Annotated in this window: 110 protein-coding genes, 5 tRNA genes and 1 riboswitch (2 of these 116 running past the window's edge); of the genes, 47 read left to right on the top strand and 68 right to left on the bottom strand. The window is 71.9% G+C overall.

What is annotated here, in order from left to right:
* The 4 genes from ABZ659_RS01045 to fxsT form a co-directional block, all read left to right on the top strand.
* Positions 1-1,235 carry the 3' portion of a hypothetical protein gene (locus ABZ659_RS01045; RefSeq protein ID WP_360212100.1) on the top strand. The gene continues 265 nt to the left of window position 1, outside the view, so only the last 1,235 of its 1,500 coding nucleotides appear in the window; the start codon falls outside the window, past its left edge; its stop codon occupies positions 1,233-1,235.
* The gene (locus ABZ659_RS01040) at positions 1,232-2,632 is read left to right on the top strand and encodes an SAV_2336 N-terminal domain-related protein (protein WP_360212098.1); all 1,401 of its coding nucleotides are present in this window, start codon (positions 1,232-1,234) and stop codon (positions 2,630-2,632) included. The genes ABZ659_RS01045 and ABZ659_RS01040 overlap by 4 nt, the downstream gene beginning before the upstream one ends.
* Positions 2,633-2,751: 119 nt before the next feature.
* Positions 2,752-3,834: a MoxR family ATPase gene (locus tag ABZ659_RS01035; RefSeq protein ID WP_360212096.1), complete on the top strand. Its 1,083-nt coding sequence runs from the start codon at positions 2,752-2,754 to the stop codon at positions 3,832-3,834.
* A gap of 63 nt (positions 3,835-3,897) precedes the next feature.
* On the top strand, positions 3,898-6,765 hold the full coding sequence (gene fxsT, locus ABZ659_RS01030) for an FxSxx-COOH system tetratricopeptide repeat protein (protein WP_360212094.1): 2,868 nt from the start codon (positions 3,898-3,900) through the stop codon (positions 6,763-6,765).
* A gap of 204 nt (positions 6,766-6,969) precedes the next feature.
* Here fxsT and ABZ659_RS01025 read toward each other — a convergent pair whose 3' ends face one another.
* Positions 6,970-8,418: a gamma-aminobutyraldehyde dehydrogenase gene (locus ABZ659_RS01025; RefSeq protein ID WP_360212092.1), complete on the bottom strand. Its 1,449-nt coding sequence runs from the start codon at positions 8,416-8,418 to the stop codon at positions 6,970-6,972.
* A 164-nt stretch (positions 8,419-8,582) separates the two neighbouring features.
* Here ABZ659_RS01025 and ABZ659_RS01020 point away from each other — a divergent pair, with 164 nt between their 5' ends.
* The 7 genes from ABZ659_RS01020 (at position 8,583) to ABZ659_RS00990 (ending at position 15,417) form a co-directional block, all read left to right on the top strand.
* Entirely contained in the window at positions 8,583-9,080 is a 498-nt protein-coding gene (locus ABZ659_RS01020; protein ID WP_360212090.1) for an Lrp/AsnC family transcriptional regulator, read from the top strand.
* 19 nt (positions 9,081-9,099) lie between these two features.
* Positions 9,100-10,464: an aspartate aminotransferase family protein gene (locus ABZ659_RS01015; RefSeq protein ID WP_360212088.1), complete on the top strand. Its 1,365-nt coding sequence runs from the start codon at positions 9,100-9,102 to the stop codon at positions 10,462-10,464.
* Between the two features lie 190 nt (positions 10,465-10,654).
* Positions 10,655-11,395: an ATP-binding cassette domain-containing protein gene (locus ABZ659_RS01010; RefSeq protein ID WP_360212086.1), complete on the top strand. Its 741-nt coding sequence runs from the start codon at positions 10,655-10,657 to the stop codon at positions 11,393-11,395.
* Positions 11,377-12,816, top strand: a complete 1,440-nt coding sequence (locus ABZ659_RS01005) for a hypothetical protein (protein ID WP_360212084.1) — start codon at positions 11,377-11,379, stop codon at positions 12,814-12,816. Before ABZ659_RS01010 ends, ABZ659_RS01005 begins: the two co-directional genes overlap by 19 nt.
* Positions 12,817-12,934: 118 nt before the next feature.
* Positions 12,935-13,357 carry a VOC family protein gene (locus tag ABZ659_RS01000; protein WP_360212082.1) on the top strand — a complete coding sequence of 141 codons (423 nt, stop codon included), beginning with the start codon at positions 12,935-12,937 and terminating at the stop codon, positions 13,355-13,357.
* Positions 13,358-13,466: 109 nt separating this feature from the next.
* Positions 13,467-14,546 (top strand): Rossmann fold nucleotide-binding protein, encoded by a 1,080-nt coding sequence (locus ABZ659_RS00995; protein ID WP_360212287.1) that lies wholly within the window; start codon positions 13,467-13,469, stop codon positions 14,544-14,546.
* Between the two features lie 157 nt (positions 14,547-14,703).
* Positions 14,704-15,417 (top strand): LAETG motif-containing sortase-dependent surface protein, encoded by a 714-nt coding sequence (locus ABZ659_RS00990; RefSeq protein ID WP_360212080.1) that lies wholly within the window; start codon positions 14,704-14,706, stop codon positions 15,415-15,417.
* A gap of 81 nt (positions 15,418-15,498) precedes the next feature.
* Here the strand turns inward: ABZ659_RS00990 and ABZ659_RS00985 are convergent, their stop codons facing one another.
* The 5 genes from ABZ659_RS00985 to ABZ659_RS00965 all read right to left on the bottom strand — a co-directional run bounded on the left by ABZ659_RS00985 (position 15,499) and on the right by ABZ659_RS00965 (position 21,364).
* Positions 15,499-16,521 (bottom strand): ABC transporter ATP-binding protein, encoded by a 1,023-nt coding sequence (locus ABZ659_RS00985; RefSeq protein ID WP_360212078.1) that lies wholly within the window; start codon positions 16,519-16,521, stop codon positions 15,499-15,501.
* On the bottom strand, positions 16,521-18,191 hold the full coding sequence (locus ABZ659_RS00980; protein ID WP_360212076.1) for an iron ABC transporter permease: 1,671 nt from the start codon (positions 18,189-18,191) through the stop codon (positions 16,521-16,523). Before ABZ659_RS00980 ends, ABZ659_RS00985 begins: the two co-directional genes overlap by 1 nt.
* Positions 18,167-19,249, bottom strand: a complete 1,083-nt coding sequence (locus ABZ659_RS00975; protein WP_360212074.1) for a thiamine ABC transporter substrate-binding protein — start codon at positions 19,247-19,249, stop codon at positions 18,167-18,169. The genes ABZ659_RS00980 and ABZ659_RS00975 overlap by 25 nt, the downstream gene beginning before the upstream one ends.
* A gap of 77 nt (positions 19,250-19,326) precedes the next feature.
* Positions 19,327-19,434, bottom strand: a riboswitch (TPP riboswitch).
* 26 nt (positions 19,435-19,460) lie between these two features.
* Positions 19,461-20,567: a 23S rRNA (adenine(2503)-C(2))-methyltransferase RlmN gene (rlmN, locus tag ABZ659_RS00970; RefSeq protein ID WP_360212072.1), complete on the bottom strand. Its 1,107-nt coding sequence runs from the start codon at positions 20,565-20,567 to the stop codon at positions 19,461-19,463.
* Between the two features lie 170 nt (positions 20,568-20,737).
* Positions 20,738-21,364 carry a hypothetical protein gene (locus ABZ659_RS00965; RefSeq protein ID WP_360212070.1) on the bottom strand — a complete coding sequence of 209 codons (627 nt, stop codon included), beginning with the start codon at positions 21,362-21,364 and terminating at the stop codon, positions 20,738-20,740.
* Positions 21,365-21,678: 314 nt separating this feature from the next.
* Between ABZ659_RS00965 and ABZ659_RS00960 the strand changes: the two genes are divergently transcribed.
* Both ABZ659_RS00960 and ABZ659_RS00955 read left to right on the top strand, forming a co-directional pair.
* Positions 21,679-22,848, top strand: a complete 1,170-nt coding sequence (locus ABZ659_RS00960; protein ID WP_360212068.1) for an AAA family ATPase — start codon at positions 21,679-21,681, stop codon at positions 22,846-22,848.
* Positions 22,849-23,262: 414 nt separating this feature from the next.
* Positions 23,263-23,823 carry an HDIG domain-containing metalloprotein gene (locus ABZ659_RS00955; RefSeq protein ID WP_360212066.1) on the top strand — a complete coding sequence of 187 codons (561 nt, stop codon included), beginning with the start codon at positions 23,263-23,265 and terminating at the stop codon, positions 23,821-23,823.
* Here the strand turns inward: ABZ659_RS00955 and ABZ659_RS00950 are convergent.
* Positions 23,811-24,281 carry an NUDIX domain-containing protein gene (locus ABZ659_RS00950; protein ID WP_360212064.1) on the bottom strand — a complete coding sequence of 157 codons (471 nt, stop codon included), beginning with the start codon at positions 24,279-24,281 and terminating at the stop codon, positions 23,811-23,813. The two genes, ABZ659_RS00955 and ABZ659_RS00950, sit on opposite strands and share 13 nt — an antisense overlap.
* A gap of 28 nt (positions 24,282-24,309) precedes the next feature.
* The gene (locus ABZ659_RS00945; protein ID WP_360212062.1) at positions 24,310-25,041 is read right to left on the bottom strand and encodes an XRE family transcriptional regulator; all 732 of its coding nucleotides are present in this window, start codon (positions 25,039-25,041) and stop codon (positions 24,310-24,312) included.
* Positions 25,042-25,198: 157 nt separating this feature from the next.
* On the opposite strand from ABZ659_RS00945, the gene ABZ659_RS00940 reads away from it, so the two are divergent.
* From ABZ659_RS00940 to ABZ659_RS00880, 13 genes are all read left to right on the top strand, one after another.
* Entirely contained in the window at positions 25,199-25,555 is a 357-nt protein-coding gene (locus ABZ659_RS00940; RefSeq protein WP_360212060.1) for a hypothetical protein, read from the top strand.
* 2 nt (positions 25,556-25,557) lie between these two features.
* A complete protein-coding gene (locus tag ABZ659_RS00935; RefSeq protein WP_360212058.1) occupies positions 25,558-26,913 on the top strand; it encodes an FtsK/SpoIIIE domain-containing protein in 1,356 nt (451 codons plus the stop codon).
* 84 nt (positions 26,914-26,997) lie between these two features.
* Positions 26,998-27,156, top strand: coding sequence for a hypothetical protein (locus ABZ659_RS00930; protein WP_215207556.1), 159 nt, complete (start codon positions 26,998-27,000; stop codon positions 27,154-27,156).
* Complete coding sequence (locus tag ABZ659_RS00925; RefSeq protein ID WP_360212056.1) at positions 27,156-27,836, top strand: DUF2637 domain-containing protein; 681 nt, start codon at positions 27,156-27,158, stop codon at positions 27,834-27,836. Before ABZ659_RS00930 ends, ABZ659_RS00925 begins: the two co-directional genes overlap by 1 nt.
* A 20-nt stretch (positions 27,837-27,856) precedes the next feature.
* A complete protein-coding gene (locus ABZ659_RS00920; RefSeq protein WP_360212054.1) occupies positions 27,857-28,045 on the top strand; it encodes a hypothetical protein in 189 nt (62 codons plus the stop codon).
* A 5-nt stretch (positions 28,046-28,050) separates the two neighbouring features.
* On the top strand, positions 28,051-28,242 hold the full coding sequence (locus tag ABZ659_RS00915) for a mobile element transfer protein (protein WP_360212052.1): 192 nt from the start codon (positions 28,051-28,053) through the stop codon (positions 28,240-28,242).
* A gap of 12 nt (positions 28,243-28,254) precedes the next feature.
* The gene (locus ABZ659_RS00910) at positions 28,255-28,413 is read left to right on the top strand and encodes a hypothetical protein (protein ID WP_094103445.1); all 159 of its coding nucleotides are present in this window, start codon (positions 28,255-28,257) and stop codon (positions 28,411-28,413) included.
* 23 nt (positions 28,414-28,436) lie between these two features.
* Positions 28,437-28,745 (top strand): SpdD-like protein, encoded by a 309-nt coding sequence (locus tag ABZ659_RS00905; RefSeq protein ID WP_360212050.1) that lies wholly within the window; start codon positions 28,437-28,439, stop codon positions 28,743-28,745.
* Positions 28,746-28,839: 94 nt separating this feature from the next.
* Positions 28,840-29,391 carry a GGDEF domain-containing protein gene (locus ABZ659_RS00900; RefSeq protein WP_360212048.1) on the top strand — a complete coding sequence of 184 codons (552 nt, stop codon included), beginning with the start codon at positions 28,840-28,842 and terminating at the stop codon, positions 29,389-29,391.
* Between the two features lie 85 nt (positions 29,392-29,476).
* Positions 29,477-29,662, top strand: a complete 186-nt coding sequence (locus ABZ659_RS00895) for a hypothetical protein (RefSeq protein ID WP_360212046.1) — start codon at positions 29,477-29,479, stop codon at positions 29,660-29,662.
* Complete coding sequence (gene repSA / locus ABZ659_RS00890) at positions 29,655-31,034, top strand: replication initiator protein RepSA (RefSeq protein ID WP_360212044.1); 1,380 nt, start codon at positions 29,655-29,657, stop codon at positions 31,032-31,034. The genes ABZ659_RS00895 and repSA overlap by 8 nt, the downstream gene beginning before the upstream one ends.
* A complete protein-coding gene (locus ABZ659_RS00885) occupies positions 31,031-31,228 on the top strand; it encodes a helix-turn-helix domain-containing protein (RefSeq protein ID WP_266371892.1) in 198 nt (65 codons plus the stop codon). Before repSA ends, ABZ659_RS00885 begins: the two co-directional genes overlap by 4 nt.
* Positions 31,228-32,466, top strand: coding sequence for a site-specific integrase (locus ABZ659_RS00880; RefSeq protein WP_360212042.1), 1,239 nt, complete (start codon positions 31,228-31,230; stop codon positions 32,464-32,466). The genes ABZ659_RS00885 and ABZ659_RS00880 overlap by 1 nt, the downstream gene beginning before the upstream one ends.
* Before the next feature lie 157 nt (positions 32,467-32,623).
* On the opposite strand, the gene ABZ659_RS00875 is transcribed toward ABZ659_RS00880, so the two are convergent.
* From ABZ659_RS00875 to rpsB, 6 genes are all read right to left on the bottom strand, one after another.
* Complete coding sequence (locus ABZ659_RS00875) at positions 32,624-33,073, bottom strand: SRPBCC family protein (protein WP_360212040.1); 450 nt, start codon at positions 33,071-33,073, stop codon at positions 32,624-32,626.
* A gap of 132 nt (positions 33,074-33,205) precedes the next feature.
* Positions 33,206-34,342, bottom strand: a complete 1,137-nt coding sequence (locus tag ABZ659_RS00870) for a phosphatidate cytidylyltransferase (RefSeq protein ID WP_360212038.1) — start codon at positions 34,340-34,342, stop codon at positions 33,206-33,208.
* Positions 34,342-34,899: a ribosome recycling factor gene (gene frr / locus ABZ659_RS00865; RefSeq protein WP_360212036.1), complete on the bottom strand. Its 558-nt coding sequence runs from the start codon at positions 34,897-34,899 to the stop codon at positions 34,342-34,344. The genes ABZ659_RS00870 and frr overlap by 1 nt, the downstream gene beginning before the upstream one ends.
* 141 nt (positions 34,900-35,040) lie before the next feature.
* Positions 35,041-35,799 (bottom strand): UMP kinase, encoded by a 759-nt coding sequence (pyrH, locus tag ABZ659_RS00860; RefSeq protein ID WP_360212034.1) that lies wholly within the window; start codon positions 35,797-35,799, stop codon positions 35,041-35,043.
* Between the two features lie 224 nt (positions 35,800-36,023).
* Positions 36,024-36,860, bottom strand: coding sequence for a translation elongation factor Ts (gene tsf / locus ABZ659_RS00855; protein WP_360212032.1), 837 nt, complete (start codon positions 36,858-36,860; stop codon positions 36,024-36,026).
* Positions 36,861-37,013: 153 nt separating this feature from the next.
* Entirely contained in the window at positions 37,014-37,949 is a 936-nt protein-coding gene (gene rpsB / locus ABZ659_RS00850) for a 30S ribosomal protein S2 (RefSeq protein ID WP_360212030.1), read from the bottom strand.
* Positions 37,950-38,230: 281 nt separating this feature from the next.
* Between rpsB and ABZ659_RS00845 the strand changes: the two genes are divergently transcribed.
* A complete protein-coding gene (locus ABZ659_RS00845; RefSeq protein WP_360212028.1) occupies positions 38,231-38,752 on the top strand; it encodes a M23 family metallopeptidase in 522 nt (173 codons plus the stop codon).
* Between the two features lie 118 nt (positions 38,753-38,870).
* Here ABZ659_RS00845 and ABZ659_RS00840 read toward each other — a convergent pair whose 3' ends face one another.
* From ABZ659_RS00840 to ABZ659_RS00760, 17 genes are all read right to left on the bottom strand, one after another.
* Positions 38,871-39,437, bottom strand: coding sequence for a helix-turn-helix domain-containing protein (locus tag ABZ659_RS00840; protein WP_360212285.1), 567 nt, complete (start codon positions 39,435-39,437; stop codon positions 38,871-38,873).
* Between the two features lie 143 nt (positions 39,438-39,580).
* Positions 39,581-40,423: an RNA polymerase sigma factor WhiG gene (gene whiG, locus ABZ659_RS00835; RefSeq protein ID WP_360212026.1), complete on the bottom strand. Its 843-nt coding sequence runs from the start codon at positions 40,421-40,423 to the stop codon at positions 39,581-39,583.
* A gap of 270 nt (positions 40,424-40,693) precedes the next feature.
* Positions 40,694-41,851 carry a DNA-processing protein DprA gene (dprA, locus tag ABZ659_RS00830; RefSeq protein WP_360212024.1) on the bottom strand — a complete coding sequence of 386 codons (1,158 nt, stop codon included), beginning with the start codon at positions 41,849-41,851 and terminating at the stop codon, positions 40,694-40,696.
* The gene (locus ABZ659_RS00825; RefSeq protein WP_360212022.1) at positions 41,848-43,470 is read right to left on the bottom strand and encodes a YifB family Mg chelatase-like AAA ATPase; all 1,623 of its coding nucleotides are present in this window, start codon (positions 43,468-43,470) and stop codon (positions 41,848-41,850) included. The genes dprA and ABZ659_RS00825 overlap by 4 nt, the downstream gene beginning before the upstream one ends.
* Positions 43,470-43,841 carry a YraN family protein gene (locus ABZ659_RS00820; protein WP_360212020.1) on the bottom strand — a complete coding sequence of 124 codons (372 nt, stop codon included), beginning with the start codon at positions 43,839-43,841 and terminating at the stop codon, positions 43,470-43,472. Before ABZ659_RS00820 ends, ABZ659_RS00825 begins: the two co-directional genes overlap by 1 nt.
* 118 nt (positions 43,842-43,959) lie before the next feature.
* Positions 43,960-44,268, bottom strand: coding sequence for a DUF2469 domain-containing protein (locus ABZ659_RS00815; protein WP_003965949.1), 309 nt, complete (start codon positions 44,266-44,268; stop codon positions 43,960-43,962).
* Between the two features lie 56 nt (positions 44,269-44,324).
* Positions 44,325-44,849: an NUDIX hydrolase gene (locus ABZ659_RS00810; RefSeq protein ID WP_360212018.1), complete on the bottom strand. Its 525-nt coding sequence runs from the start codon at positions 44,847-44,849 to the stop codon at positions 44,325-44,327.
* Positions 44,839-45,615, bottom strand: coding sequence for a signal peptidase I (gene lepB / locus ABZ659_RS00805; RefSeq protein WP_360212016.1), 777 nt, complete (start codon positions 45,613-45,615; stop codon positions 44,839-44,841). Before lepB (ABZ659_RS00805) ends, ABZ659_RS00810 begins: the two co-directional genes overlap by 11 nt.
* 65 nt (positions 45,616-45,680) lie before the next feature.
* Positions 45,681-46,715 (bottom strand): signal peptidase I, encoded by a 1,035-nt coding sequence (gene lepB, locus ABZ659_RS00800; RefSeq protein WP_360212014.1) that lies wholly within the window; start codon positions 46,713-46,715, stop codon positions 45,681-45,683.
* Positions 46,606-47,703 (bottom strand): signal peptidase I, encoded by a 1,098-nt coding sequence (lepB, locus tag ABZ659_RS00795; protein WP_360212012.1) that lies wholly within the window; start codon positions 47,701-47,703, stop codon positions 46,606-46,608. The genes lepB (ABZ659_RS00800) and lepB (ABZ659_RS00795) overlap by 110 nt, the downstream gene beginning before the upstream one ends.
* Entirely contained in the window at positions 47,696-48,412 is a 717-nt protein-coding gene (gene lepB, locus ABZ659_RS00790; RefSeq protein ID WP_360212010.1) for a signal peptidase I, read from the bottom strand. Before lepB (ABZ659_RS00790) ends, lepB (ABZ659_RS00795) begins: the two co-directional genes overlap by 8 nt.
* Before the next feature lie 46 nt (positions 48,413-48,458).
* Complete coding sequence (rplS, locus tag ABZ659_RS00785; RefSeq protein WP_360212008.1) at positions 48,459-48,809, bottom strand: 50S ribosomal protein L19; 351 nt, start codon at positions 48,807-48,809, stop codon at positions 48,459-48,461.
* A 135-nt stretch (positions 48,810-48,944) separates the two neighbouring features.
* Positions 48,945-49,778, bottom strand: coding sequence for a tRNA (guanosine(37)-N1)-methyltransferase TrmD (gene trmD / locus ABZ659_RS00780; protein WP_360212006.1), 834 nt, complete (start codon positions 49,776-49,778; stop codon positions 48,945-48,947).
* Entirely contained in the window at positions 49,778-50,320 is a 543-nt protein-coding gene (gene rimM, locus ABZ659_RS00775) for a ribosome maturation factor RimM (protein ID WP_360212004.1), read from the bottom strand. Before rimM ends, trmD begins: the two co-directional genes overlap by 1 nt.
* A gap of 95 nt (positions 50,321-50,415) precedes the next feature.
* On the bottom strand, positions 50,416-50,655 hold the full coding sequence (locus ABZ659_RS00770) for an RNA-binding protein (RefSeq protein WP_030612780.1): 240 nt from the start codon (positions 50,653-50,655) through the stop codon (positions 50,416-50,418).
* A gap of 2 nt (positions 50,656-50,657) precedes the next feature.
* Positions 50,658-51,077, bottom strand: coding sequence for a 30S ribosomal protein S16 (rpsP, locus tag ABZ659_RS00765; protein WP_360212002.1), 420 nt, complete (start codon positions 51,075-51,077; stop codon positions 50,658-50,660).
* A 282-nt stretch (positions 51,078-51,359) separates the two neighbouring features.
* Positions 51,360-51,956 (bottom strand): hypothetical protein, encoded by a 597-nt coding sequence (locus tag ABZ659_RS00760; RefSeq protein ID WP_360212000.1) that lies wholly within the window; start codon positions 51,954-51,956, stop codon positions 51,360-51,362.
* Between the two features lie 790 nt (positions 51,957-52,746).
* Between ABZ659_RS00760 and ABZ659_RS00755 the strand changes: the two genes are divergently transcribed.
* Positions 52,747-53,634 (top strand): SAM-dependent methyltransferase, encoded by an 888-nt coding sequence (locus tag ABZ659_RS00755; RefSeq protein WP_360211998.1) that lies wholly within the window; start codon positions 52,747-52,749, stop codon positions 53,632-53,634.
* A gap of 61 nt (positions 53,635-53,695) precedes the next feature.
* On the opposite strand, the gene ffh is transcribed toward ABZ659_RS00755, so the two are convergent.
* From ffh to ABZ659_RS00730, 5 genes are all read right to left on the bottom strand, one after another.
* Positions 53,696-55,246, bottom strand: a complete 1,551-nt coding sequence (gene ffh / locus ABZ659_RS00750) for a signal recognition particle protein (RefSeq protein ID WP_360211996.1) — start codon at positions 55,244-55,246, stop codon at positions 53,696-53,698.
* 220 nt (positions 55,247-55,466) lie between these two features.
* A complete protein-coding gene (locus ABZ659_RS00745) occupies positions 55,467-57,920 on the bottom strand; it encodes a [protein-PII] uridylyltransferase (RefSeq protein WP_360211994.1) in 2,454 nt (817 codons plus the stop codon).
* Between the two features lie 23 nt (positions 57,921-57,943).
* A complete protein-coding gene (locus ABZ659_RS00740) occupies positions 57,944-58,282 on the bottom strand; it encodes a P-II family nitrogen regulator (protein WP_003997576.1) in 339 nt (112 codons plus the stop codon).
* A complete protein-coding gene (locus ABZ659_RS00735) occupies positions 58,279-59,562 on the bottom strand; it encodes an ammonium transporter (RefSeq protein ID WP_360211991.1) in 1,284 nt (427 codons plus the stop codon). Before ABZ659_RS00735 ends, ABZ659_RS00740 begins: the two co-directional genes overlap by 4 nt.
* A 344-nt stretch (positions 59,563-59,906) precedes the next feature.
* Complete coding sequence (locus ABZ659_RS00730; RefSeq protein WP_360212282.1) at positions 59,907-61,382, bottom strand: hypothetical protein; 1,476 nt, start codon at positions 61,380-61,382, stop codon at positions 59,907-59,909.
* A gap of 462 nt (positions 61,383-61,844) precedes the next feature.
* Between ABZ659_RS00730 and ABZ659_RS00725 the strand changes: the two genes are divergently transcribed.
* Entirely contained in the window at positions 61,845-62,507 is a 663-nt protein-coding gene (locus ABZ659_RS00725) for a bifunctional DNA primase/polymerase (RefSeq protein ID WP_360211989.1), read from the top strand.
* Positions 62,508-62,590: 83 nt separating this feature from the next.
* Here ABZ659_RS00725 and ftsY read toward each other — a convergent pair whose 3' ends face one another.
* Positions 62,591-63,796 (bottom strand): signal recognition particle-docking protein FtsY, encoded by a 1,206-nt coding sequence (gene ftsY, locus ABZ659_RS00720; protein ID WP_360211987.1) that lies wholly within the window; start codon positions 63,794-63,796, stop codon positions 62,591-62,593.
* Positions 63,797-64,002: 206 nt separating this feature from the next.
* On the opposite strand from ftsY, the gene ABZ659_RS00715 reads away from it, so the two are divergent.
* Positions 64,003-64,152: a hypothetical protein gene (locus ABZ659_RS00715; RefSeq protein WP_360211985.1), complete on the top strand. Its 150-nt coding sequence runs from the start codon at positions 64,003-64,005 to the stop codon at positions 64,150-64,152.
* Between the two features lie 78 nt (positions 64,153-64,230).
* Here the strand turns inward: ABZ659_RS00715 and ABZ659_RS00710 are convergent, their stop codons facing one another.
* The 4 genes from ABZ659_RS00710 to ABZ659_RS00695 form a co-directional block, all read right to left on the bottom strand.
* A complete protein-coding gene (locus tag ABZ659_RS00710) occupies positions 64,231-65,649 on the bottom strand; it encodes a sugar porter family MFS transporter (RefSeq protein ID WP_360211983.1) in 1,419 nt (472 codons plus the stop codon).
* A gap of 236 nt (positions 65,650-65,885) precedes the next feature.
* Positions 65,886-69,479, bottom strand: coding sequence for a chromosome segregation protein SMC (smc, locus tag ABZ659_RS00705; protein WP_360211981.1), 3,594 nt, complete (start codon positions 69,477-69,479; stop codon positions 65,886-65,888).
* Between the two features lie 227 nt (positions 69,480-69,706).
* Entirely contained in the window at positions 69,707-69,910 is a 204-nt protein-coding gene (locus ABZ659_RS00700; RefSeq protein WP_360211979.1) for a hypothetical protein, read from the bottom strand.
* A gap of 379 nt (positions 69,911-70,289) precedes the next feature.
* Complete coding sequence (locus ABZ659_RS00695; protein ID WP_360211977.1) at positions 70,290-70,571, bottom strand: acylphosphatase; 282 nt, start codon at positions 70,569-70,571, stop codon at positions 70,290-70,292.
* A gap of 185 nt (positions 70,572-70,756) precedes the next feature.
* Between ABZ659_RS00695 and ABZ659_RS00690 the strand changes: the two genes are divergently transcribed.
* Together ABZ659_RS00690 and ABZ659_RS00685 are read left to right on the top strand one after the other, a co-directional pair.
* The gene (locus tag ABZ659_RS00690; RefSeq protein WP_360211975.1) at positions 70,757-72,118 is read left to right on the top strand and encodes a CAP domain-containing protein; all 1,362 of its coding nucleotides are present in this window, start codon (positions 70,757-70,759) and stop codon (positions 72,116-72,118) included.
* Between the two features lie 30 nt (positions 72,119-72,148).
* A complete protein-coding gene (locus ABZ659_RS00685) occupies positions 72,149-72,550 on the top strand; it encodes a helix-turn-helix domain-containing protein (RefSeq protein ID WP_360211973.1) in 402 nt (133 codons plus the stop codon).
* Here ABZ659_RS00685 and mutM read toward each other — a convergent pair.
* From mutM to ABZ659_RS00645, 8 genes are all read right to left on the bottom strand, one after another.
* Entirely contained in the window at positions 72,523-73,383 is an 861-nt protein-coding gene (gene mutM / locus ABZ659_RS00680) for a bifunctional DNA-formamidopyrimidine glycosylase/DNA-(apurinic or apyrimidinic site) lyase (RefSeq protein ID WP_360211971.1), read from the bottom strand. The genes ABZ659_RS00685 and mutM overlap by 28 nt on opposite strands.
* A gap of 85 nt (positions 73,384-73,468) precedes the next feature.
* A complete protein-coding gene (gene rnc, locus ABZ659_RS00675) occupies positions 73,469-74,311 on the bottom strand; it encodes a ribonuclease III (protein WP_360212280.1) in 843 nt (280 codons plus the stop codon).
* A 19-nt stretch (positions 74,312-74,330) separates the two neighbouring features.
* Positions 74,331-74,504, bottom strand: coding sequence for a 50S ribosomal protein L32 (rpmF, locus tag ABZ659_RS00670; RefSeq protein WP_003951102.1), 174 nt, complete (start codon positions 74,502-74,504; stop codon positions 74,331-74,333).
* 2 nt (positions 74,505-74,506) lie between these two features.
* Complete coding sequence (locus ABZ659_RS00665) at positions 74,507-75,151, bottom strand: YceD family protein (protein WP_360211969.1); 645 nt, start codon at positions 75,149-75,151, stop codon at positions 74,507-74,509.
* A 158-nt stretch (positions 75,152-75,309) separates the two neighbouring features.
* Positions 75,310-76,452 (bottom strand): ATP synthase F0 subunit B, encoded by a 1,143-nt coding sequence (locus ABZ659_RS00660; protein WP_360212278.1) that lies wholly within the window; start codon positions 76,450-76,452, stop codon positions 75,310-75,312.
* A 99-nt stretch (positions 76,453-76,551) separates the two neighbouring features.
* Complete coding sequence (gene coaD / locus ABZ659_RS00655; protein ID WP_360212276.1) at positions 76,552-77,031, bottom strand: pantetheine-phosphate adenylyltransferase; 480 nt, start codon at positions 77,029-77,031, stop codon at positions 76,552-76,554.
* Between the two features lie 26 nt (positions 77,032-77,057).
* Entirely contained in the window at positions 77,058-77,645 is a 588-nt protein-coding gene (gene rsmD / locus ABZ659_RS00650) for a 16S rRNA (guanine(966)-N(2))-methyltransferase RsmD (RefSeq protein ID WP_360211967.1), read from the bottom strand.
* A 78-nt stretch (positions 77,646-77,723) separates the two neighbouring features.
* Positions 77,724-80,960, bottom strand: coding sequence for a helicase-related protein (locus tag ABZ659_RS00645; protein WP_360211965.1), 3,237 nt, complete (start codon positions 80,958-80,960; stop codon positions 77,724-77,726).
* A 167-nt stretch (positions 80,961-81,127) separates the two neighbouring features.
* On the opposite strand from ABZ659_RS00645, the gene ABZ659_RS00640 reads away from it, so the two are divergent.
* On the top strand, positions 81,128-83,008 hold the full coding sequence (locus ABZ659_RS00640; protein WP_360211963.1) for an HSP90 family protein: 1,881 nt from the start codon (positions 81,128-81,130) through the stop codon (positions 83,006-83,008).
* Positions 83,005-86,019 carry a tetratricopeptide repeat protein gene (locus ABZ659_RS00635; protein ID WP_360211961.1) on the top strand — a complete coding sequence of 1,005 codons (3,015 nt, stop codon included), beginning with the start codon at positions 83,005-83,007 and terminating at the stop codon, positions 86,017-86,019. The genes ABZ659_RS00640 and ABZ659_RS00635 overlap by 4 nt, the downstream gene beginning before the upstream one ends.
* Before the next feature lie 34 nt (positions 86,020-86,053).
* Here the strand turns inward: ABZ659_RS00635 and ABZ659_RS00630 are convergent, their stop codons facing one another.
* The gene (locus ABZ659_RS00630; protein ID WP_360211959.1) at positions 86,054-87,748 is read right to left on the bottom strand and encodes a DAK2 domain-containing protein; all 1,695 of its coding nucleotides are present in this window, start codon (positions 87,746-87,748) and stop codon (positions 86,054-86,056) included.
* A 226-nt stretch (positions 87,749-87,974) separates the two neighbouring features.
* Here ABZ659_RS00630 and rpmB point away from each other — a divergent pair, with 226 nt between their 5' ends.
* Positions 87,975-88,160 carry a 50S ribosomal protein L28 gene (gene rpmB / locus ABZ659_RS00625; protein WP_003993230.1) on the top strand — a complete coding sequence of 62 codons (186 nt, stop codon included), beginning with the start codon at positions 87,975-87,977 and terminating at the stop codon, positions 88,158-88,160.
* Positions 88,161-88,247: 87 nt separating this feature from the next.
* Here the strand turns inward: rpmB and thiD are convergent, their stop codons facing one another.
* Positions 88,248-89,036 (bottom strand): bifunctional hydroxymethylpyrimidine kinase/phosphomethylpyrimidine kinase, encoded by a 789-nt coding sequence (gene thiD / locus ABZ659_RS00620; RefSeq protein WP_360211957.1) that lies wholly within the window; start codon positions 89,034-89,036, stop codon positions 88,248-88,250.
* Positions 89,033-89,998, bottom strand: a complete 966-nt coding sequence (locus ABZ659_RS00615; RefSeq protein ID WP_360211955.1) for a thiamine-phosphate kinase — start codon at positions 89,996-89,998, stop codon at positions 89,033-89,035. Before ABZ659_RS00615 ends, thiD begins: the two co-directional genes overlap by 4 nt.
* A 185-nt stretch (positions 89,999-90,183) precedes the next feature.
* Here ABZ659_RS00615 and ABZ659_RS00610 point away from each other — a divergent pair, with 185 nt between their 5' ends.
* Together ABZ659_RS00610 and ABZ659_RS00605 are read left to right on the top strand one after the other, a co-directional pair.
* Positions 90,184-90,417, top strand: a complete 234-nt coding sequence (locus ABZ659_RS00610) for an Lrp/AsnC ligand binding domain-containing protein (protein WP_360211953.1) — start codon at positions 90,184-90,186, stop codon at positions 90,415-90,417.
* Positions 90,418-90,437: 20 nt separating this feature from the next.
* Positions 90,438-90,938, top strand: a complete 501-nt coding sequence (locus ABZ659_RS00605) for a DUF3515 domain-containing protein (protein ID WP_360211951.1) — start codon at positions 90,438-90,440, stop codon at positions 90,936-90,938.
* A gap of 20 nt (positions 90,939-90,958) precedes the next feature.
* Here ABZ659_RS00605 and ABZ659_RS00600 read toward each other — a convergent pair whose 3' ends face one another.
* The 3 genes from ABZ659_RS00600 to ABZ659_RS00590 form a co-directional block, all read right to left on the bottom strand.
* Positions 90,959-92,116, bottom strand: a complete 1,158-nt coding sequence (locus ABZ659_RS00600) for a D-alanine--D-alanine ligase family protein (RefSeq protein ID WP_360211949.1) — start codon at positions 92,114-92,116, stop codon at positions 90,959-90,961.
* Positions 92,117-92,185: 69 nt separating this feature from the next.
* On the bottom strand, positions 92,186-93,196 hold the full coding sequence (locus ABZ659_RS00595) for an NAD(P)H-dependent glycerol-3-phosphate dehydrogenase (protein ID WP_360211947.1): 1,011 nt from the start codon (positions 93,194-93,196) through the stop codon (positions 92,186-92,188).
* Positions 93,193-93,984, bottom strand: coding sequence for a lysophospholipid acyltransferase family protein (locus ABZ659_RS00590; protein ID WP_360211945.1), 792 nt, complete (start codon positions 93,982-93,984; stop codon positions 93,193-93,195). The genes ABZ659_RS00595 and ABZ659_RS00590 overlap by 4 nt, the downstream gene beginning before the upstream one ends.
* Before the next feature lie 143 nt (positions 93,985-94,127).
* On the opposite strand from ABZ659_RS00590, the gene cofC reads away from it, so the two are divergent.
* The gene (gene cofC / locus ABZ659_RS00585) at positions 94,128-94,766 is read left to right on the top strand and encodes a 2-phospho-L-lactate guanylyltransferase (RefSeq protein ID WP_360211943.1); all 639 of its coding nucleotides are present in this window, start codon (positions 94,128-94,130) and stop codon (positions 94,764-94,766) included.
* 10 nt (positions 94,767-94,776) lie between these two features.
* Positions 94,777-94,980: a hypothetical protein gene (locus ABZ659_RS00580; protein WP_360211941.1), complete on the top strand. Its 204-nt coding sequence runs from the start codon at positions 94,777-94,779 to the stop codon at positions 94,978-94,980.
* A 95-nt stretch (positions 94,981-95,075) separates the two neighbouring features.
* Here the strand turns inward: ABZ659_RS00580 and ABZ659_RS00575 are convergent, their stop codons facing one another.
* The 4 genes from ABZ659_RS00575 to leuC all read right to left on the bottom strand — a co-directional run bounded on the left by ABZ659_RS00575 (position 95,076) and on the right by leuC (position 98,392).
* A complete protein-coding gene (locus tag ABZ659_RS00575; RefSeq protein ID WP_360211939.1) occupies positions 95,076-95,705 on the bottom strand; it encodes an HU family DNA-binding protein in 630 nt (209 codons plus the stop codon).
* A gap of 137 nt (positions 95,706-95,842) precedes the next feature.
* A complete protein-coding gene (locus tag ABZ659_RS00570; RefSeq protein WP_360211937.1) occupies positions 95,843-96,073 on the bottom strand; it encodes a hypothetical protein in 231 nt (76 codons plus the stop codon).
* Positions 96,074-96,361: 288 nt separating this feature from the next.
* Positions 96,362-96,955 (bottom strand): 3-isopropylmalate dehydratase small subunit, encoded by a 594-nt coding sequence (leuD, locus tag ABZ659_RS00565; RefSeq protein WP_360211935.1) that lies wholly within the window; start codon positions 96,953-96,955, stop codon positions 96,362-96,364.
* Positions 96,956-96,961: 6 nt separating this feature from the next.
* On the bottom strand, positions 96,962-98,392 hold the full coding sequence (gene leuC / locus ABZ659_RS00560; protein WP_360211933.1) for a 3-isopropylmalate dehydratase large subunit: 1,431 nt from the start codon (positions 98,390-98,392) through the stop codon (positions 96,962-96,964).
* A gap of 185 nt (positions 98,393-98,577) precedes the next feature.
* On the opposite strand from leuC, the gene ndgR reads away from it, so the two are divergent.
* Positions 98,578-99,294 (top strand): IclR family transcriptional regulator NdgR, encoded by a 717-nt coding sequence (gene ndgR / locus ABZ659_RS00555; RefSeq protein WP_020270051.1) that lies wholly within the window; start codon positions 98,578-98,580, stop codon positions 99,292-99,294.
* A 128-nt stretch (positions 99,295-99,422) separates the two neighbouring features.
* On the opposite strand, the gene ABZ659_RS00550 is transcribed toward ndgR, so the two are convergent.
* The 9 genes from ABZ659_RS00550 to ABZ659_RS00510 all read right to left on the bottom strand — a co-directional run bounded on the left by ABZ659_RS00550 (position 99,423) and on the right by ABZ659_RS00510 (position 103,327).
* Positions 99,423-99,495 (bottom strand) — tRNA-Glu (locus tag ABZ659_RS00550).
* A gap of 28 nt (positions 99,496-99,523) precedes the next feature.
* Positions 99,524-99,595, bottom strand: a tRNA-Gln gene (locus ABZ659_RS00545).
* 20 nt (positions 99,596-99,615) lie between these two features.
* Positions 99,616-99,688: transfer RNA gene (locus ABZ659_RS00540), tRNA-Glu, on the bottom strand.
* A 29-nt stretch (positions 99,689-99,717) separates the two neighbouring features.
* A tRNA-Glu gene (locus ABZ659_RS00535) sits at positions 99,718-99,790 on the bottom strand.
* Positions 99,791-99,830: 40 nt separating this feature from the next.
* A tRNA-Gln gene (locus tag ABZ659_RS00530) sits at positions 99,831-99,902 on the bottom strand.
* Positions 99,903-99,992: 90 nt separating this feature from the next.
* A complete protein-coding gene (locus ABZ659_RS00525; RefSeq protein ID WP_360211931.1) occupies positions 99,993-100,724 on the bottom strand; it encodes an HAD family hydrolase in 732 nt (243 codons plus the stop codon).
* Between the two features lie 34 nt (positions 100,725-100,758).
* Positions 100,759-102,252, bottom strand: coding sequence for a glutamate--tRNA ligase (gene gltX / locus ABZ659_RS00520; protein WP_360211929.1), 1,494 nt, complete (start codon positions 102,250-102,252; stop codon positions 100,759-100,761).
* Positions 102,236-103,012: a fumarylacetoacetate hydrolase family protein gene (locus tag ABZ659_RS00515; RefSeq protein ID WP_360211927.1), complete on the bottom strand. Its 777-nt coding sequence runs from the start codon at positions 103,010-103,012 to the stop codon at positions 102,236-102,238. The genes gltX and ABZ659_RS00515 overlap by 17 nt, the downstream gene beginning before the upstream one ends.
* Positions 103,013-103,138: 126 nt before the next feature.
* The gene (locus tag ABZ659_RS00510) at positions 103,139-103,327 is read right to left on the bottom strand and encodes a hypothetical protein (RefSeq protein ID WP_360211925.1); all 189 of its coding nucleotides are present in this window, start codon (positions 103,325-103,327) and stop codon (positions 103,139-103,141) included.
* Positions 103,328-103,916: 589 nt separating this feature from the next.
* Here ABZ659_RS00510 and ABZ659_RS00505 point away from each other — a divergent pair.
* The 7 genes from ABZ659_RS00505 to ABZ659_RS00475 form a co-directional block, all read left to right on the top strand.
* Positions 103,917-107,768: a nitrate- and nitrite sensing domain-containing protein gene (locus ABZ659_RS00505; RefSeq protein ID WP_360211923.1), complete on the top strand. Its 3,852-nt coding sequence runs from the start codon at positions 103,917-103,919 to the stop codon at positions 107,766-107,768.
* A gap of 9 nt (positions 107,769-107,777) precedes the next feature.
* Positions 107,778-108,191, top strand: coding sequence for a roadblock/LC7 domain-containing protein (locus ABZ659_RS00500; RefSeq protein ID WP_037764993.1), 414 nt, complete (start codon positions 107,778-107,780; stop codon positions 108,189-108,191).
* A 110-nt stretch (positions 108,192-108,301) separates the two neighbouring features.
* Positions 108,302-108,697: a DUF742 domain-containing protein gene (locus tag ABZ659_RS00495; RefSeq protein WP_360211921.1), complete on the top strand. Its 396-nt coding sequence runs from the start codon at positions 108,302-108,304 to the stop codon at positions 108,695-108,697.
* Positions 108,678-109,268 carry an ATP/GTP-binding protein gene (locus ABZ659_RS00490; protein WP_360211919.1) on the top strand — a complete coding sequence of 197 codons (591 nt, stop codon included), beginning with the start codon at positions 108,678-108,680 and terminating at the stop codon, positions 109,266-109,268. The genes ABZ659_RS00495 and ABZ659_RS00490 overlap by 20 nt, the downstream gene beginning before the upstream one ends.
* 377 nt (positions 109,269-109,645) lie before the next feature.
* Positions 109,646-112,861: a nitrate- and nitrite sensing domain-containing protein gene (locus ABZ659_RS00485; RefSeq protein ID WP_360211917.1), complete on the top strand. Its 3,216-nt coding sequence runs from the start codon at positions 109,646-109,648 to the stop codon at positions 112,859-112,861.
* Positions 112,862-112,871: 10 nt separating this feature from the next.
* Complete coding sequence (locus ABZ659_RS00480) at positions 112,872-113,285, top strand: roadblock/LC7 domain-containing protein (RefSeq protein ID WP_004983065.1); 414 nt, start codon at positions 112,872-112,874, stop codon at positions 113,283-113,285.
* 94 nt (positions 113,286-113,379) lie between these two features.
* Positions 113,380-113,543, top strand: the beginning of a protein-coding gene (locus ABZ659_RS00475; protein WP_360211915.1) for a DUF742 domain-containing protein. 409 nt of this gene lie beyond the right edge of the window; only the first 164 of its 573 coding nucleotides appear in the window; it begins with the start codon at positions 113,380-113,382; its stop codon lies beyond the right edge, outside the window.

Raw genomic sequence — 113,543 nt, 5'->3', positions numbered from 1 at the left:
AGTTCATGGGGGCCGCCGCCCGGACCACGGACGCCGTGCGGCGGCTGGCCGAGGAGTGGCAGGCGGTGACGTTCTACCCCACCGCCGACTGGGACGCCCTGCGCCCGCTGCTCACCGGCTGCGCCCCGGCCGAACTGCCCCGGCTGGTCAGCAGGGCCACCGAGGGCAGGCTCCCGCCCGGTGAGCGGCCCACGGGCGACACGGCCTGGCAGGCCCTGGTGCACCTGACGACGTGGAACGCGCCGCCCTCCGGCCTGCCCCCGGCCCTCGCCTTCCTGCTGCTGCTCGTCCACTCCCCCGCCGTCCGCGCCGACCTGGGCCCGGAGCGCCACCGACGGCTGGACACCTGCGCCCGCGCCTGGGCCGGGCAGTGGGGCGTGGCGGAGGAGTACGACCGTCAGCGGCACGCGTACGGCGAGGAGTCCGCCGTGGACCGGCCCGGTCCGCTGGCCCAGGCGATCGTCGTCCAGATCGAACCCGACGTCCTCGACGCCGACCGCTACCACCTCACCTGCTGGGCGCAGACCGACCCCGAGCAGTGGTCGCCACGGCAACTGCACGAGACCGTGACCGTCCGAGCCGACCTGGAGTCAACGGTCTCCCGGACGCTGGCCGACGCGAAGCGGCGGGTGCGCTGGCAGGCGTCGGACGTCGCGCTGGAGTTCATCCTGCCGATGGAACTGCTCAACGCGCCCGTCGAGAGGTGGCACGACGGCGACGGTCCGCAGGCCGCGCCCGCCGCCGAGGTGCGCCTGGTCGTCGTCCGCAGTCTGGAGCGGATGCGCGCCCGCTATCTGCACCACGCCTGGCACCAGCGCTGGGACCAGCTGGCGCGGGACGGGAACCGCGTGCTGTGGAACACGCCCAACGGGCACGGCCGCGCCGAGCACCTGGCGCGGCTGGACCTCGCGCTCGGCACCGACCCCGACCTGGTCGGCTGCGTCCTGAGCAGACCACCGGGCACCGACGACGGACTGGGCACGGCGGAGGTCCGCGCGGCCCTCGACCACGGGCTGCCGGTCCTCGTGTGGGACCGCCACGACTGTCTGCGCCCGGAGTTCCGCACGGCGGCGCGGGCGCTGCTGGCCGACGGACGGCTGGCCGAGCTGCCCGAGCGGGTGGCGAGGCTGCGCCGGGAGGGGCGGCTGGACCGGCACCTGGTCCTCTTCTGGGACGACCCGAGCAGGCTGCCGGACGCCGGTGGCCCCCTCGGGATGCTCTGGAGCGGTGCGTGAACACGGAGACGGCGCAGACGGACGGCCCGGACGGCCCGGACGGCCCGCGGCCCTGGGTGATGGCGCGGGCGCTGCGCCGTCCCGCCTGGGTCGCGCCGGACACGTCCCCGGCGGCGGCGCTGCTGGTGGAGCGCCGGATCGCCGCGGCGCTCCAGCCGCTGCTGCCGGAGCCGACCGGACCGCCCGCCGCGGGCGCGGCGCCGCCCGAGGTCGGCTGGCCGTCCTGGCCGTCCGCCCCGGGTCCGGCCTGGCAGGCGGAGGAACGCCCCGCCGCCGAACCGGCCGCCTGGGACATCACCGTGGTGGCCGACGGCGGGCTGTCCATGGAGTTCTGGCGCCCGGTGGCGGAGGAACTGGTCGCCCTGCTGCGCCGGGTGGGGCTGTGTCGTCAGGAGTCCATCCCCACCCTGGACACGGAGTCCACGCCGCCCGAGGCCGACGTGCGCCTCCCGGACGACGACGGCACGGGACCCGCGTCCCGGCCGGTGCTCCTGCTCACGGACGGGCTGGCCGGGGCCTGGCGCACCAGCGCGGTGCTCCCCCGGCTGCACGCGTGGGCGCTGCGGTCCCCGGTCGTCGTGGTCCACCTGCTGCCGGAGAAGCTGTGGCCCAGCTCCGCGCTCGTGCCCCGGCTGCGGGCGCTGCGCTCCCCGCTCGTGGGCGCCCCGGCCGCCGACGTCGACTGCGAGGGGGCGCCGCCGGGGACGGTCGCCGTGCCGGTGCTGGCGCTGCGGGAGGACCACGTGCACCGCTGGGCGCGGTTCCTGGCGCGGGGCCCGGAGGGCTGGAGCAACCTGCCGACCGTCCTGGTGTCCGCGGACGCCCCCGGGACCTCCCGCGCCCCGGACCGGCCCGGCGGGCAGGCGGCCACCGCGCAGGACCTGCTGCGTGACTTCGCGTCGGCCTCACCCGACGCGCAGACGCTGGCGACCCGGCTGTCCGGGGTGCCGCTGAACCTGCCGGTGATGCGCCGGACGCAGTCCCGGGTGCTGCCGGGGTCGGCGCCCGACCTGCTGTCGGAGATCCTCATCGCCGGTCTGCTCGTGCCCGTCGTGGACCGCGCCGACATCCGCAGCCACGACCGGGTGACCTTCGACTTCCCGGCCGGGGTACGGGAGTTACTGCTGGCGGCGCTGCACAAGTCGACGACGGCGGAGACGTTCCGGGACGCCGTCCACTTCCTGGAGCACGACCTGGGGGTGCCGGAGGTGCAGGGCTGGGACCGGCTGCCGCGTGCGCCGCAGGCGGTGGAGACCGGGCCGGTGACGGAGCGCAGCGAGCCGTTCCTGCGGGTTCAGCTGGCGGTGCTCAAGGCCCTGTCGGGACAGCCGTACGAGGCCCACGCCCGCCGTCTCGAAGGGGAGTTGGCGCGGTGGTCCGCGGGCGACGGGGCGTGATCCTTTCCCGCACGGGTGGTCGCTGACGGTGCTCCTCGGGAAGGATGGAGGTCCGAGCGCCTCCGCCGGACGGTGGGGGCCCACTCGCGCAGCCAGACCGCTGGCAGGGGGAGGAACCCGTGACCGCGCCCATCTCAGACGACACCACCGGTCCGCGGCGGCGGTCCGGCCCGGCCCGCGACTGGCGGATCTTCCACGGCGACGGCGTGGCCCGGCCGGGCGCGGCCTCGGCGCTGCCCCCGCCGCCGCCCTGGCGGGCGTTCCACGGCGGCCCGCCGCTGCCGCCGCCGTACCGCGAGGAGTGGGACACCGCCCGCAGGCTGGGCGCCTCCGCGCAGGCGTCGCCGCTGACCGCGGCGGGCGTGGACGTGGTGAACGCCGCGCTCTGTCTGCGCCGTCCGCTGCTGGTCACCGGCCCGCCGGGCTCCGGCAAGTCCACGCTGGCCTACCAGATCGCCCACGAACTCGGCCTCGGCCGGGTGCTGTACTGGCCGATCAGCAGCCGCACCACCCTGCAACAGGGGCTGTACGCCTACGACGCCATCGGCAGGGTCCAGGACACCGCCGTGCTGCGGGCCTCCACGGAGCCCCCCGGCGGTCCCGGCCAGCCCGCCGAGCCGCACCCCGTCGGCGACTACATCGCCCTGGGCCCGCTGGGCACCGCCCTGCTGCCCTACCAGTTGCCCCGGGTGCTGCTCGTCGACGAGCTGGACAAGAGCGACATGGACCTCCCCAACGATCTGCTGAGCGTCTTCGAGGAGGGGACGTACACGATCCCCGAACTCGTCCGGCTCCGGGCCCGGGAGCCGTCGGTGTCGGTGCGCACCGACGACCCCCACGGCGGGGCGCGGGTCAGCGAGGGGCGCGTGCAGTGCCGGGCGTTCCCCGTCGTGGTCATCACCAGCAACGGGGAGCGGGAGTTCCCGGCCGCGTTCCTGCGCCGCTGTCTGCGCCTCGAACTGCCCCACCCCGAGCCCCCGCAGCTGGCGGCCATGGTCGCGGCGCACTTCTCCGCCGAGGTCGCCGAGGAGGCGCAGCCCCTCATCATGGCCTTCCACGAACGCAGCCTGGACAGTGGCACCCTGGCCATCGACCAGCTCCTCAACGCCGTCCACCTCATGACCAACGGGGGCCCGGAGCCGCAGGGCACGCCTTGGGACGAGCTGATGACCTCGGTCTGGCGGCGACTGAGCAACTCCTGACGGCCCACGATCCGCACCGCGCGAAGACCGCCGCACGCACCGACACAGACCGGGAGGCACTTGGTGGACCAGCGACAGCCCGTGCACCCGGGCGACCTGACGGCCACGGAGATCGCCGACGTCCTGTGGCTGGCGTCGCTGGCGGGACCGACGCGCGCCCCGTCTGCCCCGCCCGTGGACGACCTCCCCGACCGGGAGCCACCCGTCCCCGGCCCCGAGCCCGAGTCCCCGGACGACCCCGAACCGCCGCCCCGGCCCCGCCCGGTGGGCACCACACCCCGGCCCTCGCCCGGCGTACGGCGCCACCCCGCGCCCCTGCCGGGTGCCCCGCCCGGCGCCGACGCGCTGGCCGGACCACCCCGGCCGCTCACCGACCCACTGGTGCTGGAGCGGGCGCTGCGGCCCCTGCGCGGGCGGGGCTCGGCCACCGGCACGCTGCTGCTGGACGAGGACGCCACCGCCGAGCGTGCCGTCGAGGCGGGGCTGTGGCTGCCGGTGTTCCGTCCCGAGTACGACCGCGCCTGGTCCGAGGTGGTGCTGGTCGTGGACGACAGCCCGTCGATGCTGTTCTGGCGGGACACGGTCCGCCAGCTCACCGAGCTGCTGTCCCGCGTCGGCGTCTTCCGGTCCGTACGCACCGTCCGGCTGGCCACCGGCCCCGACGGCACCGACACCGCGCCGAGGCTGCGCGGACCCACCCGCGACCTGCCGCCCGAGGCGCTGAGTTCCCCGGCGGGCACCAGGCTCACCCTGGTCGTCACCGACGGCCTGGGCCCGGCCTGGCTCACCGGCGCGGTGACGCCGCTGCTGCACCGGCTGGGCCGCTCCCAGGCGCTGGCGGTGCTCCACCTGCTGCCGCAGAGACTGTGGCGCCACACCGGGGTGGCCACCACGCCGGTCCGGCTGAGCACCGACCGGCCGCCGCCCAGCAACGCGTCCCTGTCCGTCTCGACCGGCCCGGAGTACGCCGGGCACGCGGACCAGCCGCCCGTCCCCGTGCCGGTCCTGGAGGTCGACGCCCGCTGGCTGCACCGGTGGGCGCGGCTGATGGCGGGGCGGAGCGTCAGCGGCCCCGAGCCACTGCCGGTGATCATGGCGACCCGGGAGGCACCGCCGCCGCCCGCCGCCGCGCCGGACCACCCGGCGCCCTCGGGCCGGGAGCTCGTCCGGCAGGCCCGCGCCCGGCTGTCACCGACCGCGTTCCAGCTCGCCGTGCACCTCGCGGCGGTGCCGCTGACGGTGGGGCCCGTCCAGCGGGTGCAGGGCGCCGTACTGCCCGGCTCGGCCCCGCACCACCTGAGCGAACTGCTCATGGGCGGCCTGCTGCGGTACGCGCCGAACGGCGCCCCGGCGCCCTTCCCGTTCGACTTCCGGGACGGTGTCCGCGAGGAGTTGCTCTCCCACGGCACCCACCTGGGCACCACCCGCGCCATACGGGCGGTGAGCCGTCTGCTGCCCGCCGACCGGTGGAGCGACGGCCAGCGCCTCCTGGTCGAGGCGCTCGACGGCCGCGAGTCCTCGATGCCCGAGATCACCGACGCCAACCGGGACTCGGTCGCGATGGCGGCGGTCGTACTGAACGCCCTGTCCGGGCCGTACCGCCGGGCGGCGCTGCGCACCCGGGACGCCCTCAGCACGTCCCGCCTCACCATGGACCCCCGGTTCCCGGACACCGCGCCCGTACCCCGCCCGTCCGGCCTGCCGTCCTCGATCTGGGGCGGGGTCCCGCCCCGCAACGCGCACTTCACCGGACGGGACGGGACGCTGGAGGCGCTCCGCCGGCCGCTGGCCACCGACGGCACCGCGCAGACACCGCACGCCCTGACGGGCATGGGAGGCGTGGGCAAGACCCAGCTGGCGCTGGAGTACGTGTACCGCCACCACCGCGACTACGACCTCGTCTGGTGGTTCAGTGCCGCCCGGCCCTCGACCCTCTCCTCCGGCTTCCGGGAACTGGCCGCCCTGCTGGGTCTGCCGACCGCACCCGACGGCGACGACGCCGTGCCCCGGGTACGGGAGGCGCTGCGCGCGGGCGACCTGCGGCAGCGCTGGCTGCTGGTGTTCGACGGCGCGGAGGACGTCGAGACCGTCCGCCCCTTCCTGCCGCTCGGCGGCCCGGGAGCCGTCCTCGTCACCTCGCGTTCCCCGCAGTGGGCGCACGTCGCGCGGACCGTGGAGGTCGACGTCTTCACCCGGGAGGAGAGCGTCGCGATGCTGCGCCGTCGCCACCCTCTGATCGACACGGACGCGGCCGACGCGCTGGCCGAGACGCTCGGCGACCTCCCGCTCGCCCTGGAGCAGGCGGCGGTCTGGCTGCACGACACCGGGATGCCGGTCGGCGAGTACCTCGCCCTGTTCACCGCGCGGCTCACGGAACTCCTCGGCGAGACACCGCCGTACGACTACGGGACCAGCGTGACCGCGGCGTGGCGCCTCTCCCTGGAGCGGCTGCGGGAGGACGACCCGAGGGCCCTGCGGCTGCTGCACGTCCTCGCCTGGCTGGCGCCCGAGCCCGTGCCGAGGGACCTGTTCGCCCGCTCGGCCCCGGGCGACGTCCTGCTCCTGTCCCGCGCCATCCGCACCCTCAACCGGCACTCGCTGGCCCGCATCAACCACCGTGACGGGACCCTCCAGGCGCACCGCCTGCTCAGCACCGTCCTGCGCGCCTCCATGTCGGACGAGGAACGCGTCAGCGCCCGGGACACGGCCCGCACGCTGGCCGCGCTGATGCCGCCCGGCCGGACCCGCACCGCCCACCTGCTCGCCTGCGACGCGGCGCGGTCCGAGGACCCGGCGGTGCGCTCCGCCGCCCTGGAGCAGCTGCGGTGGCTGGCGGAGCACGGCATGGCCGGGGACGGCCACCGGCTGGCGGAGGCGGTACGGGAGAACCGGCCGTCCTCCCCCGCCGCCGCCCCACCGCCCCTTCCGTGAGGCGGAAGCGCCGTTGCGGCGCCCCCGCGCGGTTCCCGACGATGGCGGCGCCACCGCCGACCGACGGGAGCCGCGTTGCCGCACCTGACCGGCTTCGGCCGCGACCAGTGGTAAGCCGCCGCCTCCGCCGGGAGGTGGGCCCGGATCTCCTCGGCGGTCCGTGCCTCCCGCTGCCGGGGCCGGACCCTCGTCCCGGACCTGTGCTCAGCCGTCCAGGGACGTCATCACGTGCTTGACGCGGGTGTAGTCCTCGAAGCCGTACGCCGACAGGTCCTTGCCGTAGCCGGACTTCTTGAAGCCCCCGTGCGGCATCTCGGCGACCAGCGGGATGTGGGTGTTGATCCACACACAGCCGAAGTCGAGCTTCTTGGACATCCGCATGGCGCGGGAGTGGTCCTTGGTCCAGACGGAGGAGGCGAGGGCGTACTCGACGCCGTTGGCCCATTCGACGGCCTGGTCCTCGTCGGTGAAGGACTGCACGGTGATGACGGGGCCGAAGACCTCGTTCTGGATGATCTCGTCGTCCTGCCGCAGGCCGGAGACGACGGTCGGGGCGTAGAAGTAGCCCTGCTCACCGACCCGCTGGCCGCCCGCCTCGACCTTGGCGTGCGCGGGGAGGCGCTCGATGAAGCCCGCGACCTGCTTGAGCTGGTTGGGGTTGTTCAGCGGGCCGTACAGCACGTCCTCGTCGTCGGGCTGGCCGGTCTTGGTCTCGGCGGCGGCCTTGGCGAGGGCGGCCACGAACTCGTCGTGGACGGACTCCTGGACCAGCACGCGCGTGGCGGCGGTGCAGTCCTGCCCGGCGTTGAAGAACCCCGCGACGGAGATGTCCTCGACGGCCTTGGCGATGGCCGCGCTGTCGAGGTCATCGAAGACGACGACCGGCGCCTTGCCGCCCAGCTCCAGGTGGACCCGCTTGACGTCCTTCGCGGCGGACTCGGCGACGGACATGCCCGCGCGCACCGAACCGGTGATGGAGGCCATCGCCGGGACCGGGTGCTCGACCATCAGGCGGCCGGTGTCGCGGTCGCCGCAGACGACGTTGAAGACGCCCTTGGGCAGGATCCCGCCGAGGATCTCGGCGATCAGCACCGTCGACGCCGGGGTGGTGTCGGACGGCTTGAGGACGACCGTGTTGCCCGCGGCGATGGCCGGGGCGAACTTCCACACGGCCATCATCATCGGGTAGTTCCACGGCGCGACCTGGGCGCAGACGCCGACCGGCTCACGGCGGACGATGGAGGTCAGGCCCTCCATGTACTCACCGGCGGAGCGGCCCTCCAGCATCCGCGCGGCGCCCGCGAAGAAGCGGATCTGGTCGACCATCGGCGGGATCTCCTCCGAGCGGGTGAGCCCGACCGGCTTGCCGGTGTTCTCCACCTCGGCGGCGATCAGTTCCTCGGCGCGCTCCTCGAAGGCGTCCGCGATCTTCAGGAGGGCCTTCTGCCGCTCGGCGGGGGTGGTGTCACGCCAGGCGGGGAACGCCGCCCCGGCGGCCGCCATGGCGGCGTCGACGTCGGCCTGCCCGGACAGCGGCGCGGTCGCGTACGCCGCACCGGTGGCGGGGTTCACCACCTCCGTGGTCCGTCCGTCGGCGGCGTCCCGGAACTCTCCGTCGATGTAGTTGCGCAGACGACGCAGTTCGGTGGTCACTGCCCGGCCCTCCTGTCGGATGTCCATTCCTTGAGATGCCCACCCTAATCGCTGCGCCGACGGTTTCAACACCCCCCGCCGCGCCAGATCTGCGAAATCCGCACGCCGCAATCTCGTAAACAACGAATTTCATCGATACGACCTTGCGAAACTGACGAGTCCTCGTGCACAGTGAGCGCGTGGCCAGTCGAAGCGCAGATCCGAGGAACGGCGGTCCCCAGCTGGACGCCGTGTCCCTCGCCATCATCGAACAGCTCCAGGAGGACGGGCGTCGGCCGTACGCGGCCATCGGCAAGGCCGTCGGCCTGTCGGAGGCGGCCGTGCGCCAGCGCGTCCAGAAGCTGCTCGACCAGGGCGTGATGCAGATCGTCGCCGTCACGGACCCGCTCACCGTGGGCTTCCGCAGGCAGGCGATGGTCGGGATCAACGTCGAGGGCGACACCGAGTCCGTGGCCGACGCGCTGACCGCCATGCCGGAAGTCGAGTACGTGGTGATGACGGCGGGCTCGTTCGACCTCCTCGCGGAGATCGTCTGCGAGGACGACGACCACCTGCTGGACGTCATCAACAAGCGCATCCGGGCGCTGCCCGGCGTCCGCTCCACCGAGAGCTTCGTCTACCTCAAGCTCAAGAAGCAGACCTACATGTGGGGAACCCGATAACCATGAGGACCCGATAACCGTGAGCAGCAAGGACCTCAGTCGCACCGCGTACGACCACCTGTGGATGCACTTCACCCGCATGTCCTCGTACGAGAACTCCCCCGTCCCGACCATCGTCCGCGGCGAGGGCACGCACATCTACGACGACAAGGGCAAGCGCTACCTCGACGGTCTCGCGGGCCTGTTCGTGGTCCAGGCCGGTCACGGCCGTACGGAGCTGGCCGAGACCGCCGCGAAGCAGGCCCAGGAGCTGGCGTTCTTCCCGGTGTGGTCGTACGCCCACCCCAAGGCGGTGGAGCTGGCGGAGCGCCTCGCGCACGAGGCGCCCGGCGACCTGAACAAGGTCTTCTTCACCACCGGCGGCGGTGAGGCCGTCGAGACCGCGTGGAAGCTGGCCAAGCAGTACTTCAAGCTGGTCGGCAAGCCCACCAAGTACAAGGTGATCTCGCGCGCCGTCGCCTACCACGGCACCCCGCAGGGCGCGCTGTCCATCACCGGCCTGCCCGGTCTGAAGGCCCCCTTCGAGCCGCTGGTCCCCGGCGCCCACAAGGTCCCGAACACCAACATCTACCGCGCCCCGCTCTTCGGCGACGACCCCGAGGCGTTCGGCCGCTGGGCCGCCGACCAGATCGAGCAGCAGATCCTCTTCGAGGGCCCGGACACGGTCGCCGCGGTCTTCCTGGAGCCGGTGCAGAACGCGGGCGGCTGCTTCCCGCCCCCGCCCGGCTACTTCCAGCGGGTCCGCGAGATCTGCGACCAGTACGACGTGCTGCTCGTCTCCGACGAGGTCATCTGCGCCTTCGGCCGCCTCGGCACGACGTTCGCCTGCGACAAGTTCGGCTACGTCCCGGACATGATCACCTGCGCCAAGGGCATGACCTCGGGCTACTCCCCCATCGGCGCCTGCGTCATTTCCGACCGCCTCGCCGAGCCGTTCTACCGGGGCGACAACACCTTCCTGCACGGCTACACCTTCGGCGGCCACCCGGTCTCCGCCGCGGTCGGCCTCGCCAACCTCGACCTGTTCGAGCGCGAGGGCCTCAACCAGCACGTCCTCGACAACGAGGGCGCCTTCCGCGCCACCCTGGAGAAGCTGCACGACCTGCCGATCGTCGGCGACGTCCGCGGCAACGGCTTCTTCTACGGCATCGAGCTGGTCAAGGACAAGACGACCAAGGAGTCCTTCGACGAGGAGGAGACCGAGCGCGTCCTGTACGGCTTCCTCTCCAAGGCACTCTTCGACAACGGCCTGTACTGCCGCGCCGACGACCGCGGCGACCCGGTCGTCCAGCTCGCCCCGCCGCTGATCTCCGACCAGGAGACCTTCGACGAGATCGAGCAGATACTGCGCGCCACGCTGACGGAGGCGTGGACGAAGCTGTGACCATCTGACCGTACGATCAGATCCCGGCCCCGGACCGCCGTTCGAGTGAGAAACGGCGGTCCGGGGCCGTGTGCTGTCCGGCCACCCGGCGCCCACTGCCTAGCGTGCCAGTGACCGATCGGCCCTGCCTTCGTTCCCCCGGACGGGGGAACGGCACGGGAACTACGGATCTGAACCGAGGTGTACGCCCATGGAGGCTCCGCCGGACAACGACGTGCTCTGGGCACGCTCCCTGCACCACACCCACGCCGACGGCTCACCGGGCCTGAGCGGCGTCTCGCTCCACGTCCGCGCGGGCGAGATCCTCGCCGTCGGCGGACCGCGCGGCAGCGGCAAGAGCACGCTCCTCGGCTGTCTGTCCGGCCTGCTGCGGGCCCAGCGCGGCGAGGTCTGGTTCAACAGCGTCCCCGTGCACACCCTGGGCGCGTTCGCCCGCGAACGGCTGCGCCGCGACCGGTTCGGCTGGATCGACCCGGCGCCCGTCCTGGTACCCGAGCTGACCGTCTGGGAGAACGCCGCCCTGCCGCTGATGCTGCGCGGCACCGGACGCCGGCACGCCAAGGCCGCCGCGCTGGAGTGGCTCAAGCGCCTCGACGTCGGCGACACCGCGCGCAGGCGCCCGCGCGAACTGCCGCTCGCCGCCCGCCAACGGGTCTGCCTGGCCCGCGCCCTGGCGCCCGCGCCGACGGTCCTGTTCGCCGACGAGCCGACGGCGCCGCTGCACCGCGCCGAGCGCGCCCATGTGCTGCGCACGCTCACCGCGGCGGCCCGCTCGCACGGCTTCACCGTGGTCCTCGCCACCCACGACGCGGAGACGGCGGCGCTCGCGGACCGCACGGTCACCCTGCTGGACGGACGCCGGGTGAACACCGTCCACCTGCCCGCGGTCAGCGAGACGGAAGGCCGGGCCGCGTGCTCGCTCTCCGTCTGACCCGCGGCGCCCACCCCGCCGTCCACCTGCGCCGCCTGCTGGTGACGGCGGCCTCGGCGGGCACCGGCTTCCTGCTGCTGTGCGCGCTGGGCCACGCCCTGAGCCACCCGGAGAACCCGACCGCGTCCGTCGCCCGCCTGGCCTGGTGCACCCCGCCCCTGGCCGCCACGGTCTACCTCTCCCTCGCCGTCGCCCGCACCGACCCCGGCACGAGACCACGCCCCGGCCTCTCGGCGATCGGCCTGGGCCCGGCCCGCCTGATGCTCGTCTCCGCCACCACCACGGCCCTTGCCACCGCCCTCGGCTCGGCCCTCGCGCTCCTCCTCTACCTCCACCTCCGCACCGGCCCCGCGGCCCCCGACTTCCTGGCCCCCCACCACCTCCTCCCCCTCCCCGCCACCCTGACCCTCCTGGCCATCGTCCCCACCACGGCCTCAACAGCGACGGCCTGGTCCCTACGCCCCCGCCGGGAATCCGCCCACCTCGCCGCGGACGGCGCGGCCACCTCCCCCACCCGTCGCCCCGCGAGCGGCAACGCCGCTTCCCCACGCCGTCGGCCCGCGGGCCGACGTGCCGCTGGGGCGTCTCCCCACCCGGAGCTCGCCGCCCAGCCGCTCCCCGTGACCGCGGGCCGTCGTGCCCCCTGGGGCGACGGGGGCCCACCCCGCTCAAGCGAAGCCGAGAGCCCGGGGGAGGCCGGGCGCTGGGGATACCCCCTGAGCGAAGAGCCCGGGGGAGGCACCCCGCCAGCGCCGGGCAGCGCGACCCACCCCCACGCGCCCGCGCCGGACGCACCCGTGACCCCGGCCCACCCCAACCCCGTAGCAGCCCTCCCCTGGGGCATCGCCACCCTCGCCGCGGGCCTCGCCGTGGAGACGTACGCCAGCAGCCGCACCGCCACCCCCGTCCACCTCCCCGGCGGCCTCACCGCCAGCCCCACCACCCTCCTCACCGGCTGGCTCCTCACCGCCGTGGGCCTGGCCCTCACCGGCCCCGGCCTCACCCACCTCACCGGCCGCCTCCTCCAGGCCGCCCGCCCCGGCGCCCTCCGCCTCCTCGCGGGCCGCATCCTCATGACGGAGGCCCCCCGCATCGGCCGCCCCCTCGGCGTCGTCTGCGCCGTGGCCTCCGCCGCCTACGCCACCGCCGCCCTGTACGACCCCGCCGCCACCCCCTTCGGCCCCCTCACCACCCTCGGCGCCCTCCTCGTGGCGGCCTGCACGGTCGCCACCCTGCTCACCGCCGCCGTGGAGACGAGACAGGCCCGCGCCGACACCAACGCGGCCCTGCTCCGCCTCGGCGCCCCCGCGACGACACTCCGCACCGCCGCCGCCCTGCGCACCGCCGCCCTGCTCGCGGTCTTCGCCCCGCTGACCCTGCTGGTGGCCGTACTGGCGACCCAGCCGCTGCAAGCGGCTTGACCGCGTTCGAAAAAAGATCCCCGAGAACCGATGAGTCCGCGAACCCCCCGGCGTCTATCCCTACGAACACGATGGAACACGTGGCCGGAACACGTGGAACGCACCGAGGGAGAGCCCCATGACCACCACCCCCCAGTACCAGCAGATGATCTTCGTCAACCTCCCCGTGAACGACCTCGAAGCGTCGAAGAAGTTCTTCACGGAGCTGGGCTACTCGATCAACCCGCAGTTCAGCGACGAGAACGCCGCCTCGGTCGTGATCAGCGAGACCATCGTGACCATGCTGCTCACCAAGCCGTTCTACGCCACCTTCACCGACAAGGAGATCGCGGACGCCACGAAGACCAGCGAGGTCCTGGTCTGCCTGAGCGCCGAGAGCCGCGAGAAGGTCGACGAGCTGGTGGAGAAGGCCGTCGCCGCGGGCGGCACCGCGTCGGAACGGGTCCAGGACCTGGGCTTCATGTACGGCCGCGCCTTCGACGACCTCGACGGCCACACCTGGGAGGTCGTGTGGATGGACCCGGCGGCGGTGCAGGGCTGACGCACACCCGTGCCAGCATGGGCGCGTGCAGACGACGCCCGCCCTCCCCCAAGCTCTCAACTCCGTTCGACCAGGGGGGACCCCCACCGCCCACCACGACGACCAAGAGATAGAGACACTGGAGGAGTTCGACGCGACGGTCACCGCGCGCGGCTCACTCGACGGATACCGCGTCCAGTCCGTCGACCTGACGGACCGTACCCGCGAACTCCTCACCACCCCCGCCACGGGCGCCGTCTTCCTCGGCTGCCCGATGCGCGAGAACGCCGCCGCCAAGGTCCGCGCCGACGGCGCCCTGGTCTTCCCGCCCGTCCCGGACCTGCCGTTCGACCCGTACCGCGGCCTGGTCTACGCCCCGGACGAGCTGTTCGCGTCCCTCGCGGACGGCGGCTACGAGGCCACCCCCGACGCCCGCGCCTACGCCTGGTTCCAGCGGACCAAGGCGGACCGCGACATCTACGCCTCCACCCTGCGCGCCCTCCACGACGACGCGATCTCCGACGCCCTCGACGAACTCCTCGTCGGCGCCCGCGTCGTCGGTGTCATGGGCGGCCACGCCATGGCGCGCGGCACGGAGGCGTACGCCGGTGCCGCCCGCCTCGGCCGCGAGCTCACGCGCGCCGGACTCACCGTGGCGACCGGCGGCGGCCCCGGCGCGATGGAGGCGGCCAACCTGGGCGCGTACACCGCCCCGCACGACGACGAGGTACTCCCGGCCGCCCTCGAACTCCTCGCCGCCGCCCCGGGCTTCACCCCGTCCGTCACCGACTGGGCGCGGGCGGCGTTCGAGGTGCGCGCCCGCTGGCGGCAGGGCGGCCTCTCGGTCGGCATCCCGACCTGGTTCTACGGCCACGAGCCGCCGAACCCGTTCGCGTCCCACATCGCCAAGTACTTCGCCAACGCCACCCGCGAGGACGGCCTGCTGGCCCGCTGCACCGCGGGCGTGGTCTTCCTGCCGGGCGCCGCCGGGACCGTACAGGAGATCTTCGACAACGCCACCCCGAACTACTACGCGTCACGCGGCGAACCCAGGCCCATGGTGCTGGTCGACCGCGCGCACTGGACGGAGCGGCTGCCCGCCTGGCCACTGCTGCGGGAGCTGGCGCGGGAGCGGTCGATGGAGGCGCGCATCGACCTCGTTGACCGGATCGATGAGGTTCCGGAGGCGTTGAAACGTCTCGGCGGTTAATAAGCGGGCAAAGCCAACGTCACTGTGACCTCTGCGCATTGACACTGCTTATGGAGCGCTTATAGACCTGAGTGTTCCCGGAGGTGTGGGACGCGCCGCGACGTGTCGCCCCAACTCCTCCGTAGCCCCCCGCATTTGCAACTTGTGAAGGACAAACGTGTCCATACTCCGCCACAACGCACGCAACGACACCCGGCGCACGACCGGCCGTTCCGTGCGCGCCCTCGGTGTCGTCGCCGCCTCCGCCGCCCTGGTCCTCGGGGTGACGAACAGCGCGCTCGCCTGCAACATCAGCGAGTTCTCCGCCGAAGCCCTGTGCGACGGCACCAACGGCGTCATCGCGGTCACCGACAAGGACCCGAGCGGGGTCCCGGCGACCGTCACCGTCTACGAGCAGAACGCGGGCTCCGGCGAGCGCGAGGTCGGCAGCCAGGTGGTCAAGGGCTCCCGCGAAGGTGTCACCATCACCTTCGAGGAGGACTGGAAGCCGGGCGCCACCTACCGCGTCCACGTCAAGGCCGGGAACCAGGTCGACGAGGACATCAAGCCGAACCTGACCACCCCGGACACGGGCTGCGGCAAGGACGACACCCCGAGCCCGTCGCCCTCGGAGTCCTCCCCGGAGCCGTCGGGGACGCCTTCGGAGACCCCCTCCGAGAGCCCGTCGGCACCGTCGTCCCCGGAGGAGGGGACCACCGCCCCCGCGGACACGGCCAGCAACGCGCCGTCCCCCGCGGCCGGCAAGTCCAACCTCGCCGAGACCGGCGCCAGCTCCAACACCGGCATGATCGCCGGGATCGCCGGCGCGCTGGTCGTCGCCGGTGGTGGCGCGGTCTTCTTCGGCCTGCGCCGCCGCAACGGCAACCGCTAGGGACGACGACACACCAGCACCACACACGACGGCCGGGTGGCGACACGCCACCCGGCCGTCACGTGTGCCGGGACCGACACGTCACCCCAGCACCACGACCTCCGCCACGTCGAACCCCACCCCCACCACGTCCCCCACGCCCGGCGCCCCCCGCAGCGCGCACGCCGCCTCCAGCCGCGGCGCGCCGTCCTCCGGCTGGAGGTGTACGGCGACATGGGTGCCCTGGAAGGTGCGGCCGACGACCCCGCAGCGCAGCCCCGTCCCGGCGGACGCGAGGCGGACCCCGCCCGGCCGCACGAGCAGCGTGCGGGGACCCTGCGGAGCGCCCTCGGGAACGGGCAGCCTGCCCCACGGCGTGGCCGCGGCCTGCCCGGTGACCGTCGCGCCGGTCACGTTGGCGAAGCCGAGGAAGCGGGCCACGAACTCGTCCGCGGGCCGCTGCCACACCTCCAGGGGCGTGCCGGACTGGGCGATCCGCCCGTCCCGCATCACCACCACCCGGTCGGCGAGCGCGAACGCCTCCCCCTGGTCGTGGGTGACCGCCAGCACGGTCGTCCCCAGCGCGCCGAACAGCTCCCGCAACTCCACCACCAGCCGCTCCCGCAGCGAGCGGTCGAGCTGCCCGAGTGGCTCGTCCAGCATCAGCAGCCGGGGCCGGGGAGCAAGCGCGCGGGCGAGCGCGACGCGCTGCTGCTCCCCGCCGGACAGGGCGGCCACGGCCCGCCCGGCGGCCCCGGGCAGCCCCACGAGGTCGAGCAGCTCCCGCACCCGCTCCCGCTGTTCGCCCCGGCCCACACCGTGCATCCGCAGCCCGAAGGCCACGTTCCCGCCGACGTCGCGCTGCGGAAACAGCTGGTGGTCCTGGAACATCAGCCCGACCCCGCGCCGGTGCGCGGGCAGCCCCGTCTGGTCCCGTCCGTCGAGCAGCACCCGCCCCTCGTCCAGCGGCTGGAGCCCGGCCACCGCCCGCAGCAGCGTCGACTTGCCGCTGCCGCTGGGCCCGAGCACACACACGGTCTCCTGCTCGGCGACCTCCAGGCCGACACCGTCCAGCACCGCCCGCCCACCGAAGCGGACGGTCGCGGACTCCACGCTCAGCAGCATCAGAACTCCCCCGTCCGGTCCGGCACCCGCAACCGCTCAAGCACCAGCAGGGCCACCGCGCACACCACCATCAGGATCGTCGAAAGGGCCATCGCCTGCCCGTAGTTGAGATCACCCGGCCGCCCGAGCAGCCGTGCCACGGCGACCGGCAGCGTCGGGTTGTCGGGGCGGGCGATGAAGACCGTCGCCCCGAACTCCCCCAGCGACACCGCGAACGCGAACCCGGCGGCCACCAGCAGCGCCCGCCGCACCAGCGGCAGGTCCACCTCGCGCCAGGCCCGCCACGGCGAGGCCCCGAGCACCGCCGCCGCCTCCCGCAGCCGGACGTCCACCGCCCGCAGCACCGGCAGCATGGTCCGTACGACGAAGGGCACGCCGACCAGCGCCTGCGCCAGCGGCACCAGGATCCAGGTGGCCCGCAGGTCGAGGGGCGGCTCGTCGAGCGCGATCAGGAACCCGAACCCGACCGTCACCGCCGACACCCCCAGCGGCAGCATCAGCAGCGCGTCGAACCCGCGCACCAGGCGCCCGGCGTCCCGCCGCGTCAGCGCCACCGCCGCGAGCCCGCCGACCAGGACGGCGATGGCGGTCGCGGCGAGCGCGTACTGGAGCGAGTTGCCGACGGCCTCGATCGGCGCGACGAGGAAGATCCCCCCGTCGTCGTCCGTCAGCGCCCGGTAGTACCCGAACCCGGACGTGTGCAGCGACCGCCGCACCAGCACCGCTGGCGGCAGCACCAGCAGCACCGCCACCGACACCAGCACCCCGCCGAGCAGCGCCCACTGCCCGGCGCCCCGGGGCCGTCGCGCGGTGGTGGCGGCGTCCACCAGGCGCAGCGCGCTCTCCCGCCGCCGTACGGTCCAGGCGTGCACGGCGAGCACCGCGCCGACCGCCGCGAACTGCACGAGCGTCAGCACGGCGGCGGTGGACAGGTCGAAGATCTCGGAGGTCTGCCGGTAGATCTCCACCTCCAGGGTGGAGAAGGTGGGCCCGCCGAGGATCTGCACCACCCCGAAGGAGGTGAAGGTGAACAGGAACACCATCAGCGCGGCGGCGGCCACCGCGGGCCCGAGAGCGGGGAGCGTCACCTTCCGCCACGCCCGCAGCGGCGACGCGCCGAGCATCCGCGCCGCCTCCTCCTGTCGTGGGTCCAGCTGCGCCCACAGCCCGCCGACGGTCCGCACGACGACGGCGTAGTTGAAGAAGACGTGCGCGAGCAGGATCGCCCAGACGGTGGTGTCCAGCCGTACGCCCCACCACTCGTCGAGCAGCCCCCCGCGCCCGACGAGCGCGAGGAACGCCGTACCGACGACGACGGTCGGCAGCACGAACGGCACGGTGACGACGGCCCGCAGCACCTGCTTGCCGGGGAAGTCGAGGCGCGCGAACACATAGGCGCCGGGCAGTGCGACCACCAGGGTCAGCACGGTGGAGACCACCGCCTGCCAGGTGGTGAACCACAGCACGTGCCGGATGCCGGGGTCCGCGAGGACGTCCCAGAGCCGCCCGAACTCCCAGCCGTCGCCCCCGGCCCGCAACCCGCGCGAGACGATGGCGACGACCGGGTAGGCGAAGAAGATCCCGAAGAACGCGACGGGCAGGGCGAGCAGCCCCAGCCGCGCCGCGTTGCTCCGAACCCGTGGGCTCACTTCAGGACGAGCGAGGTCCACGACTTGACCCACTGGTCGCGGTGGTCGGCGATCTTCGCCGGGTCCATGGTGTGCGGGTCCTCGGCCTGCGGCCCGTACTCAGCGAACTCCTCGGGCACCTGGACGCCCTCCCGCACGGGATAGACGAACATGTTCAACGGCATGTCCCCCTGGAACTTCTCCCCCACCAGGAAGTCGATGAGCGCCTTGCCGCCCTCGCTGTTGCGGGCGTTGCTGAGCAGGCCCGCGTACTCGACCTGCCGGAAGCAGGTGTCGGCGGCCACCCCGGTGGGCGCGGTCTCGGGCCGCGGGTCGGCGAAGATCACCTCGGCGGGCGGCGAGGAGGCGTAGGACACGACCAGCGGTCGCTCCCCGCCCGCCTCCTTGCCTCCGGCGGACCCGGAGAACTCCTCGTTGTACGCCTGCTCCCAGCCCTCGACCACCTTCACACCGTTGGCCTTGAGCTTCTCCCAGTAGTCGGACCAGCCGTCGTCCCCGTACTCGGCCGCGGTGCCGAGCAGGAAGCCGAGCCCCGGCGAGGAGGACGAGGCGTTCTCGGTGACGAGGAGGTCCTTGTAGGCGGGCTTGACGAGGTCGTCGTACGACGTCGGCGGGGCGAGGTCGTGCTTCTCGAAGTACGCCTTGTCGTAGTTGACGCAGATGTCGCCGGTGTCGACCGGGGTGACCCGGTCCCCGCCCTCGGCGGGCCGGTACGCGGCCTCGACCTGGTCGGCGTCCTTCGCCTCGTACGGCTGGAACAGCCCGTTGTCGAGGGCGCGCGACAGCAGCGTGTTGTCGACGCCGAAGAGGACGTCGCCCTGCGGGTTGTCCTTGGTGAGGATCGCCTTGTTGACGGCCTGCCCGGCGTCGCCGTCGGTGAGGACCTTCACCCGGTAGCCGGACTGCTCCTCGAAGGCGGCGAGGACGTCCTTGGAGACGGCCCACGAGTTGTGGCTGACGAGCGTGACGGTCCTGCTCCCGGACGCCGACTCGTCGTCCGACGACGACCCGCACCCGGTGACCACGACGAGCCCGAGCCCGAGCCCGACGGCCAGGATCCCTGCGTACTTCCTGTTCACTGATTCCTCCTGGGATGGACCAGGAGAAGACGCGGCCCTGCCCGGGACCTCGGAGGGTCCCGGGCAGGGCGCAACAGCTTGAGTGGTGACCGATCTCCCTACCCAGAATGACCTGGGCCAGGTTCGGAGGGTCTGCGGCCGCGATGCCGCACTCTCAGCGCTGTGGCGCTCCCCTGTCGGAATATGAAGATGTGTTCCTACGGCGGTCAGGTTACCGCTCGGTGGCGGCGAGCTGTCCACACGCCCCGTCGATCTCCTGCCCCCGGGTGTCCCGGATGGTCACCGGCACACCGTGCGCGGCGATCGCCTCGACGAACGCCTTCTCGTCCTCGGGCCGCGAGGCGGTCCACTGGGACCCCGGGGTCGGGTTCAGCGGGATGAGGTTGACGTGCACGGGCTTGCCCCGCAGCAGCCGCCCGAGCCGGTCCCCGCGCCACGCCTGGTCGTTGATGTCCCGGATCAGCGCGTACTCGATGGACAGCCGCCGCCCCGACTTCTCGGCGTACTCCCACCCGGCGTCCAGCACCTCCCGCACCTTCCACCGCGTGTTCACCGGCACGAGCGTGTCCCGCAGCTCGTCGTCCGGCGCGTGCAGCGAGATGGCCAGCCGGCACTTGAACCCCTCGTCGGCGAACCGGTGGATGGCGGGCACCAGCCCGACCGTCGACACGGTGATCCCACGCTGCGACAGCCCGAGGCCGTTCGGCTCCGGATCGGTGAGCGCGCGGATGGCACCCACGACCCGCTTGTAGTTGGCGAGCGGCTCGCCCATCCCCATGAAGACGATGTTCGACAGCCGCGCCGGACCCCCGGGGATCTCCCCGTCCCGCAGCGCCCGCATCCCGTCGACGATCTGGTGCACGATCTCCGCGGTCGACAGGTTCCGGTCGAGCCCCGCCTGCCCGGTCGCACAGAACGGGCAGTTCATCCCGCACCCCGCCTGCGAGCTGATGCACATGGTCACCCGGTCCGGGTACCGCATCAGCACCGACTCGACGAGCGTCCCGTCGAACAGCCGCCACAGCGTCTTGCGGGTGGTGTCCGCGTCCGTCGACAGATGCCGTACGACGGTCATCAGCTCCGGGAACAGCGCGTCCTTCAGCTTCTCCCGCGACGCGGCGGGGATGTCGGTCCACTGCTCGGGCGCGTACGCGTACCGCGCGAAGTAGTGCTGCGAGAGCTGCTTGGCACGAAACGGCTTCTCCCCGACCTCCGCCACCGCCTCCTTACGCTCGGCGGGCGACAGATCAGCGAGATGCCGCGGCGGCTTCTTGGCTCCGCGGGGGGCGACGAAAGTGAGTTCTCCGGGTGCAGGCATAACACGTCCAGTGTGGCAGATCATCCGTGGGGGCCCAGGCCAGAGGGGGGTGGGGGTGGTCACCCGCGGGTATCGCCTGTCAGCGTTGGTCGGCTTCGGACGGCCCAGGGACGGCCCAGGACTCAGCCGGCCCCCGACCGGCCGTGCCCAGGCAGCGGCGCCACCGCCCGTCACTCCACCTGCACGGGAGCGACCGGGAGCTGTTCCCTGTAGGGCCATGTGAAGGTGCGGTCGGGTTCGAGGTGGGCGTCCCCCCAGTGGATGGCATGGATGCCGTTCTCGGCGTCGGCCGTGAAGAACACACAGACCAACCTGGTGGAAGCTCCCAGCTCCTCGAAAACTTCGTGCAGCCCCAGGTACTCCTCGGTCGCCAGGTCCTCATCGACGTCGAACAGGCCTTCCGGAGGCTGCGGCCCGTGCGCCCGGAACAGCCGGTGCCGAGTGGGCGACGCGTTGGCCGGCAGCCTGGCTCGGTCCAGGGGCCTCGGCCGGCCCGCGTACCGGAACGGGAAGAGTGCGTGATCGTTGATCACCGCGTACTCGTACCCGCGCACGTCCCGCACGGCTTCCCCCAGCTCCCGCGCCGTCTCCGCCAGGTTCTCGCGCACCACCCCCGCAAGGGCGACACCGTACGGACTCCGCTTCTTCAGTCCCGCGGCGACGTGCGCGGCATGAGCCTTCCCGTGCGCCTTGGCCAACTGCACCGGGACAGCAGCAGCAAGCGCGTCGGCATGCCGCCCAAACCGCTCGACGGCCCAGGCCGACGGCCCTACCGGATAGCCACCCAACACCGACATGCAGTGCTCCCTCCCCCAGGTCCGCGCCTCTGAACTGTGTGACACGCACACGAAGGGCGCACAAGGGGGCGATCTAGCCAGGACGCGGCGGCACACGCTCGTTGCTCAGAGCAGCCACAACTGACCGTCGGCGGCCGTGACCTGCTGCTGAGCTGTCGGCAGTTGTCGACGTCGGTCATCGCTGAGCGCCCTTACCCGGCCCGAGGACGGCCGGCAAAGGGCGCTCCCCTTGTTGCCTGCCGATGTGGTGTGCTATGTGACGCAAGCCATCCGTGATCTAATTACCGTTACTTAGCGGAGTTAGGAGTTACTAGATGAACGACGCCACCAAGATCCGTCGGGCTGTGAAGCTGGGGCAGGTGTTCACTCCGAGCGCTCCTGTTTCGAGTCGTGACTTCTTCGCTGGACGCGTTGACCAAATCATGGACGTTTCTAATGCAATCTTGCAACCGGGAAAGCATGTCATGCTTTACGGGGAACGAGGCGTCGGAAAAACTTCGCTCGCGAATATTCTCTGGGATTTGCTGTCCCCGCTATCTGGCGCGAAGGGAACCTCGGTACGAGTTAACTGCACAACACAGGATAACTTCCGTAGCATCTGGACTAAGGTGCTGCGGGAAGCGGGTATCGAAGTGCCGGAGCCCTGGACCTATGCGTCGCCAGATCCGGATGACGTTCGACGCATTCTGGGGAAGATCCCTGGGGACAATATTGTTATCCTCGATGAGTACGACCGCATTGAGGATGACGATTCACTTTCCCTGATGGCTGATCTAATCAAGGCGTTGTCTGATCACCTTGTGCGTACGAAGCTTGTGATCGTTGGCGTTGCCGACTCGATTGACCATCTTTTCGGTGAGCACGAATCAATTCAGCGGGCGGTCGAGGAGGTGCAGATGCCTCGAATGTCGCAGCAAGAGTTGATGGATATCATCGATAACGGTCTGAACGCAGTCGAGATGACAATCTCCCCGGAGGCTCGTCAGCGGATCGGCCGTCTCGCTGAGGGATTCCCGCACTACGTGCACCTCTTGTCGCTCAGCGCTGCTAAGCGGGCGGTTGCCGACGACCGGAACAACGTCACCGTCGAGGACGTCGCCGAAGCGGTAAACAAGGCGGTCGAAAAGCACTCTCTCCTGCGAGAATATCAATCAGCGATCCAGAGCCCGCGCCCGGGAACGTTGTTCTCCAAGGTGTTGGCCGCTTGCGCCCTCGCTGAGAAGAATCGGCTGGGCCAATTCACCGCAGGAGCAGTGCGCGAGCCTTTGAGTCGCATCATGGGCAAGCCGTATGAGATTCCCGCATTTGCACCTCACCTCAAGGCGTTCACTGGTGATGAGCGCGGGTCTGTGCTTAAGCGTGAAGGTCCCGAGCGTCGGTACACCTATCGTTTCCGAAATCCCCTTATGCAGCCATTCGCTATTCTCACCTCTCTTGCTGAAGGTGACATCCCGGAGGAATTTGCCGCCGAGATTCTGAGTTAAGGTGCGCCTTAGTGATAGGTCGGCGGAGCGGCTTTGGGCTGGAGCTGCTTTGGGGCGAGTGATCATGGCCCCGTAAGCTTCCGGCGCGTCGGGCAGTCTGTGGACCTGCCCGGTAAAGCACGACGTTGGGGCCATGATCTTAGAGGCTCGCCCCAAAGTGGCTGCCTAAAGCCGCGGAGCCGACCGCCCCAGCCACAGAGGGGTTCTCCCCACTTCATGCCCGCAGCCGCCGAGCGCGCCGCCGGGCGCGGCCAGCCGGGGCGAAGACAGGAGGCAGGCCGCGCCGCAGAGGCGGCGCGCGCCCGCGCCGTGCGCGGGCCTTGATGAAGTAGGGAAAGTTGTACCGCACCCATGATCGAAACCGCTCGATCGTGGCCTGTCGGCTCACCGCTCGTCTCGGCTACCGTTCCATCCATGCCTTCTGCACTGGACACGCCTCAGGGAGCGGCCGAACTCGCCGAGTCTCTGCTTCCCCAGCTCGGGAACCGCTGGCTGCACACTCAGGCTGTGGCCGCTCGGGCTCGCGAGGCTGCCGCGGCTGTGTCGGAGGCTGACTGGGATCTCCTCGTCGCCGCAGCCTGGCTGCACGACATCGGTTACGCCCCCGAGCTGCGTGACACCGGGTTCCATCCCCTCGACGGTGCCCACCACCTCGAAACGCTTGGTGCGCCGGCACGTCTCGTGCGGCTGGTCGCCCACCACTCCGGGGCCGTGTACGAAGCGGAGCAGCGCGGTCTCTCGGCAGAGCTGGCCGTCTACGAGCGGGAGGACTCCCCCGTCCTCGACGCGCTGATCTTCGCCGACATGACGACCGGCCCCGCCGGGCAGTCCTTCGACTTCGACACGCGGATTGACGAGATCCTCGTCCGTTACGAGCCGGGCAACGAGGTGCACAACGCGATCAGCAAGGCGCGCCCGTACCTCCAGGCCGCCGTCGAGCGAACCCTCGACCGCATGGCCGCTCAGCCGATGTAAGGCTCCGCCCGGCTGGCCAATCCGTGCTCGATCCGCATGCGCATCGACGGGTGGATGGTCAGCTCGTCCAGCCTGCTCGGATCGACGAACGCGACTTCCTTGCTCTCACTGCTCGTCCGCAGCTCGCCGCCGACAATGCGCGCGTGGAAGCAAATGGAGAACTGCTGGCGGACCTCGCCGTCGTCGTACGCCATGACGTGTCCGGGGTTCGTGTAGATCCCGATCAGACCGGTGACCTCGACGTCGAACCCGGTCTCTTCCTTGGTCTCGCGTACAGCCGCGTCGGGGGCTGACTCGCCCAGGTCGATGCCGCCTCCGGGCAGGGCCCACAGGTCGTTGTCGGTCTTGTGGATCAGCAGGACCTCCCCGGCCTCGTTGCGGGCCACAGCGGTCACGGAGGGAACAAGGCTGTTCGCCTTCGGAGCGTTCGGATCGTTGAAGTAGTCGACGCGTGCCATGTGTTCAGCGTCGCACGCCGGGAGCCGGTTATGCCTTCCGGCCCTGCTCCCACGCGTAGTCGAAGCTCCGCATGTAGTGCCGGAACGTCCGCGCTCCCGGCAGGTACTTGAAGTGCATCACCGGGTTCTGTCCGGCGGGAGCTCCCAGCACGTGAGGGTTCACCAACACGTCGTCGTCGAACCGGTAGATCGAGTTGTAGAGGATCGTGTCGTGCAGCCGGATCTCGACGCCGGGCGTCGACATGGCGGGCTGCAAGTATCGGCGAGTGATCCGCGCTCGCGCCGCCAGGTCGTCGCCGATTCCCTCCTCTTCGCCACGCTGGCGCACAGCCGCGGACTCCGGGTCGCCCAGCAGGATGCGGACCTGGGCGCCGGCCTTCGCCTTGTCGGCCAACTGGTCCGGCAGGTCCGGGTGACTGTCGAAGAGGAACAGTCCCGCGTACACCAGGATGTCGACCTGGTCCGTCGCCTTCTCGATCAGAGAGGACCACAGCGGGACAGGGACCGCACCGCGGTGCGGGTAGTACGTGATCAGCTCCGACGCGCTCGCCTTCTCGGCCTGCTTCTCGACTGACGGCCAGACGTAGACCTCGTCGACCCCGAGGAAGCTTGCAGCCTTCCAACGGTGCCCCCGGTGCGGAGTGCGGTTCGTGGTGATCCAGCGCTCGACGCTCTTGGGATCGACTCCGACGTGTTCGGCAACGGACTGGATCGTCTCGCCATTCGCCGAAATCGCCGCGCGCAGACGCTCGTTCGCCATGGCGTGCCCTTCCTCGGGACCCGTAGGGACGTTTTGACGATAACTCAGACGTCCCTAAACGTCCATACGGGCCGTGATGCGTCCACCCCCTCTCGCGGTCTCCTGATCTCACCGACGGGACGTCGGCCAAGAACACGCCACAGCAGGAGACAAGACGATGCGTCAGATTACCGTGGACACCTCCACCGCGACCGTGATGGTCGCCAAGACCCCGCAGCCCAAGGTCAAGGACCGCCGTACCGGCGAGATCGCCACTGACATGGAGACCGGCGCGAAGCTGATGACCGTGGACGTGATGTTCGCGGCCAACGAGGAGGTGGAGATCCTGTCCATCACCGTCCCCGAGCCGGGCATCTCCGGTGAGCTGACCATGGGCACCCCGGTCGCGCTCACGGGCCTGATCGCCCGGCCGTGGGAGAACGACTTCAACGGCCAGAAGCGGCACGGCATCGCCTTCCGCGCCGTCGCGGTCACGTCCCTGGTCGCCGCTGCCGCGAACTCCACGGCGGCCTGATCATGACCGCCTCCACGGTCGCTCTGGTGCTGGTCGTCGCCGCTGCGGGTCTCCTGCGGTGGCGGCGTCCCGCCTGGTACTGGCTGACCTTCGGCGTCACCCTGGCCACGCTGCGGGTCCTGGTCCGCTACGCCTCCGTCATGGACGCCTGCGGGCTGACGGTCCCGCCCTCGCGCTGGCGCCTGGCCCTGGCACGAGTCACCAACCGGGACGTGCCGGCCTCCCGTCCGCCGCGCATCCTGCGCTTCCGCCCGACCCGGACCGGCCTGGTCCTGCGGCTGGGCCTGCGCCCCGGACAGGACGCCTTCGACGTCGCCGCCGCCTCCGACCGGCTGCGCCACTCCTTCTCGATGTACGGCGTCACCTCGCGTGAACTGCGGTCCGGCGTCGTGGAAGTGCGGATGACCGGATACGACGTCCTCAAGCGGGTGCAGATGCCCGCCAAGCTCGACACCCGCCCGATGCGGGTCCCGGTCGCGCTGCGCGAGGACGGCTCGGTGCACTACCGCGACTACCGGGCGATCCCGCACGCCCTCACCCTCGGCGCCACCGAGTCGGGCAAGTCCGTCTACCAGCGCAACCTGGTCGCCGGGCTCGCCCCGATGGATGTGGCCTTGGTCGGCGTCGACTGCAAACAGGGGGTCGAGCTGTTCCCGCTGGCCCGCCGGTTCTCCGCGCTGGCCGACAACCCCGACACCGCCGCCGACCTCCTCGACGCGCTCGTGTCCCGCATGGAAGGGGTCTACCAGCTCATCCGCGCCGAACAGCGCATCACCGCCGCCGTGCCGGACGCGGAGATCGCCGCCGACATCTGGGACCTGCCCGAACATCTGCGGCCCGTGCCGGTCGTGGTCCTGGTCGACGAGGTCGCCGAACTCGCCCTGTTCGCGAGCAAGGAGGAGGAGAAGCGGCGCGACCGGATCATCACCGCACTGGTCCGCCTCGCCCAGCTCGGCCGCGCGGCCGGCATCTATCTGGAGATCTGCGGGCAGCGCTTCGGCTCCGAACTCGGCAAGGGCATCACCATGCTCCGCGCCCAGCTCACCGGCCGCACCGCCCACCGCGTCAACGACGAAACCTCCGCCAACATGGCCTTCGGGGACATCTCCCCGGACGCCGTCCTGGCCGCCATCCAGATCCCCGCCGAACTGCGCGGCCTCGCCATAGCCGGGGACTCCACCGGCGGCTGGCACCGCATCCGCGCCCCGCACACCTCGCTCCGCCAGGCCGTGAACACCTGCAACCGGCACGCCGACCGCACCCCGGACCTGCCCGAACTGGCCCCCTTCCGGCCCGAACTGACCAGCGCCTCCGAGGCCCCGGCGCCGCTGGCTAAGACCGCTCCTGCCACGGCCTGACCTCCCCCGCTCCACGGTCGGCGCGACCACCCTTCGCGCCAGATCCCTACCCCTGCCATGCCTGATGAAGGGAGAACCCGCGTCATGTGCCCCGACTGCGAGGACTTCGCCCGCACCGTCCTGCTGCTCGGTCAGCTCGCCCTCTACGCCGACACCAGCGGCGCCGACCTCGACTTCGTCGACGTCGTCAGCCCCTCCCTGGCCGCATCCCTCCCCGAGCCGCCGACCGGTGAGGAGTCCTGATGGCCGCCCGCCACGGCCTGCGCGTCGACGCCGTCCTGGTCCAAGCCGTCATCGCCGGTGCCCTGTCCTTCGCCCACCTGCACGACCTGGCCGCCGCTGCCGGACAGGACGGCTGGAAAGCCTGGGCCTACCCCGTCAGCGTGGACCTGCTCCTGGTCGCCGCCTGGCGACGCCTGCGCAGTGAGGGTCCGTCCCGGCTGGCCTGGTGCTGGTTCCTCATCGCCCTGTTCGCCTCCCTCGGCGCCAATGTCGCCACCGCCGGATTCCTCGACCTGGCCGACCCGCCCGCCCTGCTCCGCCTGGGCATCGCCGGATGGCCCGCCCTCGCCTTCCTCGGCGGCACCCTCCTCGCCCACTCCGCCGACCACCGCACACCGACTCCGCCAGCACCCGTCCCGGCCCCGGAACCCGACCTCACCGACGACCACGAACCGCACCCCGCACCCGTGCCGGACCCGGAGCCCGCCCCCGCTCCGGCCGCGGCTCCAGTCGCGGAACCGCCGGCACTTCCGCCCGCCGACCCGGCCCCCGCGGTTCCGGCCGTCCTCGTCGACCACGCCCGCAAGGTCGCCGCCGACTACCGCGACCGCACCGGTGCCCCGATCGACACCGACACCCTGCGCGCCCGCCTCGGCGTCCCGCCCCACCTCGCCGACGCCATCGCCGCCCAGCTCACCTGACCCGGAAGACAGGACGACCGATGACCTTCGACCCCGCCGACCTGACCGCCGCCGACTACCTCGACAGCGCCCGCGAGATGACCGCCGCAGGTCGTCCCTACCTCGCCCACCTGCTCGCCGAGGAAGCTGCCCAGCGCACCCCCAGCCCGGCAGCCGCCGCCGGCATCCGCGCCAGCTTCCCCGACCCCACCACCGACCGGAAGGACTGACCGTCATGCCCGCCCGCGACCACTTCCACTCCGTGATGCGCATCGGCCCCGTACAGATCGGCACCCACCGCGACCGCCACGGCCGCACCGCGCACGCCGCCGTCTGCACCGCCGACCGCTGCGGCTGGTCCGCCGACTACTCCAGCCAGTCCGCCGCCCAGCTCGCCGCCCGCACCCACCGCTGCCGCGTCCGCTAGGAGACACCCGTCATGCAGGTCCCCCTCTGGTTCGCCCTCGCCGCCGTCGGCTACCTCGGCGTCAAGTTCCTGCGCCCGCCCTGGTGGCTCGTCGCCGTCCTCCTCCTCGGCGGCTACCTCCTCGCCGACAGCGTCCTGGCCCCCGCCATCGACACCGCCCTCACCAAGTAGTCCGCACCGAAGGGAGAACCGTCATGCTCCGCCCGAAGATCCCCACCATGCCCACCCCCACCGGGCTCGTCACCCCGCCCGCCGTCATCGAGCCGACCACCGTGGTCCAGCACCACCCGGCACCCGCCCCGGCCCCGGCCGCGTCGACCCGCCCGACCGTCCAGCTCACCCCCGGCGCAGTCCTCACCCTGGTCGGCGCCGGCACCGCCGTCGTCCTGGTCGTCGGCGCCGTCCTCGTCTCGATGCTCCTGGCCGTCGCCGTCACCGGCGCGTCCGTCGCCGTCTGCGCCGTGGTGGTCCGCTCGGTCATCGCCTCGCAGCACCGCCGCTGAACGGTCCCAGGGGCGACGCCCAAGCCGCCAAGCACGCCGCCGCTCCTGGGACCGGGTTCCGTCAAGCCAACCGCCATCGTCAAGGGACAACGCCATGGACCTGCACATAGCCGCGAGCATCGTGCCGTTACTCGGCTGGGCCGTGCACGGCGGCATCCTCACCCGCCGTCTCGCCTGCGCCCGCCGCGACCCGCTCACCGGCCTGCACACCCGCGCCGGATGGACCGCCCGCGCCGAACACCTCATCCGCCGGCACCCGAACGCCGCCGTCCTCCTGGTCGACCTCGACCACTTCAAAACCCTGAACGACACCCACGGCCACGCCGCCGGGGACACCGCCCTCGTCGCCACCGCCGACCGGCTGCGCACCTGGTGCGGACACCACGGCACCGCCGGTCGCCTGGGCGGGGACGAATTCGTCGCCGTGATCCGGGACCTGGCCGCCGTCGACCTCGACGCGCTCACCGCCGCGCTGCACCGGCCGCTGCCCTACGGCGGAACGTTCCTCCCGCTGGCCGCCTCGGTCGGCGTCTGCCCCGTCGCGGAGCTGACGGTGCCACTCCTCACGGACGCGCTCGCCGCCGCCGACGCGGCCATGTACGCGACCAAGGGCCGTACCCGCCGGGGCTCCCGCACCACTCGCTGAGAGGCCACCGGGTGGCGCACAAGCCGCCAAGCACGCCGCCACCCGGGGCCGTTCCTTCCAACCGCAATCGAAAGGAACCACCATCATGGCCCACCACACCCCGCCCCCGCCGAGGATCTGCCCGGCCTGCGACGGCTTCGCCTCCGTCGCCGTCACCCTCGGCGGCCGCGACCACCGCGGTCACCTGCGCACCATCACCGCGCACTGCCCGGCCTGCAACGGCCTCGGCGTCGCCCGTACCCGCCCCCACCGGGAGGGCGCCCGTGCCTGAGCAGCTGCTCGACCGTGCCACCCTCGGCGACCTGCTGAGGGTGGCTTCGGCCGTTGACTACCACCGCTGGCACGAGCAGATCCGCCGCACCGGCGGCTGCGCCGACCCCATCCACCTGACCGGCTGGGTCCTGCACAAGGACAAGACGACCGGCGAGACCCTGCACCACTACTCCACCGAGGGCGAACCCGGCGGACGGCTCCGCCTCGCCTGCGGCAACCGCCGGGCCTCCCGCTGCCCGTCCTGCGCCTGGACCTACGCGGGCGACACCTACCACCTCATCCGCGCCGGCCTCGCCGGGGACGACCGCCGCGACATCCCCGCCACCGTCCGCGACCATCCCCGCGTCTTCGCCACCCTCACCGCCCCCTCCTTCGGCCGCGTGCACAACCGGCCCGACGACCGGGGCATCTGCCGCTGCGGCACCCGCCACACCGCCGACGATTCCGCCCTCGGCACCGCCCTCGACCCGGACACGTACGACTACGCGGGCGCGGTGCTGTTCAACAACCACGCCGGACAGCTCTGGCAGCGCTTCACCAACCGGCTACGCCGGGAGGTCGCCGCCCGCGCCGGCCTCTCGCAACGGGAGCTGAAGGAAGCCGCCCGGCTCTCCTACGGCAAGGTCGCCGAGTTCCAGAAGCGCGGGGCCCTGCACTTCCACGCCGTGATCCGTATCGACGGACCGGACGGCCCCGGCACCCCGCCGCCGACCTGGGCCACGGTCGCCCTCCTCGAGGACGCCATCCGGGCCGCCGCCGCGCACTCCTACACCTCGGTCTCCGTCCCGGCCGCCGCCGACCAGCCCGCCCGGACGTTCCGATGGGGCCGACAGCTCGACGTCCGCCCGGTCAAGGCCTTCGGGGACGGCTCCGACATCACGGAACAGGCCGTCGCCTCCTACGTCGCCAAGTACGCCACCAAAGCCGCCGAGAACACCGGCACCCTCGACCGCCGCATCGGCGAACTCTCCGAACTCGACCGCCACGGCGTCCCCGACCACACCCGCCGTCTGATCGAAGCGTGCAAGCTGCTCGACCCGCTGTACCCGGACCGGCGCCTGTGGGCCTGGGCGCACATGCTCGGCTTCCGCGGCCACTTCTCCTCGAAGTCCCGCCGCTACTCCACCACCCTCGGCGCCCTGCGCCAGGCGCGCGCCGACTTCCGCGCCGCCCAGGAGCACGCCGCCCTCGGCCTCGACGGCCAGGAGCCGGACACCGTCCTGGTCCTCACCGACTGGCAGTACGCGGGCCACGGCCACACCCCCGGCGAATCCGTCCTGGCCGCCACCATCGCCCGCGGCCTCCAACTCAACCGCGAAACAGCCCGCGAAGCCCTGCGAGACCTGGCCCTGGAAGGAGCCGCCGCATGACCGTCCACACGCTTCCCGAGCGGTACCTGACCCCGGCCGACGTCGCCGAGCTGCTCGGCGTTCCGGTCGAGACGCTGTACCAGTGGCGGCGGAAGCGCACAGGTCCTCCGGCCTTTCGCGTCGGCCGGCACCTTCGCTACGACCCCGTCCGGCTTCGCGAGTGGGTCGACGGTCTGACCGAGGTGGCCGCCTGATGCCCGGCCACGTGCAGGATCGCTGGTACAAGACCGAGACGGGCCCGGACGGCAAGCCGGTGAAGGTGAAGACCGATCGCCACGGCAGCGGCCTGCGCTACCGGGCCCGGTACGTCGGTCCGGATGGCACGGAAAAGAGCCGGTCCTTCCCCGACCGTCAGAAGCGCAAGGCGGAGGAGTGGCTGGCCGAGACGGCGGCCGACATGTCCCGTGGTCAGTACGTCGATCCCAAGGCCGCCCGGATGACCTTCCAGCAGTACGCGGAGCGCTGGATCACCGGGCAGACGACCGACCTGAACACACGGATCGGAGTGGAGACCCGGCTTCGGCGGCACGCCTTCCCCCGCATCGGGGCGCGTCCGCTCGGGTCCTTCCGGCCGGTCCACATCCGCGAGTTCGTGCGCGACCTGGAGGTCGACTCGGCGATAGGCGGCAGCTACGCCCGCAACATCTACGCCAACGTCCGCGCGGTCCTGTCGGCCGCCGTGGACGACGGCCACCTCGCCCGGAATCCGTGCTCGGCGGCATCGGTCCGCCCGCCAGCCGTCTCGGCCGCCCGGGTCGTGCCCTGGCTCCCCTCTCAGGTGCGCGCGGTCCGCAACGCTCTGCCTGAGCGGTACCAGGCCATGGTCTCCGTGGGCAGCGGCTGCGGTCTCCGCCAGGGCGAGATCATCGGCCTGTCCGAGGACTCCGTGCACCTCGACGGCGACACGCTGCGGGTCACGACTCAGGTCAAGCTGATCCGTGGTGTCGCGGTCTTCGCTCCGCCCAAGGGCAACAAGGAGCGGGACGTGCCGCTGCCGTCCTCGGTGGCCTCCGCCCTGCGCCGGCACATGGAGCTTCACCCGCCTGTGGGTATCAAGTTGCCGTGGGGTCGGCCGGACGGTCCGCTCACCGAGCGGCGTCTGATCTTCACGAACACGGTCGGCGGGATCGTCTGGCGGAGCAACTTCAACTTCCACGAGTGGAAGCGCGCCCTCGCCGCGGCCGGCCTCATCCCGACGCCGGAACCGGGGAAGCCGTACGCCTCCGCCCGGCAGCACGGGATGCACGCCCTTCGCCACTTCTACGCCTCGGTCCTCCTGGACGCGGGCGAGAGCATCAAGGCCGTGAGCGAGTACCTCGGCCACGCCGATCCGGCGATGACGCTGCGGGTGTACGCCCACCTGATGCCCAGCAGCAGCGAGCGGGCCCGCCGGGCCTTGGACGACGTCTTCGGCACGGCCCAGGAGCCCTGACGGCCCAGGGACGGCCCACCGGGTACCAGACGGCCCCCTGCTGGCGGCAAAACCGCTGGTAGGGGGCTTCTTCATGCCCGTCGGAGATCAGTTCTCCGGGCTTAGGCATGGCCGTACCAGTGTCGCAGATCCACTGGAGTGGCCCGCCCGGCGTCCGTCAGACGACCATCCGCTCCACCTGCTCCTTGAGCTGCTGCTCGTTGCGGGGCAGTTCGCGGCGGACCTGGGGGCGGACGACGAGGGGGACCAGGGCCTTGCCGATGCCGTGGCCGACGAAGTCCACCTCCATGGTGACGCGGGAGCGGCGACCGCCGTCGAGCGGCTCGATCTCGCCGTGGAAGAAGGCGCGGACGGGACCGTCGATGGTCTGCACCCGCCAGCTGTGCGGCGGCTGGTACTCGGTGAACTCCATGGTCATCGGCATCTCCCGGCTGCCGACGCGCCGGGTGACCCGGACCCGGGAGCCGGTGTGCGGCGGGCCCTCGTCCAGCGGCTCCGCGTGCAGCGCGCTCAGCTGCCAGTCGGGCAGGTGGGAGGGGTCGACGGCGTAGGCGTAGACGTCCTCGGGGCTGCGGTCGACGTCGATCTGTTCGCGGATGGTGTGCATGGTGGACCCCTTTTGTCCGGCCTTACACCGAAATGGTCCCACCAGGGCGCCGGGGCCGCCAACAACGACGGAGTCCCCGTCCCGCGGGGGACGAGGACTCCGTACGGACGCTTGGCGCGCTCGGGCCCGCCGTCAGGTGGAGCCGACGAAGGCCACCATCAGCAGCCACACGATCGGCGCCGTCGGCAGCAGCGAGTCCAGCCGGTCCATGATGCCGCCGTGGCCCGGCAGGAGCGTGCCCATGTCCTTGATGCCGAGGTCCCTCTTGATCATCGACTCGCCGAGGTCGCCCAGCGTGGCGCTGGCCGCGACCGCGAGGCCGAGCAGCAGGCCCTGCCACCAGGCGCCGTCGTCGACCAGGAACTGCATACACAGCGCGCCCGCCACCATCGCGAAGCCCACCGCGCCGAGCAGCCCCTCGCGGGTCTTGCCGGGACTGATCCGCGGCGCCAGCTTGTGCCTGCCGAACCGCCACCCGACGGCGTACGCCCCGGTGTCGCTGACCACCGTCAGCAGCAGGAACGTCAGCACCCGGTACGGCCCGTCGTCCGCGGCCAGCAGCAGCGCCACGAACGTCGCCAGGAACGGCACGTAGAACGCGGCGAAGACGCCCGCCGTGACGTCCTTCAGATAGCCCTCCGGCGGTTCCGTCATCCGCCAGACGAGGACCGCGAGCGCGGTGAGGGCCATCGCCACCCAGGCGCCCTCGGCCCCGCGCACGTACCCGGCGACGACCATCGCCGCGCCGCCGACCGCGAGTGGCACCAGTGGCGCCTTGATCCCCTTGCGTTCGTCGAGCCGTGTGGTCAGCTCCCACAGGCCCACGACCACGGCGACCGCGACGACGCCGACGAACACGGCCTTGACGACGAACAGCGACGCGATGATCACCACGCCGAGGCCGACGCCGACCCCTATCGCGGCGCCCAGGTCGCGTCCCGCGCTCTTCTTCTGCCGGGAGACCGGCTGCGGGGCGTCGGACATGGGCTCCGGATTCTGCGGCACGGTCCCGTGCGCGTGCGGTGCGTAGGGCTGTGCCGCCGGTGTTTCGTCGCGGAACAGGGGGCCGCTCAGCCGAGCGGCCCCCCGGTCGTCATCCTGGTCTCCGCCGGCTGCGGACATATCGGGCACGAACGGCATGGGGCGAGTCTGCTGCGCGTCATGCGCATCGTACGTGGGACCCGCCGGGACGGCTCCCGGAACAGGCCCCTGTCCGGACGGCCCCCAGTACCCGGCTGGCGGCGGCGTCCCCCAGGAAGAGTCGTTCATCAGACCTCGAGCAGCTCCGACTCCTTGTGCTTGAGCAGCTCGTCCACCTGGGCGACGTACTTCGCCGTGGTGTCGTCCAGCTCCTTCTCCGCACGGCGGCCCTCGTCCTCGCCGACCTCGCCGTCCTTGATCAGCTTGTCGATGGCGTCCTTGGCCTTGCGGCGGACGGAGCGGATCGAGATCTTGGCGTCCTCGCCCTTGCCCCGGGCGACCTTGATGTACTCCCGGCGGCGCTCCTCGGTCAGCTCGGGGAACACCACCCGGATGATGTTGCCGTCGTTGCTCGGGTTGACGCCCAGGTCGGAGTCGCGGATCGCCTGCTCGATGTTGCGCAGCGCGCTCTTGTCGAACGGGGTCACCACGGCCATGCGCGGCTCGGGCACGGAGAACGAGGCCAGCTGGTTGATCGGCGTCGGCGCGCCGTAGTAGTCGGCCACGATCTTGTTGAACATCGCCGGGTGCGCACGGCCGGTGCGGATCGCGGCGAAGTCCTCCTTGGCGACCACGACGGCCTTCTCCATCTTCTCCTCGGCTTCGAGGAGGCTCTCTTCGATCACCACTTGCTCCTGCGTGTCTTGAGTAGGCCCGGCTGCGTCTCTTGGCTGCGGTCGGCGGCCGGCTGCGTCGCGTCTTCTTCCTGCACGGTTCCCGACCGGCAGGACATTGTCCATCCCCCGGTCAGGCCCGCGGTCCTTCGGTCAGACCCGGCCGTCCTGGTCACCGACCAGCGTGCCGATCTTCTCACCCTTGACGGCGCGGGCGATATTGCCCTCCTTCAGGAGTTCGAAGACGACGATCGGCAGCTTGTTGTCGCGGCACAGGGTGACGGCGGTGGCGTCGGCGACCTTCAGGTCGCGGGTGATGACCTCGCCGTAGCCGAGCGCGTCGAACTTCACGGCGTCCGGATTGGTCTTCGGGTCGGAGTCGTAGACCCCGTCGACCCCGTTCTTGCCCATCAGCAGGGCCTCGGCGTCGATCTCCAGGGCGCGCTGGGCGGCGGTGGTGTCGGTGGAGAAGTACGGCATCCCCATACCGGCGCCGAAGATGACGACGCGGCCCTTCTCCAGGTGGCGCACGGCACGCAGCGGGATGTACGGCTCGGCGACCTGCCCCATGGTGATGGCGGTCTGCACCCGGCAGTCCACGCCCTCCTTCTCCAGGAAGTCCTGGAGGGCGAGGCAGTTCATCACCGTGCCCAACATGCCCATGTAGTCGGAGCGGGCCCGGTCCATGCCGCGCACCTGGAGTTCCGCGCCGCGGAAGAAGTTGCCGCCGCCGATGACGATCGCGATCTGGGCGCCGTCCCGGACGACGGCGGCGATCTCGCGCGCGATGGCGTGCACCACGTCGGGGTCCACGCCCAGACCCCCGCCGCCTGAGAAGGCCTCCCCGGACAGCTTCAGCAGAAACCGGCGGCGTCCTTTGCCGTCGTCGCTCTTCTCGGCCTTGGTGGTCATGGCAATCCCGCCTCTGTTACGTGTTGCACATACCAAGAAGGCCATTGCCGGTGGGGCGTGGTTCGCATCCCATGCTCGGCAATGGCCTCCTTGTCAGATCTGCTGCCGTCCGCCACGCGCGCGTACGTCTCGGTCATGACGTGCGCGGTACGAGTGCCAGCGGGCGACTGCGTTCGACCCTAGCGGGTTTCCGCCCGGGGTCGCGCGTCGATCGCGGTACGGACTCAGATGCCGACCTTGATGCGCGTGAAGCGCTTCAGGGTGACACCGGCCTCGTCCAGCACCTTCTGGACCGACTTCTTGTTGTCCAGCGCGTACGGCTGGCCCAGCAGCGTGGCGTCCTTGAAGAAGCCGTTGAGGCGACCCTCGACGATCTTCGGCAGGGCGGCCTCGGGCTTGCCCTCGGCGCGGGTGGTCTCCTCGGCGATGCGGCGCTCGGCCTCGACGATGTCGGCCGGGACGTCGTCCTTGGAGAGGTACTTCGGCGCGAACGCGGCGATGTGCTGCGCGACGCCCTTGGCGACCTCGGCGTTGGGCTTGTCCAGCTCCACGAGGACACCGATCTGCGGGGGCAGGTCGGGCATCGTGCGGTGCATGTACGCGGTGACGTAGCCGTCGGCGAACTGCGCGAAGCGGTCCAGGACGATCTTCTCGCCGAGGTTGGCGTTGGCCTCGTCGACGTACGCCTGGACGGTCTTGCCGGGCTCGATCTCGGAGGCGAGCAGGGCCTCCAGGTCGGCCGGGGCGCTCTTCGCGACGTGCTCGGCGATGGTCCTGGCCACGGCCTGGAACTTGTCGCCCTTGGCGACGAAGTCCGTCTCGCACTTCAGCTCGACGAGGACGCCCGAGGAGTTGTCGTCGGCGATGATCGAGACCACGGCGCCGTTCTCGGCGGAGCGGCCCTCACGCTTGGCGACGCCCTTCTGGCCCTTGATACGGAGCGCCTCGACGGCCTTCTCGACGTTGCCGTCGGCCTCGTCCAGCGCCTTCTTGCAGTCCATCATGCCGGCGCCGGTCAGCTCGCGGAGCTTCTTGACGTCGGCGGCGGTGTAGTTCGCCATGAGTCTGTGAGTCTTTCTCGAAGTCTGGAAGATCGGAGATCTGCGGGGTACGGCCTCCATGTGGGCAAAGGCCGCTGTCCTGCCACTGACCTACGGGTGAACGGCGGGAGCGGGGTTCACCTCGCTCCCGCCGTCAACGGCTGACGCCGACGGTCAGGCCTGCTCGCCCTCGGCGGCCGGGGCCTCGGCAGCGGGGGCCTCGGCAGCGGGGGCCTCTTCGGCGGCGGGAGCCTCGGCGGGCTTCTCGGCCTCCGGAGCGGCCTCGGCGGCGGGGGCGGCCTCGGCGGCGGGGGCCGTCTCCTCGGAGTCGGCCTTCTTCTCGCCCTTGAGCAGGTCGCGCTCCCACTCGGCCAGCGGCTCGCCCGCGGCCTTCTCGCCCTTGCCCTCACCGGCGCCACCGGAGCGGGCGATGAGGCCCTCGGCGACGGCGTCGGCGATCACGCGGGTGAGCAGGGTGACGGAGCGGATCGCGTCGTCGTTGCCCGGGATCTTGTAGTCGACCTCGTCGGGGTCGCAGTTGGTGTCGAGGATCGCGACGACCGGGATGTTCAGCTTCCGGGCCTCACCGACGGCGATGTGCTCCTTCTTGGTGTCCACGATCCAGACGGCGCTGGGCACCTTCTGCATCTCGCGGATACCGCCGAGGGTCTTCTCCAGCTTGGCCTTCTCGCGCGAGAGCACGAGAAGCTCCTTCTTGGTCAGACCGGACGCCGCGACGTCCTCGAAGTCGATCTGCTCAAGCTCCTTCAGGCGCTGGAGACGCTTGTAGACGGTGGAGAAGTTGGTGAGCATTCCGCCCAGCCAGCGCTGGTTGACGTAGGGCATACCGACGCGGGTGGCCTGCTCCGCGATGGCTTCCTGCGCCTGCTTCTTCGTACCGACGAACATGACCGTGCCGCCGTGGGCGACGGTCTCCTTGACGAACTCGTAGGCGCGGTCGATGTACGACAGCGACTGGAGCAGGTCGATGATGTAGATGCCGTTGCGCTCGGTGAAGATGAAGCGCTTCATCTTCGGGTTCCAGCGACGGGTCTGGTGACCGAAGTGGACGCCGCTCTCCAGCAGCTCCCGCATCGTGACGACGGCCATGGCCGTTCTCCTCGTGTTTCTCGGTTGTGCCGCGGGCACCGGTCGGCGCCCACGCCTGACGCCCGCGTGCGCCGTGCCACAAGGGACCGAGGGGCGCTGACGCGGAGAAACCGATCACTGTCGGCCACTCGTTGTCGGGGCGTGCGAAGTCGACCCGGTGGCCCGGGTCGCCACCAGAAGTGTACGGGACCGGCGGAGCACCGGGTGACGTCGCTGTCCACAACCGGGCGGTACTCCACAGGCCCACACCGCGACCAGCACCACCGCGGGACGCTACGGCCATGCACCCACGACTGGCCGCACACCTGCTGTTGCCCCTGCTCCTACCGCTGCTCCCGGCCCTGTTCACGCCCCCACCGGTCGCCACGACCTGGCCCCTGGCCCCCCGCCCACCGGTCCTGCGCGGCTGGGACCCGCCCCCGACCCCGTACGCCCGGGGCCACCGAGGCGTCGACCTCCGCGCCACGCCGGGCACCCCGGTCCGCGCGGTGGCACCGGGCCGCGTCCGCTACGCGGGCCGGGTGGCGGGCCGGGGCGTGATCAGCGTGGAACTCCACGACACCGGGCACCCACCCCTCCGCACGACGTACGAGCCGGTGGCCCCGACAGTCCGCAAGGGCGACGAGGTCACCCCGGGCCAACCCCTGGGCACCCTCTCCCCCAAGGGCTCCCACTGCCCCACCTCATGCCTCCACTGGGGCCTGCGCAGAGGCAACGAGTACCTGAACCCACTGAGCCTGCTCCCCCCGCACCTGCTCCGCCGGGGCACCTCAAGGCTCTTGCCGGTACCAGGCTCTCCCTAGCTGCGGGCGGTCGTGCGCCGGGGCGGCACGGGTGGGCGCAGCGGCATCCCGGAGCGCCGGGCGCGCGACCCACCCCGGGCCGACAACACCGACACCGCAGCGGCACCGGCGACGGAGGTCACCGCCCCCCGCCACCAACCCCCCGCAACGCCATCCCCACAGCCGCCTCGGTGATCGCCGACGGCACCTCCGCCGCACCCAGCTCGATCCGCCGCACGGCCGCGTCGACCACCCCCTGGAGCAGCATCGCGGCCAGCCGCGGCTCCCCGTGCCCCATCTCCCGCAGCGCCTGGACGATCATCGCCACCAGCGACCCGTGCGCGGCCCGGATCTTCTCCCGGGCCCCGGCGTCCAGCTCACTCGCCGAGATCGCGACGACGGCCCGGTGCCGCCGGTCACCCACCAGCGCCAGCTGCTGCCGCACATACGCCTCGACCTTGCCCTCAGGCGTCGCGGCGCGCGCCATCGCCGCCTCGACCTCCGCCGCCCACACGGGGAAGTCGACCTCGCACAGTTCCTCCACGACCGCGGCGCGCGACCGGAAGTACTCGTAGACGGACGACCGGGCTAGCCCGGTCCGCTCGGCGAGGGCCGGGAAGGTCAGTGCCTCCGTCCCACCCTCGGACAACAGGGAGCGGGCCGCGTCCAGCAGGGCGGCTCGCTGCATCGACCGGTGCTCGGCCACGGAGGCCGCTCGAATCCTTGGCACGTCAACCACTCTACGGACGCTTCACCCCCGACGGGAGTGACTCCCCCTGCACCAGTGACCTCAGGCCCTCGTCTCCGTGACCTGTGGCCCTGGAGTCGGGTGACCTCCGGCCCCGGCCCTCACCGCCCGAAACCCGCCAGCTTCGCCCGTAGCTGGAGCACCGACTTGGTGTGGATCTGGCTCACCCGGCTCTCGGTCACCCCGAGCACGTTGCCGATCTCCGCGAGGGTGAGGCCCTCGTAGTAGTAGAGCGTCACCACCGTCTTCTCCCGCTCGGGCAACGTGTTGATCGCCCGCGCGAGGAACCTCCGCAGCTCCCGGTCCTCGGCCACCTCCACCGGGTTGTCCGCGGTGGTGTCCTCCAGGGTGTCCATCAGGCTCAGCCGGTCCCCGCCCTCCCCGCCGACGTGCAGCAGCTCCTCCAGGGCCACCACGTTGGCCAGCGACAACTGGCTGAAGACCGCGTGCAGTTCGTCCACCGCGATCCCCAGCTCGGTGGCCACCTCACCCTCCGACGGGGTCCGCCGCAGCCGGGCCTCCAGGGTGGCGTACGCCCGCTCCACGTTGCGCGCCTTCTGCCGCACCGACCGGGGGATCCAGTCCAGCGCCCGCAGCTCGTCGATCATCGCGCCCCGGATCCGGGTGATCGCGTACGTCTCGAACTTGATCTCCCGCTCGACGTCGAACTTCTCGATCGCGTCGATCAGCCCGAAGACGCCCGAGGAGACGAAGTCGGCCTGTTCCACATTGGGCGGCAGCCCCACGCTCACCCGTCCCGCCACGTACTTCACCAGCGGCGAGTAGTGCAGGATCAACTGCTCGCGCAGCCGGTCGTCTCCTGTCGCCTTGTATGACCGCCACAGCTCGTCGAGCGTCGAAGGAGCCTGCGGCCGTACGCTGCCACCGTCGCGGGCGGCTGGGGGGAGCGCCGCCCGGTCGGACCCGGAGGTGTGCTGGGGCATTCGTCGCCTTGTGCCGTTCTGCCGTGAAGGATGGTTCCTGGGTGAGCTGTCGGGGTGATGCCGAAGTTGCCGGTCTGCGTCCAGATCACGTGAGCGTAGCGTGACTGCGGTGTCGCAGTGTGCGAAGAACGTGGCTGACCCGGTACGCAGATACGTTCCTCTAACCGCCCCACCGAGTTCCGCCCGTCGCTCTGTGTGATCACGGGCCGCCACCAACTGCCAGATTTCCCAAGGGTTTCGGCGTTCCCTCGGACGGCCGAACACAGTCGGTCAGCACGCCCCCCTTCCCTCCCGCGCGGAGATCATCGCCTGGCGTGTCAACTTCCAGTCATCGCCATGTCGTTCGACGTATCCGAGTGCCCGCAGTTCGTACAGCCTGGCGATCGTGTCGTCCTGGCTGGTCTGCGCCCCGCAGGCGATGTCCGGCACCCCCGCGGCACCGCGCCCCGGCAGCGCGGCGAGGACCCGCCGGGCGCCCGGTTCCAGCAGGTCACGCGGCAGTACGGGCCCGCGCCGGTCGGGGGCCAGCTCGCCCATGTCCCCGACCAGTTCCACCACGTCAGCCGCGTCCGTGACCAGCACGGCGTCCTGGCGCAGCAGTTCGTGCACCCCTCCTGACAGTCCACTGGTCGCCGGCCCCGGTACGCCCATGGTGTGGCGGCCGAGACGCTGGGCGGCCCGCGCCGTGGCCAGGGAGCCGCTGCGGTAGGCGGCCTCGACGACCACGGTGCCCCGGGTCAGCGCGGCGATCACCCGGTTGCGCAGCACGAACCGGCTCGGCGTCGGATGGTCCCCCGGCGGCAGCTCCCCGACCAGCAGCCCCTGCTCCCCGATCCGCTCGATCAACTGGACGTGCCCGCGCGGGTAGGGCCGGTCCAGACCGCAGGCGAGGACGGCGACCGTGGCCCCGCCCGCGCCCAGCGCCCCCCGGTGCGCGGCACCGTCGACGCCGTAGGCGCCGCCGGAGACCACGACCCAGCCGCGTTCGGCGAGCCCGGCGGCGAGCGTGACCGCCATATGGGCGCCGTACTCGGTGCAGGCCCGCGCGCCCACGACCGCGACCGATCTGAGCGCCCAGGTGCGCAGAGCGGGCCGCCCCCGCACCCAGAGCCCGATCGGCCGCCCGTCCCCGAGGTCGTCGAGCTGGCCGGGCCACTCCACCTGTCCGGGCCGCACGAACCGCACCCCGGCCGCCGCCGCGACCGCGAGGTCCCGCTCCGGCTCGGCCCGCCGGGCCCGCGCCCGCAGCCCGCCCCACCGCTTGGGGCTCACCCCCGGCAGGGCCGCGCCGTCCGCGCCGAGCAACCGCCGCACCACCTCCCCGGCCCCGTACTCCCGCACCCACCGCCCGCCGACCTCGTCCCCGGGCTCCAGCACCCGGGTCAGCAGCACCCGGTCGAGCAGCTCACCGTCGCCGTGCCCGCTCATGTCAGCGCCCCGATGGCCATCGGCACCCCGCGCGGCACACCCGTCCGCAGTTGCAGGGCGAGGGCGACGTCCGTGGCGTCGGGCTGGTCGTGGCCCATGAGGTCGGCGACGGTCCAGGCGACGCGCAGCACCCGGTCCACCCCACGGGCGGTCAGCGCGCCCCGCTCCAGACTGCGCTCGGCCTCGTCCATCGCCCCGCTCACGGCACGCCAGCGGCTGCGCAGCTCACGGCCGGGCACTTCGCTGTTGGTCCGCCACGGAGTCCCCGCGAGACGCGCCGCCGCCCGATCCCGTGCCCCGCGCACCCGGTCGGCGACCGTCGCCGTGGACTCGCCCCGCGCCCCGGCATCGAACTCCGCGCGGGTGACGCGGTCGACCTCCACCCGCAGGTCGACCCGGTCCAACAAGGGGCCGGAGAGCCTGGCCTGGTAGCGGCGGATGGCGGCGGGCGGGCACTCGCAGAAGTCGTCCGTCCGGGAGAACCGGCCGCAGGGGCAGGGGTTCGCCGCGAGCACCATCAGGAACGTCGCCGGGAACCGCACCACCCCGGCGCTGCGCGCGATCACCACGTGGCCCGCCTCCAGCGGCTGCCGCAGCGCGTCCAGGGCGTGGCTGCTGAACTCGGGGGTCTCGTCCAGGAACAACACCCCCCGGTGGGACAGGGACACCGCGCCCGGCCGGGCGCTGCCGGGGCCGCCGCCGACGAGGGCCTGCATGGTGGCCGAGTGGTGCGGGGCGCAGTAGGGGGCGGTGTCGATAAGGGGTTCGCCGGCCGGCAGCAGTCCCGCGACCGAGTGCACGGCGGTGACCTCCAGGGACTCCTGCCGGGTGAGCGGGGGCAGCAGGCCGGGCAGCCGCTCCGCGAGCATCGTCTTGCCCGCGCCCGGCGGCCCTTCCAGGAAGAGGTGGTGCCCTCCGGCCGCCGCGACCTCCACGGCGGTGCGCGCCGACCGCTGCCCGACGACGTCGGCGAGGTCGTGCCCCTGGTCGTGCCGGGCTGCCCCGCCGCTGTGCATCCCGGTGGCGGCGCCGGTGCCCGGCACCCGCAGCGCGGCGAGCAGCGGGTCGGGCCGACCGGGGTCGTCGGGTTCCTCGTCGGGCACGGGCTCGTCCGCCAGCACGGCGATCAGCTGCCGCAGGCTGCGCACCCCGAGCACGGACACCCCGGGCACCAGGGCGGCCTCGGCCGCGGCGCACTCCGGCACCACCACCTGCTCGTACCCCGCGTCCGCAGCGGCGAGCACCGCGGGCAGGATGCCCCGCACCGGCCGCACCCGGCCGTCGAGGCCCAGCTCCCCGATCATCACGATGTCGGCGAGCACCCGCGGGTCGATACGCTCCCCGGCGCCGAGCACCGCGCAGGCCACAGCCAGGTCGAACCCGCTGCCCGCCTTGGGCACCGACGCCGGGCTCAGCCCCACGGTGAGTTTCTTCTGCGGCCACTCGGCGCCGGAGTTCACCACCGCCGCCCGCACCCGGTCCCGGCTCTCGATGAGGCTCTTGTCGGGCAGCCCGACCAGGGTGAACGCCGCGACCCCCGGTTCCAGGTCGGCCTGCACCTCGACGACCACGCCCTCGACGCCGACGAGGGCCACGGAGCACGTACGCGCGAAGGCCATCACGCCACCGCCCGCGCGTGCTCGACGACGGGGGCGCCGCGCGGCGGCAGCACCACTCCGACCAGGTCGATGCGGACGCCACCGGGTGGCGCTCCGCCGTGGCTCTGGATCCAGCGTTGGGCGAGATCCCGCAGCCGCTCCGCCTTCCCGGGGGTCACCGCGGCCATCGGGTGCTCGAACCGGCCGCCCCTGCGGGTCTTCACCTCGCAGACGACCAGCACGTCCCCGTCGCGTGCCACGATGTCGATCTCACCGGACCGGCCACAGCGCCAGTTGCGCTCCAGGACCGTCATCCCGGCCTGCGCCAGCCGCCGTGCGGCCAGCGTCTCGCCGTACCTGCCGAGTGCGCTGCGTGCCAGATGCGTGTTCATGTGGGCACCACCTCCGGCACCCACGATGACCGCGGCTCAGCAAGCTAGTGGATCTTGGTGGACGGCCACGGAGATGTGGACAAACCCGTCACCCACTCGGGTGAGCCCCGTCCGACCTTCACCCGCCCGGCAACTCCAGGTCGCTCTTGTTCAGCTCCTCGATGTTCACGTCCTTGAACGTCAGCACGCGCACCTGCTTCACGAACCGCGCCGGCCGGTACATGTCCCACACCCACGCGTCCGCCATCGAGACCTCGAAGAACACCTCGCCCTGAACCGAGTGCACCTGCATCTCGTAGTCGTTGGTGAGATAGAAGCGCCGCTCGGTCTCGATCACGTATTTGAACAGACCGACGACATCGCGGTACTCCCGGTAGAGCTTCAGCTCCATCTCGGTCTCGTACTTTTCGAGGTCCTCGGCGCTCATGGCATGTTCCCCTTCAGCCGTGCGATCCCACCATTGTGCGCCAGTCCCGTGCGCCCCTAGACGATTTCCGTGTCAAGGACCTCCGGACCGGCGGGGGGACCTTCGTCGAGCAGTCTGCGCAGCAGCTGGGCGAGTCTGGTCGGGTACACCGTCTCATGCGTCCGGGCCAGTTCCTCACAGGTCCACCACCGCGCTCCCGCGACGCTGCGCCGCTCCAGCTCGGTCAGGGCCACCGCTTCGGTCGCCGTCTGGGTGGTGCGGGCCAGGTAGTACCACTCGTCCTGGTCCCAGCGGCGCCCGGCGAACGGGAACGAACACGTCCGCCGCCACAGCACCGGCCCCAGCTCGACCTCGGTGATCCCGGTCTCCTCGGCGAGTTCCCGCAGCGCCGCCTCCTCACGGGTCTCGTCGCCCTCCAGACCGCCACCCGGGGTGAACCACCAGTCGTCGGCCGGATCGTCCGGCTCGTGTCCGTGCAGCAGCAGGACGCGGTCGTCGGGGTCGAGCAGCACCACCCGGGCGACCCTGCGCAGCGGCCGTCCGTCGAGCCCCTCCGCCCCCGCCGTGACCTCAGCCGACACCGGCGGACCCCGTCCGCGTCCGCCTGCGCGCGCCCAGCCGCCTGGCCACCGGCCCGTAGGCGGCGCCGCCCAGCACCAGCACCGCACCGCCGACGACCAGCGCGCCGATCGTCCGCAGCGGGCCGGGGCCGGAGACCGCGCCCAGCGTCTCGAAGCCGGTGGCGCGCGCCAGCATCCCGTCCATGGGCCAGACCACGGCGTCGACCTTCCCGGTCACCGTCGAGCGCGCCACGGTGCCCTGGGCGGCGTCGGCGAGGTGGGCGGTGGAGTCCAGCGAGCCGTGCCGCTCGTCGCCGAGCAGGAACAGCCGCCCCTTCGGCACCGTGACCTCGGGGAAGTTCCCGCTCTCGGCGGCCTGCCCCGCGGGCAGGTAGGGCTCGTCGATCTGCTTGCCGTTGACCGTCAGCCTGCCCTCCGTGCAGCAGGCGACCGTGTCACCGCCGACCGCGACGACCCGCTTCAGCACGGGCGCGTCGGCCCAGTTGGCGTCCTTGAAGACGACGACGTCCCCACGGCGCACCTCGCTGCCGTCGACCCGCTGCGCCAGCACCCGGTCCCCCGCGCCGATGGTCGGCGCCATGGAGGTGGTGGGCACGGTGTACGGCCGGTAGACCACCGCTCCCCAGACGAAACCGCCGAGGAACAGCGCGAGGCCCAGCGCCACCGCCAGACCGGACAGCACCTGTCCGGTCCGGCCGCCCGCCGGGCCCGTGTCGCCTGTGCCCCCGCCGCGCGGGGCCGTCCGTGTCGCGCTCTCGCCACCCATGGGTCCGCACCCTACCCGGCGGTACGGTTCCCGGTCAGCCCTCGGCCCGACCCCGGACAACGCGCTCAGCGCGTGCGGACCACCTGGCTCCGCTTCCGCCGCCACAGCGCCACCGGCACCACCCCCGCGAGGGCGAGGGCGTTCGGCGCGTTGGTCAGGACCGCGGCGGACGGCGCCGGGTCGCCCAGACCGGGCTGGTCGAAGGTGTCCGGGACGGGCAGCGTGTCCCAGCGGTTGATGGGCCACGCCTTGACGACGGCGCGGCCGACCACCTCGTCCACCGGGACCATGCCCTTGTTCTTGTCGCCCTGGTTGTACCGGGAGTCGCGGGAGTTCTGCCGGTGGTCGCCCATCACCCAGACGAAGCCCTCGGGGATCTCCACCTTGAACTGGCCGCCGTTGTCGTCGACGCTGCACGGGGTGTTGCCCGGGTACACGTACGGCTCGTTCAGCGCCTTGCCGTTGACCTTCAGCGGGCCGGTGCCCTTGCACTCGACGGTGTCACCGCCGACCCCGATGACCCGCTTGATCAGGTCCTTCTCCTCCGCGGACGGCATCAGGCCGATCCAGCTGAGGAACGTCTGGAGGGCGTTCGGGTCGAGCGTGGGCTCACCCGCCAGCCAGTCCGCCGGGTCGTGGAAGACGATGACCTCACCGCGCTCCGGCTCCGAGCCGAACCAGGGGGTGAGCTTGTCGACGAGGACACGGTCACCCTCCTGGAGGGTGTTCTGCATCGAGTCGGAGGGGATGGAGAACGCCTGCACCAGGAACGTCTTGATCAGCAGCGCCAGCACCAGCGCGATACCGATCAGGATGGGCAGTTCCTTCCAGAAGGACCGCTGCTTGCGCTGCGCCTGCTGCCCGGCCGCCGAGCCCTCCGGCTCCCGCTCCGGTTCCTGATCCCCGTCCTGTGCCCCGGCCTGGTCGCCGCTCTGCTGCGGGGCCTGGCCCTGTTCGTCCGTCACCTTGCCGTCCTCGGTCGCCCGGGTGTCACTCCCGGGAGTTCCAGCGCCGTCCGCGGCCTGGGCCGCCGCCACGGGATGTCCGCGGTGCTCCTCGCCGTCGTGCCCGGACCGTGCGCCAACCGCCACATCCCCCACGCCAACTCCTTACTGTCTGCCGCCGCCTGCCACCCCATACCCGGCGCAGGCCCACCACTCCCATAACGAGCGGGAGTTCCGCAGGGCTCGGGAGTTGCGTCGTTCCGCCCGGGGTCGTTCCCGGGCCGGAGGCAACCCTATGCGACGGTCCGGGAGCCGCGGTCGAGCCGGGCGCCGCGTCGGACACCGACGCATAGGCGTTCGGTTCCTCCAGGGTGCTCCAGCGGCCGAGCGGCCAGGCGATGACGACGGCCCGCCCCACCACCTCGTCGACGGACACGGTGCCGCCGTAGTCGGTGTCCTGGTGCGAACGGGAGTCCGCGGAGTTGCCCCGGTGGTCGCCCATCACCCACAGCCGCCCCTCGGGGACGGTGATGTCGAACTCCTCCCGGGAGGGCTCGTCGCCGGGGAACAGATAGTCCTCGTTCAGGGGAACGCCGTTGACGGTGACTCGCCCACCCGTGTCACAGCACTTGACGTGGTCACCGCCGACGCCGACGACCCGCTTGATGAGGTCCTTCTCGTTGTCGGACGGCAGCAGACCGATGAAGGTGAGCCCTTCCTTGATCTGCTTGACGACGACGGGGGCGTCCTTCTTCTGGGTGGGCTGCTCGTCCCTCAGCCAGCCGCCCGGGTCCTTGAACACGACGACGTCCCCGCGCTCCGGCTCCGAACCGAACCAGGGCGTGAGCTTGTCGACCAGGACCCGGTCGCCGATCTGGATGGTCTGCTCCATCGAGCCGGACGGGATCACGAACGCCTGCACGAGGAACGTCTTCAGTACGAGCGCTATCAGGACGGCGACACCGACGAGGAGCGGGATCTCCTTGATGGCCGACCGGCGCCTGCGCCGCTTGACCTTGCGCTGGAGCTTGCGCCGCTCCGCGCGGCTACGGCCACTGGACGGCGCCGCCGCCCGCCGGGTGCCGGTGGGCAGCGGGTTGTCGGCGCCGCTGCCGGTCCCGCGCGGCTTGCCACGGCTACCCATGGGCGCCGTCCGCCGCGGGCACGCGCGCGTAGGCGCCGGGACGCTCCAGACGGGTGAGGTGGTCCACCGGCCACACGATCCACTCGGCCCGGCCGATCACCCGCTCCACCGGGACCATGCCACCGCCGGGCGAGCCGAGGTGGTCGCGGGAGTCGCTGGAGGCGGCACGGTGGTCGCCCAGGACGAACAGCGTGCCGTCGGGCACGACGACGTCGAAGCGGACCGCGGACGGGTCGTTACCGGGATACAGGAAAGCCGACTCGTCGACGGACCGCCCGTTCACCTCGATCCTCCCCTTCCGGTCGCAGCACACCACGTGGTCGCCCCCCACGCCCACGACGCGTTTGACGTAGTCGGCGTTCCCGAAGTACCCCGTGCCGTCGAACACGACGACCTCACCGCGCCGCGGCTCGGCACCGAAACGGTACGCCAACTTGTTTACGACAACGCGGTCCCCGATCCTCAATCCGTTCTCCATCGATCCGCTGGGGATCTGGAACGGCTGCGCCACGAACGCGTGCAGGAGCAGCAGGAAGACCAGGCAGAACAGCGCGGTCAGGGTGATCCGCCCGCCGGGGAGCCAGGCGGCGAACCGCTTCGGTAACGCGAAGCGCGACCGCCCCTCCGGCCCCTGCGGCTCCGGGTCCTGCCCGGGTCCGTGGGAGTGGGAGGAGCGGTCGCGCTCCGTCGGCTGTGCTTCGGTGTCCATCGGGGCCAGATGCTATCCGGCCCCGATGTGCGTACCGGAAGCGCGCTCAGTTCTCGCGCTTCTCCTTGATCTTCGCGGCCTTGCCGCGCAGCTCGCGCAGGTAGTACAGCTTGGCGCGACGTACGTCACCGCGAGTGACCAGCTCGATCTTCTCGACGATCGGGGTGTGCACCGGGAAGGTGCGCTCCACGCCGACGGAGAAGGAGACCTTGCGGACCGTGAACGTCTCACGGACACCGGAGCCCTGGCGGCGGATCACGACACCCTTGAACTGCTGCACACGCGAGCGGTTGCCCTCGATGACGCGGACGTGGACGTTGACGGTGTCACCCGGGCGGAAGGCCGGGACGTCGTCGCGCAGCGACGCGGAGTCGACGGTGTCGAGCAGGTGAGACATGAGGTCTGCTTTCCTCGCTGATGCCACAGGTCATCAACGGAAACTAGGCGTTCTGGAAGGTGGGCCGTGCGCGTCGGGGCGGGCGTCGTGTCCCCCTGTGGCAGGGGCGCACGCCGGACGGCGCACAACAGCGGCCTATTCTTCCACGTCCTCGACCCTGCGCCAAAATCGGCCGTACCGCTCGCCCTCGGGGTCCGGCGCCCAGCCCAGGATGGACAGCATCTCGCGGTCCTTCTTGTCGAAGCCCCTGGGGTCGCACCGCTCGATGAGGTCGGGCCGGTGGGCGGTGGTCCTGCGCAGCGCCTCGTCGCGCCGCCAGCGGGCGATCTTCCCGTGGTGGCCGCTGAGCAGCACCTCGGGGATGCCCCGCTCCCGCCACCGCGGCGGCTTGGTGTGGACGGGGCCCTCCAGGAGGTTCGCCATGGCGCCCGGCGCGAAGGAGTCGTCCCGGTGCGACTCGGCGTTGCCGAGGACACCCGGCAGCAGCCGGGCCACGGCCTCGGTGACGACGAGGACGGCCGCCTCGCCCCCGGCGAGGACGTAGTCGCCGATGGACACCTCGTACACCGGCATCCGGGTGGCGTACTCGTCGATGACGCGGCGGTCGATGCCCTCGTAGCGGGCGGGCGTGAAGACCAGCCAGGGCCGCTCGGACAGCTCCACGGCGAGTTCCTGGGTGAAGGGGCGGCCACTGGGTGTGGGGACGACCAGGACGGGCTCCCGGGCGCCCCGCTCGTAGCCGTCGGCCAGCACGTCGTCGAGGGCCTCACCCCAGGGCTCGGTCTTCATGACCATGCCGGGTCCGCCGCCGTAGGGGGTGTCGTCGACCGTGTGGTGGCGGTCGTGGGTCCACTCCCGCAGGTCGTGGACGCCCACCTGGAGCTGGCCACGCGCGCGTGCCTTGCCGACGAGGGAGACGTTCAGCGGCTCCAGGTACTCGGGGAAGATGGTGACGACGTCGAGCCGCATCACGCCTCGTCCCGGTCGGAGGCGGTCTCCGCGCGGTCGTCGATCAGCCCCGGCGGCGGATCGATCACGGCCCGCTGCTCCGTCAGGTCGACCTCGGTGACGATCTCCTCGACGAACGGGATGAGCACCTCGCTGCCGTCGGGCCGCTCGACGATGAACAGGTCCTGGGAGGGCAGGTGGGAGATCTCGGTGATCCGGCCGACCTCCGTGCCGTCCACGGTGACCACGTCGAGGTCGATCAGCTGGTGGTCGTAGTACTCGTCCTCGTCCTCGGGCGTCTCGTCCGGGTCGACGTCGGCGATGAGGAGGGTGTTGCGCAGCGCCTCGGCGCCGGTGCGGTCCCGGACGCCCTCGAAGCGCAGCAGCAGGCGCCCGCTGTGCACCCGGCCGGTCTCGATGGTCAGCGGCCCCACCGCGGCGGGGTCGGTGGCGAGGACGGCGCCGGGGGCCAGCCTCAGCTCCGGTTCGTCGGTGCGTACCTCCACGGTGACCTCGCCCTTGATCCCGTGGGCACGGCCGATCCGCGCGACTACCAGCTGCACTGTCCTAGATCTCCTGTCATACGACTACGGGCCGGGGACGGCCCTGTGGCCCTCCCCGGCCCGAGCCGGTGCTGCGTGGTGACGTCGTTCCGACGTCAGCGAACGTCGTCCACGTCGACGAGGTCGACACGGACGCCGCGGCCGCCGATGGCGCCCACGACGGTGCGCAGGGCGCGGGCGGTGCGGCCGTTGCGGCCGATCACCTTGCCGAGGTCGTCGGGGTGGACCCGGACCTCCAGCACCCGCCCGCGACGCAGGTTGCGCGAGGCGACCTGCACATCGTCAGGGTTGTCGACGATGCCCTTAACGAGGTGCTCAAGAGCCTCCTCGAGCATCATCAGCCCTCGGTCGACTCGGACTCAGCGGCAGCCTCGTCCTTCTTGTCTGCCTTCTTCTTCTGGGTGATGGCCTCACCCTTGCCCTCGTCGTCACCGCCGAGCGCCTCGAACGACGGACGGGCCGACTTCTCGGCGGCCACCAGCAGGGGCGCCGGGGCGGGCTCGCCCTTGAACTTCTGCCAGTCGCCGGTCTTCTTCAGGATGGCGAGCACGGGCTCGGTCGGCTGGGCGCCGACGGAGAGCCAGTACGCCACGCGCTCGGCGTCGACCTCCATCACCGACGGGTTGTACGTCGGGTGGTACTTGCCGATCTCCTCGATGGCCCGGCCGTCACGGCGGGTACGGGAGTCGGCGACGACGATGCGGTAGTGAGGCGAACGGATCTTGCCCAGACGCTTCAGCTTGATCTTGACTGCCACGGGAGTGGGTTCTCCTGGATTTGACGTGGGTGGGCACGGCGGAACTGCCGCGTGGGGTTGCGGTACCCGAGTGCCCGATGGACGCGTCAGCCGGAGGAGAGAGGGGTCCTGTGCGGCTGTCGAGTACAGCCGCCCATTCTGCCACACCCAGGGGGACGATTCCGACCGAGGGGTGCCGGCGGGCACGCCTGACCGGCACGTGGCGCCGCCTGAACCGGCGCCGCGTGCGCGGCCTGGCGTCCGGGGAGGGAGCCGACGCGGCTGCCACGAGCAGCCGCGTCCTCAGCCCGCCGCGGCGCCGACGACCTCCGGGATCCGGAACGGCTTCCCGCACCCCCCGCACACGATCGGCGCCTGGGCGAGCACCGACGGGACGACCCGCACGTTGCGGCCGCAGTCGCACACCGCCTTGACCCGCACGCCGCCCCCGGAGGAGCCGTGCCGGGCCGCCGGACCGCGGAAGCTGCGGGCCGTGTCGGCGGAGGTGGCCGCGGTGTGCGCCTTCAGCGCGCGCTGGAGGCGCTCGATCGTCGGGCGGTAGCGCCGCCTCGCCTCGGGGTTGAGCGAGACCAGCGAGAAGCCGCTGCTGGGATGCGGCTCCTCGGGGTGGTCGAGGCCCAGCTCCTCGGCGATCGCGAGGAATCTGCGGTTGTGGTACCGACCAGCCCGGGAGGTGTCGCGGATTCCGCGGGCGGCGGCGATGCCATGGACTGCCTCATGCAGCAGTCGCTCGAAGGAGAGTTCGTGACCGCAGGCGGACGACGACTCTCCGATCAGTGACTCGGGCGCGGCAAGATCCGGCAGCTCGGGGTGGTACCGCTGAATGTCGGCCCACGCCTGCGCCAGCTCTGCGGCGAGAACAGGTGGTGTCGTGCTCACGTAATGACAACGAGCCGGGGGCACGCTGTGTTCCTATTCCGGGGCATCCCAAATAATTTGCACGTACCCGTCAGTTGGCACTGATGCGTCCCGACGAGGGCGGGTGCGCTGATCTGCGGAGAAGCCGCACAGCTCGCCACAAGGTGGTACGGAGCCTGACGTACGACCCGGCGCGTGAAAGACGTACGCACGCCGGGGACCGTGCGGCCCGCGCGGGCGCAAGGGGCGTTTCGGCCGGACTCGTCCGCGTCCCGTTACCCCGATCAGCGCGCGCGGCAACCGTGACGTTACCGGGCCCGCGGTCACCCCCCGGCACCGCCCCGTCCCCGGTGCCCGCACCGCGCACGGTGACGCCCCGCCCCGCCCTCCCGGCCTCGCCCTCCCCAGCGAGCACGTCCCGCGGACCTTGGCCGAAACCGCCTCGTCCGCCTTGATCGCGCGGGTGGCCACCCGCGCGGGCGGCACCCGCAACCCGCTGTCATCGCCCTGCGCCGTGAACAGGCCACCCTCACGGCAACCCGCGCGGGCGCGTCTCCCGGCACCGGTGCGGGAGGCCGCCCCTGCGCGGCGGGAGAACAGGCGCCTTGGCCGTGGCGCGACGGTACGGGCCCACGTTGCCGGGATGTGAAATCTCGCCACACAGCGCCGGAACACCCAAACCAGCCCCCTCCAGCACTGGACGCCACCGCGAGCCCGGAGTTTCCTGGCATACGGGGGAGTTGCGAGCGCACGTCACGGGGGCCAGGCAAACGGGCACCACGGCAACACAGGGCGGATTGGGGCGCTATCGATGACACCTACGCTCGTGCGGCGGCACCTGCAGCACGCGGGACCGGCGTCCCACGTGGACCTGCGTGCACGCGCGCGTGACTGGTCGGAAATCCAGGAGCGGATGCTCGTCCCGCTCTACGAGGCCGTCTACGAGCGACTCGAAGTGGACCCGGGCACCCGGTTGCTGGGGCTCGGCTGCGGCAGCGGACTCGCCCTGCTGATGGCGGCCTCCCGGGGCGCCGCCGTCACCGGCGTCGAACCCTCCTCCCCCGAACGGCTCGACCTCGCCCGGGAACGGCTGGCCTCCGCGCCCACCGAGACCCGGGACGCACGCGCGCGTGGGACGCGCGTCCGGCTCGTCCACGGGCCGCCGCCCGCCCCGGCCGACGCGCCGGAGGGCACCGACGCCGCCGGGACGCCGTACAACCTCGTGACCGCCTTCGAGCCGATCGGCTGTCTCGCGGGCGACGCGGAGGGGCTCGGTGAGCTGCTCACCGCCGCCGTGCCGCTCGCGGAGCGCGGCACCCCGGTGGTGCTGGCGGGCTGGGGTCCCCCGGAGCGGTGTGCCACCGCCTCCGTGCTGCGGGTGGCCGCGAAGCTCGCGGACCCGATGCGGGCGGCTGGCAGCTGGCGTCCGGCGCTCCGCGACGACCTGGAGGAGGTCGCCCAGCGCGCCGGACTCGCCCTGGACGGCTCCGGACGCGTGGCCTGCCCGTTCGGCTACGCGAACCTCGACAGCGCGGTACGGGGGCTGCTCTCGACCGGCCTGTTCGACGCGGCGATCACCGCTACCGACCGGGAACAGGTCGACAAGGAACTCACCGAGGCCCTGCACCCGCACCAGCGGCCCGACGGGACGGTGTGGATGCCGAACGTGTTCCGGTACCTGATCGCCCGCGTGCGCTGAGGCGCGCCCGGGGCGGATACGACGCCGGCGCGCCCTCGGCGTCGTAGCACCGACCGGACCGTCAGCCCATGAACTTCTTGAACTCGTCCGGCAGCTCGAAGTCCTGACCGGCCTGCTGGCCCGGCACGCCGAAGGCGTTGCCCTGGGCGGCCGCCGCGCGGCGGGCGGCCTCCTCCTGCTCCTGCTGCTTGCGCTTCATCGGGTTGCCGGAGCGCTGCTTGCCCTTGGCCTTCTTCGGCTGCTTCTTGGAACGGCCGGGGCCGCCCCCCATGCCCGGCATCCCGGGCATCCCCGGCATACCGCCGCCCTGGGCCATCCGGGACATCATCTTGCGGGCCTCGAAGAACCGCTCGACCAGGCCCTTGACCGCGCTGACCTCGACACCGGAACCCCGGGCGATCCGGGCGCGGCGCGAGCCGTTGATGATCGTCGGGTCCTGGCGCTCGCCCGGCGTCATGGACTTGATGATCGCGGCGGTGCGGTCGACGTCCCGCTCGTCGAGGTTGTTGATCTGGTCCTTGATCTGCCCCATGCCGGGCAGCATCCCGAGGAGCTTCGAGATGGAGCCCATCTTCCTGACCTGCTCCATCTGGGCCAGGAAGTCGTCCAGGGTGAAGTCCTGGCCCTTCTTGGACGCCAGCTTGGAGGCCATCTTCTCGGCCTCTTCCTGGCTGAACGTCTTCTCCGCCTGCTCGATCAGGGTGAGCAGGTCACCCATGTCGAGGATGCGGGAGGCCATCCGGTCAGGGTGGAAGGCGTCGAAGTCGTCGAGCTTCTCGCCGTTCGACGCGAACATGATCGGCTTGCCGGTGATCTGCCGGATCGACAGCGCGGCACCACCGCGGGCGTCGCCGTCGAGCTTGGAGAGCACCACGCCGTCGAAGCCGACGCCGTCGCGGAACGCCTCGGCGGTGTTGACGGCGTCCTGGCCGATCATCGCGTCGACGACGAACAGGATCTCGTCGGGGCGGACGGCGTCCCGGATGTCCGCGGCCTGCCGCATCATCTCCTGGTCGATGCCGAGACGGCCGGCGGTGTCGACGATGACGATGTCGTGGACGCGGTTCCTCGCGTACTCGACGGAGTCCTTGGCGACCTTGACCGGGTCACCGACGCCGTTGCCCGGCTCGGGCGCGTAGACCGCGACCCCGGCCCGCTCGGCGACCACGCTCAGCTGGTTCACGGCGTTCGGCCGCTGGAGGTCGGCGGCGACCAGCACCGGCGAGTGCCCCTGGTCCTTGAGCCACCTGCCGAGCTTGCCCGCGAGGGTGGTCTTACCGGCACCCTGGAGACCGGCCAGCATGATCACGGTGGGCGGGTTCTTGGCGAACCGGAGACGGCGGGTCTCGCCACCGAGGATGGTGACCAGTTCGTCGTTGACGACTTTGATGAACTGCTGCGCCGGGTTCAGGGCCTTCGAGATCTCCGCCCCAAGCGCCCTCTCCTTGACGTTCTTGATGAACGTGCGGACTACGGGGAGGGCCACGTCCGCTTCGAGCAGGGCGATGCGGATCTCGCGGGCCGTGGCGTCGATGTCCGCCTCCGACAACCTGCCCTTGCCGCGGAGGTTTTTGAAAGTCGCGCTGAGGCGGTCGGAGAGGGTGTCGAACACGGTGGCGTCGGTCCTCGAAGCTAGGGGACGTTTGGGCTGCCCTCCAGGGTATCCGGCTCCGCAAGCAAATCGTCCCCGCCTGCCGTGTCCGGCGGACGGGGACGCATCCCCGCGTGGGCGGGGAGCAGGCGTTGACCACCTTCGGCACCTGCTGAGCGGGAGGGCAGTCCCCGCACGGGCGAGGAGCACGTCAGGCACACGCACACCCCTGACCTCGCGGTCATGCCCGCAGTGTCTGCTCCAGCTTCCGTGCCACCGTGGCCGCCTCCTCGCCCGGCAGGGGCGTGCCCTGGGGCCCCGTGACGTAGAACGCGTCCACCGCGTTCGCGCCCAGGGTGCTGACGTGTGCGCTGCGGACGCGTACCGCCGCGTCCTCCAGGGCCCGCCCGATGCGGAACAGCAGGCCCGGGGCGTCCTGGGCGCGGACCTCGATGACCGTGGCGAGGCGGGAGGCGGTCGGGTGGACGGTGACCCGCGCGGGCGGGGCGACGACGCCCCGGCGCCGCGGGTAGGCCGCGTCCCGTTCGGCGAGCCGCCCGGCGATGTCCAGGGAGCCGTCCAGGGCGCGGACGAGGTCGGCGCGGAGCCGGGCGGCCTGGGGCAGGGAGCCATACTCGGCGGCGACCCGCCAGTCCAGCAGGAGGACGGAGCCGTCGACGCCGTCCGGCAGGTCGAGGGCGCGCAGCTCCGCGGTGCGGACGGTGAGCCGGTGCATGGCGAGCACCCCGGCCACGGCGGGCAGCACGCCCGACTGGTCGGGTACGGCGATCAGCAGCTCGACGCCGAGGGGCTCGGGTTCGCCGGACGCGGTCGGCTGCTCGTCCGTCGGCGGTTCGGTCTGCGCGCGCAGCGCGAGCACGGGTCCCCCGGTGGCGACGGCCTCAAGGGCGAGCCGTTCCTGCTCGGCGGTGGGCTCGCCGGCCTCGGGTTCGGCCGGGTCGTCCCCGGCGAGCACGGCGGCGACGCGTTTGACCAGGTCGGCGACGAGTGAGCCGCGCCAGGAGGACCAGGCGGCGGGGCCGGTGGCGAGGGCGTCGGCCTCGGTGAGGGCGTGCAGCAGCTCCAGCGTGGACGGGGTGCCGACGGCCTCGGCGACGGACCGCACGGTGGCGGGGTCCTCCAGGTCGCGGCGGGTGGCGGTGTCGATGAGGAGCAGGTGGTGGCGGACCAGCGTGGCCAGCGCGGTGACGTCCTCGCGGTCGAAGCCGATCCGGGTGGCGACGTCCCTGGCGATGATCTCCCCGGCGACGGAGTGGTCGCCGGGCCAGCCCTTGCCGATGTCGTGCAGCAGCGCGGCGACGAGGAGCAGGTCGGGGCGGCTGACGCGGCGGGTGAACTCGGAGGCGCGGACGGCGGTCTCGATGAGGTGCCGGTCGACGGTCCAGATGTGGACGGCGTTGCGCTGCGGTCGGCAGCGCACCCGCTCCCAGTCGGGGAGAAGCTGGGTGATCAGCCCTTCCGCTTCCAGTGCCTCCCAGACCTCGACGGTGGGCCGCCCGGAGCCGAGCAGGGTGACGAGTTGTTCCCGGGCCTCGGCGGGCCACGGGGTGGGCAGGGGGCGCACGGTGGCGGCGAGGCGGCGTACGGCGTGCAGGGAGAGCGGGAGTCCGGCCTGCGCGGCGGCGGCCGCGGCGCGCAGCGGCAGCACGGGGTCGCGGTCGGGTCGCGCGGCGCGGGCGAGCACCACCTCGCCGTCCTGTTCGACGACGCCCTCGGCGAGCGGTGAGCGGTCCGCGACGGGTTTGCCGCCGCCCCACATGGCGCGCAGCCGGGGCCGTACGGCGCGCGAGCGCAGGACGCGGCCCACTTCCCGCCAGGTGACGTCGCTGGCGTAGGAGATGACGCGGGCGGCTTCGTAGACCTGGCGGAGCAGGGTGTCGGCGTCCAGGAGCCCCAGTTCGGCGGCGACCTGGTCCTGTTCCTGGAGGGCGAGCCGGTCGGTGGCGCGTCCGGTGGCCAGGTGGAGGGCGTCGCGGACGTCGAGGAGGCGGCGGCGGGCGTCGTCGAGGCCCCCGCGGGGGGCGTCGGCGAGCCAGGAGGCGGCGACGGCGCGCAGGGCGGTGGCGTCGCGCAGTCCGCCGCGGGCTTCCTTGAGGTCGGGTTCGAGGAGGTACTGCAACTCGCCCTGCCGCTCGGCGCGCTCGGCGCAGAGTTCCTGGAGTTCGGGGAGGCGTCTGGGTGCCTGGTTGCGCCAGTCGGCGAGGACGGCGGTGCGCAGTCCGGTGGTGAGGCCGAGGTCTCCGGCGAGGTGGCGGGCGTCCAGGAGGCCGAGCTGGACCTTCAGGTCCTCGCCCGCGGTCCTGCGGGCCTCGGCGGGGGTGCGCACGGAGTGGTCGAGGGTGAGGCCGAGGTCCCAGACGGGGTACCAGAGGCGGTCGGCGAGGGCGGCGACGGCCTTGCTGTCGGCGCCGTCGTGCAGCAGGAGGAGGTCGAGGTCGCTGCGGGGCGACAGCTCGCCGCGGCCGTAGCCGCCGACGGCGACCAGGGAGACGCCGCGCAGCCCCTCGGCGGCGGTGGTGAACAGGCTGGTCAGCCAGGCGTCGGTCAGTTCGGAGAGGGCGGTACGGCGCGGCGGCCCGGACCGCGCCCCCTCGGTGAGGAGGCGCAGCCGGGCCGCCGCGTAGCCGCTGGGTCCCGAGTCCTCTGCTTCGTTGCGCACGTCCGTACCCGTCACCCAGCGACTCCTGTTCTCGCGTGTCAGAGCGCGTCCGGGCCGCGCTCACCGGTCCGGACCCGTACGGCCGTCTCGACCGGGAGGGACCAGACCTTCCCGTCACCGATCTTGCCGGTGCGGGCGGCCTTGACGATGACGTCGATCAGCTGCTCGGCGTCGTCGTCCTCGGCCAGCACCTCGATGCGGATCTTGGGCACCAGGTCGACGGTGTACTCGGCACCGCGGTAGACCTCGGTGTGGCCTCGCTGTCGACCGTAACCGCTGGCTTCGGTGACCGTCAGTCCGTGGACTCCGAAGGCCTGAAGGGCCTCCTTGATCTCGTCGAGCCGGTGGGGCTTGACGACGGCGGTGATGAGCTTCATGCCTCAACCTTCTTGCTCTGGGCAGCGTTGCTGCTCGGGGCGGACGCCGTGGCGGCGGAGATGTGCGAGGCGGCGGCGCTGCTGAAGTCGTACGCGGTCTCGGCGTGGGCGCTCTGGTCGATGCCGGTGACCTCGTCGTCCTCGGCGGCCCGGAAGCCGATCGTCTTCTGGATGGCGAAGGCGAGGACGTAGGTGACGACGAAGGTGTAGCCCATGACCGAGAAGGCGCCGATGGCCTGCGACAGGAACTGGTCCCCGCCGCCGGTGCCGTCGATGGCGAGGAAGCCGACCATCAGGGTGCCGAGGACACCGCCGACCAGGTGAACGCCGACGACGTCGAGGGAGTCGTCGTAGCCCAGCTTGTACTTGAGGCTGACCGCCCAGGAGCAGACGGCGCCGGCGACGACGCCGATGAGCAGCGCGCCGAAGATGTTGACGTTGCCGCCGGAGGGCGTGATGGCGACCAGACCGGCGACCGCGCCGGAGCAGGCGCCCAGCGTGGTGAAGGCGCCGTGCCGGATGCGCTCGTAGATCAGCCAGCCGAGCATGGCGGCGCCGGTGGCGACCTGGGTGTTGATGGCCATCTGGGCGGTGACGCCGTCGACGCCCAGCTCGGATCCGGCGTTGAAGCCGAACCAGCCGAACCACAGCAGGGCGGTGCCGAGCAGGACCAGCGGGAGGTTGTGCGGGCGCATCGGGTCCTTCTTGAAGCCGACGCGCTTGCCGACGACGAGGACCGCGGCGAGGGCGGCGATACCGGCGTTGATGTGGACCGCCGTACCGCCGGCGAAGTCGATCACTGCCGGGTCGAGCTGGGAGAGCCAGCCGCCGCCCCAGACCCAGTGGGCGACCGGGAAGTAGACCACGGTGACCCAGACGCCGATGAAGATCATCCAGGCGCCGAACTTGACCCGGTCGGCGAGCGCGCCGCTGATGAGGGCCGCGGTGATGACCGCGAACAGCATCTGGAAGAGCGAGAACGCGAAGACCGAGATGTCGTTGCCGGTGAAGCTCTCCATCGTGGAGTCGGCGTCGACGCCCTTCAGCCCGATCATGTCGAGGTTGCCGACGAAGCCGCCGGAGTCACCGCTGAAGGTGAGGGAGTGTCCGTAGAGCACCCACAGCACGCTGACGAGGCCCAGCGAGATGAAGGACATCATCAGCATGTTGAGGACGCTCTTGGACCGGACCATGCCGCCGTAGAAGAGCGCCAGGCCGGGCGTCATCACCATGACGAGCGCCGCGCTGATCAATACGAATCCGGTATCTGTGCCGTTCAATGCCGGTATCTCCTCGTCTTGGATACGGCCCCGTGCGGGCGAAGCCTGAGCGGACTGCGGGGGGCGGGCCGGTTATGCGGCACGAGATTGGCGCAGCGCCGTTTCGATGGAGGCCACGCGTTGTTTCGCGGGCGTGACAAGGGCGCCTGACGTGTTACGCGTCGATGAACTGCCTGATGTCCGGCAGTCGGATCGTTATCGTGGCGCAACCTTCCCCGCGGGGCCGCGGCGCGGCGGCGGGCAAGCGGAAACCGGCCGCGGGCGGCCTTCCGATGACCTGGCGCGGGGGGAGCCGAGTCGGGCAGTTCGGGAAGGCCGGCCGCGGCCGGGGTCTGGTGGCGGTGTCAGACCGCCTCGGCGGTCTCGGGCAGCTCCACGGCGAGTCTCGCGGTGAGGTCGACGACCTCGGCGAGATCACCGAAGTCGCGGACGGCGGTGTCGACGGTCTTCCGGATACGCGTGTTCACCCGCTCGGAACGCACCTTCTTGGCCACGCGCATGGCCCGCTCGGCGTAGACCGCGCTCTCCTCCGGTTCCCGCTGGAGCAGGTGCACGCTGGCCACGCCGACGAGGTTGAGCGCATACGACCGCTGGTGCTCGCCGTCCTCGGCGAACAGCTCCACGGCGCGCCGCATCAGCGGCTCGGCGAGGGAGGCGTAGGCGGGGCTGCGACCGGCGACATAGGCGAGGTCGCGGAAGGAGTGGCTGTTCTCGCCGTACAGCTCTGCCTCGGAGAAGAAGCGGATCCAGTCGGGTTCGGGGGCGTCCCACTCGTCGGCGTCGGCGAAGGTGTCCTCGGCCATCCGGACCGCGCGCTTGCACTTGCTGGGCTGGCCCATGTTGGCGTAGGCGCGGGCCTCCATCGCATACAGCATCGCCTGGGTGCGCGGGCTGGCGCATTCCCGGCTGCCGTACTGGGCGAGGTGGATCAGTTCGAGGGCGTCGTCGGGCCGTCCGAGGTGGATCATCTGGCGGCTCATGCTGGACAGCACGTAGGAGCCGAGGGGGCGGTCACCGGCCTCCTTGGCGGCGTGCAGGGCGAGGACGAAGTACTTCTGGGCGGTGGGCTGGAGCCCGATGTCGTAGCTCATCCACCCGGCGAGTTCGGCGAGTTCGGCGGCGACCTTGAAGAGCCTGCGGGTGGTGGCCTCGGGCTGGGGCTCCTGGAGGAGGTCGGTGACCTCGTGCAGCTGGCCCACGACGGCCTTGCGGCGCAGGCCGCCGCCGCACTGGGCGTCCCACTGGCGGAACATCACCGTGGTGGACTCCAGCAGGTCCAGCTCGGGTTTGGAGAGCCGCCCGCGCGCGCGGCTGGTGGGCACCGGCTCGGCGTCGGGGCGGCGCGGGGAGAGCGGCGCGGGGACGAGCCAGCGCTGCATGGGCTCGATGAGGGACGGGCCCGCGGACAGCACCAGCGACGTCCCGAGGAAGCCGCGCCGCGCCAGCATCAGGTCGCTGCGCGAGAACTCGCTGAGCAGGGCCACTGTCTGCGGGCCCGTCCACGGCAGGTCCACGCCGGTCGCCGACGGGGTGGGGCGGGCGGCGCGCAGGCCGAGGTCCTCGATGGAGACGACGCAGCCGAACCGCTCGGAGAACAGCTCGGACAGGATCCTGGGGATCGGCTCGCGCGGGTTCTCGCCGTCCAGCCAGCGGCGTACGCGTGAGGTGTCGGTGGAGATGTGGTTGGCGCCCAACTGGCGCGCCCTGCGGTTGACCTGACGGGCCAGCTCACCCTTGGACCAGCCGCTGCGCACGAACCATGAGCCCAGCAGCTCGTTCGGGCGCTTGTCAGCGTTCGCGCCGCCGCCGTTGCCGCCCACTGGCACGCCCCCCATCCCCTTGTCGACCGCCTGTCGCCGAATGCGCCAAGCCCTATCAGAATGCCCGTCAAACCATTCGCCCGTATGGCACTTGCCACACTTCGAACGGGGAGCCGACTTGCCTCCGGCATACCCGGACGAGCATGTGCCACCAGGGTCCGTGTACTCAAAGTAATCCTACGATCACCCATCCAGCCATGGCGAACGCCGAATCGCCACCATTCGCCACCCCATCGAATGAACTCCTCGTGACCTGCTCGCGATTCACTTGACACAGGACGGCGGGGAGCGGGCGGAGCGGAGCGCGGTGGGGCGGGCACGGCCGAGCACACACCCCGGAGTGCTTCGACGCGCCGCATGGATCGGCCGCCTGGTTCGACCGCCAGCGGGAAGGCGGGAACGCGGCGTCACGTTCCGCGTCCGTCTCGTAACCACCGGTGCGTCGGACCCGTTGGAGGGGGCATGGGCTTCACGATCGGCAGCAGTCGGGGCATCCGCGACATCCGGTCCACCACTCGCCGCCGCGGCCGCACCTCGGAGTACACGGCCGTCGCGGAGTACACGGGGCTGTGGGGATGGGACGTGGCGCCGGGCGCCAGGGCAGCCGCGGGCGTCTGCTCCTGTGGCCGCCCCGACTGCCGCGCGCCGGGCGCACACCCCCTGGAGTTCGCCCCCGAGGTGCCCGCCGGTGCCACCCTGGACGAGGTGGCGGAGGCCTGGGGCGACACCCCGGGCGCCGCGGTGATGCTGCCGGTCGGCCGGGCGTTCGACGTCATCGAGGTCGCCGAGCCCGCCGGGCGGCGCGCGCTGGTCCGCCTGGAGCGCATGGGCCTGCCGCTGGGCCCGGTGACCGCCACGCCCGAGGGCCGCGCCCAGTTCCTGGTCGCCCCCGGCGCCGCCGCCGAGCTGCCCGCGCTGCTGTACCGCATGGGCTGGGACGACCCGGCCCTCGACCTGCGCGCCCTGGGCGCCGGTACGCACATCACCGCCCCGCCCTCCGACCGCGCGGGCCTCGGCCCGGTGCGCTGGCTGCGCCCGCCCGGGCTGGACTCGGCGACCAGGCCCCCGGCGGCGCGACTGCTGCTGGGCACGCTGGCGTACGTGGCCCACCGGTCCCGGGCGTAGCCCCGGGTACGACGAGGTGCCCGCCCCCTTCTCCGTCGGGGGGCGGGCGCCTCGTCGTACCGGGTTGGCGCGTGTCCGGTCGGTCAGTCTCCGATCAGGGCGTCCACGAACGCCTCCGGCTCGAACGGCGCGAGGTCGTCCGCGCCCTCCCCGAGCCCGACCAGCTTGACCGGCACGCCCAGCTCGCGCTGGACGGCGACGACGATGCCGCCCTTGGCGGTGCCGTCCAGCTTGGTCAGGACGATGCCGGTGATGTCGACGACCTCCGCGAAGACACGGGCCTGGACGAGGCCGTTCTGGCCGGTGGTGGCGTCCAGGACGAGCAGCACCTCGTCCAGCGGGGCGTGCTTCTCGACGACGCGCTTGACCTTGCCCAGCTCGTCCATGAGGCCGGTCTTGGTGTGCAGCCGTCCGGCGGTGTCGATGAGCACCACGTCGGTGCCCGTCTCCTTGCCCTCCTTGACCGCGTCGAAGGCGACGGAGGCGGGGTCGCCCGCCTCCGGGCCGCGCACGGTGTGGGCGCCGACCCGCTCGCCCCAGGTCTGGAGCTGGTCGGCGGCGGCGGCGCGGAAGGTGTCGGCGGCGCCGAGGACGACGGTGCGGCCGTCGGCGACCAGGACCCGGGCGAGCTTGCCGGTGGTGGTGGTCTTGCCGGTGCCGTTGACGCCGACGACCATCACGATGCCGGGCTTGCGGCCCTCGGGCTCGGTCTTCACGGTGCGGTCGAGGTCGGGGCCGACGAGGGTCAGCAGCTCCTCGCGCAGCAGGCCGCGCAGCTCCTGCGGGGTGCGGGTGCCGAGCACCTTCACCCGCTCACGCAGCCGTTCGACCAGTTCCTGGGTGGGCTGCACACCGACGTCGGCGGTGAGCAGGGTGTCCTCGACCTCCTCCCAGGTCTCCTCGTCGAGGTGCTCGCGGGAGAGCAGCGTGAGCAGGCCCTTGCCGAGGGCGTTCTGCGAGCGGGAGAGACGGGCGCGGAGGCGGATCAGCCGCCCCGCGGTGGGCTCCGGTACCTCGATGACGGGTACCGGCAGCTCTTCGACGGGGGGTTCCTCCACCGTGACGGGCGTGCCGCCGGGGAGGTCCACCTCCTCTATGGTGCGGCGCGGTTCCTCACGCGGCGTCTCGGCCTCGTCGCCGACGTGCGGCTCGGCCGGAGGTGCGGTGAGGTCGGGGGTCGTGGGCGGCGGCGGGGGCAGGGCCTTCTTCCGCCGGGTGCCGACGACGAGCCCGCCGATCGCGCCGAGCACGACCACGGCGATGACTACAGCAAGGATGACGATGTCCATAACGCGTCCAGTATCAGCCATGGCACCCGGCCGGACCCAGCTTGTGGGTTCCTCCAAGCGACACGGGTCGCGCGCCTGGCCACCTGACGTACCGTCAGGTACGGCCCCGCGCGCACGGCGCACACCACTCGCCGCCGAAGGGAACCCCATGCCCGTCACGACGGTGTCCACTCGGCGGTGCGGTCGGGGAGCCGCGCACGGAGGGCGTGTACCGGGTGCTCACGCCGGACGAGTGCGTCACGAGCGGGGGCGACCACCTCGTACCGCACCCGCTGTGCGGCGGGCTGCCGGTGGCGGAGGGGTGGCGCGGCCCGCGCCTGTTCCGCGACGGCGTACTGCCCCGGACCAGCGGGTGATCCGGGGCAGTAGCCCTTACGGGGTCGAGGAGAGGGGCAGCGGGGACTTGGCCCTTCTCCTCGGGCTCGGGGGGCCGGTCAGCCCATCTCCTCCAGGCGCTTGCCCTTCGTCTCCTTGACGAACTTCAGGACGAACGGGATGGAGAGCGCGGCGAAGACCGTGTAGACGACGTAGGTGGCGGACAGGTTCCAGTCGGCCAGCGACGGGAAGCTCGCGGTGATGGCCCAGTTGGCGATCCACTGCGCGGCGGCGGCGACGCCGAGCGCGGCGGCGCGGATCCGGTTGGGGAACATCTCGCCGAGCATGACCCAGACGACCACGCCCCAGCTCAGGGCGAAGAAGAGCACGAAGACGTGGGCGGCGACCAGGGCGACCCAGCCCTGGGTGGCGGGGAGCTGGCCGTCGACCAGGTCGGAGGAGAACGCCCACGCCTCCAGCGCGAGGCCGATCACCATGCCGACCGACCCGATGATGGCCAGCGGGCGGCGGCCGATCCGGTCGACGAAGATCATCGCGATCACGGTGCCGACGATGTTGATGATCGACGTGGTGAAGGAGTAGAAGAACGAGTCCGACGGGTCGACGCCGACCGACTGCCACAGGGTGGCGGAGTAGTAGAACGCGACGTTGATGCCGACGAACTGCTGGAAGACCGACAGGCCGATGCCGACCCAGACGATCGGCTTGAAGAAGAAGCTGCCGCCGAGCAGGTCCCGGAAGCTGGAGCGGGTCTCGCTCCTCATGCCCTGCTCGATCTCGGCGACGCGGGCGTCCAGGTCGACGTCCCGGCCCTCCACCTCGGCGAGGATCTCCCGGGCGCGTTCGCGCCTGCCGACGGAGAGCAGGTAGCGGGGGGACTCGGGGATGGCGAAGGAGAGCAGCCCGTACAGGACGGCCGGGACGACCATGACGCCGAGCATCACCTGCCAGGCCTCCAGGCCCAGCAGCTCGCCGCGCTGGTCGCCGTCGGCGGCGTTCAGGATGCCCCAGTTGACCAGCTGCGAGACGGCGATGCCGACCACGATCGCCGCCTGCTGGAAGGAACCGAGACGGCCGCGGTAGGCGGGCGGGGCGACCTCGGCGATGTAGGCGGGGCCGATCACGGAGGCCATGCCGATGGCGAAGCCGCCGACGACCCGCCAGAAGGCCAGGTCCCACAGCGCGAACGGCAGCGCGGAGCCGACGGCGCTGACGGTGAACAGCACGGCGGCGATCTGCATACAGCGGATCCGGCCGATGCGGTCGGCGATCCGGCCCGCGGTGGCGGCGCCGATCGCGCAGCCGATCAGGGCGATGGCGATGACCTGCGCCAACACCGCGGACCCGACGTCGTAGCGGCCCCGGATGGCCTCGACGGCACCGTTGATCACGGAGCTGTCGTAGCCGAAGAGGAAACCGCCCATCGCGGCCGCCGCCGCGATGAAGATGACATGCCCGAGGTGATCGGGCGGAGCCGTCCCGGCTCCTGACTTGGCTGCCTGCGCAGTGCTGGTCACGTGTACTCCTCGGGCCGCCCGGCGTCACTGCCGGGCGTGGGGATCGGCCCTTCGAGGCACTTGGTCCTGAAGGTAAAATCAACGTTTCAGAGACTATGCCTTCACGTTCCGAAGTCAATAGGGCCTGTTGGATCAGGTTTTAGATGGAGGGCAGGTTTATGAGTTCAAGACTTGAAGTGAACGGCTCTATCGTCAGACAAAACGCAGGTCGCGGTACGTGGAGAGCGCACGGGCTTCTAGCGCAGCCGCTGGCTGATGACCTTCGACACACCGTCGCCCTGCATGGAGACGCCGTAGAGGGCGTCCGCGACCTCCATCGTCCGCTTCTGGTGGGTGATGACGATGAGCTGTGAGGCTTCCTGGAGCTCCTGCATGATCCGGATCAGCCGCTGGAGGTTGGTGTCGTCGAGCGCCGCCTCGACCTCGTCCATGACGTAGAACGGGCTGGGCCGCGCCTTGAAGATCGACACCAGCAGCGCGACGGCGGTCAGCGACCGCTCCCCTCCGGACAGCAGCGACAGCCGCTTGACCTTCTTGCCCGGGGGCCGGGCCTCGACGTCGACACCGGTGGTGAGCATGTTGTCCGGGTCGGTCAGCAGCAGCCGCCCCTCACCGCCCGGGAACAGCCTGCTGAAGACGCCCTCGAACTCGCGCGCGGTGTCCCGGTACGCCTCCGTGAAGACCTGCTCGACCCGCTCGTCCACCTCCTTGACGACCTGGAGCAGGTCCGCGCGGGTCTTCTTCAGGTCCTCCAGCTGCTCACTGAGAAACTTGTGCCGCTCCTCCAGCGCCGCGAACTCCTCCAACGCCAGCGGGTTGACCTTGCCGAGCTGCTGGTACGCCCGCTCCGCCGCCCTCAGCCGCTTCTCCTGCTCGGCCCGCGCGAACGGACGGGGCCGGTTGCGCGGGTGCTCCGGGTCCTCGGGCAGTTCCTCGCCCTCCGCGGGGGGCGAGGGGGGTACGGGCTGGTGCGGTCCGTACTCGGAAACGAGCCCCGCCGGTTCCACACCGAGTTCCTCCAGCGCCTTGGTCTCCAGCTGCTCGATCCGCAGCCGCTTCTCGGCGCCGAGTACCTCCCCCCGGTGGACCGAATCCGTCAACTTGTCGAGTTCCGCCTTCAGGTCCCGCCCCTCGGCACGGGCCTGGGCCAGCTCGCGCTCCCGCAGCGCCTTCGCCGCCTCGGCCGCCGTCCGCTCCCGCTCGGCCCGCGCGAGGGACACCTCGACGTGCGCGAGCAGCTGCCGGGCACCGGAGGCGACGGCCCCCGCGACGGCCGCCTCGTGCCGCAGCCGGGCCCGCCGCTGCTCGGCACGCGCGCGTGCCTCACGTTCCGCGCGGGCGGCCCGGTCGAGCGAGTCGGCCCGTCCGGCGAGCCCCTTCACCCGCTCCTCGTGCGTACGGACCTGGAGGCGGGCCTCCATCTCGGTCTGCCGCGCGTTGGCGCCGTCGGCCGCGAGCCGGTCCCGCACCGAGGTGTCCGGCTCCTCCTCCACCGGCATCTCCTCGGCGACGGCGAGCCGCTCGGCCAGCACCTCGACATCCTCGATCGCCTTGTCGAGGGCCTCCTGCGCCCGCGCGGCGGCGGCCACGGCACGCTCGGCCTCCCCGGCCGCGCCCCTGGCCTGTCCGGCGAGCCGCCCGAGCCGCTGGGCTACGGAGGACTTCTCCCGGTCGGCGGCGCGGCGCCGGTCGGCCAGCTCCTCGACGACCGTGGCGGCGTCCGCGCGCCGCCGCTGCGCCGCGCGCTGGGCCTCGGCCAGCTCCTCGCACCGTACGGCCAGCTCCGCCAGCTCGGCGGCGGCCTCGTCGACGGACGCCTGGACCTCCAGCAGGCTGGGGGCGCCCGCGGAGCCGCCGTGCGCGTAGTGGGCGCCGAGGAGGTCGCCTTCGGCGGTGACGGCGGTGAGGTGGGGGTGGGTGTAGACGAGGGTCTCGGCGTCTTCGAGGGTGTCGACCACGACTGTCCCGTGGAGCAGCCGCCGCACGGCGGGCACCAGGTCCACGGGGGCTCGGACGAAGTCCGCCGCGGGGGGTGCCCCGGTGGGATGGGGGACGGCTGCGCGTTCGTCGGGGCTGGGCGCGCGGTGCCCCGCGCCCCCTAGGTCGGCCGGTGTGCCCGTGAGGAGGAGGGTCGCCCGGCCCGCGTCCTGCTTGCGGAGGAGGCGGATGGCGTCCGCCGCCGCGGACGGGGAGGTGACCGCCAGGGCGTCCGCCGCCGCGCCGAGGGCCGCCGCGAGCGGGATCTCGTAGCCCGGGGTGATGGTGAGCAGCTCGGCCGCCGGGCCCAGCAGACCGGAGAGACGATCCCGCGCGGACAGGAGGGCACCGGTACCGTCCTTGCGGCGCAGGCCCAGGGCCAGGGCGTCGTGGCGGGCCTGGGTCGCGGCACGCGCGCGTTCCGCCGCGGTGGCCGCCTCGCGGGCGGCGGAGAGGGCGGCCTCCGCCTCGGTGAGCGCCTCCTTGGCGGTGCGGTGCCGCTCGGCCAGATCCGCGTCGTCGGCGTCGAGGCCGTCGACCTCGGCCTTGAGGGTCTCGTACTCCTCCTGCGCGGCGACGGCGCGCTGCTGGGCCTCGTCACGGGCGGCGGCCAGCCGGTCGATCTCGGCCTGGGCGGAGGCGGCGCGGGAGCGGGCGGCGCCGACCTGGCCGTTGAGCCGGGCCAGTCCCTCGCGGCGGTCCGCGATGGCGCGGGCGGCGTCCCGCAACCGCCGCTCCTCCGCGGCGAGCTCGCGCTCCAGTTCGGCACGGTGGGACACCGTGTCGTCCAGCGCCCGCTGCGCCGCCTCCAGGGCGGCCTCCAGCTCGGCCTCCTGCTCGCGGACGCGGGCGGCCTCGCGCTCCAGGTCCTCGGGGTCACGGCCGCGCCGCTCGTCGGGCGGGGCGGAGGTGGCGCTCTTCACGCGCGCGTCGGCCAGCGAGACCGTACCGCGCACCCGCTCGGCGAGCTGGGACAGCTCGTACCAGGTCTGCTGGGCGCGCTGGAGGCGCGGGGCGAGCCGCCGTACCTCGTCCTCCAGGAGGGCCTCGCGCTGGAGGGCCTTCTTCAGCTCCTGCTCGGCGGCCTCCTTGCGCTCCTTCAGCGCGGCCTCGTCGGCGATCTCCGTCTGGAGCGCCTCCCGCAGCCGTACGAGGTCGTCGGCGAGGAGGCGCAGGCGGGCGTCGCGCAGGTCGGCCTGGATGACGGCGGCCCGGCGGGCGACCGCGGCCTGGCGGCCCAGGGGCTTGAGCTGGCGGCGCAGTTCGTCGGTGAGGTCCTGCACGCGCGCGAGGTTGGCCCGCATGGCGTCGAGCTTGCGGAGCGCCTTCTCCTTGCGCTTGCGGTGCTTGAGGACGCCCGCGGCCTCCTCGATGAAGGCGCGGCGGCCCATGGGGTCGGCGTGCAGCACGGAGTCGAGCTGGCCCTGGCCGACGATGACGTGCATCTCGCGGCCGATGCCGGAGTCGGAGAGCAGTTCCTGGATGTCCAGCAGGCGGCAGGTGTCGCCGTTGATCTGGTACTCGCTGCCGCCGTTGCGGAACATGATCCGCGTGATGGTGACCTCGGCGTACTCGATGGGCAGCGCCCCGTCGGAGTTGTCGATGGTCAGCGACACCTCGGCACGGCCGAGCGGCGGGCGGCCGGTCGTCCCGGCGAAGATGACGTCCTCCATCTTGCCGCCGCGCAGCGACTTGGCGCCCTGCTCGCCCATGACCCAGCTGAGCGCGTCCACGACGTTGGACTTGCCCGAGCCGTTCGGTCCGACGACACACGTGATGCCCGGTTCGAACCGGAGTGTGGTCGCCGAGGCGAACGACTTGAACCCTCGGAGGGTCAGGGCCTTGAGGTGCACGCCGCTGGACTTTACCTTCCGGGGTTGTCTCACTCCATGAACCCGCGGTTTCGCCCTCGGAGTCGCAGGGCAGACCAAAAGTTAAACAGGGTGAAAGGATGCGCGGGTCAAGGAGACCGGGGCTGGGGCAAGAAAGAAGGGACGCCGAAGCGTCCCTTGCCGTTTCTGACAACTGAGCGGTTGATTACGGGCGGCCCAACCACTGCTGTCGTGTGTGATTGCAGTGATCAGGTGAGCGCAGGCTCCGCCTGGTGTGCGTCAACGCTCTCCATGAACCTGTCGTGAGAAGCGGCAGCCGTCAGGGCGTCGTTCTCCGCCTGGATCCGTCCGAGCTCGGATTCCAGGTCCTGGACGCGCTGCTGCAGCCGTCGCATCTCGGCGAGGAGTCGCGGGTCGGAGCCGCCGACGTAACCGAGAAGCGCCTTTGCCATGATGGATGGTCCTCCACAATGAGTGACCGACCGAAGCGGTGTGGGTCGTGAGGGATTCGCACCCGCGGTGCTTGGCACTGTTGAGTTGTGCTGCCGTTCAACCATGCCAAACAGCTAAGGTGCGCGGGGCTTTCAGCGTCTCACCAAAAAGTTTGACGGTCAACACGATCACGCCCCGTATCGGCGGGCGAACCGGGGGCACGCGGCCGTCGAACGGCGGCGCTGCGACTCCTGCGGGGCCCTGGGGCGTGGCGATCATCTTGACGCCCACGGCCCGGCCGCGCAAGCGGTTGTCGGCAACCACCAGCGGTTTTCTTGAGGCGGGGGCACGCAGGGCCCACTCCGGCGGTCCGGTGAGGGCGTGCCGGGCGGTCGTGGGTCAGCGGATCGCGAAGCCGTCGTAGCCGCCGCGGGGTGTGTCCCAGATCTCGGTGACCCCGTCCACGCGACCGGGCGTGTCGCCCTCCCGGAGCCAGTCGAGGAGGGTTTCGCAGCCCTTGCGCGGGCCCTCGGCGACCACCTGGACCCGACCGTCCGCCAAATTGAGAGCAAAGCCACTCAGGCCGCCGACCTCCAGCGCCTTGGCCCGCGTGAACCAGCGGAAACCCACACCCTGGACGCTTCCCCGTACCCAGGCCACCAGCCGTACATCCTCGCTCATGGGTGCAACCTAACCGGCCAATGTCTCTTGGAGCACTTCCTCATCCCGCGCCATGCGGTACCGTCCCCACCCAATGAATCTCATATGAAACTCACTCGATCGTGTGAGATGTGAGTGTGAGTTGTGAGTGAGCCTGGTGGGCCGTGGGGGGACGCGCCGACCGCAAGGACGAGGAAGGCCAGGACATGGGACGCCACCGACGCATCGCCGCCGGCCGCGCCGCCACGGGCCGCGCCGGGGAGGTCGCACCACCGCACGGCTCGTCCACGCGGGAGTACGACCCGCGCGATCCCCACGCCGCCGGGTACGGCATGACGGGGATCGCCCCCTACCTCAACCCCGAGGCGTACGCCGACGCCCACGCCCGCAGCGAGGCGTACCTCTTCGCGCCGGACGCGTACACGACGGACGGCGGCGGCTACCCGGGCACCACGGAGACCGTGGGCTTCCCGGCCGCCGGGCACCGGGCCGACGCGTACCAGGCCGACGGTTACCGGGCTGGCGGGTACCCGGCCGGTGGACGCCGGGGCAGCGGGCCCGCGCCCGACCGGTTCACGGCCGACGCCTTCGCAGCCGACGCGCTCGCGTCCCACGACTTCGCCTCCGGCGACTCCACCCCCGGCGACTTCGGCGCCGACGACTACACCACGACCACCGCGTTCGGCTCCGACGGGTTCACGCCCGACGAGGGCGCCCGGCGCGCCGGGACCCACCGGCGCCGTAAGAAGAAGGCCGGGGCACCGGTCCGCAACGGCCTGCTCGGGGTCTCCGCCGCGGTCGCCCTCGGCACCGTCGCGGTCGCCACCGGCGTGATCCCCGGCACCGAGAACTACCAGCTCGGCGGTGGCGGCGGAGACAAGGTGCAGTCCGCCGACACCCCGGGCAACAGCGCGAGCCAGCAGGGCGGCGCCTCCGGCAGCGCCGAGAGCCCCGAGGGCACCGCCACGAGCCCCGGCGGCCAGCGTCCGGGCTCCGCCTCCGGCGACGCGTCCGACTCCGCCAAGCCGTCCCCCTCGACGTCGTCGGCCGCGCCGACGAAGACCCCGTCGAAGGAGAAGGAGCCCGAGGCCACCCCGTCGAAGACCGCGGAGCCGAAGCCGGTGACCCCGCCGTCCAACGCGGCGACCCGGACCCCGGAGCAGCCCAGCGCCCCGGTGACGGTCTCCCGGGAGGAGGCCGCCGAGGCCGAGGTGCTCAAGCTCGTCAACCAGGAGCGGGCCCAGGCCGGTTGCAGCCCGGTCGCCGCGAACAGCGCGCTCGCCTCGCTGGCGGGCGCCTTCAGCGCCGACATGGCCGCCCGGGACTTCTTCGACCACACCGACCCCGGCGGCGCCACCCCGTGGGACCGCGCGGAGGCGGCGGGCATAGCCGACCTCGGCGGCGAGAACATAGCCCGCGGCCAGGCCGACGCCGCTGCGGTCATGGACGCCTGGATGAACAGCCCCGGCCACCGCGCCAACATCCTGAACTGCGACTTCACCACGCTGGGCGTGGGCGTCCAGTTCGGCGAGGGCGGACCGTGGTGGACGCAGAACTTCGGCTACTAGGGCACCGTCGGGCTCCCGTACGCTGGGGGCATGACCACCACGCCGGAGCGCACCGCGGAGCAGGAGCTTGCGTATGACGTGTTCTCGCGGGCCTGTCCCTCGCGCGGGACGCTGGAGCATGTGACCGGGCGCTGGGGCGCGCTCACGCTGGGCGCGTTGTACGAGGGGTCGTTCCGGTTCAACGCGTTGCGGCGGCGGGTCGACGGGGTCAGCGAGAAGATGCTGTCGCAGACGCTGCACGCGCTGGAGCGCGACGGACTGGTGCGCCGTGAGGCGCAGCCCACGAACCCGCCGCGGGTGGACTACGAACTCACCCCGCTCGGCCGGGGCGTGGCCGAGCGGCTGACGGCGCTCATCGAGTTCGTGGAGGGCCGGATGGACGACGTCCTCGCGGCCCGCGGCCGTTACGACGAGACGCGCGGCGGGCGCTGACAGCGCGGGCAGTAGTAGCTGGAGCGGTTCATCCAGGGGCGGCGGCGCATCGGCGTACCGCAGCGGCGGCAGGGTTCTCCCTCACGGCCGTAGGCGTCCAGGGAGCGGTCGAAGTAGCCGGACTCGCCGTTGACGTTGACGTAGAGGCTGTCGAAGCTGGTGCCGCCGACCGCGAGGGCCGCGTTCATCACGTCCCTGACGTGGCCGAGGAGTTCCCGGGTGCGGGGGCGGGTGAAGGTCGACGTCGGACGGTCGTAGTGGAGGCGGGCGCGCCACAACGCCTCGTCGGCGTAGATGTTGCCGACGCCGCTGATCAGGGACTGGTCGAGCAGGGCGCGTTTGATGGTGCTGCGCTTGCGGCGCAGGGCCTCGTGGAAGGCGTCCTCGTCGAAGCGCGGGTCGAGCGGGTCGCGGGCGATGTGCGCGATGACGTCGGGCAGGCCGTCCGGGGTGTTGTCGTGGAGTGACAGGCCGCCGAAGGTGCGCTGGTCGACGAAGCGGAGTTCGGTGCCGAGGGCGTCGGCGAAGCGGACGCGGATGCGCAGGTGCTTCTCGTCGGGCGCCGTGTGCGGCTGCACCAGGAGTTGGCCGCTCATGCCGAGGTGGGCGAGGACGGACTGGTCGGTGTCCTCCAGCGGCAGCCACAGGTACTTGCCGCGGCGGCGCGGGGTGCCGATCCGGTGCCCCTTGAGGCGGTGCGCGAAGTCGTCTGCCCCCGCGGTGTGGCGGCGTACCGCGCGCGGGTGCAGCACCTCGACGTCGGCGACGGTGCGGTGGGCGGCCCACCGGTCCAGGCCTCGGCGTACGACCTCGACCTCCGGCAACTCGGGCATGGCGCTCTCCGAAGAACGGTGGTGGCGATGAGCTGAGCGCCCGCCCCGGTGGTGGGACGGGCGCTCGGAGTGCGGTGCGGTGGGGTCAGACGGAGGGGGCCGTCGGCTCGGTGGTGCCGTCGGGTCCGTCCGACGCGTCGGGCTTGGTGTCGTCGTCGGTGGCCCCCGTGACCGGGGAGCCGTCCGCGGCGGCCCGTTTGGCGCGCTCGTCCGCCGCCGCGCGGATCGCGCGCCAGGCGGACTCGGCGGCCTGCTGCTCCGCCTCCTTCTTGCTGCGGCCGGTGCCGGTGCCGTACGAGACGCCTCCGACGCGGGCGGCAGCAGTGAAGGTCTTCTCGTGGTCGGGACCGGTCTCCGTGACCAGGTACTCGGGTACGCCGAGCCCCTCGGTCGCGGTGAGCTCCTGGAGGCTGGTCTTCCAGTCCAGTCCGGCTCCGAGGTTGGAGGACTTCTCGATCAGCGGGTCGAACAGGCGGTGGACGAGCTCCGCCGCCGAGTCCAGCCCCTGGTCGAGGTAGACCGCGCCGATCACCGCTTCGAGGGTGTCGGCGAGGATGGACGCCTTGTCCCGGCCGCCCGTGCCCTCTTCACCGCGGCCTAGCCGGATGAAGGAGCCGAGTTCGAGCGAGCGTCCCACCTGCGCCAGCGCACGGGAGTTCACCACCGCGGCCCGCAGCTTGGCCAGCTGGCCCTCGGGCAGGTCGGGGTGGGTGCGGTACAGCGTGTCGGTGACGACGAGGCCGAGCACGGAGTCCCCGAGGAACTCCAGCCGCTCGTTCGTCGGCAGACCGCCGTTCTCGTACGCGTAGGAACGGTGGGTCAGCGCACGCACCAGAAGGGCGGACTCGACCTGGTAGCCGAGCCGCCCTTCCAGAAGCGTGTGGGACGAGGCATGGTTGTCGCCAGAGTTCTTCTTCGGCGTGGACACAGTGCCTCTCACCAGCCGCTCAGACCTCTAGGACCTGGCGCTTGTTGTAGGTGCCGCACGACGGGCACGCGATGTGCTGCTGCTTGGGCTCGTGGCAGCGCTCGCACGCGACCAGGGTGGGGACCGCAGCCTTCCACTGCGACCGGCGGTGGCGCGTGTTGCTGCGCGACATCTTCCGCTTCGGAACAGCCACGGCTACTTCTCCTGCTTCTCGTCGACGCCCGTCTCGGCGCCGCTCGTGTCGTCCTTGTCGCCAGGTTCGAGCGAACCGGCGATTCCCTGCAATGCCGCCCAACGGATGTCGACGGCGTCGTGGTGGTGGTCCGGGTCGTCCAGGAGCCGTGCCCCGCACTCGGCGCACAGCCCCGGGCAGTCCTCCCGGCACACCGGCTGCATCGGCAGTGCGAGCACCACCGCATCGCGCAGCACGGGTTCGAGGTCGAACAGGCCGTCCTCGATGAAGAGCCTGTCCTCGTCTTCCTCGGCGTCGTCGGCCGGTTCCGCCTTCACGCGGCCCCGGTCGTCGGCGTCAGGGTACGAGAACATCTCCTGGAACTCCGCTTCCAGCTCCTGCTGGACCGGCTCCAGACACCTTACGCACTCCCCCTCGGCGTGGGCACGGGCGGTGCCGGTGACGAGCACACCCTCCATGACCGACTCAAGGCGGAGGTCCAGCTCCACCGGGGCACCCTCGGGCACTCCGATGACGTCCTGCAGACCGAGATCCTTCGGGGCGTCCACCGTGCGGGACAGCCGCTGGAGCGCGCCGGGCCGCCTGCCCAGCTCGTGTGTGTCGAACACGAGGGGGTTGCGGTGGTCGAGGCGGGCGTTGGAGGCCATTCCTGCTTTCGATCTGTGAGCTGGGGGGACACCGCCCGTCCTTGCTGTGCGGGCAGCGCTGATCGCGGACGCCCGCTGACCCTGTGAAAAGGCGTGAGCGCACGCGCGACCGAAGAGCCAGGATACTGGACCTTTCCCATACGGCCCAATCGGCACCGTCAGCCGTTGCCGCGGCCCTGCTCGTACGCCCGCAGCTGCTCGGCGCTGATCATGCTGGTGTCGAAGAGGCTGGTCTCGTCGAGCGCCCCCGCGTCCTGCCCGTAGCCCTGTTGTGACTGCTGGGCCTGCTGGCCCTGCTGGGACTCCTGCGGCGGGTACCCGGGCTGCTGCGGGTAGGCCGCGTACGGATCGGCCTGCTGGTAGCCGTAGGGGTCCTGCTGCTGGGCGTACTGCTGCTGGTAGCCGTACGGGTCGCCCTGCTGGGACTGCTGCTGGTAGGCGTAGGCGTCCTGGGCGGCGTAGGACTCGTCGGGGGCGCCGTAGGAGTCGTCGCGGCCGGTGTAGGGGGCACCCTGGGCGGCGTACGACGGCTGGGCGGGGACGGCGGCGGCGCTCTGCCGCTGTTCGGCGGCGGTCTCGCGCTGGGACAGGGCCGTGAGGTCGGCGAGGTAGTCGGCGTCGCTGCTGTGCTGGACGGTGCTGGTGTCGTCGGCGAGGGCGCCGAGGTCGTCGGTGGCGATCCGGCCGTGCAGCTTCTGACGGCCGCGGCCGACCGCGTCCAGGGTCTTGGCGAGGACCGCCTCGAAGGCGCCGAGCTTGACGTCGACGTACTCGTCGGCGGTGCGGCGCAGGGTCTCGGGGTCGTGGCTGCGCTCGGGGGCGTCCTCGTCCTCGTAGCCCTGCTCGTCGACGCCCGGGCCGGTGCCGAGGAGCTTCTCGCGGCCACGGCCGACCGAGCCGAGGGTCTTGGTGAGGACGACCTCGAAGTTGGCGAGCTTGGAGTCCACGTAGTCGTCGGCCTCGGCGCGGATGTCCTCGGCCTCCCTGCGGGCCTCGGCGAGGATCCGGTCGGCCTCGGCCTGGGAGCGGCGGGCGATCTCGGTGTCGGAGATCAGCGAGCCGCGCTCGGCGTGCGCGCCGGAGATGATCCGCTCGGCCTCCTGGCGGGCCTGCTCGACCAGCTGCTCCCGGCCGCCGATCAGCTCCCGCGCCTCGGCGAGGGAGTCGGGCAGGGCCGCGCGCAGCTCCTCGAGCATCGAGAGCAGTTCGGCGCGGTTGACCACGCACGACGCCGACATGGGCATCGACCGGGCACTGGAGACCGAGGCGACGATCTCGTCGAGCTTCTTCTGCACGTCCACCGTGTGCTCGCCACTCTCTACAGCTGTGATGGAGACCAACGGGACGACTGTACGGCCCTGGGGCGTCCGGGGGACACCGGCTGACGGGCCATCAGCCGTTCAGTCCCGCCGCAGCCGTTCGGCGAGGGCGGTCAGGACCTGCGGCGGCACCAGGTGGGAGACGTCGCCGCCCCACTGCGCGACCTCCTTGACCAGGGAGGACGACAGGAAGCTGTAGGTGGGGTTGGTGGGCACGAAGAGCGTCTCGACGCCGGTGAGGCCGTTGTTCATCTGGGCCATCTGGAGTTCGTAGTCGAAGTCGCTGACGGCCCGCAGGCCCTTCACGATGGCCGGGATGTCGCGCTCCTTGCAGAAGTCGACCAGCAGGCCGTGGAACGCCTCGACGCGTACGTTGCCGTACTCGCTGGTGACCTGGCGGATCAGGTCGATCCGCTCGTCGATCTCGAACAGGCCCTTCTTGGACTTGTTGATCATCACCGCGACGTAGACCTCGTCGTACAGACGGGAGGCGCGGGCGATGATGTCGAGATGTCCGTTGGTGATCGGGTCGAACGACCCGGGGCAGACGGCGCGGCGCACTGGTGATCCCTCGCTCTCCGGTCCGGTCATCGTGCGTCTTCGCACGTAGAGGCGGCGCGACCGTACCAAAACGTTCCCTCGCCGTAGCGACGGGCCCGGATCGGTTCGAAACCGTCGGGCCACCGGAATTCACCGCCTCTGGTGCTGCGCTCCACGGTGACGAGGGCTTCGGCCGTGAGCCACCCCTCCGAGCGGAGTGTGAGCAGGATCTCCCGAAGATCGTGGTCTGTCACGGCGTACGGCGGATCGAGGAAGACCAGGTCGTACGGCCGCTCGGGTGGGGCGGTGCGGATGATCTGTTCCGCTTTGCCCGCTCTGACCTCGGCGCCGGGCAGGCCCAGCGACCTGACGTTGTCCCGGACGGTGCGGGCGGCGCGGGCGTCGGCCTCGACCAGCAGGGTGTGACCGGCGCCACGGGAGAGGGCCTCCAGGCCGACGGCGCCGGAACCGGCGTACAGGTCGAGGACGCGTTCGCCGTCCAGGGGGCCGCCGAGGAGGGACTGCCAGGTGGAGAAGAGGCCCTCGCGGGCTCGGTCGGAGGTGGGGCGGGTTCCGGTCCCCGGGGGGACGGCCAGGCGACGGCCGCCGGCGGTGCCGGCGATCACGCGGGTCATGTCGGGTCCTTCGTCGTGGGCGGCTTGCAGGTTCAGTGTGGCGGGTCGCGCCCGCGCGGCGCCCCCAGGTACGTCCGGTCACCCCTTGTCCAGGTACTGCTCCCGCTCCTCGTCCAGGAGGGCGTCCAGTGCCGTGCGCAGGCCGGGGAGGCCGGTCAGCTCCGGGTCGGCGGCGACCACCGCCGTCGCCTCCTCCCGCGCCTCGGCGATGATCTCCTCGTCCTCGATGACGGCGAGCATCCGCAGGCTGGTGCGGGCGCCGGACTGGGCCTGGCCGAGGACGTCGCCCTCGCGGCGCTGTTCCAGGTCGATCCGGGAGAGTTCGAAACCATCGAGGGTGGCGGCGACGGCGTTCAGCCGCTGGCGGGCCGCGCTCGCCTCCGGCGCCTCGCTGACCAGCAGGCACAGACCGGGCGCGGCGCCACGGCCGACCCGGCCGCGCAGCTGGTGCAGCTGGGAGACGCCGAAGCGGTCGGCGTCCATGATGACCATGGCCGTGGCGTTCGGCACGTTGACGCCGACCTCGATGACGGTCGTGGCGACCAGGACGTCGGTGTCGCCGGCGGCGAAGCGGCGCATCACGGCGTCCTTGTCGTCGGGCGGCATCCTGCCGTGCAGCACCTCGACGCGGAGTCCCTGGAGCGGGCCCTTGGCGAGCTGGTCGGCGACGTCGAGGACGGCGAGCGGCGGGCGTTTCTCGGCGTCGTCCGGGGCGGGCTTCTTCCTGCCCTTGCCGGGCGTGTCCTCCTCGTCGCCGATCCGGGGGCAGACGACGTACGCCTGGTGGCCCTTGCCGACCTCCTCGCGCAGCCGCTCCCAGGCGCGGCTGAGGAAGTGCGGCTTGTCGGCGGCGGGGACGACGTGGCTGGCGATCGGGGAGCGACCGGCGGGGAGCTGGTCGAGGACGGAGGTCTCCAGGTCGCCGAAGACCGTCATCGCGACCGTGCGCGGGATGGGTGTCGCCGTCATGACCAGCAGGTGCGGGGGCTGTTTGCCCTTGCCGCGCAGGGCGTCACGCTGCTCGACGCCGAAGCGGTGCTGTTCGTCGACGACGACCAGGCCGAGGTCGTGGAACCGCACCTTGTCCTCGATCAGCGCGTGGGTGCCGATCACGATGCCGGCCTCGCCGGTGACGAGGTCGAGCATCGCCTGCCGTCGCGCGGCGGCGCCCATGGAGCCGGTGAGCAGCACCACCTTGGTGGCCCGCTCCGCCCCGCCGAGCATCCCGCCCTCGGCCAGCTCGCCCATCATCTCCACGATCGACCGGTGGTGCTGCTGGGCGAGCACCTCGGTCGGCGCGAGCATCGCGGCCTGACCACCCGCGTCCACGACGGCGAGCATGGCGCGCAGGGCCACCATCGTGTTGTGGGTCACGGTGAAGTTGTCGGTCACATAAGCGTGGCTCGGGTGCGCGACGCTGATGCACTGGACCGGCTTCCGGCCGACGTACTCGACCGCTCGGATGCCTCGTCGGAACGTGTTGTACTTCGGCCGTGGGCGCACCCGTGCGGCCTTCCGGGACAGCCGGAACGGGGCGTAGCCGTCGGGGAGGGCCACCGAGACGTTGAACGCGTCCCGCTTGGGCAGCACGCGCGCTCGGCCCCCGAGGGAACGGACGAGCCAGGCGACGTCGTCCGCGAGCCTGCGTGAGGCTGAGCAGAGCGAGACACTGAGGCCGTCCGCCTGGACGGTGCCGTCCGTGTCGAGAAGGCCCTGAAGCAGTGCGAGCCGGTTTTTGACGGACGTGTTCTTGAAGTCCTCGGGGACGAACTTCCCGTGCGAGGTCATGCCCCACAGGTTCAGCTCGCGCAGGGCCCGGATCACCGGATTGCGCTTACCACCGACCCGTTCCGTCAACTGGATCGTGTAGTCACAGCGGGACCCCCGCACCGGGACCAGACGGCAGTCGGGCGCCACGGCCGTCGCCACCGCGTCCCGGATCTCGTCATCGGCGGTGGACAGCCGGAGGTTGTGCCCGAAGGACCCGTCTCCCAGAAGCAGGCCGAGGAGGTACGGATCGAGCGGCAACCCGAAGTCGTTCCCCAGGTCGGCGGGGGCGGCGACCGGGAGGTACCACTTCGAGGATCCGTTGGCCTTGAACGTGTCCAGACGGATGTCCCGGGTGGTCATCACCTTGGGCGGCTGGTTCCGGTGCCAGCCGCAGCTGGTCCCGACGATCCAGAGGTGTTCGTCGTCGCATTCGACGGACGTGCCGTCGGACAGGACAAGGCGCCACACGTCGCGCTCCCCCTGCGGGAAGACACCGTCGATCCAGGCGGTCTCCCCGGTCGGCACCACGACTTCGTCGCCCACTCGGAGGTCCGCCATGCGGCGGAAACCGGCGGGGGTGAGCACCAGGGCGTCAAGGGGCTGGGCCTTGCCCGATCCGACCTCCCCCTGGAGGAGCCGGTGCATCGGGTGGTCCGTCGCGAGGTCGGTGAAGATCTCCGCGGAGACCTTGCGCTGGCCGTCGGTGAGGGTGAAGGGGAGGCGGTCGTCGAAGGCGGCGAGGAGGCCGTCGGGGGTGGGGCGGCGGGCCACGGCGGGGAGTTGGGCGTCGGTGTGGCGGCGGCGGGCGAGGGCGACCTGGAGGACGAACGCCTCGTCCCACTTCAGGCGGGCGCGGGCGTCGGCGATGTCGGCCTTGGTGTGCGGGCGGTGGATCTTGAGGAGGGCCTCGGGCAGGGGGACCAGGCCGCGGCCCGCGCGGAGGGTGTCCGGCAGCGGGTCGACGGCCTCCTGGGCGCTGGGCAGGACGGTCTGGACCGCCTTGCCGATCTTCCAGGACTCCAGCTTGGCGGTGGCGGGGTAGATCGGGATGAGGGCGCCCGCCCACGCGTCCACGGTCTCCGCGGCGTCCGCCGCGTCCTCGGCGTCGCCGCGCAGGAGTTCGTAGGCCGGGTGGGCGAGTTGGAGGCGGCGGTTGAAGACGGAGACCTTGCCCGCGAAGAGCGCGCGGGTGCCCGGCAGCAGCTCCTTGTGGGGTTTGTGCACGCCGTTGCCGAAGAAGACCAGCTGGAGCCTGCCGCTGCCGTCGGTGATGGTGACCTCCAGGCGCTGGCCCTTGCCGCGCGGGGCCTTGCTGGAGGCGAAGGTGTGCAGCCGGGCGTCGGCGACCATCGCGACCACCGTGACGTGCTCGTCCATGGGGAGGTCGGCGAGGTGGGTGAGCTGGCCCCGCTCCTCGTACCTGCGTGGGTAGTGGTGCAGGAGGTCGCCGACGGTGTGCAGGCCGAGGTGCTCGGCCATCACCTTCGCGGTGGCGGGGCCGAGCACCTTCTTGAGGGGTTCTTCCAGTGCGGGCACGAGATCCATTGCACACCACGCCACTGACATCGCCGTATATGTCTTGGGAAACCCCTGGTCAGGCGGCTCGTTGGGGCCCTAGGATGGCGCGCTCCGGCCATCCCTCCCGCGGTCACCGCCTCACCGGGGCCGCCCGACCCCGCGCCGTCGCCCGTCCCCCCACCGGCGCAGCGACGATGGACTCCCAGACCTCACAGTCATCCCAGGCATCCCCGTCACCTCAGACACCGCACACGTTCCAGGTCGACCTGCGCGGCCTGGTGGACCTGCTCTCCCACCACCTCTACTCCAGCCCGCGGGTCTACCTGCGCGAACTGCTCCAGAACGCCGTGGACGCCATCACGGCCCGGCGGGCCGTACAGCCCGACGCCCCGGCCCGGGTGCGGCTGACCGCCGAGGGCGGCGCGCTGCGGGTGGAGGACTCCGGTGTCGGGCTCACCGAGGCCGATGTGCACAGCCTGCTCGCGACCATCGGCCGCAGCTCCAAGCGTGCCACCACCGCCGACGGTGTCGACGGCCTCCAGGAGGCCCGCGCCGACTTCCTCGGGCAGTTCGGCATCGGACTGCTGGCCTGTTTCGTCGTCGCCGAGCGGATCCGCGTCGTCAGCCGCAGCGCCCGTACGCCGGACGCCCGTCCCGTGGAGTGGACGGCGACCGACGACGGCTCGTACACCGTACGGACCCTGCCGGACGACGCCCGGCCGGAACCGGGCACCACCGTGCACCTGGTGGCGCGCGCCGGTGCCGGGGAGTGGCTCACCGGGGAGCGGGTCCTCGCCCTGGCGCGGGACTTCGGCTCCCTGCTGCCGTACGACGTCCGGGTGGGCGACGAGGCGGTCACCGACCTGCCCGCGCCCTGGGACCGCCCGTACCCCTCCCCCGCGACCCGCAGGGTGGCCCTCGCCCGGCACTGCCACGAGCTGTTCGGGTTCACCCCGCTGGACGCGGTCGAGCTGGACGTGCCGCTCGCCGGGATCCGCGGGGTGGCGTACGTGCTGCCCTCCGCGGTCAGTCCGGCGCAGCGGGCCCGGCACCGGGTACACCTGAAGGGCATGTTGCTGACCGAGCGGGCCGAACAGCTGCTGCCGGACTGGGCGTTCTTCGTGCGCTGTGTGCTGGACACGGACAGCCTGCGGCCCACCGCCTCGCGCGAGTCGCTGTACGAGGACGAGACCCTCGCCGCCGTGCGGGAGGCGCTCGGCGAGCGGATCCGCTCCTGGCTGACCGCTCTCGCCGCCGGTGACCCGGAGCGGCTCGCGGCGTTCCTGGGCGTACACCACCTGGGCGTGAAGTCGCTCGCGCGGCACGACCGGGACATGCTGCGCACGATGCTGCCGTGGCTGCCGTTCGAGACGACGGACGGGCGGCTGTCCCTGGAGGAGTTCGCGCGGCGGCACCCGGTGGTGCACTTCACGCGGACCGTGGAGGAGTTCCGGCAGGTCGCGCCGATCGCCTCGGCGCAGGGCATCGGCGTCGTCAACGGCGGCTACACCTACGACACCGAGCTGGTCGAGGCGCTGCCCTCGGTGCGTCCCGGTACGACGGTGGCGGAGCTGGACGCGGACACGGTGACCGCGCACCTGGACGCCGTCGACCCGGCCGAGGAGCTGGCCCTGTCCGGTTTCCTGGCCGCCGCGCGGGCCGCCCTCGACCCGTTGGGCTGCGACGTCGTGCTGCGCGCCTTCCACCCGCTGTCGGTGCCCGCGCTGCACCTGGACGACCGGGCGGCCCGGCACGAGCAGGCGCGCGCGGCGGCCGAGGAGCAGGCGGACGACCTGTGGGCGGGCATCCTGGGCTCGCTGCGCGGCGGCGCCCCGCGCGCCCGGCTGGTGCTCAACCACCTCAACCCGCTGGTCCGCAGGATCAGCTCGCTCGGCGACCGGGAGCTGGTCGGCACCGCCACGGAGTCCCTGTACGGGCAGGCCCTGCTGATGGCGCAGCGCCCGCTCCGGCCCGCCGACTCCGCGCTGCTGAACCGGGCGTTCCTCGGCCTGCTGGAGTGGGCCACGCACGGCGACGACTCGGGCTCCGACGTCCAGGGGGGCGGTCAGGCATGAGGGAGATCACGGACCTCGACGCGCTGCGCGGCGCGATGGCGGAGAACGCCGAGCAGCCGGAGGGACCGGCCCGCAACGCGCGCGCGGAGCAACTGCTCGCCGCGGCCGAGGGGCTGGGGGTCCCGCTCGCGGTGATCGAGGCGCTCGGGCACCAGCTGCAGGTCTACAACTACAGCTCCGAGAAGGACAAGATGTTCGTCCCCTTCGCGCGGCTGCTGCGCATGTGGGACGAGAACCCCGAGGACTTCGACGCGTACGAGACGCACTCCCTGCACTGGGTCTTCAAGTGGATGACCGCGGGGATGCTGGGCCAGCCGCACATCCCGCTGGCGTCCGTCGAGAAGTGGCTCGGCGAGATGGAGCACCGCTACCGGCTCGCGGGGCACTCCGAACGGGCGGTGCGCGGTGCCGAGTTCAGCGTGGCCGCCCATGTGGGTGACATCGCCCGCGCGGAGCGCGCGTACGCGGCGTGGCTGGCCGCGGACCGGGACTCCATGGCCGACTGCCACGCGTGCGAGCTGCACTCGCAGGGCTGGTGGCAGGCGGAGCGGGCGCGGGACGCGGAGGCGCTGCGGCTGTGGGAGCCGGTCCTGGGGGGCGAGTACAGCTGCGCCCACGAACCGCACGCGGCGCTGGCGTCGTCGCTGGTGCCGCTGGTGCGCCTGGGCCGTCTGGAGGAGGCGCGCGCCAACCACCTGCGGGGCTTCCGGCTGGTGCGGGCCATGGAGAGTATGCGCGAGGCGTACGCGGACCACGTGGAGTTCTGCGCGCTGACCGGCAACGAGGCGCGCGGTCTGGAGCTGCTCGCGGAGCGCCCGGCGTACTTCACCGACACCGGCAACCCGCGCAGCCGGCTGGAGTTCCTGAGCGTGGTGGCCCTGCTCATGGACAGGCTGGCGGAGCTGGGCCTCGCCGACCGGCGGGTGCCGGGGCCGCCCGGTCGTGACTGGACGGCCGCCGAACTCGCCGGGTACGCGCGCGGGGAGGCCCTGGAGCTGGCCGCCCGGTTCGACCGGCGCAACGGCACGCCGTACGTGGGTGAGCAGGCACGCGCGCGTATGGACCGGCGTCCGCTGGTCGACCGGCTGCCCCTGGGGGTGCGTGCGACGCGTCCGGCGAGCGTGGCCCCGGCGCCGCCGCCCGCCGCCGCGGAGCCCCCCGTAGACGATGTGGCCGCCCTGCTGGCGACGGCGCGGGAGCTGTCGGAGAACCTGCGTCCGCACGCCGTCGAGGCGTGGGCGGCGCTCGCGCGGGCGGCCGAGGGCGCCACGCTGGACGTCCGGGCCCGTGCGGAGATCGCCGACCACCGCGCGATGGGCCTCGGCCCCGAACGCTCCGAAGGTCCCGGAGGCCCTGGAGGCCCTGGAGGCTCCGAAGATTTCGAAGGCCCGGAAGGCCCCGGAGGCCCCGATGGCCCCGAGGCCGTCGCGGAGTTCGAGCGGGCCGCCGCCCTGTACGCCGAGGCGGGCGACCCGGGCGAGGCGCTGGCGGCACGCGCGCGTGGGGCGTTCGTGCGCGCCCTCGCCGGTGACGTGGACGCGGCACTGACGGCCGTCGCAGAGCCGTACGAGGAGGTCCTCGGTCTGTACGCCGAGGGCGGGACGGGGCTGCGGCAGACCGCGTCGGTGCTGATGGGCCGGGCCCGGATCCTGCTGCGGGCGGTGCACGCGCGCGGCGACGACCCGCTCGCCGGAGCCGCGGTGGCCGACGCCGAGGCGGCCGTGCGGGAGGTGCTGGCCCTCGTCGACGGCTACGGCGGGGACGACGTACGGCTCGCCGCGCGGGCCGCCGAGGCACGGGCCATGCTGGGCGAACTGGCGGCGCACGGCGGGGACCTGCCCACGGCCGTGGAGCGGCTCACGCGCGCGACGGCGGACTTCGTGGCCGCGGGCCTGCCCTGGTTCGCCGTGGAGTACGAGGCCCAGCTGGCGGCCCTCGCCCAGCGGCTCGGCGACCCGGCCGGGGCGGAGCGGGCGCTGCGGTCGGCCCTGGAGCACGGCGGCCCGTACGTCGAGCCGCCGGGCCGGGCCCAGCTGCACCTCCAGCTCGCCGAGGTGCTCGGCGCCACCGGCCGGCCCGAGGAGGCCGCGGAGCACGCCCTGGAGGCGGCCCACTGGGCCGACGAGGCGGGCGGTGGCCCGGCGCTCGGGGCGTGGGCGCGGCATCTGCTGGGCGGGTTCCTGCTGCGGCAGGGCCGCTGGGCGGAGGCCGCGGAGGTGCTGGAGTCGGCGCTGCCCGACCTGAGCGCCGAGACGCACGGGGACGGCGCGGTCGTACAGACGCAGTGGTGGCTCGGGGACTGTCTGAGCGAGCTGGGCGAGCACCGCGCGGCGGCCGAACGGCGGCTCCAGGCGGCCGAGATCGCCCGGCACTGGCCGGAGCAGCAGGACCACGCCACCCTCGCGCACCTCGCCGCCGAGTCCCTCGGGCACGCCGGGGAGGCCGTCGCCGCGGACCGGGCGTACGCGCGCGCGGGCGAGCTGTGGCGTTCCCTGGGCAACGTGCACGGCCTGGTCCGCTCGTTGCGGGCCCGCGCCTGGCTGGCACTGCGCACGCCGGACGGCATGGAGGGCGCCCGGGAGCTGATGGCGGACGCCCTCGGCGTGTGCGCGGCGGCGCTGGCGGACGCGGTCGACGAGGAGGCCCGGCAGCGGCTCACCGAGGAGCTGGGGCACACCCACCGCCAGTTCGGGGACCTGCTGGCCCGCTCGTCCGCCGAGGACGCGGAGGACGGTTCCATCCAGGAGGCGTTCGAAGGGGCGCTGGCGCAGATGACGCGGGCCGCGGAGGCGTTCGCCGCGCTCGGCCCGGACGGCCTGCACGGCCGTACCGCCGCCGAACTCGCCGCGGGCTGGCTGGAGGCCGATCTGGGCCGCCCGGCGGACGCGACGGCACGCGCGCGTGTGGTGCTCCGGGTCTACGCCGGTGCCCCGGACGACGACGAGACGGTACGGTCCCGTCGCGCCGAGGCCGGGCAGATGCTCCAGCTCATGACGGAACAGGGGACGTGAGGGCGCCAGGGGCCCATGAGGGCGCCGGGGGCGCTCACTCCACCCCGATGAGCAGCAGCGCCCCTTGCCGTCCACCCCGGTAGACCACGGTGTCGACGGCGAGGTACGCCTCCCGCACCCGGTTCTCCAGGTGCTCGGCGACGGAGTCGGGGGCCTCGTCGCCGAGCACGATGGTGACCAGCTCGCCGCCCGCCGCGAGCATCCGGTCCAGGACGGTCCCGGCGGTGGCGGTGACGTCCGCGCCGATGACGGCGACGTCCCCCTCGATGAGGCCGAGCACGTCCCCGGCCTGGCAGATCCCGGCGGTGGTCCAGGACTGCCGTTCGGCGACGGTCACCTCGGCGTAGCGGGTGGCGCCCGCCGCGGAGGTCATCGACACCACGTCCTCGTCGAACCGGCGCCCCGGTTCGTGCACGGCGAGCGCGGCGATGCCCTGCACCGCGGACCGGGTCGGGATCAGCGCCACCCGGACGCCCTCCTCGCGGGCCTGCTCGGCCGCGGCGGCGGCGGTGTGGCGCAGGTCGGCGTCGTTGGGCAGCAGCACGACCTCGCGCGCGTGGGCACGTCGTACGGCGTGCACGAGTTCCCCGCTCGCGGGCGGCTCCCCGGGCCGCGCCAGCACGGTCGTCGCGCCGGCCTCGGCGTAGAGCCCCGCCAGGCCCTCGCCCGGCACGACCGCCACCACGGCCCGCTGGGCGCGCTCGCGGGGCGCGCGTTCACCCCGCGCGGTATGCACGTCCCCGGCACCGAAGTGGGTGATCCGGATCCGGTACGGCCGTCCCGCCTCGACGCCCGCCTCCACGGCGGCGCCCGCGTCGTCGACGTGCACATGGACGTTCCACAGCCCGTCGCCGCCGACCACGACGAGCGAGTCGCCGAGCGGGTCGAGCCGCTCCCGCAGCCGTGCCACGGCGGCGTCGTCGGCCTCCAGCAGGTAGATGACCTCGAAGGCGGGCCCCTCCCGGTCGGGATCCGCCGCGCACTCCTCCGCTCCGCCGCCGTCCGCCACGCGCGCGTGGCCGTCCGCGGCCGCCACGCCCCCCGGCGTTTCCCCCGTGAACGTCTCCACCAACGCCCCCAGCACCGCGACCAGCCCCCGCCCCCCGGCGTCCACCACTCCCGCCCGGGCCAGTACGGCGAGCTGCTCCGGCGTCGTGGCGAGGGCGTCCCGCGCCCCCCGGTAGGCGGCCCGTGCGACGGTCCCGCAGTCCCCGACGGTGGCGGCGAGCGCCTCGGCGGCGTCGGCGGCGGCGGACGCGACGGTCAGGACCGTGCCCTCCACGGGGTGGGCCACCGCCTGCCGGGCCGACTCGGCGGCGTGCCGCAGCGCCTGCCGCAGCCCGTGCCCGTCGGTGTGCGGGGTCTCCCCGTCGGCGGCGAGGACCTGCGCCATCCCGCGCAGCAGCTGCGCGAGGATCGTCCCGGAGTTCCCTCGGGCGCCGATCAGCGCCCCGTGCGCCATCGCCCGCGCGGCCTCCGCCACGGACGGCTTCCCGGGTCCGGCGGCGGGCGGGTGACCGTCCACCTCATGCGCCGCGAACACCGCCTCCACCGCGGCGGCGGCCGACTCGACGGTCAGGTAGAGGTTGGTGCCGGTGTCCCCGTCCGCGACGGGATAGACGTTGATCGCGTCGATCTCCTCGCGCGCCCGGCCGAGCGCGGCGAGCGCCAGACCGCACCAGGTACGCACCGCGAGAGCATCGAAGAACGTCTGCGGCACCTGCGCCACCTGCGCCTCCCCTGAGCTGGCTGGACGTGGGACGCAGCGTAGCCCGCACATGGTAGTTTCGTTGTACGGGCGCAGCCGTTGTATGCTGCTCCGGTTGCCCGATCCTGATCGGGCCATTCCCCCTGGCAGCGCCACTCGGATCGCCGCGGGCTCGTAGAGTCCGTGATCCTGGTTCCGGCCATGCCGGGATCAACCGTAAGTGCATCTGAAGTCTTTGGAGTGACCCGTGGCTGCCAACTGCGACGTCTGCGGCAAGGGGCCGGGCTTCGGCAACAACATCTCGCACTCGCACCGCCGTACGTCCCGCCGCTGGAACCCGAACATCCAGCGTGTGCGTACCGTGGTGGGCGGGACGCCGAAGCGCGTGAACGCTTGCACCTCGTGCATCAAGGCCGGCAAGGTCTCGCGCTGACGCCAGTTAAGCGCGCGGCCACCGTCGGTTCGCTGTAGGAAGCCGGTCCACCGAGCGTGGACCGGCTTCTTGCTGTGCCCGGCCCGGCTACCGGAACCGCCACCCGTGGTCCACCGGCCCGATCCCGCCCCCCAGCGCGAACCCGGCCGCGATCGCCCCGGTGACGTACTCCTTGGCCGCTGAGACCGCCTCCGGCACGGACCGCCCCTTCGCCAGCTCCGCGGCGATCGCGGAGGCCAGGGTGCAGCCGGTGCCGTGGGTGTGCCGGTTGTCCAGGCGCGGCGCCCGCAGCCAGTGCTCCTCGGTGCCGTCCGTGAGCAGGTCCACGGCGTCCCCGGACAGGTGCCCGCCCTTGATCAGCGCCCACCGGGGCCCGTACGCCAGCACGGCCGCGGCGGCGTCCCGCAGCTGCTCCTCCGACGCGACGCGGACGCCCGTGAGCTGCGCCACCTCGTCCAGGTTGGGCGTGGCCACGGTAGCGAGCGGCAGCAGCCGGGTGCGGACGGAGTCCAGGGCGGAGGCGGCGAGCAGGGGGTCGCCGTGTTTGGAGACGCCCACCGGGTCCACGACGACGGGCGCGTCCGTGGAGCCGATCAGCTCGGCGACCGCCTCGACGAGCTCCGCCGAGGCCAGCATCCCGGTCTTGACGGCCTGGACGCCGATGTCGTCCACGACACTGCGGTACTGCGCCCGCACCGCCTCCACGGGCAGCGGCCAGGCGCCCCGCACCCCGAGCGAGTTCTGCGCGGTCACCGCGGTGATCACGCTCATGCCGTGGGTGCCGAGCGCCAGCATCGTCTTCAGGTCGGCCTGGATCCCGGCACCGCCGCCGGAGTCGGACCCGGCGACGGTGAGCACCCTGGGCGGGGCGGTCATGACTCGATGTCCCCGAAGTGGTCCCAGCCGCCCTTGCGGGTCCACGGCGCCCCGTCGACGGTCACCTGGGGCAGCGCGGAGGGGTTGAGGACCTCGCCGATGACCTTCCAGCGGGCGGGCAGCTTCACGTCGGGCGGGAAGGTCGCCACGATCGCGTGGTCCTCTCCCCCGGTCAGCACCCACTGCATCGGGTCGACGCCGACGGCCTGGCCGATGTCGTTCATCTGGGAGGGGATGTCGATCGCGGCCGAGCGGACGTCGATGCGGACCTTGCTGGCCTCCGCGATGTGCCCGAGGTCCGCGATCAGCCCGTCGCTCACGTCGCACATGGCGGTGGCGCCGAGCCCGGCCGCCGCGGGGCCCGCGTGGTACGGCGGCTCGGGGCGCCGGTGCGCCTCGACGAAGGCGCGCGGGGAGCGGAAGCCGCGCGACAGCACCGCGTACCCGGCGGCGGACCAGCCCAGCCAGCCGGTCACGGCGACGAGGTCGCCGGGCTGGGCGCCACCGCGGGTGACCGGCTCCTGGTTGCGCAGGTCACCCAGGGCGGTGATCGAGATCATGATGGTGTCGCCGCCGACGACGTCACCGCCGACCACCGAGGCGCCCGCGACCTGGCACTCGTCGCGCAGCCCGTCCATCAGCTCGGTCGGCCAGGTCACCGGCAGGTCGGCGGGGACCACCAGGCCGAGCAGCAGCGCGGTCGGCACGGCGCCCATGGCGGCGATGTCCGCGAGGTTCTGCGCGGCGGCCTTGCGGCCGACGTCGTAGGCCGTGGACCAGTCCCGGCGGAAGTGCCGCCCCTCCAGCAGGATGTCGGTGCTGGCCACCACCCTGCGGTCGGGCGCGGCCACCACCGCGGCGTCGTCGCCGGGGCCGACCCGGACCGCGGGGGTGGTGGTGAGACGGGAGGTCAGCTCCCTGATGAGCCCGAACTCCCCCAGCTCACCAACAGTGCCCTTCATCGCCCTTTCGCCCCTTCTATGCCAGTCATCCAGGTCCAACCCCGCTCGCGCGTCGTCAGCGTCCTCGTCACGGTCACCCCGGCGCGCCCGTCCCGGTGTCCGCGGGTCTCCCCGTGACGAGCGGCGACGCGATACCGTGGCGTTCCTTTTCCCCACATGATCCTCGTGGCCGCCCTGGAGGTTCCGTGGTACAGGCGTACATCCTGATCCAGACGGAGGTCGGCAAAGCGTCGACCGTCGCCGAGACGATCAGCAAGATCCCTGGCGTGGTCCAGGCCGAGGACGTGACAGGACCCTACGACGTCATCGTGCGCGCCCAGTCCGACACCGTCGACGACCTGGGTCGCATGGTGGTCGCCAGAATCCAGCAGGTGGACGGCATCACCCGCACCCTGACCTGCCCGGTCGTCCATCTGTAGCCCCCGTCTACCCTTGGCCGGTGAAGTCCTTCCGTCACCGGCGCCCCAGTCTGCCCGCGCTCGCGTTGTTGATCGCCGTCGCGGGCTGTTCCTCAAGCGACGACAGTGCCGCCACCGCGGTTCCCAGCCCGGACACGGAGGTCACCGAGCTGTGCCAGAACCTGGACAAGGCGCTGCCGCGCGAGGTCGCCGGTGTGGAACGACGTGATCCCGAGCCCCGGTCCGCCCTGACGGCGGGCTGGGGAAACCCGGCGATCATACTGCGCTGCGGTGTCGTCCGGCCGCCGAGGATGACCGACCCGGACGTGGCCCAGGGCCGCGATCCGGACGCGGTCGCGGGCGGGGTGAACGGGGTGGACTGGCTCCAGGAGGACGTGGGCGACGGGGCGTTCCGGTTCACCACGGCGAACCGGAGGGCGTACGTCGAGGTGACGGTGCCCGGAGGACGGGACGGCGCGGCGGTGCTGGTGGATCTCGCCGCAGCGGTGAAGAAGGCGATCCCCGAGGGGATCGCCGACTAGTCGACGTGGTGGTGACTACGTCAGCGCAGTCCCGTGGGGCGGCGCAGTGCCGCCTGGATCAGGCGGTCCACCAGTTCGGGGTAGCTCACGCCGGTCGCCTGCCACATCTGCGGGTACATCGAGATCGGGGTGAAGCCCGGCATGGTGTTGATCTCGTTGATCACGAACTCGCCGTCCTCGGTGAGGAAGAAGTCCGCGCGCACCAGCCCCTCGCAGGACGCCGCCTCGAACGCCTCGACGGCGAGCGCGCGCACCTCGGCGGTCTCCTCGTCGGTGAGCGGGGCGGGCACGATGCCGGGGGTGGAGTCGATGTACTTGGCCTCGAAGTCGTAGTACGCGTGGGCGTCCGGCGGCGGGATCTCCGCGGGGACGGAGGCGCGCGGGCCGTCCTCGAACTCCAGCACCCCGCACTCGATCTCGCGGCCCCGCAGCGCGGCCTCCACCAGGATCTTCGGGTCGTGCCGCTGGGCCTCGGCGACCGCCTCGTCCAGGCCGTCGAAGGAGTCCACCTTGGTGATGCCGATCGACGACCCCGCGCGCGAGGGCTTCACGAACAGCGGCCAGCCGTGCTCACCGGCGAAGTCGGCGATCCGGCGCCGGGCACCGGCCTGGTCGCGTGCCCACTCGCGCGGGCGGACCACCAGGTACGGGCCGACCTTCAGCCCGAAGGAGGTGAACACCCGCTTCATGTACTCCTTGTCCTGGCCGACCGCCGAGGACAGCACACCCGACCCCACGTACGGCACCCCGGACAGCTCAAGCAGCCCCTGGAGGGTGCCGTCCTCGCCGTACGGGCCGTGCAGCACCGGGAAGACCACGTCGACCTCGCCGAGCGCCTTGGGCACCGAGCCCGGCTCGGTGTAGACGACCTCGCGGCTGGCCGGGTCGACGGGGAGCACCACGCCGCCCTCGCCGGGCTCGGCGAGTTCGTCGACGCTGGGCGTCCGGCGTTCGGTGATCGCCATCCGCTCCGGTTCGTCGGCGGTGAGCGCCCAGCGGCCGTCCTGGGTGATGCCGATCGGCAGCACCTCGTAGCGGGTGCGGTCGATGGCCCGGAGGACGGCGCCGGCGGTGACCACGGAGATCCCGTGTTCTGAGCTGCGACCGCCGAACACGACGGCCACACGCGGTTTGCGGGGCTGCTGGCCGGGACTCTGGGGGAGGTTCTCGGTGCTCATATCGGGTTGAGAGTACCCGTTGGTACAGCGGTGAGACAGCGGCGCGGCCCCCGTGCCGCCCCGGGTGGCTCAGTGTCGTTCGGGCTTCGCGCTGCGCGACATCAGCTCCTTCACCGCGACCACGGGGGACTTGCCCTCGTGGACGATGGCGACGACCGTCTCGGTGATCGGCATGTCGACACCGTGGCTCCGGGCCAGGTCCAGCACCGACTCACAGGACTTGACGCCCTCGGCGGTCTGCTTGGTGACCGCGATGGTCTCCTTGAGGGTCATGCCCTTGCCGAGGTTGGTGCCGAAGGTGTGGTTGCGCGAGAGCGGCGAGGAGCAGGTGGCCACCAGGTCGCCGAGCCCGGCCAGCCCGGAGAAGGTCAGCGGGTCGGCGCCCATGGCGAGTCCGAGCCGGGTGGTCTCGGCGAGCCCGCGGGTGATGAGAGAGCCCTTGGCGTTGTCCCCGAGCCCCATGCCGTCCGCGATGCCGACGGCGAGCCCGATGACGTTCTTGACGGCGCCGCCGAGCTCGCAGCCGACGACGTCGGTGTTGGTGTACGGGCGGAAGTACGGGGTGTGGCAGACGGCCTGGAGCCGCTGGGCTACCTGCTCGTCCGTGCAGGCCACGACGGCCGCGGCGGGCATCCGGGCGGCGATCTCGCGGGCCAGGTTGGGCCCGGTGACCACGGCGACCCGCTCCGGGCCGACACCGGTGACGTCCTGGACGACCTCGCTCATCCGCATCGTGGTGCCGAGTTCGACGCCCTTCATCAGGGAGACGAGGACCGTGCCGGGCGCCAGCAGCGGCGTCCACGCGGCGAGGTTGGCGCGCAGGGTCTGCGACGGCACCGACAGGACGGTCCAGTCGGCTCCGGCGGCGGCCTCGGCCGGATCGGTGGTCGCGCGCAGGTTCTGCGGGAGCTCCACGCCGGGGAAGTAGTCCGGGTTCGTACGGGTCGAGTTGATCGCGTCGGCGACCTCCGGGCGGCGCGCCCACAGGGTGACCTCGCACCCCGCGTCGGCGAGCACCATGCCGAACGCCGTGCCCCACGAACCCGCGCTGAACACCGCCGCCTTGACGGGCTTGCTCACTTGCCGCTCTCCCCTGTTCCGCTGCCCTGGCTCTGGCGGCCGTCGCGGCCGGTCTGCGCCTGGGTCCTGCGCCGCTGCTGGATCCGTACCTCACGCGGGTCATAGACGTTCTCCGGCGCCTTCTCGCCGCGGATCTCCTCCAGCTGGCGGGTGACGGCGGCCATGATGGCCTCGGTGGCCTCCTTCAGCACCTCCGCGGTCATCTCCTGGCCGTAGAAGCGGGAGAGGTCCACGGGCGGGCCCGCCAGCACCCGGGAGGTCTTGCGGGGCAGCAGGCGCGGCTTCTTGGCGTACGGCGGCAGCAGTTCGTTGCAGCCCCACTGGGCGACCGGGATGACCGGGCAGCGGGTCTGCAGGGCGACCCGCGCGGCGCCGGTCTTGCCGGTCATCGGCCAGCCGTCCGGGTCGCGGGTGAGGGTGCCCTCGGGGTAGAAGGCGACGCACTCGCCGCGCTCCACGGCGGCGATCGCGGCCCGGAAGGCGCTCAGCGCGTCGGTGCTCTCGCGGTAGACGGGGATCTGCCCGGTGCCGCGCATCGCGGCCCCGACGAATCCTTTCCGGAATAGCCCGCTCTTCGCCAGGAATCGCGGAACCCGTCCGGTGTTGTACTGGAAGTGCGCGTACGCGAAGGGGTCGACGTGGGAATTGTGGTTCACCGCGGTGATAAATCCGCCCGCGGCCGGAATGTGCTCCATTCCACGCCAGTCCCGCTTGAGCAGAACCACCAGCGGCGGTTTGCAGATCACCGCGGCGAAGCGGTACCAGAAGCCGATTCTGCGGCGGGGCACGCGAACACCTTCCTCTAGGGCCTGGGGGCCGCACAAGTGTCGCCCCAGGCCGCCGGTCTGTCGAGAACACCGTACGCCCCGACTCGTCGGCCCCCCGAGGGGTCGGGTGACAATGGCCGCGACGAGAGAGGGGCGGAACGCCCGTGCAGTGGACCCTGGTCATCCCCCTGAAGCCGTTGGCGCGGGCCAAGAGCAGGCTCGCGGACGCCGCGGCGGACGGACTGCGCCCGAGCCTCGCCCTCGCCTTCGCGCAGGACACCGTGGCGGCGGCGCTGGCCGCCGCGGCGGTGCGTGATGTGGCCGTCGTCACGGACGACGCCCTGGCCGGACGGGAGCTGGCCGCGCTGGGCGCCCGTATCGTCCCGGACGAGCCCGCGGGCGGTCTGAACGCCGCGCTGGCGCACGCCGCGACGGCGGTGCGCGGGCCGCGCCCCGACTGCGCCGTCGCCGCCGTCAACGCCGATCTCCCGGCCCTGCGCCCGGCGGAATTGTCCCGGGTCCTGGACGCCGCCGCGGAATTCCCGCGCGCTTTTCTGCCCGACGCCGCGGCGGTCGGTACGACGCTGCTGGCCGCGGCCCCGGGGCAGGAATTGCGTCCGGCGTTCGGCCGGGATTCCCGGGCCCGGCACCGCGCCTCGGGTGCGGCGGAACTCCGGCTGTCCGCGGTGGATTCCGTACGCCAGGACGTGGACACCGGCGAGGATCTGCGCGCGGCGCTGGCGCTGGGAGTGGGTCCCCATACGGCGGCGGTGGGCGCGCGGCTGCTGATTCCCGGGCAGTAGGCTGGCCGCCATGCACGCCACCGCATACACGTACGACGCCGGGACGCGCAGCGGACAGGTGCTGCTCGACGACGGGACGCCCGTCCCCTTCGACGCCGCCGCGTTCGACGCGGGCGGGCTGCGGCTGTTGCGGCCCGGTCAGCGGGTGCGGATCGAGACGGAGGGCGAGGGCGAGGCCCGGCGGATCACGTTGGTGACGCTCCAGACCCTGTAGGCGCTCAGGTCCGGGTGGGCGCGGTGTGAACAGGCCGCGGGCCGGGCTCCCGAGGGAGTCCGGCCCGGCGCGTGAGTGCCCCTGTGCCCTGCCCGTCACTTCTTGCGGGCGGTGGCCTTCTTGGCGGTGGTCTTGCGGGCCGTCGACTTCTTGGCGGGCGCCTTCTTGGCGGTCGCCTTCTTCGCCGGGGCCTTCTTGGCGGTGGTCTTCTTCGCGGCGGTGCTCTTGGCGGCCGTCGTGGTCTTCTTGGCCGGGGCCTTCTTCGCCGTCGTCTTCTTCGCGGCGGCCGTCGTGGTCTTCTTCGCGGGCGCCTTCTTGGCGGTGGCCTTCTTCGCCGCGGCGGCCTTGGTGGTCTTCTTCGCGGCGGCCTTCTTGACCGTCGCGGACGCCCCACCGGTCAGGCTGCCCTTCGGCGCCTTCTTGACGGCGATGTCACCCTTCGGGAGCTTCTTCGACCCGCTGACCAGGTCCTTGAACCCCTGGCCCGCGCGGAACCTCGGCACCGAGGTCTTCTTGACCCGAACCCGCTCCCCCGTCTGGGGATTGCGGGCGTAACGGGCCGGACGGTCCACCTTCTCGAAAGAACCGAAGCCGGTGACCGAGACCCGGTCACCCGCGACGACCGCGCGGACGATGGCGTCCAGTACCGCGTCGACAGCATCGGCGGCCTGCTGTCGCCCGCCCATCTTGTCGGCAATCGCTTCTACGAGCTGCGCCTTGTTCACGTCTTCCCCTTCGGAGACATCGCCAGAACGAAACTGTTCAAGCTTTTTCGCACGTTAGGCAGATATATACCGCAAATCAAACACGAAACGGGCTAATCACCCTTGTGCCGCAACCGACTCGGCCGTTCCGGACTTGTTCAGCCTTCCTCTTCGGGGAATCGCCCCGCGTCGAGGTCGGCGATGAACCGCTCCAGACGCCTTGTCGCGCCGGCGAGATCGTGCTTGGCCACGGCCGTGATGACCAGCAGCTTCCGGGTCAGCGCCATCCGTACGCCCTCCGGGACTTGCAGTGCGCGCACCCTTGCGTGCGCTTCCTTGAGTTGGCTCGCGACCGCCGCATACAGCTTGAGTTGGCCGTCGTGTTCCATGCACAGATTGTGCCATCTGGGGCGAGTTGTCGCCTGCTCGGGGGGCAACTGCCGCCTCAACGGGCCCTCCCGAGCCACGCTCCGAGTCTCGGCCCAGGCCCCAGGTACCCCGCCAACACCCCCTCTAACGTGGGACGTTGCCCATCGCCGACCCGGCGGGAACGGTGACCTGGGCCCAGACACGGCTGTACCCCCGATCGGACCGATCGGGGGTACAGCGTAGATCTCTGGTGGCCGAAACTCGACCTTGCGGAACCGCGGATTCACCCGGTCCCGCGGGCCGGTGGCTCAGACCTGGACGGTCCGCGGCTTGTAGGCGGGACGCTCCGCCTCGTACGCGGCGATGTCCGCCTCGTTCTGGAGGGTGATGGAGATGTCGTCCAGCCCGTTCAGCAGCCGCCAGCGGGAGTTCTCGTCCAGCTCGAAGGAGGCGGTGACACCCTCGGCGCGCACCTCGCGGCTCTGCAGGTCGACGGTGATCTCGGCCTGCGGGTCGCGCTCGGTCAGCTCCCACAGCGCGTCCACGACCTTCTGCTCCAGGACGACCGTGAGCAGGCCGTTCTTGAGCGAGTTGCCGCGGAAGATGTCGGCGAAGCGGGACGAGACGACCGTCTTGAAGCCGTAGTTCTGGAGGGCCCAGACGGCGTGCTCACGCGAGGAGCCGGTACCGAAGTCCGGGCCCGCGACCAGCACGGTGGCGCCCTCGCGCTCCGTGCGGTTGAGCACGAACTCCGGGTCCTTGCGCCACGCCTCGAACAGCCCGTCCTCGAAACCGTCCCGCGTCACCTTCTTGAGCCAGTGGGCGGGGATGATCTGGTCGGTGTCGACGTTGCTGCGGCGCAGCGGAACGGCCCGGCCGGTGTGGGTGGTGAAGGCTTCCATGGTTGATCAGACTCCAGCGGGCGTACGGTCGGCGACGTCGGACAGGTCGGCCGGGGAGGCCAGGTGGCCAAGGACCGCGGTGGCCGCCGCGACCTGCGGCGACACCAGGTGGGTACGGCCGCCCTTGCCCTGCCGTCCCTCGAAGTTGCGGTTGGAGGTGGACGCCGAGCGCTCACCGGGGGCGAGCTGGTCGGGGTTCATGCCCAGGCACATCGAGCAGCCCGCGTGCCGCCACTCGGCCCCGGCCTCCTTGAAGACCACGTCCAGACCCTCGGAGACGGCCTGCAGACCGACCCGCGCGGAGCCCGGCACCACCAGCATCCGTACGCCGTCGGCGACTTTGCGGCCCTTGAGGATCTCCGCGGCGTTGCGCAGGTCCTCGATGCGGCCGTTGGTGCAGGAACCCACGAAGACGGTGTCCACACCGATGGACCGCAGCGGCTGCCCGGCGGTCAACCCCATGTACTCCAGCGCCTTTTCGGCGGCCAGGCGCTCCGAGGCGTCCTCGTACGAGGCCGGGTCGGGGACGGCGGCCGAAAGCGGCGCGCCCTGGCCCGGGTTGGTGCCCCAGGTGACGAACGGCGACAGCGCGGCGGCGTCGATGACCACCTCGGCGTCGAAGACGGCGTCGTCGTCGGTGCGCAGCGTCCGCCAGTACTCCACGGCGGCGTCCCAGTCGGCGCCCTCGGGGGCGTGCGGACGGCCCTTGAGGTACGCGAACGTGGTGTCGTCGGGGGCGATCATGCCCGCGCGGGCGCCGGCCTCGATGGACATGTTGCAGATGGTCATCCGCGCTTCCATCGACAGCTTCTCGATGGCCGGGCCGCGGTACTCCAGGACGTAGCCCTGCCCGCCGCCGGTGCCGATCCTCGCGATGATCGCCAGGATCAGGTCCTTGGCGGTCACGCCCTCGGGCAGCTCGCCGTCGACGGTGATGGCCATCGTCTTCGGGCGGGCCATCGGCAGCGTCTGGGTGGCCAGCACGTGCTCGACCTGCGAGGTGCCGATGCCGAACGCCAGCGCGCCGAACGCGCCGTGCGTGGAGGTGTGCGAGTCGCCGCACACCACGGTCGTGCCCGGCTGGGTCAGCCCGAGCTGCGGGCCGACGACGTGCACGACGCCCTGCTCGACGTCGCCGAGCGGGTGCAGCCGGACCCCGAAGTCGGCGCAGTTCTTGCGCAGCGTCTCCAGCTGCACGCGCGAGACCGGGTCGGCGATCGGCTTGTCGATGTCGAGGGTCGGGGTGTTGTGGTCCTCGGTGGCGATGGTCAGATCAAGGCGCCGCACGGTCCGGCCGCTCTTGCGGAGCCCGTCGAACGCCTGCGGGCTGGTCACCTCGTGCAGCAGGTGCAGATCGATGTAGAGGAGGTCGGGCTCGCCCTCGGCGCGCCGGACGACATGGTCGTCCCAGACCTTCTCCGCGAGTGTCCTACCCATCGCTTTCCCTCCGGTCGGCATGGTGCGCCGACCCAACTAGAGACTGTGAGGAGGCGGGCCCGTGCCCCTGTACCGGGCCTCCGCCGCCGGGCCCGCTGCTCGGCGGGCCGCTGTGTCTTCCAGAGTGGCGCGTTCCACGGAAAATTGAACTTGCGTTTCACAGAGTGAGACGCGAATATCGTTGCATGGACAACAGTAGCGGCGTCGGCGTTCTGGACAAGGCGGCCCTCGTCCTGAGCGCTCTGGAGTCCGGTCCGGCCACCCTCGCGGGTCTGGTCGGGGCCACCGGACTGGCACGACCCACGGCCCACCGCCTGGCCGTGGCACTGGAACACCACCGTATGGTGGCGCGCGACATGCAGGGCCGTTTCATCCTCGGCCCGCGCCTGGCCGAACTCGCGGCGGCGGCGGGCGAGGACCGCCTGCTGGCGACCGCGGGCCCGGTGCTCACCCACCTCCGCGACGTCACGGGCGAGAGCGCGCAGCTCTACCGCCGCCAGGGCGACATGCGCATCTGTGTCGCCGCCGCGGAGCGGCTGTCCGGTCTGCGGGACACCGTGCCGGTCGGCTCCACGCTCACCATGAAGGCGGGCTCGTCCGCGCAGATCCTCATGGCCTGGGAGGAGCCCGAGCGGCTGCACCGCGGCCTGCAGGGCGCCCGCTTCACGGCGACGGCCCTGTCCGGGGTACGGCGCCGGGGCTGGGCCCAGTCGATCGGCGAGCGCGAGCCGGGGGTCGCGTCCGTCTCCGCGCCGGTGCGCGGCCCGTCGAACCGCGTGGTGGCCGCCGTCTCGGTCTCCGGCCCCATCGAGCGCCTCACCCGCCATCCGGGCCGGATGCACGCCCAGGCGGTCATCGACGCCGCGGGCCGCCTCTCGGAGGCCCTGCGCCGCACGGGCTGAAACCTTCAGCCACACCCGTCGGGAGAGAACCGGCCCCAACGCCGCGGCAGGCTCTCCCCGACGGAGCCGCACTCCGGGGGCGCACACGACGAAGGGGCCCCGCCGAAGCATGGGCCCCTTGTCACTCGTACCCCCGACCGGATTCGAACCGGCGCTACCGCCTTGAGAGGGCGGCGTGCTAGGCCGCTACACAACGGGGGCGTGGACTCTGCGTTTCCGCAGGTCCGAGCTGGTCTACCTGGACTCGAACCAAGACTAACTGAACCAGAATCAGTCGTGCTGCCAATTACACCATAGACCAATGTGGTTTAGACCAGTCAGTACCCCCGACCGGATTCGAACCGGCGCTACCGCCTTGAGAGGGCGGCGTGCTAGGCCGCTACACAACGGGGGCCCTAGCGATCACCTTGCGTGAGATCACCGTACCCCCGACCGGATTCGAACCGGCGCTACTGCCTTGAGAGGGCAGCGTGCTAGGCCGCTACACAACGGGGGCTTGCGGACTGGCATCCGCGGCGCAGATCAAGCTCTGCGAGCTGGCCTACCTGGACTCGAACCAAGACTAACTGAACCAGAATCAGTCGTGCTGCCAATTACACCATAGGCCACTGGAACGCAAGCCCCGGAGGGTTCTTGTTCTAGTTTGACGCTGGGGGGTTCCGGCCTTCCGGCCCGCTCCCCGCGGCGCAGGAAGAACATTACCCGAAGGTGGACGGGGCTCCAAAACGAGTATCAGCGCCGAGCAGGGAGGGCAGTTCGGCGAGGGACGCGATGCGGTGCGGGCCGCCCGGTGCGGCCACGGTGGCGGATCCGCCCGCCCGGTCGATCCACACCGACAGCAGCCCGGCGTCCGCGGCGCCCCGGCCGTCGATCTCCGGGTGGTCGCCGACGTACGCCACCTCGTGCGGGGCGAGGCCGAGGGCGTCGCAGGCGGCGCGGAAGGCGGCGGCCTCGGGCTTGGAGACGCCGAGTTCGGCGGCGCACAGGATGGTCTCGAAGCGGTGGTGGACGCCGAGGACGCGCAGCTTGCGGTCCTGCACGAGCAGGCTGGAGTTGGACAGCACGGCGTGCCGGTGGCTGGTGGCGAGGGCGTCGAGGACCGGCAGCACGTCGGGGAAGAGCGCCCAGGCGGCCTCGTAGTGCACGAGGTAGCGGTCGAACCAGTCGTCGGCCTCGGCGTCCGTGAGGTCACGGCCGAGGAAGACCCGGGTGCGGTCCCGGCGCTGGGTGACGAAGTCCACCTCCCCGGCGGCGAACCGGGCCCACTGGGCCTCGGTGATCTCCCGCCAGCGCACGAGGGCCCGCTCCACGGAGGCGTTCCCGTGCAGCAGGCCCTCGGTCACGAGGTGCGTCCGCATTCCCTCGCGGTCGGCGGTGGTGTAGTCGAAGAGGGTGTCGTCGACGTCCCAGACGACGGCGTGGATGACCATGGCACCGACGGTAGCGCGTCGACTCCCCCGTGTGTCAGCCGGTCAGCCTGGCGAGCGCCGCGTCGATCCGGGCCAGGGCGGTGTCCTTGCCGAGGATCTCCAGGGACTCGAAGAGCGGCAGGCCGACCGTGCGGCCGGTGACGGCGACCCGGACCGGGGCCTGGGCCTTGCCGAGCTTGAGGCCGTGCGCCTCACCGGCGGCGAGGACGGCTTCCTTCAGGGACTCCGGGGAGGACCAGTCAGCCGCCTCCAGCTTCTCCCGGGCGGTGCGCAGGAGCGCGTCGCTGCCCTCCTTCATCGCCTTCGCCCAGCTCGCCTCGTCGGATACCGGCTCCGGCAGGAACAGGAAGTCGACGTTGTCCGTGATCTCGGACAGCACCTTCAGCCGGGTCTGCGCGTGCGGGGCGATGGCGTGCCACTTGGCCTGGTCGAAGTCCTCCGGCGCCCAGGGGGCGAACGGGGCCTTCAGCCAGGGCTCGCAGCGGGCGGTGAACTCCTTCACGTCCAGCAGGCGGATGTGGTCGGCGTTGATCGCCTCGCACTTCTTGAGGTCGAAGCGGGCCGGGTTGGGGTTGACGTCCGCGACGTCGAAGGCCGCGACCATCTCCGCCATGGTGAAGACGTCCCGGTCGGCGGAGAGGGACCAGCCGAGCAGGGAGAGGTAGTTGAGCAGGCCCTCGGGGAGGAAGCCGCGCTCGCGGTAGAGGTTGAGGCTGGACTGCGGGTCGCGCTTGGAGAGCTTCTTGTTGCCCTCGCCCATCACGTACGGCAGGTGCCCGAAGGCGGGGATCTCCTTGGCGACGCCCAGCTCGATCAGCGCCTTGTAGAGGGCGATCTGGCGCGGGGTGGAGGAGAGCAGGTCCTCGCCTCGCAGGACGTGGGTGATCTCCATCAGGGCGTCGTCGACCGGGTTGACCAGCGTGTAGAGCGGGGCGCCGTTGGCGCGGACGATGCCGTAGTCCGGGACGTTCTCCGGGGTGAAGGTCAGCTCGCCGCGGACCAGGTCGGTGAAGGTGATCGTCTCGTCCGGCATCCGGAAGCGGACGATCGGCTCGCGGCCCTCGGCCCGGTAGGTCTCGACCTGCTCGGTGGTGAGGTCGCGGCAGTGGCCGTCGTAGCCGGACGGCTTCCCGGCGGCACGGGCGGCCTCGCGGCGGGTGTCCAGCTCGGCCTGCGAGCAGTAGCAGTGGTAGGCGTGCCCGGCCTCCAGGAGCTTCGCGGCGACGTCCTTGTAGAGGTCCATCCGCTGCGACTGGCGGTACGGCGCGTGCGGGCCGCCGACCTCGGGACCCTCGTCCCAGTCGAAGCCCAGCCAGCGCATCGAGTCCAGGAGCTGCTCGTAGGACTCCTCGGAGTCGCGGGCCGCGTCGGTGTCCTCGATGCGGAAGACGAATTGGGCACCGCTGCCCTGGTGGTGGCGCGCGAAGGCCCAGTTGAACAGGGCGGTGCGGACCAGGCCCACGTGGGGATTGCCGGTGGGCGACGGGCAGAAACGGACGCGTACGGGTGCGCTAGCCACGCTTGACAACCTTGTTGGTGAGAGTGCCGATGCCTTCGATGCTGACGGAGACCTCGTCGCCGACAGCGAGCGGGCCGACGCCCGCGGGGGTGCCCGTGAGGATCACGTCGCCGGGGAGCAGCGTCATCGCCTCGGTGATGTGGACGATCAGGTCCTCGACGGGGTGGATCATCTCGCTGGTGCGGCCGAGCTGGCGTTGCTGGCCGTTGACGGTCAGCTGGATGGTCAGGTCCGCCGGATCGAGGTCGGTCTCCACCCAGGGGCCGAGCGGGCAGGAGGTGTCGAAGCCCTTCGCCCTGGCCCACTGCTTCTCGCGCTTCTGCACGTCACGGGCGGTGATGTCGTTGGCGCAGGTGTAGCCGAGGATGACGTCCTTGACGCGCTCGCGCGGGACCTCGCGGCACATGCGGCCGATGACGACGGCCAGCTCGGCCTCGTGGTGCAGGTCCGTCGAGAAGGAGGGGTACTGGATCTCGTCGCCGGGGCCGATCACGGAGGTGGACGGCTTGAAGAAGGCGAACGGGGCGTCGGGTACCTCGTTGCCCAGTTCACGGGCGTGCTCGACGTAGTTGCGGCCGTAGGCGACGACCTTGTTGGGGAGCACCGGGGGCAGCAGCCGGACCTTGCTCACCGGCACCTTCGTCCCGGAGAGTTCGAAGTCCGCGAAGGGGATGCCCTTGATGATGTCGAGGACTAGCTCGTCCGGCTTGTCACCCTCGACCGCGCCGAAGGCGACGTTCCCGTCGATGGAGAACCTGGCGATGCGCACGGGTTGCTTGGCCCCTTGACTGAGAGCGGCTGGAGTCTGACGCCCCAGGCTATCGCCCCAAAAGGACGGGCGCCTCGCGCGATGACGCGGGGCGCCCGACGGGCCCGGTGCGGGGCCGGTGTGCTACTACTGCGCGGCGGCGGCCGGTTCCGGGGCGTGGGTCAGGACGGTGCGCCGGGGGTTGGCCGTCTGGGTGGGGAGTTCGACGGAGTTCTCCTGCTGGACCGGCGTCCGCAGCGCGTCGGCGTCCGTCAGGTGCGCCAGGGTGGTACGTCGCGGGTTGGCCGTCGTGCGGAACATCGTCGTCGTCTTCACGGTTGTACGGAACCTTGTCGTGTACGGGGCGCTTGGGGCGCCGGTTGACAGAATGTCGCCTCTTGTAAAGCGTCAGGCTAAACATCCTGTTCCCCACCGGAGACTGCAAGCTCCCGTGAATGCGGTGTGAGTTTGCTCACCATCGCGAGATGAAAAGGGTTATTTCAGACAGCCCTGCCATACCGGCGAAAGGGACAATAGCCACCTGAACCCAATATTCCGCTCCTGATCATGGCGACTGGGACACCACACCACCCCCCACCCCACCCCGGCGACTCGCGGCGATACGCCCGGTATAAGCGGAACCTCCGTCTACCACCCGTGACTCGCCCCTCACGAGCAGTCACGTAGGTCACAGCCTGACCAACTGGCCTTGTTGGAGATCCTGCACTGTGCTGGAATTCCACGGACCGCCGCAGGATCGAGCCGGCGCGCAGGGGGCGCTACAGCGCCGAGTGGCGGCGAGATAGGGGGAACCAGCGCCGGTCACTCACGACCACCCGGGAACGTATTCAGGGCGTTCCCGACGACGCCGACACCGTCCTTCCGTTCACGCGGAGGGGCGCCTGGTCCAGAGGTTGCGACGCTAGTGCAGGGACGTTTCAAGAGGGATGGCAGTGCTTCGGCGGAGCCGGAGCCGCACGGCGGGACTGGCTCCATGGCCGGCAGCTCCTCGCCCCAGCACGCCCAGAACCAGGGTCCGGCCCCCACCGGTGACGGCGGTGCCCGCTCCGGGCGCCCCGGCGCCCCGGCGTCGCCCGAGGCCCCGAGCCCGGACGTGAAGCCGCCGCAGGGCCCGCCGAGCACCGGCCCGCGAATAGCCCTGCGCAACTGGCGCATCTCGACCCGACTGGTGTCGCTGCTCGCGCTGCCGGTGGTCGCGGCCACCTCGCTGGGCGCACTGCGGATCAACCAGTCCATGGACGACATCCAGCAGCTCGACAACATGAAGCTGCTGACGGACATGACCAAGCAGGCCACCGAGCTGGCCGCCGCGCTCCAGGAGGAGCGCGACAACTCCGCCGGACCGCTGGCGCACGGCTCGACCACCAGCGCCGTCCTGGTCAAGGGCTACCGGGACCGCACCGACCGGGCCCTGGACAACTTCCTCACCGCCTCCGAGGAGGTCGACGCGGCCAGCAAGGAGGGCAACCTCCAGGGCGTCCGCGACAGCCTGGTGGGCCTGGCCAGCGACCTGAACGGCCTCAACAAGATCCGCAACACCGCGTACGAGGCCGAGGACAACTCCACCCAGACGGTGGAGGCCTACCACCGGCTGATCACCCACCTGCTGGACCTCTCCCAGGACATGGCCGAGGCCACCAGCAACCCCGACATGATCCAGCGGACCCGTTCGCTGTCGGCGTTCTCCTCCGCCAAGGAGTACGCGTCGGTGCAGCGCGCGGTCCTCGCCGCGGCGCTCCCGGCGAGCAACACCACCTTCGGTGACCTCTCCGACAACGACCGGCTGTACGCCGAGGCGGCCCTGCAGAGCCAGGCGTCCGAGCTGCGCAGCTTCGAGAGCATCTACGGCACCGGCACCGACGAACTCCTGCGCCCCATCGACCAGGGCAACGCGATCATCGAGGCCACCGACCTCTTCGCCAAGCGCGCGCTGAGCGGCGCGGACGGTCTGGAGGGCCTGGAGAAGCGGTCCTACCGCGACTGGCTGGACGACAGCTCCACCAAGATCCAGCAGATGAAGAACATCGAGCGCCGCCTCCTGGAGGAGATGGAGCAGAAGGCGCGCGAGCTCCGCAAGGAGTCCGAGCAGGAAGCCATCATCTCCGGTGCGCTGATCCTGATCGTGCTCGGTGTGTCGCTGGTCGGCGCGTTCGTCGTGGCCCGCTCCATGATCCGCTCGCTGCGCCGCCTGGAGGACACGGCCACCAAGGTCGCCCAGGAACGCCTGCCCGAGCTGGTCAAGCAGCTCTCCGAGACCGACCCGCAGGACGTCGACACCTCCGTGGAGTCGGTCGGCGTGCACTCCCGGGACGAGATCGGCCGCGTGGCCGCGGCCTTCGACGACGTGCACCGCGAGGCGGTCCGCCTCGCCGCCGAGCAGGCCCTGCTGCGGGGCAACGTCAACGCGATGTTCACCAACCTCTCGCGCCGCTCCCAGGGTCTGATCCAGCGCCAGCTGTCGCTCATCTCCGAACTGGAGTCCCGCGAGGCCGACCCGGACCAGCTGGCCTCGCTGTTCAAGCTGGACCACCTCGCGACCCGTATGCGCCGGAACGGCGAGAACCTCCTCGTCCTCGCCGGTGAGGAGCCCGGCCGCCGCTGGACCCGCCCGGTCCCGCTGGTCGACGTGCTCCGCGCCGCCGCCTCCGAGGTGGAGCAGTACGAGCGCATCGAGCTGGCCGCCGTGCCGACCACCCAGGTCGCCGGTCGCGTCGTCAACGACCTCGTGCACCTGCTCGCCGAGCTGCTGGAGAACGCCACCTCGTTCTCCTCCCCGCAGACCAAGGTCAAGGTCACCGGTCACGCCCTGCCCGACGGCCGGGTGCTGATCGAGATCCACGACACCGGCATCGGCCTGTCGCCGGAGGACCTGGCCGCGATCAACGAGCGGCTCGCCTCGCCGCCCACCGTGGACGTCTCGGTCTCCCGCCGCATGGGTCTGTTCGTGGTCGGCCGGCTGTCGCAGCGCCACGGCATCCGCATCCAGCTCCGCCCGTCCGACTCCGGTGGTACGACCGCGCTGGTCATGCTGCCCGTCGATGTCGCCCAGGGCGGCGCCAAGCCGCAGCCCAAGCAGGGCGCGGGCGCCGGTGGTCCCGGTGGCGGCTCGGCCGCCGCGGCGGCCTCCGCCGGTGTCGCCGCCGCGCGCCGCAACGCCGGTGCCGTGGGCGCCGGTCCGCAGGCGGGCGGTGGTCTGCTCGGTGCCGGTCAGGGGCCGCAGGCCGCGCTGCCCGGCGCGGGCGGCCGTCCGGGTCCGGGCGCGCCGGGTGGCGCGCGGGGTCCGCAGGGCGGTCCCCAGGGGGCTCCCGGTGGCAGGCCCGCTCCGGTGGGCGCCGGCTCCGGGTTCGGTCAGCCGTCGCAGGCGGCGCCGCAGGGCTTCCAGCAGCCGTCCGACCCGGGCGCGCCGCAGCAGGGCCAGGACACCCGGGGCGGTGTGCCGCCGCAGCGCGGCAACCCCGGCGGTGGACGGCTCCGGCGCGGTCAGCAGCAGGGCCAGCAGCCGCAGTTGCCGCCGCGTGGCGGGCCGCGGCCCGAGCTGCCGGGCGGCAGCGACCAGCAGTCGCGGCCGAGCTGGAGCGACGAGAACGCCCAGCCGCCGGTGGGCCGCGGCTCGCTGGACGCGCCGCGCGGCCACGACGAGCCGGACGTCTCCCAGAACACGCGGGCACCGCGCTACGACGACCGCCAGGGACCGGGCGCCACGTCCGAGTTCCCGCGCATCGACGACCGCCAGGGACCCGGTGCCACCTCGGAGTTCCCGCGCATCGACGACCGCCAGGGACCGGGCGCCACGTCCGAGTTCCCGCGCATCGACGACCGCCAGGGACCCGGTGCCATCTCGGAGTACCCGCGCATCGACGACCGCCAGGGACCGGGCTCGACCTCCGAGTTCGCCCGCCCCGACTTCGACGCCCCGCGTCCCGGCCCGGGCGGCAGGCAGGACCCGGGCCCGTTCGCCCGGCCCGCCGACCTGCGGGGCCAGGGGCCGCGACCGGGCGGCCAGGACAGTGCCGACCCGTTCCGGCGCGCCGACCTCTTCGGTGCTCCGGGCGGTCAGCAGGACCCGTCCGGCACCGGCCAGTTCGCGGTACCGCAGGCGCCGCAGGGCTACGACGGCGGCTCCACCGGCCAGTTCCCGGTCCCGCCGCAGCCGCAGGCCCCGCAGTACGACAACGACTCCACCGGCCAGCACCAGATGCCGGGCCGCCAGGCCCCCGTCCACCCGGCCGCCCCCGGGTCCGACTTCGGCGCGCAGCGCCCGTCGGTCCCGCAGCGACCGCAGCGTCCCGCCCGCCCCGAGCCGGAGGCCCTGCCCCCGGCGGGTGCCGGTGACGGACGTACCCCCTTGTACGACACGCTGGAGACCAACTGGTTCCACGGCCAGCGAGGCGGTCAGGAGAGCAACGACTCCGCTCCCGCCCCGCAGGCGCCGCAGAGCCCCGCGGCCCCCCAGCGGTCCACCGCCTCCTGGCGCAGCTCGCCGAACGACGATCTCGTCCGGCAGGCAGAGCGCGTACGGCAGCCCGCCGCGGGCGGTGTCACCACCTCCGGCCTGCCGCGCCGGGTGCCCAGGGCGAACCTCGTCCCGGGCACGGCTCAGCAGCAACAGCACCAGAGTGGTCCGCAGGTCTCGCGCGCTCCTCAGGACGTTCGCGGCCGGTTGACCAATCTCCGTCGGGGCATCGCCCAGGGACGCCAGGCCGGATCCGGCCAGACGGGCAGCTTCCCCAGCCCCACTCACCAGCAGGAGCGTTAGTTGAGCCCGATGAGCCAGGCGGCACAGAACCTGAACTGGTTGATCACGAATTTCGTGGACAACACCCCCGGGGTGTCCCACACCGTCGTCGTGTCCGCCGACGGCCTCCTGCTGGCGTTGTCGGAGGGCTTCCCCCGCGACCGCGCCGACCAGCTGGCGGCTGTCGCGTCCGGACTGACCTCGCTGACGGCCGGGGCCTCCCGCATCTTCGAGGGCGGCACGGTGGCACAGACCGTCGTCGAGATGGAGCGGGGTTTCCTCTTCCTCATGTCCATCTCGGACGGCTCGTCACTGGCCGTCCTCTCGCACCCCGAGTGCGACATCGGCCTGGTCGGCTACGAGATGGCGCTGCTGGTCGACCGCGCGGGCGCGGTGCTCACCCCCGACCTGCGTGCCGAACTCCAAGGCAGTCTGCTTCACTGACCGGCCCCGGATCCACCCGTCTCACCAAATCACCGTCCGGCCGCCACAATCCCCCCACCGGCCCCGTCCGACGGCTCGACTGACCGACTTGCTGTCCGCCCGGAGGATTCATGACCCCGCCCAACGCCTCTCATGATCCGTACTCAGATCCGTACGGGGACGAGGGCGACCAGCCGCTGGTCCGTCCCTATGCGATGACCGGCGGCCGGACTCGGCCGCGCTACCAGCTCGCCATCGAGGCGCTGATCAGCACCACGGCCGACCCGGCAGCGCTGATGGGGCTCCTCCCGGAGCACCAGCGCATCTGCCATCTCTGCCGTGAGGTGAAGTCCGTCGCCGAGGTGTCGGCACTGCTGGCCATGCCCCTCGGCGTGGCCCGGATCCTGGTCGCCGACCTGGCGGAGGCCGGACTCGTCGCCATCCACCAGCCAGGCGGCGACGAAACCACCGGTGCGCCGGACGTGACACTGCTCGAAAGGGTGCTCAGTGGACTTCGCAAGCTCTAGCAGCGGGCAGGTTGCCGCCTCCCGCTCCACCACCTCCGCGAAGATCGTGGTGGCGGGCGGCTTCGGCGTGGGCAAGACCACGTTCGTCGGAGCCGTGTCGGAGATCAACCCGCTGCGCACGGAGGCCGTCATGACGTCCGCCAGCGCGGGCATCGACGACCTGACCCACACCGGGGACAAGACCACCACCACGGTGGCCATGGACTTCGGACGTATCACGCTCGACCAGGACCTGATCCTGTACCTGTTCGGTACGCCCGGCCAGGACCGTTTCTGGTTCATGTGGGACGACCTGGTGCGCGGCGCGATCGGCGCGGTCGTGCTGGTCGACACCCGGCGGCTGGCGGACTGCTTCCCCGCGGTCGACTACTTCGAGAACAGCGGCCTGCCGTTCGTGGTCGCCCTCAACGGCTTCGACGGCCACCAGCCGTACACGCCGGAGGAGGTCCGCGAGGCGCTGCAGATCGGGCCGGACGCCCCGATCATCACCACCGACGCCCGGCACCGGTCGGACGCCAAGTCCGCGCTGATCACACTGGTGGAGCACGCGCTCATGGCACGCCTGCGGTGACCGCCAAATGATCAACCGCCTACGGCAGTTGCCGTAGCCGTTCCGGAGCCGACTGTGGCCTTTGACACGGTCGGCTCCGCTGTTCATAACGTTTCGGCAGAGGAATCGGGTGATGCCGCCACGCGTCGCGGTCAAGCGGTGTCGCTGCGCGTACGAATGCCCCGTCTTTTGCCGGGGCTCGTTCTTTATGACCGTTTTATCTGGGACTTACATCGAACGGAACCAGCGCTTTCCCATGTTTGGAAGAGCGCTGACTGACGTGCTGGAATGCCTGAACTGCCCAATAGTCAAAGACGTACTCCTTGGTCGATGGCGCACTGGGCTCTGAGACACTGCGGCACAGCGTTGGTGCCCGCCGCCGAGAGGTTGTTGGTCGAGTGAGGCGAAGCAAGAACGGCCCCGAGCCGCCCACACGGGGCAACTTCACCCCGCCGCCGCGCGGAGCGGCGCCCGCGTCCGTGCCCGGCCCGGAGCCGACGGCCGCGGCCACGCCCAACGGCGGCCGGTTCTCGCCGAGCAACTGGCGGGTGCCGACCCGGCTGAACGCGATCCTGCTCATACCCGTGCTGGTCGGCCTGGTCATGGGCGGCTTCCAGGTGAAGGGCTCCATCGACACCTGGCAGGAAGCCGAGGACGCCAAGAAGACCGCCCGCGTGGTGCAGGCCGCCCTCACCTACGCCGACGCCCTCTACACCGAGCGCGACGTCACCGCCGCCCCGCTGCTCCTCGAAAGCAAGAGCAACGAGGACCAGGCCACCGTCAGCAAGGCGCGCGCGACCACCGACGAGGCGGCCGACGCCTTCGACGAGGCCGCGCGGAACATGCCGTCCAAGCCCGGTCTCGAACGCCGGCTGAAGCTGTTCCGGGAGGCGGAGACCACCCTCCCGACACTGCGCCAGGGCGCCTACGTCTCCCCCAAGCTCACCGGGGTGATGACCGAGGAGGGCTACCTGAACGTCGCGCACCCGCTGCTGGAGTTCGCCAACGAACTCGGTCTCGGCACCGGCAACATCACCAGCTACGGCCGTACCGTCTACGCGATCTCGCTGACCAAGTCGGCCCTGTCGCTGGAGCGGTCCATCGGTATGCACCTGCTGGTCAAGCCGGGCCCCGGTGAGGGCAGTCTGGCCAGCCAGAAGGTCGCGCTCACCTCGTACGCCTACCTGGAACGCATCGCCATCGAGGAGTACCGAGGCGGTGGCACCGAGGCCGACGTGCGCAAGCTGGAGGACCTCCAGGACCAGCTGAAGGCCGACGCCAGGGAACAGGCCAAGGAAGCCCTCGCGCAGAACCCCGACTACCAGGCGCCGCCGTCCGACCCGGCCAAGATGGTCGCGGCCATCGCGGGCCTGGAGTCCGTCGACCCCACCGAGCGGGCCGCCCTCGCCGAGCAGGGCATCACGGCGGAGAACTGGTGGGCGGTCAACACCCTCAAGTACGACGCCTACCGCACGATCGAGTCGGACATGACCGGCGCCGCGGTGACCGAGGCGTCCGCCATCGCCGACGACGCCAAGCGGGACGCCTTCATCACCGGCGCCGCCGTCGTCATCGCGCTGCTCGCCGCGTTCATCCTGGCCGGGATGGTCGCCCGGCAGATGAGCCGCTCCATGCGCCAGCTACGCAACGCCGCCTTCGGCATCGCCGAGCAGCGGCTGCCGATGCTGGTCGACCAGCTCTCCCGGACCGACCCGGGCCGGGTGGACACCCGCGTCCAGCCGATCCCGATCGCCACCCGCGACGAGATCGGCGAGGTCGCCCGCGCCTTCGACCAGGTGCACCGCGAGGCCGTCCGGCTCGCCGCCGAGCAGGCCCTGCTGCGGGGCAACATCAACGCGATCTTCACCAACCTCTCGCGCCGCAACCAGTCGCTGATCGAGGGCCAGCTGACCCTCATCACCGACCTGGAGAACAACGAGGCCGACCCGGACCAGCTGGAGAACCTCTTCCGCCTGGACCACCTGGCGACCCGTATGCGCCGCAACGGCGAGAACCTCCTGGTCCTCGCGGGCGAGGAGCCGGGCCGCCGCTGGGACCAGCCGGTCCCGCTCGTCGACGTGCTGCGCGCCGCCTCCTCCGAGGTGGAGCAGTACGAGCGCATCGAGCTGTCCGGCGTCCCCGAGGCCGACATCCACGGCCGTGCCGTGACCGACCTCGTGCACCTGCTGGCCGAGCTGCTGGAGAACGCCACCACGTTCTCCTCCCCGCAGACCAAGGTCCGCGTCACCGCCACCCGGCTCCCCGACGGCCGGGTGATGATCGAGATCCACGACAAGGGCATCGGCCTGACCGCCGAGGACTTCGCGGACATCAACCACAAGCTGGCCAACCCGCCGACCGTGGACGCCGCGATCTCCCAGCGCATGGGCCTGTTCGTGGTCGGCCGGCTCTCCGACCGGCACGGCATCCGGGTCCAGCTGCGCCCCTCCGGCGAGCAGGCGGGCACCACCTCGCTGGTCATGCTGCCGGACGCGATCACCCACGGCGGTGGGGGCGAACAGCCGCCGGAGCGCGAGGAGTTCACCGTCTCGCAGATCATCCCGGAGGAGCAGTTCCAGGGTGAGGGCTTCGCGGTGCCACAGCAGCAGCAGCCGATGCGCACGGCCGCGGAACTCGGCTTCGACGACAGCCGCTACGCCGAGATCCCGGACGACATCCGCGAGCTGGACCCGGTCGGCCGCTCCCTCATGCGCGAGGAGCGCCGGGCGGCGCTGGAGGCGCAGACCCACCAGCCCGAGCAGCAGTCGGAGACGGCCGCCTACCCCGACGGCCAGCAGTCCTACGACGACGGCGGTACGGGCTACCCCGAGCAGTCGGCGTACGGCCAGCAGGCCCGCTACGAGGAGCCGCGGCAGCAGTCGTACGACGAGCAGTACTACGCGCCGGACGGCGGCCTGCCGCAGAACGACGGATTCTCCTCGGACAGCGGGTTCCCGGCGACCGGCGGCTACCCGGAATCCGGTTATCCGGAGTCCGCCCCGCAGGACGCGCAGGCGGCACCGGCCGCCGCCGCGGACGGCTACCAGGGCTTCGACGAGCAGTCCTACCAGCAGAACTGGCAGCAGACGTCCGACTACCAGAACGGCTACCCGGACGAGTACGCTCGCCAAGCGGAACCCACGCAGGCCGCTGACGCCGGTGAGCGGGACAGCGTAGGCTTCGACCGTCCGGATGCGGACCAGGCCCAGGGCCACGAGCTGACCGACGCCGGTCTTCCCCGCCGCGGATCCACCGCGGGCGGCGCGGGCGCCGAGCGGCCCTCGGCCCAGGCGGCGTCCTCCCCGTCGGCGAACACCGAAGACAGCTGGCGTTCGGCCAACGACGAGCGCTGGCAGCAGGCATCACGCCTGAAGAAGCCCAAGGCGGGCGGGGTGACAGCCTCCGGCCTGCCGCGCCGGGTGCCCAAGGCCAACCTGGTCGAGGGCACCGCGGAGTCGACCCCGCAGGGCGGCCCCCAGGTCTCCCGCGCTCCCGAGGACGTCCGGGGCAGGCTGAGCAACCTGCGCCGGGGCGTCCAGCGGGGACGCAACGCGGGAAGTGAAACGAACGGCCAGGGCTTCGGTCCTGACAGCACCTACAACCAGGAGCGTTAGTGTGAGCCCGATGAGCCAGGCGGCACAGAACCTGAACTGGTTGATCACCAACTTCGTGGACAACACCCCGGGTGTGTCCCACACGGTGGTGGTCTCCGCCGACGGACTCCTTCTGGCGATGTCCGAAGGCTTTCCCCGCGACCGCGCCGACCAGCTCGCGGCCGTCGCGTCCGGTCTGACCTCGCTGACCGCGGGTGCCTCGCGGATCTTCGAGGGCGGCAGCGTGAACCAGACGGTTGTGGAGATGGAGCGGGGATTCCTCTTCATCATGTCCATTTCCGACGGTTCGTCGCTCGCGGTTCTCGCACACCCCGAAGCGGACATCGGCCTCATCGGGTACGAGATGGCCCTTCTGGTGGACCGTGCGGGCACGGTCCTGACCCCGGATCTCCGTGCGGAGCTCCAGGGGAGCCTTCTCAACTAACAGACAGACGGTGCGTTTTCGGGTCCCGGGGCCGTAAGGTTTCGGGACGCGGCTCCACAGGGATGGGTGCCCGGCACGGTCGGAGGAGGAGAAAGTGGCAACACCCCCAGGCGGTTCATCTACGGGCGACTGGCCGTACGGCCCTGCCCAGGGCCAGCACGACGGCGCCCAGAACCGGTACGACTTCCCCTCCACCCCCGGCCACCGGCGTCCGTACTCGCCCCAGGGCCCCGGCCCCGGCCAGTACGACCAGCCGCA

Origin of the sequence: Streptomyces sp. NPDC006997, assembly GCF_040635175.1 — a bacterium.
Taxonomy (GTDB): domain Bacteria; phylum Actinomycetota; class Actinomycetes; order Streptomycetales; family Streptomycetaceae; genus Streptomyces.
The sequence above is the reverse complement of the archived record's forward strand: the minus strand, read 5'-3'. Positions and strand labels throughout refer to the sequence as shown.

Bases quoted from the DNA above. Each gene is read 5' to 3' on its own strand.
- rplS (WP_360212008.1), bottom strand. From the start codon at position 48,809: ATGTCTCACCTGCTCGACACCGTCGACTCCGCGTCGCTGCGCGACGAC.
- ABZ659_RS00955 (WP_360212066.1), top strand. From the start codon at position 23,263: ATGCCTTCTGCACTGGACACGCCTCAGGGAGCGGCCGAACTCGCCGAG.
- mutM (WP_360211971.1), bottom strand. From the start codon at position 73,383: ATGCCCGAGTTGCCGGAGGTCGAGGTCGTACGCCGAGGCCTGGACCGG.
- ABZ659_RS00940 (WP_360212060.1), top strand. From the start codon at position 25,199: ATGCGTCAGATTACCGTGGACACCTCCACCGCGACCGTGATGGTCGCC.
- lepB (WP_360212010.1), bottom strand. From the start codon at position 48,412: ATGGACACCGAAGCACAGCCGACGGAGCGCGACCGCTCCTCCCACTCC.
- ftsY (WP_360211987.1), bottom strand. From the start codon at position 63,796: ATGGACATCGTCATCCTTGCTGTAGTCATCGCCGTGGTCGTGCTCGGC.
- rsmD (WP_360211967.1), bottom strand. From the start codon at position 77,645: ATGACCCGCGTGATCGCCGGCACCGCCGGCGGCCGTCGCCTGGCCGTC.
- ndgR (WP_020270051.1), top strand. From the start codon at position 98,578: ATGGACAACAGTAGCGGCGTCGGCGTTCTGGACAAGGCGGCCCTCGTC.
- ABZ659_RS00820 (WP_360212020.1), bottom strand. From the start codon at position 43,841: ATGAACACGCATCTGGCACGCAGCGCACTCGGCAGGTACGGCGAGACG.
- ABZ659_RS00615 (WP_360211955.1), bottom strand. From the start codon at position 89,998: ATGAAGGGCACTGTTGGTGAGCTGGGGGAGTTCGGGCTCATCAGGGAG.
- ABZ659_RS00740 (WP_003997576.1), bottom strand. From the start codon at position 58,282: ATGAAGCTCATCACCGCCGTCGTCAAGCCCCACCGGCTCGACGAGATC.
- ABZ659_RS00700 (WP_360211979.1), bottom strand. From the start codon at position 69,910: ATGGCAAAGGCGCTTCTCGGTTACGTCGGCGGCTCCGACCCGCGACTC.
- ABZ659_RS00815 (WP_003965949.1), bottom strand. From the start codon at position 44,268: ATGAGCGCCGAGGACCTCGAAAAGTACGAGACCGAGATGGAGCTGAAG.
- ABZ659_RS00915 (WP_360212052.1), top strand. From the start codon at position 28,051: ATGCCCGCCCGCGACCACTTCCACTCCGTGATGCGCATCGGCCCCGTA.
- ABZ659_RS00495 (WP_360211921.1), top strand. From the start codon at position 108,302: ATGACCCCGCCCAACGCCTCTCATGATCCGTACTCAGATCCGTACGGG.
- ABZ659_RS00725 (WP_360211989.1), top strand. From the start codon at position 61,845: ATGGGCTTCACGATCGGCAGCAGTCGGGGCATCCGCGACATCCGGTCC.
- ABZ659_RS00930 (WP_215207556.1), top strand. From the start codon at position 26,998: ATGTGCCCCGACTGCGAGGACTTCGCCCGCACCGTCCTGCTGCTCGGT.
- pyrH (WP_360212034.1), bottom strand. From the start codon at position 35,799: ATGACCACCAAGGCCGAGAAGAGCGACGACGGCAAAGGACGCCGCCGG.
- ABZ659_RS00480 (WP_004983065.1), top strand. From the start codon at position 112,872: ATGAGCCAGGCGGCACAGAACCTGAACTGGTTGATCACCAACTTCGTG.
- ABZ659_RS00685 (WP_360211973.1), top strand. From the start codon at position 72,149: ATGACCACCACGCCGGAGCGCACCGCGGAGCAGGAGCTTGCGTATGAC.
- ABZ659_RS00950 (WP_360212064.1), bottom strand. From the start codon at position 24,281: ATGGCACGCGTCGACTACTTCAACGATCCGAACGCTCCGAAGGCGAAC.
- ABZ659_RS00935 (WP_360212058.1), top strand. From the start codon at position 25,558: ATGACCGCCTCCACGGTCGCTCTGGTGCTGGTCGTCGCCGCTGCGGGT.
- ABZ659_RS00825 (WP_360212022.1), bottom strand. From the start codon at position 43,470: ATGGCCTTCGCGCGTACGTGCTCCGTGGCCCTCGTCGGCGTCGAGGGC.
- dprA (WP_360212024.1), bottom strand. From the start codon at position 41,851: ATGAGCGGGCACGGCGACGGTGAGCTGCTCGACCGGGTGCTGCTGACC.
- ABZ659_RS00965 (WP_360212070.1), bottom strand. From the start codon at position 21,364: ATGTCGGTGTTGGGTGGCTATCCGGTAGGGCCGTCGGCCTGGGCCGTC.
- ABZ659_RS00845 (WP_360212028.1), top strand. From the start codon at position 38,231: ATGCACCCACGACTGGCCGCACACCTGCTGTTGCCCCTGCTCCTACCG.
- ABZ659_RS00600 (WP_360211949.1), bottom strand. From the start codon at position 92,116: ATGAGCACCGAGAACCTCCCCCAGAGTCCCGGCCAGCAGCCCCGCAAA.
- lepB (WP_360212016.1), bottom strand. From the start codon at position 45,615: ATGGGTGGCGAGAGCGCGACACGGACGGCCCCGCGCGGCGGGGGCACA.
- ABZ659_RS00640 (WP_360211963.1), top strand. From the start codon at position 81,128: ATGGACTCCCAGACCTCACAGTCATCCCAGGCATCCCCGTCACCTCAG.
- rpsB (WP_360212030.1), bottom strand. From the start codon at position 37,949: ATGGCCGTCGTCACGATGCGGGAGCTGCTGGAGAGCGGCGTCCACTTC.
- ABZ659_RS00500 (WP_037764993.1), top strand. From the start codon at position 107,778: ATGAGCCAGGCGGCACAGAACCTGAACTGGTTGATCACGAATTTCGTG.
- ABZ659_RS00695 (WP_360211977.1), bottom strand. From the start codon at position 70,571: ATGAGCGAGGATGTACGGCTGGTGGCCTGGGTACGGGGAAGCGTCCAG.
- whiG (WP_360212026.1), bottom strand. From the start codon at position 40,423: ATGCCCCAGCACACCTCCGGGTCCGACCGGGCGGCGCTCCCCCCAGCC.
- ABZ659_RS00570 (WP_360211937.1), bottom strand. From the start codon at position 96,073: ATGGAACACGACGGCCAACTCAAGCTGTATGCGGCGGTCGCGAGCCAA.
- thiD (WP_360211957.1), bottom strand. From the start codon at position 89,036: ATGACCGCCCCGCCCAGGGTGCTCACCGTCGCCGGGTCCGACTCCGGC.
- ABZ659_RS00960 (WP_360212068.1), top strand. From the start codon at position 21,679: ATGAACGACGCCACCAAGATCCGTCGGGCTGTGAAGCTGGGGCAGGTG.
- ABZ659_RS00770 (WP_030612780.1), bottom strand. From the start codon at position 50,655: ATGCTCGAGGAGGCTCTTGAGCACCTCGTTAAGGGCATCGTCGACAAC.
- ABZ659_RS00900 (WP_360212048.1), top strand. From the start codon at position 28,840: ATGGACCTGCACATAGCCGCGAGCATCGTGCCGTTACTCGGCTGGGCC.
- ABZ659_RS00985 (WP_360212078.1), bottom strand. From the start codon at position 16,521: ATGCTGCTGAGCGTGGAGTCCGCGACCGTCCGCTTCGGTGGGCGGGCG.
- ABZ659_RS00880 (WP_360212042.1), top strand. From the start codon at position 31,228: ATGCCCGGCCACGTGCAGGATCGCTGGTACAAGACCGAGACGGGCCCG.
- ABZ659_RS00920 (WP_360212054.1), top strand. From the start codon at position 27,857: ATGACCTTCGACCCCGCCGACCTGACCGCCGCCGACTACCTCGACAGC.
- ABZ659_RS00690 (WP_360211975.1), top strand. From the start codon at position 70,757: ATGGGACGCCACCGACGCATCGCCGCCGGCCGCGCCGCCACGGGCCGC.
- ABZ659_RS00945 (WP_360212062.1), bottom strand. From the start codon at position 25,041: ATGGCGAACGAGCGTCTGCGCGCGGCGATTTCGGCGAATGGCGAGACG.
- ABZ659_RS00905 (WP_360212050.1), top strand. From the start codon at position 28,437: ATGCTCCGCCCGAAGATCCCCACCATGCCCACCCCCACCGGGCTCGTC.
- ABZ659_RS00665 (WP_360211969.1), bottom strand. From the start codon at position 75,151: ATGGCCTCCAACGCCCGCCTCGACCACCGCAACCCCCTCGTGTTCGAC.
- leuC (WP_360211933.1), bottom strand. From the start codon at position 98,392: ATGGGTAGGACACTCGCGGAGAAGGTCTGGGACGACCATGTCGTCCGG.
- lepB (WP_360212012.1), bottom strand. From the start codon at position 47,703: ATGGGTAGCCGTGGCAAGCCGCGCGGGACCGGCAGCGGCGCCGACAAC.
- ABZ659_RS00755 (WP_360211998.1), top strand. From the start codon at position 52,747: ATGACACCTACGCTCGTGCGGCGGCACCTGCAGCACGCGGGACCGGCG.
- ABZ659_RS00895 (WP_360212046.1), top strand. From the start codon at position 29,477: ATGGCCCACCACACCCCGCCCCCGCCGAGGATCTGCCCGGCCTGCGAC.
- ABZ659_RS00910 (WP_094103445.1), top strand. From the start codon at position 28,255: ATGCAGGTCCCCCTCTGGTTCGCCCTCGCCGCCGTCGGCTACCTCGGC.
- ABZ659_RS00580 (WP_360211941.1), top strand. From the start codon at position 94,777: ATGCACGCCACCGCATACACGTACGACGCCGGGACGCGCAGCGGACAG.
- rlmN (WP_360212072.1), bottom strand. From the start codon at position 20,567: ATGCCTGCACCCGGAGAACTCACTTTCGTCGCCCCCCGCGGAGCCAAG.
- ABZ659_RS00925 (WP_360212056.1), top strand. From the start codon at position 27,156: ATGGCCGCCCGCCACGGCCTGCGCGTCGACGCCGTCCTGGTCCAAGCC.
- ABZ659_RS00525 (WP_360211931.1), bottom strand. From the start codon at position 100,724: ATGGTCATCCACGCCGTCGTCTGGGACGTCGACGACACCCTCTTCGAC.
- ABZ659_RS01000 (WP_360212082.1), top strand. From the start codon at position 12,935: ATGACCACCACCCCCCAGTACCAGCAGATGATCTTCGTCAACCTCCCC.
- ABZ659_RS00870 (WP_360212038.1), bottom strand. From the start codon at position 34,342: ATGAACGACTCTTCCTGGGGGACGCCGCCGCCAGCCGGGTACTGGGGG.
- leuD (WP_360211935.1), bottom strand. From the start codon at position 96,955: ATGGAAGCCTTCACCACCCACACCGGCCGGGCCGTTCCGCTGCGCCGC.
- ABZ659_RS00635 (WP_360211961.1), top strand. From the start codon at position 83,005: ATGAGGGAGATCACGGACCTCGACGCGCTGCGCGGCGCGATGGCGGAG.
- ABZ659_RS00645 (WP_360211965.1), bottom strand. From the start codon at position 80,960: ATGGATCTCGTGCCCGCACTGGAAGAACCCCTCAAGAAGGTGCTCGGC.
- ABZ659_RS01010 (WP_360212086.1), top strand. From the start codon at position 10,655: ATGGAGGCTCCGCCGGACAACGACGTGCTCTGGGCACGCTCCCTGCAC.
- ABZ659_RS00885 (WP_266371892.1), top strand. From the start codon at position 31,031: ATGACCGTCCACACGCTTCCCGAGCGGTACCTGACCCCGGCCGACGTC.
- tsf (WP_360212032.1), bottom strand. From the start codon at position 36,860: ATGGCGAACTACACCGCCGCCGACGTCAAGAAGCTCCGCGAGCTGACC.
- trmD (WP_360212006.1), bottom strand. From the start codon at position 49,778: ATGCGGCTCGACGTCGTCACCATCTTCCCCGAGTACCTGGAGCCGCTG.
- ABZ659_RS00875 (WP_360212040.1), bottom strand. From the start codon at position 33,073: ATGCACACCATCCGCGAACAGATCGACGTCGACCGCAGCCCCGAGGAC.